General features: G+C 59.4%; 106 protein-coding genes, 1 tRNA gene and 3 riboswitches (1 of these 110 cut by a window edge). Of the genes, 62 read left to right on the top strand and 45 right to left on the bottom strand.

What is annotated here, in order from left to right; translation table 11 throughout:
* Both ACFSE1_RS12695 and tesB read right to left on the bottom strand, forming a co-directional pair.
* Positions 1–111, bottom strand: partial view of a P-II family nitrogen regulator gene (locus ACFSE1_RS12695; protein WP_377401732.1) — the start only. 228 nt of this gene lie to the left of the window's left edge; 111 of the gene's 339 nt are visible here — the first part of the coding sequence; it begins with the start codon at positions 109–111; its stop codon lies off the left edge, out of view.
* A gap of 223 nt (positions 112–334) precedes the next feature.
* Positions 335–1,213: an acyl-CoA thioesterase II gene (gene tesB / locus ACFSE1_RS12690; protein WP_377401729.1), complete on the bottom strand. Its 879-nt coding sequence runs from the start codon at positions 1,211–1,213 to the stop codon at positions 335–337.
* 86 nt (positions 1,214–1,299) lie between these two features.
* On the opposite strand from tesB, the gene ACFSE1_RS12685 reads away from it, so the two are divergent.
* On the top strand, positions 1,300–2,514 hold the full coding sequence (locus ACFSE1_RS12685) for a ubiquinone biosynthesis hydroxylase (RefSeq protein WP_377401726.1): 1,215 nt from the start codon (positions 1,300–1,302) through the stop codon (positions 2,512–2,514).
* 33 nt (positions 2,515–2,547) lie between these two features.
* Here ACFSE1_RS12685 and ACFSE1_RS12680 read toward each other — a convergent pair whose 3' ends face one another.
* The 4 genes from ACFSE1_RS12680 to ACFSE1_RS12665 all read right to left on the bottom strand — a co-directional run bounded on the left by ACFSE1_RS12680 (position 2,548) and on the right by ACFSE1_RS12665 (position 5,061).
* Entirely contained in the window at positions 2,548–2,736 is a 189-nt protein-coding gene (locus ACFSE1_RS12680) for a Trm112 family protein (RefSeq protein ID WP_377401723.1), read from the bottom strand.
* A 9-nt stretch (positions 2,737–2,745) separates the two neighbouring features.
* Complete coding sequence (locus tag ACFSE1_RS12675) at positions 2,746–3,414, bottom strand: LON peptidase substrate-binding domain-containing protein (RefSeq protein WP_377401720.1); 669 nt, start codon at positions 3,412–3,414, stop codon at positions 2,746–2,748.
* Between the two features lie 93 nt (positions 3,415–3,507).
* Entirely contained in the window at positions 3,508–4,500 is a 993-nt protein-coding gene (trxA, locus tag ACFSE1_RS12670) for a thioredoxin (RefSeq protein WP_377401717.1), read from the bottom strand.
* Between the two features lie 54 nt (positions 4,501–4,554).
* The gene (locus ACFSE1_RS12665) at positions 4,555–5,061 is read right to left on the bottom strand and encodes a prolyl-tRNA synthetase associated domain-containing protein (protein WP_377402210.1); all 507 of its coding nucleotides are present in this window, start codon (positions 5,059–5,061) and stop codon (positions 4,555–4,557) included.
* A gap of 337 nt (positions 5,062–5,398) precedes the next feature.
* Here ACFSE1_RS12665 and ACFSE1_RS12660 point away from each other — a divergent pair.
* The 5 genes from ACFSE1_RS12660 (at position 5,399) to nadC (ending at position 9,974) form a co-directional block, all read left to right on the top strand.
* A tRNA-Gly gene (locus ACFSE1_RS12660) sits at positions 5,399–5,473 on the top strand.
* 144 nt (positions 5,474–5,617) lie between these two features.
* Entirely contained in the window at positions 5,618–6,520 is a 903-nt protein-coding gene (locus ACFSE1_RS12655) for an NUDIX hydrolase (protein WP_377401714.1), read from the top strand.
* 68 nt (positions 6,521–6,588) lie between these two features.
* Positions 6,589–7,563, top strand: coding sequence for a quinolinate synthase NadA (gene nadA / locus ACFSE1_RS12650; RefSeq protein ID WP_377401711.1), 975 nt, complete (start codon positions 6,589–6,591; stop codon positions 7,561–7,563).
* Positions 7,560–9,098: an L-aspartate oxidase gene (locus tag ACFSE1_RS12645; protein ID WP_377401708.1), complete on the top strand. Its 1,539-nt coding sequence runs from the start codon at positions 7,560–7,562 to the stop codon at positions 9,096–9,098. The genes nadA and ACFSE1_RS12645 overlap by 4 nt, the downstream gene beginning before the upstream one ends.
* Before the next feature lie 18 nt (positions 9,099–9,116).
* On the top strand, positions 9,117–9,974 hold the full coding sequence (nadC, locus tag ACFSE1_RS12640) for a carboxylating nicotinate-nucleotide diphosphorylase (RefSeq protein ID WP_377401705.1): 858 nt from the start codon (positions 9,117–9,119) through the stop codon (positions 9,972–9,974).
* A gap of 235 nt (positions 9,975–10,209) precedes the next feature.
* On the opposite strand, the gene ACFSE1_RS12635 is transcribed toward nadC, so the two are convergent.
* Entirely contained in the window at positions 10,210–11,328 is a 1,119-nt protein-coding gene (locus tag ACFSE1_RS12635; protein ID WP_377401702.1) for a citrate synthase/methylcitrate synthase, read from the bottom strand.
* Positions 11,329–11,410: 82 nt separating this feature from the next.
* Here ACFSE1_RS12635 and ACFSE1_RS12630 point away from each other — a divergent pair, with 82 nt between their 5' ends.
* From ACFSE1_RS12630 to ACFSE1_RS12605, 6 genes are all read left to right on the top strand, one after another.
* Entirely contained in the window at positions 11,411–12,604 is a 1,194-nt protein-coding gene (locus tag ACFSE1_RS12630; RefSeq protein WP_377401699.1) for a citrate/2-methylcitrate synthase, read from the top strand.
* Between the two features lie 55 nt (positions 12,605–12,659).
* Positions 12,660–13,208 (top strand): sigma-70 family RNA polymerase sigma factor, encoded by a 549-nt coding sequence (locus tag ACFSE1_RS12625; protein ID WP_377401696.1) that lies wholly within the window; start codon positions 12,660–12,662, stop codon positions 13,206–13,208.
* Positions 13,195–13,965 (top strand): anti-sigma factor family protein, encoded by a 771-nt coding sequence (locus tag ACFSE1_RS12620; RefSeq protein ID WP_377401693.1) that lies wholly within the window; start codon positions 13,195–13,197, stop codon positions 13,963–13,965. The genes ACFSE1_RS12625 and ACFSE1_RS12620 overlap by 14 nt, the downstream gene beginning before the upstream one ends.
* A 31-nt stretch (positions 13,966–13,996) precedes the next feature.
* Positions 13,997–14,707, top strand: a complete 711-nt coding sequence (locus tag ACFSE1_RS12615) for a Bax inhibitor-1/YccA family protein (protein ID WP_377401690.1) — start codon at positions 13,997–13,999, stop codon at positions 14,705–14,707.
* 34 nt (positions 14,708–14,741) lie between these two features.
* Entirely contained in the window at positions 14,742–15,326 is a 585-nt protein-coding gene (locus tag ACFSE1_RS12610) for a DUF2076 domain-containing protein (RefSeq protein ID WP_377401687.1), read from the top strand.
* A gap of 152 nt (positions 15,327–15,478) precedes the next feature.
* Positions 15,479–16,147 carry an exopolysaccharide biosynthesis protein gene (locus ACFSE1_RS12605; RefSeq protein ID WP_377401684.1) on the top strand — a complete coding sequence of 223 codons (669 nt, stop codon included), beginning with the start codon at positions 15,479–15,481 and terminating at the stop codon, positions 16,145–16,147.
* On the opposite strand, the gene ACFSE1_RS12600 is transcribed toward ACFSE1_RS12605, so the two are convergent.
* From ACFSE1_RS12600 to metA, 3 genes are all read right to left on the bottom strand, one after another.
* Positions 16,148–17,317, bottom strand: a complete 1,170-nt coding sequence (locus ACFSE1_RS12600; RefSeq protein ID WP_377401681.1) for an aminotransferase — start codon at positions 17,315–17,317, stop codon at positions 16,148–16,150.
* Between the two features lie 15 nt (positions 17,318–17,332).
* Positions 17,333–18,352, bottom strand: coding sequence for an aldose epimerase family protein (locus ACFSE1_RS12595; RefSeq protein ID WP_377401678.1), 1,020 nt, complete (start codon positions 18,350–18,352; stop codon positions 17,333–17,335).
* A 78-nt stretch (positions 18,353–18,430) separates the two neighbouring features.
* Positions 18,431–19,351 (bottom strand): homoserine O-acetyltransferase MetA, encoded by a 921-nt coding sequence (gene metA / locus ACFSE1_RS12590; protein WP_377401675.1) that lies wholly within the window; start codon positions 19,349–19,351, stop codon positions 18,431–18,433.
* 39 nt (positions 19,352–19,390) lie between these two features.
* A riboswitch (SAM riboswitch) is annotated at positions 19,391–19,469 on the bottom strand.
* A gap of 424 nt (positions 19,470–19,893) precedes the next feature.
* Between metA and ACFSE1_RS12585 the strand changes: the two genes are divergently transcribed.
* The 10 genes from ACFSE1_RS12585 to ACFSE1_RS12540 all read left to right on the top strand — a co-directional run bounded on the left by ACFSE1_RS12585 (position 19,894) and on the right by ACFSE1_RS12540 (position 31,260).
* Positions 19,894–20,547, top strand: coding sequence for a thiamine diphosphokinase (locus tag ACFSE1_RS12585; RefSeq protein WP_377401672.1), 654 nt, complete (start codon positions 19,894–19,896; stop codon positions 20,545–20,547).
* Between the two features lie 5 nt (positions 20,548–20,552).
* A complete protein-coding gene (locus tag ACFSE1_RS12580) occupies positions 20,553–22,370 on the top strand; it encodes an ABC-F family ATP-binding cassette domain-containing protein (RefSeq protein ID WP_377401669.1) in 1,818 nt (605 codons plus the stop codon).
* A gap of 162 nt (positions 22,371–22,532) precedes the next feature.
* The gene (locus ACFSE1_RS12575) at positions 22,533–22,985 is read left to right on the top strand and encodes a response regulator (RefSeq protein WP_377401666.1); all 453 of its coding nucleotides are present in this window, start codon (positions 22,533–22,535) and stop codon (positions 22,983–22,985) included.
* Between the two features lie 40 nt (positions 22,986–23,025).
* Positions 23,026–23,134, top strand: a riboswitch (TPP riboswitch).
* Positions 23,135–23,177: 43 nt separating this feature from the next.
* On the top strand, positions 23,178–24,188 hold the full coding sequence (thiB, locus tag ACFSE1_RS12570) for a thiamine ABC transporter substrate binding subunit (protein ID WP_377401663.1): 1,011 nt from the start codon (positions 23,178–23,180) through the stop codon (positions 24,186–24,188).
* Positions 24,189–24,201: 13 nt separating this feature from the next.
* Entirely contained in the window at positions 24,202–25,830 is a 1,629-nt protein-coding gene (locus tag ACFSE1_RS12565; RefSeq protein WP_377401660.1) for a thiamine/thiamine pyrophosphate ABC transporter permease ThiP, read from the top strand.
* Positions 25,823–26,458, top strand: coding sequence for a thiamine ABC transporter ATP-binding protein (locus ACFSE1_RS12560; protein WP_377402207.1), 636 nt, complete (start codon positions 25,823–25,825; stop codon positions 26,456–26,458). The genes ACFSE1_RS12565 and ACFSE1_RS12560 overlap by 8 nt, the downstream gene beginning before the upstream one ends.
* Positions 26,459–26,778: 320 nt before the next feature.
* Positions 26,779–28,227: a M48 family metalloprotease gene (locus tag ACFSE1_RS12555; protein ID WP_377402204.1), complete on the top strand. Its 1,449-nt coding sequence runs from the start codon at positions 26,779–26,781 to the stop codon at positions 28,225–28,227.
* Positions 28,228–28,416: 189 nt separating this feature from the next.
* Complete coding sequence (locus tag ACFSE1_RS12550) at positions 28,417–29,466, top strand: aromatic ring-hydroxylating dioxygenase subunit alpha (protein ID WP_377401657.1); 1,050 nt, start codon at positions 28,417–28,419, stop codon at positions 29,464–29,466.
* A 5-nt stretch (positions 29,467–29,471) separates the two neighbouring features.
* Positions 29,472–30,215: a GntR family transcriptional regulator gene (locus ACFSE1_RS12545; RefSeq protein ID WP_377401654.1), complete on the top strand. Its 744-nt coding sequence runs from the start codon at positions 29,472–29,474 to the stop codon at positions 30,213–30,215.
* A gap of 34 nt (positions 30,216–30,249) precedes the next feature.
* On the top strand, positions 30,250–31,260 hold the full coding sequence (locus ACFSE1_RS12540) for a PDR/VanB family oxidoreductase (protein WP_377401651.1): 1,011 nt from the start codon (positions 30,250–30,252) through the stop codon (positions 31,258–31,260).
* A gap of 167 nt (positions 31,261–31,427) precedes the next feature.
* On the opposite strand, the gene ACFSE1_RS12535 is transcribed toward ACFSE1_RS12540, so the two are convergent.
* The 5 genes from ACFSE1_RS12535 to ACFSE1_RS12515 all read right to left on the bottom strand — a co-directional run bounded on the left by ACFSE1_RS12535 (position 31,428) and on the right by ACFSE1_RS12515 (position 37,453).
* Positions 31,428–32,291, bottom strand: a complete 864-nt coding sequence (locus ACFSE1_RS12535; RefSeq protein ID WP_377401648.1) for an RNA polymerase factor sigma-32 — start codon at positions 32,289–32,291, stop codon at positions 31,428–31,430.
* Positions 32,292–32,586: 295 nt separating this feature from the next.
* The gene (locus ACFSE1_RS12530) at positions 32,587–33,156 is read right to left on the bottom strand and encodes a CarD family transcriptional regulator (protein ID WP_377401645.1); all 570 of its coding nucleotides are present in this window, start codon (positions 33,154–33,156) and stop codon (positions 32,587–32,589) included.
* A 361-nt stretch (positions 33,157–33,517) separates the two neighbouring features.
* Positions 33,518–33,856, bottom strand: coding sequence for a ferredoxin FdxA (gene fdxA, locus ACFSE1_RS12525; RefSeq protein WP_377401643.1), 339 nt, complete (start codon positions 33,854–33,856; stop codon positions 33,518–33,520).
* A gap of 245 nt (positions 33,857–34,101) precedes the next feature.
* Positions 34,102–34,440: an RNA-binding S4 domain-containing protein gene (locus tag ACFSE1_RS12520; protein WP_377401640.1), complete on the bottom strand. Its 339-nt coding sequence runs from the start codon at positions 34,438–34,440 to the stop codon at positions 34,102–34,104.
* A 1-nt stretch (position 34,441) separates the two neighbouring features.
* On the bottom strand, positions 34,442–37,453 hold the full coding sequence (locus ACFSE1_RS12515) for a helicase-related protein (protein ID WP_377402201.1): 3,012 nt from the start codon (positions 37,451–37,453) through the stop codon (positions 34,442–34,444).
* A 310-nt stretch (positions 37,454–37,763) separates the two neighbouring features.
* Between ACFSE1_RS12515 and ACFSE1_RS12510 the strand changes: the two genes are divergently transcribed.
* On the top strand, positions 37,764–37,919 hold the full coding sequence (locus tag ACFSE1_RS12510) for a DUF3309 family protein (protein ID WP_377401637.1): 156 nt from the start codon (positions 37,764–37,766) through the stop codon (positions 37,917–37,919).
* A 53-nt stretch (positions 37,920–37,972) separates the two neighbouring features.
* Positions 37,973–38,227, top strand: coding sequence for a YMGG-like glycine zipper-containing protein (locus ACFSE1_RS12505; RefSeq protein ID WP_377401634.1), 255 nt, complete (start codon positions 37,973–37,975; stop codon positions 38,225–38,227).
* Positions 38,228–38,287: 60 nt separating this feature from the next.
* On the opposite strand, the gene phbB is transcribed toward ACFSE1_RS12505, so the two are convergent.
* Positions 38,288–39,013 (bottom strand): beta-ketoacyl-ACP reductase, encoded by a 726-nt coding sequence (gene phbB / locus ACFSE1_RS12500; RefSeq protein WP_377401631.1) that lies wholly within the window; start codon positions 39,011–39,013, stop codon positions 38,288–38,290.
* Between the two features lie 134 nt (positions 39,014–39,147).
* Positions 39,148–40,329, bottom strand: a complete 1,182-nt coding sequence (locus ACFSE1_RS12495) for an acetyl-CoA C-acetyltransferase (protein WP_377401628.1) — start codon at positions 40,327–40,329, stop codon at positions 39,148–39,150.
* A gap of 250 nt (positions 40,330–40,579) precedes the next feature.
* Between ACFSE1_RS12495 and phaR the strand changes: the two genes are divergently transcribed.
* Positions 40,580–41,167 (top strand): polyhydroxyalkanoate synthesis repressor PhaR, encoded by a 588-nt coding sequence (gene phaR, locus ACFSE1_RS12490; RefSeq protein WP_377401625.1) that lies wholly within the window; start codon positions 40,580–40,582, stop codon positions 41,165–41,167.
* Between the two features lie 159 nt (positions 41,168–41,326).
* A complete protein-coding gene (locus ACFSE1_RS12485) occupies positions 41,327–41,563 on the top strand; it encodes a DUF378 domain-containing protein (protein ID WP_377401622.1) in 237 nt (78 codons plus the stop codon).
* A gap of 172 nt (positions 41,564–41,735) precedes the next feature.
* Here ACFSE1_RS12485 and rpmF read toward each other — a convergent pair whose 3' ends face one another.
* From rpmF to mtgA, 3 genes are all read right to left on the bottom strand, one after another.
* Entirely contained in the window at positions 41,736–41,921 is a 186-nt protein-coding gene (gene rpmF / locus ACFSE1_RS12480) for a 50S ribosomal protein L32 (protein ID WP_377401619.1), read from the bottom strand.
* Positions 41,922–42,074: 153 nt separating this feature from the next.
* Positions 42,075–42,722 carry a glutathione S-transferase family protein gene (locus ACFSE1_RS12475; protein ID WP_377401616.1) on the bottom strand — a complete coding sequence of 216 codons (648 nt, stop codon included), beginning with the start codon at positions 42,720–42,722 and terminating at the stop codon, positions 42,075–42,077.
* A 72-nt stretch (positions 42,723–42,794) separates the two neighbouring features.
* Positions 42,795–43,541, bottom strand: a complete 747-nt coding sequence (gene mtgA, locus ACFSE1_RS12470) for a monofunctional biosynthetic peptidoglycan transglycosylase (RefSeq protein WP_377402197.1) — start codon at positions 43,539–43,541, stop codon at positions 42,795–42,797.
* Between the two features lie 195 nt (positions 43,542–43,736).
* Between mtgA and ACFSE1_RS12465 the strand changes: the two genes are divergently transcribed.
* Positions 43,737–44,597 (top strand): polyprenyl synthetase family protein, encoded by an 861-nt coding sequence (locus ACFSE1_RS12465; protein WP_377402194.1) that lies wholly within the window; start codon positions 43,737–43,739, stop codon positions 44,595–44,597.
* A gap of 101 nt (positions 44,598–44,698) precedes the next feature.
* Complete coding sequence (locus ACFSE1_RS12460; RefSeq protein ID WP_377401613.1) at positions 44,699–45,340, top strand: LysE family translocator; 642 nt, start codon at positions 44,699–44,701, stop codon at positions 45,338–45,340.
* Between the two features lie 70 nt (positions 45,341–45,410).
* Here the strand turns inward: ACFSE1_RS12460 and ACFSE1_RS12455 are convergent, their stop codons facing one another.
* The 4 genes from ACFSE1_RS12455 to ACFSE1_RS12440 all read right to left on the bottom strand — a co-directional run bounded on the left by ACFSE1_RS12455 (position 45,411) and on the right by ACFSE1_RS12440 (position 49,470).
* Positions 45,411–46,076: a YiaD family glycine zipper/OmpA-like lipoprotein gene (locus ACFSE1_RS12455; protein WP_377401610.1), complete on the bottom strand. Its 666-nt coding sequence runs from the start codon at positions 46,074–46,076 to the stop codon at positions 45,411–45,413.
* An 86-nt stretch (positions 46,077–46,162) separates the two neighbouring features.
* Positions 46,163–47,410 (bottom strand): flavodoxin-dependent (E)-4-hydroxy-3-methylbut-2-enyl-diphosphate synthase, encoded by a 1,248-nt coding sequence (gene ispG, locus ACFSE1_RS12450; protein WP_377401607.1) that lies wholly within the window; start codon positions 47,408–47,410, stop codon positions 46,163–46,165.
* Positions 47,411–47,488: 78 nt separating this feature from the next.
* Positions 47,489–48,685 carry an MFS transporter gene (locus tag ACFSE1_RS12445; RefSeq protein ID WP_377401604.1) on the bottom strand — a complete coding sequence of 399 codons (1,197 nt, stop codon included), beginning with the start codon at positions 48,683–48,685 and terminating at the stop codon, positions 47,489–47,491.
* Between the two features lie 14 nt (positions 48,686–48,699).
* The gene (locus ACFSE1_RS12440) at positions 48,700–49,470 is read right to left on the bottom strand and encodes a DeoR/GlpR family DNA-binding transcription regulator (protein WP_377401601.1); all 771 of its coding nucleotides are present in this window, start codon (positions 49,468–49,470) and stop codon (positions 48,700–48,702) included.
* Positions 49,471–49,538: 68 nt separating this feature from the next.
* On the opposite strand from ACFSE1_RS12440, the gene ACFSE1_RS12435 reads away from it, so the two are divergent.
* From ACFSE1_RS12435 to ACFSE1_RS12420, 4 genes are all read left to right on the top strand, one after another.
* Positions 49,539–49,688 carry a hypothetical protein gene (locus ACFSE1_RS12435; protein ID WP_377401598.1) on the top strand — a complete coding sequence of 50 codons (150 nt, stop codon included), beginning with the start codon at positions 49,539–49,541 and terminating at the stop codon, positions 49,686–49,688.
* Entirely contained in the window at positions 49,685–50,458 is a 774-nt protein-coding gene (locus ACFSE1_RS12430) for an amino acid ABC transporter substrate-binding protein (protein WP_377401595.1), read from the top strand. The genes ACFSE1_RS12435 and ACFSE1_RS12430 overlap by 4 nt, the downstream gene beginning before the upstream one ends.
* Before the next feature lie 96 nt (positions 50,459–50,554).
* Complete coding sequence (locus ACFSE1_RS12425; RefSeq protein ID WP_377401592.1) at positions 50,555–51,235, top strand: amino acid ABC transporter permease; 681 nt, start codon at positions 50,555–50,557, stop codon at positions 51,233–51,235.
* Positions 51,232–51,993 (top strand): amino acid ABC transporter ATP-binding protein, encoded by a 762-nt coding sequence (locus ACFSE1_RS12420; protein WP_377401589.1) that lies wholly within the window; start codon positions 51,232–51,234, stop codon positions 51,991–51,993. Before ACFSE1_RS12425 ends, ACFSE1_RS12420 begins: the two co-directional genes overlap by 4 nt.
* Before the next feature lie 102 nt (positions 51,994–52,095).
* Here ACFSE1_RS12420 and pyc read toward each other — a convergent pair whose 3' ends face one another.
* Complete coding sequence (pyc, locus tag ACFSE1_RS12415) at positions 52,096–55,554, bottom strand: pyruvate carboxylase (protein WP_377401587.1); 3,459 nt, start codon at positions 55,552–55,554, stop codon at positions 52,096–52,098.
* Positions 55,555–55,727: 173 nt separating this feature from the next.
* Complete coding sequence (locus tag ACFSE1_RS12410) at positions 55,728–56,468, bottom strand: helix-turn-helix transcriptional regulator (protein ID WP_377401584.1); 741 nt, start codon at positions 56,466–56,468, stop codon at positions 55,728–55,730.
* A 248-nt stretch (positions 56,469–56,716) separates the two neighbouring features.
* Here ACFSE1_RS12410 and ACFSE1_RS12405 point away from each other — a divergent pair, with 248 nt between their 5' ends.
* Both ACFSE1_RS12405 and ACFSE1_RS12400 read left to right on the top strand, forming a co-directional pair.
* Positions 56,717–58,486, top strand: a complete 1,770-nt coding sequence (locus tag ACFSE1_RS12405; protein WP_377401581.1) for a glucan ABC transporter ATP-binding protein/ permease — start codon at positions 56,717–56,719, stop codon at positions 58,484–58,486.
* Between the two features lie 95 nt (positions 58,487–58,581).
* Complete coding sequence (locus ACFSE1_RS12400) at positions 58,582–59,103, top strand: GNAT family N-acetyltransferase (RefSeq protein WP_377401578.1); 522 nt, start codon at positions 58,582–58,584, stop codon at positions 59,101–59,103.
* Between the two features lie 99 nt (positions 59,104–59,202).
* Here the strand turns inward: ACFSE1_RS12400 and ACFSE1_RS12395 are convergent, their stop codons facing one another.
* On the bottom strand, positions 59,203–67,686 hold the full coding sequence (locus ACFSE1_RS12395; protein ID WP_377401575.1) for a glycoside hydrolase family 94 protein: 8,484 nt from the start codon (positions 67,684–67,686) through the stop codon (positions 59,203–59,205).
* A gap of 592 nt (positions 67,687–68,278) precedes the next feature.
* On the opposite strand from ACFSE1_RS12395, the gene ACFSE1_RS12390 reads away from it, so the two are divergent.
* The gene (locus ACFSE1_RS12390; RefSeq protein ID WP_377401572.1) at positions 68,279–69,442 is read left to right on the top strand and encodes a M20 aminoacylase family protein; all 1,164 of its coding nucleotides are present in this window, start codon (positions 68,279–68,281) and stop codon (positions 69,440–69,442) included.
* Positions 69,443–69,510: 68 nt separating this feature from the next.
* On the opposite strand, the gene ACFSE1_RS12385 is transcribed toward ACFSE1_RS12390, so the two are convergent.
* Positions 69,511–69,663 carry a hypothetical protein gene (locus ACFSE1_RS12385; protein WP_377401569.1) on the bottom strand — a complete coding sequence of 51 codons (153 nt, stop codon included), beginning with the start codon at positions 69,661–69,663 and terminating at the stop codon, positions 69,511–69,513.
* 152 nt (positions 69,664–69,815) lie between these two features.
* On the opposite strand from ACFSE1_RS12385, the gene ACFSE1_RS12380 reads away from it, so the two are divergent.
* Positions 69,816–70,916 carry an NAD(P)/FAD-dependent oxidoreductase gene (locus ACFSE1_RS12380; protein ID WP_377401566.1) on the top strand — a complete coding sequence of 367 codons (1,101 nt, stop codon included), beginning with the start codon at positions 69,816–69,818 and terminating at the stop codon, positions 70,914–70,916.
* Here the strand turns inward: ACFSE1_RS12380 and ACFSE1_RS12375 are convergent.
* The 4 genes from ACFSE1_RS12375 to cobD all read right to left on the bottom strand — a co-directional run bounded on the left by ACFSE1_RS12375 (position 70,895) and on the right by cobD (position 75,883).
* Positions 70,895–71,734, bottom strand: a complete 840-nt coding sequence (locus tag ACFSE1_RS12375) for an endonuclease/exonuclease/phosphatase family protein (RefSeq protein ID WP_377401563.1) — start codon at positions 71,732–71,734, stop codon at positions 70,895–70,897. The two genes, ACFSE1_RS12380 and ACFSE1_RS12375, sit on opposite strands and share 22 nt — an antisense overlap.
* 59 nt (positions 71,735–71,793) lie before the next feature.
* The gene (gene cls / locus ACFSE1_RS12370; RefSeq protein ID WP_377401560.1) at positions 71,794–73,254 is read right to left on the bottom strand and encodes a cardiolipin synthase; all 1,461 of its coding nucleotides are present in this window, start codon (positions 73,252–73,254) and stop codon (positions 71,794–71,796) included.
* Between the two features lie 71 nt (positions 73,255–73,325).
* The gene (locus ACFSE1_RS12365) at positions 73,326–74,759 is read right to left on the bottom strand and encodes a M20 family metallopeptidase (RefSeq protein ID WP_377401558.1); all 1,434 of its coding nucleotides are present in this window, start codon (positions 74,757–74,759) and stop codon (positions 73,326–73,328) included.
* A 77-nt stretch (positions 74,760–74,836) separates the two neighbouring features.
* The gene (cobD, locus tag ACFSE1_RS12360; RefSeq protein ID WP_377401555.1) at positions 74,837–75,883 is read right to left on the bottom strand and encodes a threonine-phosphate decarboxylase CobD; all 1,047 of its coding nucleotides are present in this window, start codon (positions 75,881–75,883) and stop codon (positions 74,837–74,839) included.
* Here cobD and cbiB point away from each other — a divergent pair.
* A complete protein-coding gene (cbiB, locus tag ACFSE1_RS12355; protein ID WP_377401552.1) occupies positions 75,882–76,853 on the top strand; it encodes an adenosylcobinamide-phosphate synthase CbiB in 972 nt (323 codons plus the stop codon). The two genes, cobD and cbiB, sit on opposite strands and share 2 nt — an antisense overlap.
* On the opposite strand, the gene ACFSE1_RS12350 is transcribed toward cbiB, so the two are convergent.
* Both ACFSE1_RS12350 and cobO read right to left on the bottom strand, forming a co-directional pair.
* Positions 76,837–78,306, bottom strand: coding sequence for a cobyric acid synthase (locus ACFSE1_RS12350; RefSeq protein WP_377401549.1), 1,470 nt, complete (start codon positions 78,304–78,306; stop codon positions 76,837–76,839). The two genes, cbiB and ACFSE1_RS12350, sit on opposite strands and share 17 nt — an antisense overlap.
* On the bottom strand, positions 78,306–78,920 hold the full coding sequence (gene cobO, locus ACFSE1_RS12345; protein ID WP_377401546.1) for a cob(I)yrinic acid a,c-diamide adenosyltransferase: 615 nt from the start codon (positions 78,918–78,920) through the stop codon (positions 78,306–78,308). Before cobO ends, ACFSE1_RS12350 begins: the two co-directional genes overlap by 1 nt.
* A gap of 114 nt (positions 78,921–79,034) precedes the next feature.
* Positions 79,035–79,252, top strand: a riboswitch (cobalamin riboswitch).
* Positions 79,253–79,352: 100 nt separating this feature from the next.
* Between cobO and ACFSE1_RS12340 the strand changes: the two genes are divergently transcribed.
* The 7 genes from ACFSE1_RS12340 to ACFSE1_RS12310 are packed head-to-tail and all read left to right on the top strand — an operon-like array spanning position 79,353 to position 87,633.
* Positions 79,353–79,766 (top strand): DUF1636 family protein, encoded by a 414-nt coding sequence (locus ACFSE1_RS12340; protein WP_377401543.1) that lies wholly within the window; start codon positions 79,353–79,355, stop codon positions 79,764–79,766.
* Between the two features lie 12 nt (positions 79,767–79,778).
* Positions 79,779–80,816 carry a cobalamin biosynthesis protein CobW gene (cobW, locus tag ACFSE1_RS12335; RefSeq protein WP_377401540.1) on the top strand — a complete coding sequence of 346 codons (1,038 nt, stop codon included), beginning with the start codon at positions 79,779–79,781 and terminating at the stop codon, positions 80,814–80,816.
* Positions 80,816–84,178: a cobaltochelatase subunit CobN gene (gene cobN / locus ACFSE1_RS12330; protein WP_377401537.1), complete on the top strand. Its 3,363-nt coding sequence runs from the start codon at positions 80,816–80,818 to the stop codon at positions 84,176–84,178. Before cobW ends, cobN begins: the two co-directional genes overlap by 1 nt.
* The gene (cobG, locus tag ACFSE1_RS12325) at positions 84,175–85,506 is read left to right on the top strand and encodes a precorrin-3B synthase (protein ID WP_377401534.1); all 1,332 of its coding nucleotides are present in this window, start codon (positions 84,175–84,177) and stop codon (positions 85,504–85,506) included. The genes cobN and cobG overlap by 4 nt, the downstream gene beginning before the upstream one ends.
* Positions 85,506–86,138 (top strand): precorrin-8X methylmutase, encoded by a 633-nt coding sequence (locus ACFSE1_RS12320; protein ID WP_377401531.1) that lies wholly within the window; start codon positions 85,506–85,508, stop codon positions 86,136–86,138. The genes cobG and ACFSE1_RS12320 overlap by 1 nt, the downstream gene beginning before the upstream one ends.
* Entirely contained in the window at positions 86,135–86,875 is a 741-nt protein-coding gene (locus tag ACFSE1_RS12315; RefSeq protein WP_377401528.1) for a precorrin-2 C(20)-methyltransferase, read from the top strand. Before ACFSE1_RS12320 ends, ACFSE1_RS12315 begins: the two co-directional genes overlap by 4 nt.
* A complete protein-coding gene (locus ACFSE1_RS12310; protein ID WP_377401525.1) occupies positions 86,872–87,633 on the top strand; it encodes a precorrin-3B C(17)-methyltransferase in 762 nt (253 codons plus the stop codon). Before ACFSE1_RS12315 ends, ACFSE1_RS12310 begins: the two co-directional genes overlap by 4 nt.
* On the opposite strand, the gene ACFSE1_RS12305 is transcribed toward ACFSE1_RS12310, so the two are convergent.
* The gene (locus ACFSE1_RS12305) at positions 87,600–88,367 is read right to left on the bottom strand and encodes a cobalt-precorrin-6A reductase (RefSeq protein WP_377401522.1); all 768 of its coding nucleotides are present in this window, start codon (positions 88,365–88,367) and stop codon (positions 87,600–87,602) included. The two genes, ACFSE1_RS12310 and ACFSE1_RS12305, sit on opposite strands and share 34 nt — an antisense overlap.
* On the opposite strand from ACFSE1_RS12305, the gene cbiE reads away from it, so the two are divergent.
* Genes cbiE through cobM form a run of 3 tightly spaced genes read left to right on the top strand, consistent with a single transcriptional unit; the run spans position 88,366 to position 90,769 of the window.
* A complete protein-coding gene (cbiE, locus tag ACFSE1_RS12300) occupies positions 88,366–89,613 on the top strand; it encodes a precorrin-6y C5,15-methyltransferase (decarboxylating) subunit CbiE (protein WP_377401519.1) in 1,248 nt (415 codons plus the stop codon). The genes ACFSE1_RS12305 and cbiE overlap by 2 nt on opposite strands.
* A complete protein-coding gene (locus tag ACFSE1_RS12295) occupies positions 89,613–89,999 on the top strand; it encodes a cobalamin biosynthesis protein (protein ID WP_377401516.1) in 387 nt (128 codons plus the stop codon). Before cbiE ends, ACFSE1_RS12295 begins: the two co-directional genes overlap by 1 nt.
* Complete coding sequence (gene cobM, locus ACFSE1_RS12290) at positions 89,996–90,769, top strand: precorrin-4 C(11)-methyltransferase (RefSeq protein ID WP_377401513.1); 774 nt, start codon at positions 89,996–89,998, stop codon at positions 90,767–90,769. The genes ACFSE1_RS12295 and cobM overlap by 4 nt, the downstream gene beginning before the upstream one ends.
* Here cobM and ACFSE1_RS12285 read toward each other — a convergent pair.
* Positions 90,724–91,854, bottom strand: a complete 1,131-nt coding sequence (locus ACFSE1_RS12285) for a cobalt-precorrin-5B (C(1))-methyltransferase (protein WP_377402191.1) — start codon at positions 91,852–91,854, stop codon at positions 90,724–90,726. The genes cobM and ACFSE1_RS12285 overlap by 46 nt on opposite strands.
* Positions 91,855–91,906: 52 nt before the next feature.
* Here ACFSE1_RS12285 and ACFSE1_RS12280 point away from each other — a divergent pair, with 52 nt between their 5' ends.
* Both ACFSE1_RS12280 and ACFSE1_RS12275 read left to right on the top strand, forming a co-directional pair.
* Positions 91,907–93,244 carry a cobyrinic acid a,c-diamide synthase CobB gene (locus tag ACFSE1_RS12280; protein WP_377401510.1) on the top strand — a complete coding sequence of 446 codons (1,338 nt, stop codon included), beginning with the start codon at positions 91,907–91,909 and terminating at the stop codon, positions 93,242–93,244.
* Positions 93,245–93,258: 14 nt separating this feature from the next.
* A complete protein-coding gene (locus ACFSE1_RS12275; protein ID WP_377401507.1) occupies positions 93,259–93,624 on the top strand; it encodes a winged helix-turn-helix domain-containing protein in 366 nt (121 codons plus the stop codon).
* A gap of 4 nt (positions 93,625–93,628) precedes the next feature.
* Here ACFSE1_RS12275 and modC read toward each other — a convergent pair whose 3' ends face one another.
* From modC to modA, 3 genes are read right to left on the bottom strand one after another with little or no spacing between them, the layout of a single operon-like run.
* Complete coding sequence (gene modC / locus ACFSE1_RS12270) at positions 93,629–94,696, bottom strand: molybdenum ABC transporter ATP-binding protein (protein WP_377401504.1); 1,068 nt, start codon at positions 94,694–94,696, stop codon at positions 93,629–93,631.
* Entirely contained in the window at positions 94,693–95,394 is a 702-nt protein-coding gene (gene modB / locus ACFSE1_RS12265) for a molybdate ABC transporter permease subunit (protein ID WP_377401501.1), read from the bottom strand. The genes modC and modB overlap by 4 nt, the downstream gene beginning before the upstream one ends.
* A 34-nt stretch (positions 95,395–95,428) precedes the next feature.
* Positions 95,429–96,211 (bottom strand): molybdate ABC transporter substrate-binding protein, encoded by a 783-nt coding sequence (gene modA, locus ACFSE1_RS12260; RefSeq protein ID WP_377401498.1) that lies wholly within the window; start codon positions 96,209–96,211, stop codon positions 95,429–95,431.
* A 170-nt stretch (positions 96,212–96,381) separates the two neighbouring features.
* On the opposite strand from modA, the gene ACFSE1_RS12255 reads away from it, so the two are divergent.
* Positions 96,382–97,038 (top strand): sulfite oxidase-like oxidoreductase, encoded by a 657-nt coding sequence (locus ACFSE1_RS12255; protein ID WP_377401495.1) that lies wholly within the window; start codon positions 96,382–96,384, stop codon positions 97,036–97,038.
* Positions 97,039–97,134: 96 nt separating this feature from the next.
* Here ACFSE1_RS12255 and ACFSE1_RS12250 read toward each other — a convergent pair whose 3' ends face one another.
* Positions 97,135–97,932 (bottom strand): NAD-dependent epimerase/dehydratase family protein, encoded by a 798-nt coding sequence (locus ACFSE1_RS12250; protein WP_377401492.1) that lies wholly within the window; start codon positions 97,930–97,932, stop codon positions 97,135–97,137.
* A 146-nt stretch (positions 97,933–98,078) separates the two neighbouring features.
* On the opposite strand from ACFSE1_RS12250, the gene ACFSE1_RS12245 reads away from it, so the two are divergent.
* The 3 genes from ACFSE1_RS12245 to ACFSE1_RS12235 all read left to right on the top strand — a co-directional run bounded on the left by ACFSE1_RS12245 (position 98,079) and on the right by ACFSE1_RS12235 (position 99,936).
* Entirely contained in the window at positions 98,079–98,831 is a 753-nt protein-coding gene (locus tag ACFSE1_RS12245) for a FadR/GntR family transcriptional regulator (RefSeq protein WP_377401489.1), read from the top strand.
* Between the two features lie 71 nt (positions 98,832–98,902).
* Positions 98,903–99,811 carry a 5-dehydro-4-deoxyglucarate dehydratase gene (gene kdgD, locus ACFSE1_RS12240; RefSeq protein WP_377401486.1) on the top strand — a complete coding sequence of 303 codons (909 nt, stop codon included), beginning with the start codon at positions 98,903–98,905 and terminating at the stop codon, positions 99,809–99,811.
* Entirely contained in the window at positions 99,811–99,936 is a 126-nt protein-coding gene (locus ACFSE1_RS12235) for a hypothetical protein (RefSeq protein ID WP_377401483.1), read from the top strand. The genes kdgD and ACFSE1_RS12235 overlap by 1 nt, the downstream gene beginning before the upstream one ends.
* Here ACFSE1_RS12235 and ACFSE1_RS12230 read toward each other — a convergent pair.
* Positions 99,927–100,355, bottom strand: coding sequence for an RbsD/FucU family protein (locus ACFSE1_RS12230; protein ID WP_377401480.1), 429 nt, complete (start codon positions 100,353–100,355; stop codon positions 99,927–99,929). The genes ACFSE1_RS12235 and ACFSE1_RS12230 overlap by 10 nt on opposite strands.
* On the bottom strand, positions 100,355–101,587 hold the full coding sequence (locus tag ACFSE1_RS12225; protein ID WP_377401477.1) for an ROK family transcriptional regulator: 1,233 nt from the start codon (positions 101,585–101,587) through the stop codon (positions 100,355–100,357). The genes ACFSE1_RS12230 and ACFSE1_RS12225 overlap by 1 nt, the downstream gene beginning before the upstream one ends.
* Positions 101,588–101,800: 213 nt before the next feature.
* Here ACFSE1_RS12225 and ACFSE1_RS12220 point away from each other — a divergent pair, with 213 nt between their 5' ends.
* The 6 genes from ACFSE1_RS12220 (at position 101,801) to ACFSE1_RS12195 (ending at position 106,038) form a co-directional block, all read left to right on the top strand.
* A complete protein-coding gene (locus ACFSE1_RS12220; RefSeq protein WP_377401474.1) occupies positions 101,801–102,826 on the top strand; it encodes a sugar ABC transporter substrate-binding protein in 1,026 nt (341 codons plus the stop codon).
* A gap of 187 nt (positions 102,827–103,013) precedes the next feature.
* The gene (locus tag ACFSE1_RS12215) at positions 103,014–104,096 is read left to right on the top strand and encodes an ABC transporter permease (RefSeq protein WP_377401471.1); all 1,083 of its coding nucleotides are present in this window, start codon (positions 103,014–103,016) and stop codon (positions 104,094–104,096) included.
* Positions 104,096–104,872 carry an ATP-binding cassette domain-containing protein gene (locus tag ACFSE1_RS12210; RefSeq protein WP_377401468.1) on the top strand — a complete coding sequence of 259 codons (777 nt, stop codon included), beginning with the start codon at positions 104,096–104,098 and terminating at the stop codon, positions 104,870–104,872. The genes ACFSE1_RS12215 and ACFSE1_RS12210 overlap by 1 nt, the downstream gene beginning before the upstream one ends.
* A gap of 131 nt (positions 104,873–105,003) precedes the next feature.
* Positions 105,004–105,186 carry a hypothetical protein gene (locus tag ACFSE1_RS12205; RefSeq protein ID WP_377401465.1) on the top strand — a complete coding sequence of 61 codons (183 nt, stop codon included), beginning with the start codon at positions 105,004–105,006 and terminating at the stop codon, positions 105,184–105,186.
* 82 nt (positions 105,187–105,268) lie between these two features.
* A complete protein-coding gene (locus tag ACFSE1_RS12200; RefSeq protein WP_377401462.1) occupies positions 105,269–105,667 on the top strand; it encodes a group II truncated hemoglobin in 399 nt (132 codons plus the stop codon).
* The gene (locus ACFSE1_RS12195) at positions 105,664–106,038 is read left to right on the top strand and encodes a DUF423 domain-containing protein (RefSeq protein ID WP_377401459.1); all 375 of its coding nucleotides are present in this window, start codon (positions 105,664–105,666) and stop codon (positions 106,036–106,038) included. Before ACFSE1_RS12200 ends, ACFSE1_RS12195 begins: the two co-directional genes overlap by 4 nt.
* 51 nt (positions 106,039–106,089) lie before the next feature.
* On the opposite strand, the gene ACFSE1_RS12190 is transcribed toward ACFSE1_RS12195, so the two are convergent.
* Complete coding sequence (locus tag ACFSE1_RS12190) at positions 106,090–107,064, bottom strand: sodium-dependent bicarbonate transport family permease (protein WP_377401456.1); 975 nt, start codon at positions 107,062–107,064, stop codon at positions 106,090–106,092.
* A 441-nt stretch (positions 107,065–107,505) separates the two neighbouring features.
* Between ACFSE1_RS12190 and ACFSE1_RS12185 the strand changes: the two genes are divergently transcribed.
* Both ACFSE1_RS12185 and ACFSE1_RS12180 read left to right on the top strand, forming a co-directional pair.
* The gene (locus ACFSE1_RS12185; protein WP_377401453.1) at positions 107,506–108,456 is read left to right on the top strand and encodes a hydrogen peroxide-inducible genes activator; all 951 of its coding nucleotides are present in this window, start codon (positions 107,506–107,508) and stop codon (positions 108,454–108,456) included.
* A gap of 96 nt (positions 108,457–108,552) precedes the next feature.
* Positions 108,553–109,476: an alpha/beta hydrolase family protein gene (locus ACFSE1_RS12180; RefSeq protein WP_377401450.1), complete on the top strand. Its 924-nt coding sequence runs from the start codon at positions 108,553–108,555 to the stop codon at positions 109,474–109,476.
* 287 nt (positions 109,477–109,763) lie between these two features.
* Here ACFSE1_RS12180 and ACFSE1_RS12175 read toward each other — a convergent pair whose 3' ends face one another.
* Entirely contained in the window at positions 109,764–110,804 is a 1,041-nt protein-coding gene (locus ACFSE1_RS12175) for a porin (RefSeq protein WP_377401447.1), read from the bottom strand.
* 332 nt (positions 110,805–111,136) lie between these two features.
* Entirely contained in the window at positions 111,137–112,348 is a 1,212-nt protein-coding gene (locus tag ACFSE1_RS12170; protein ID WP_377401444.1) for a serine hydrolase domain-containing protein, read from the bottom strand.
* A 38-nt stretch (positions 112,349–112,386) separates the two neighbouring features.
* Between ACFSE1_RS12170 and ACFSE1_RS12165 the strand changes: the two genes are divergently transcribed.
* Positions 112,387–113,026 (top strand): hypothetical protein (locus ACFSE1_RS12165; RefSeq protein WP_377401441.1); only part of this gene is annotated, 640 nt, incomplete at its 3' end.

The raw sequence follows: 113,026 nt of genomic DNA, 5'->3' as shown, positions 1-113,026 counted from the left end.
CCCGTAACCCTTGACCTCGGTTACGGTCAGGCCCTGGATGCCGACAGCCGTGAGAGCTTCTCGCACCTCGTCCAGCTTGAATGGCTTGATGATGGCCATCACGATTTTCATGTGGTTTCCCGTCCTTTGTTTATCGGCGAGCGCCGAACTCTCCTTGCCGCTGGCAGAAGCGTTAGCAGCGACTGTCGCTCTACATTCAAAGGGCGTGCCAGATTCCAGCCACATTACTAAATGGTTGAAAACACGCGTTATTTATTAAATCGCGCAAGAGAAATGCAAATGAGCGCCTTTTGGGCGCTCATTTTATGGGCAAATTTTCATCAATGCTCAAATATTATTCAGTTGCCCGTTTGCGAATCAGGCCCTCCTGGGCGACCGATGCAACAAGCTCTCCGGAGCGTGTGTAAAGGGCACCGCGCGTCATGCCGCGCGCACCGGAAGAACTCGGGCTATCCTGCGTGTAGAGCAGCCAATCCTCCAGCCGACAGGGACGGTGAAACCACATGGCATGGTCGAGGCTGGCCGCCTGGATGCGCGGATCGAAAATGGTGCGCCCATGCGGATAAAGCGACGTATCGAGCAAGGTCATGTCGGAGAGATAGGCAAGCACGGCTGCCTGAAAATGACGATCATCCGGCACAGCGCCAGTGGTGCGTACCCAGATATGCTGTTCCGGCTTCAGCTTCTCTTCCGAGACATAGTGGACAAGGCTGACAGGTCGGATCTCGACGGGACGCTTGCGACCCCAATATTTCTTGACTGGCTCCGGCGCATGGGCGAGGAACATCTTCTGGAATTCTTCCTCTGGCATCAGTTGTTCCGGCTGCTTGACGGCAGGCATGTCTACCTGATGGTCATAGCCGGGCTCCTCGACCTGGAAAGAGGCCGACATGGCGAAAATGGCACGCCCGTGCTGAATGCCCGTTACCCGGCGCGTGGTGAAGCTTCCGCCATCACGCAAACGCTCCACCTGATAGACAATCGGCACCCTGGGATCGCCCGGCAGCAGGAAATAGCCGTGCAGGGAGTGAACGAAGCGATCTTCCATCGTGGTGCGCTGGGCGGCCATCAGGGCCTGCGCGATGACCTGCCCACCAAACACCCTTTGCCAGCCGATTTGCGGACTTTCGCCGCGGAACAGATTTTCCTCCAGACGCTCCAGATCCAGCGTCTCGATCAATTGGTCCATGGGCTGTTCGGACGCCTGCGGCATTTTTAACTCTCTCCAAAGGTAGGAAGCGGGCTGAGGTTGATCTATATGTCAGAGCAATCATTCTCAAGGGTAGCAGGAGTGTAGCGATGCTGGATATGGTGATCGTCGGCGGCGGATATGTAGGCCTTGCGGTTGCGGTCGCTACAAAGCAGGCAGCTCCGCATCTTTCCATAGAGGTTGTCGAGGCCGCGCCGGAAGGGGTTTGGCAAAGAGACGAGCGCGCCTCCGCCATCATTGCAGCCGCCACCCGCATGCTGGATGTGCTGGGCGTGTGGCAGGAAATCCTTCCCGAAGCACAGCCCATCACGCGCATGATCGTCACCGATTCCCGCACCGCGGATCCGGTTCGTCCCGTTTTCCTGACCTTCGATGGCGATGTGGAAGAGGGCCTGCCCTTTGCGCATATGGTGCCGAATGTGGCGATGGTTCGGGCGCTGCGCGGGGCATGCGAGCGATTGGGCATTTCTATCCGCCACAGCGCATCGGCAACCGGCTTCCATGCCGGATCGACTTCGGCCACCCTCACCCTCTCCAATGGCGAACTGCTGGAAAGCCGCCTTGTGGTGGCCTGCGATGGCGTTCGCTCCAGACTGCGCGACATGGCCGGTATCAAGACCGTGCGCTGGGATTACGGCCAGTCCGGCATTGTGACCACCGTGGAGCATGAGCGCCCGCACGAGGGCTGTGCCGAAGAGCACTTCCTGCCTTCCGGCCCCTTCGCCATCCTGCCGCTGACCGGCAACCGCTCCTCGCTTGTCTGGACGGAGCGCACGGCGGATGCCGACCGGCTGGTCGCATCCGACGATCTGATTTTCGAGGAGGAACTACAGCGCCGCTTCGGCCACAAGCTGGGCGCGCTGACTGTGGTGGGCAGCAAGAAAGCCTTCCCGCTGGGCCTCACGCTCTCCCGCGCCTTCGTATCGTCCCGCCTTGCGCTCGCCGGTGACGCAGCCCACGGCATTCACCCGATTTCCGGCCAGGGACTGAACCTCGGCTTCAAGGATGTGGCAGCACTGGCGGAAACCATTGTCGAGGCCGACCGGCTGGGTCTCGATATCGGTGCGCTCAACATTCTGGAACGCTACCAGACCTGGCGGCGCTTCGACACCTTCCGCATGGGCGTGACCACGGATGTGCTGAACCGCCTGTTTTCCAACGATATCGGTCCCGTCCGCATTGCCCGCGATCTGGGTCTGGGGCTCGTGGAGCGCCTGCCGAAGCTGAAAAACTACTTCATCCAGGAAGCGGCGGGCACCAAGGCACCCAACAATCCGCGCCTGCTGGCGGGACAGGCCATCTGAGGCTCTCTCTCGGCCTCCCATGGTGTGGGAGGCTCAATCCTCGATCCGACGCGCTTCAGAAACCAGCATGATGGGGATGCCATCGCGGATGGGATAAGCCAGACGTGCCGTTTCGGAAATCAGCTCATTGGTTTCCCGGCTATAGACAAGGCGAGTCTTGCCCAAGGGGCAAACCAAAAGATCGAGCAGCTTCGGATCGACCTTCGCAAGATTTTCATCCATTGCGGCGGCCTACTGAAGAATGGTGTCGGAATCGCCGAAATCGCGTGCCAGCTGGATCTCGGTAATGGCAATCAGCGTTTCGGCGCGGGTTTTCAGATCGGGCGCTTCCAGAAGCGCCTGCTTTTCTGCCGGGCCAAAGGGAGACATCATGGAGAGCGAATTCACCAGCGTGCGATTGCCAGCCCGCTCCACGCTTTCCCAATCGGCCTCAAGCTTGTTGGCCTCAAGATAGGCCTTGAAGACGCGCAACAATTCCTGACGATCAACGGCAGCCTCATCGTCTTCAGCGGAGAGATCGCTCATGAAGGGCATGATCTTGACCGTGCGGTAGGGATGCCCCTCGCCCACTTCCTCCATCACACGGAAGCGGCATACACCACTGAGAGAGGTGATATAGCGGCCATCGCCGGTTTCGGCGAAGGAGGTGATACGCCCCAGACAGCCGACAGAACTGAGCGCCGGCCGCATGCCCTCGCCCGCTTCTCCAAGAACCGGCTGCACGATGCCAATCAACCTGTCTCCGGCCAGAGCGGCATCGAACATTGCAAGATAGCGCGGTTCAAAGACATTCAATGGCAACTGGCCGCCGGGAAGCAGCAGCGCACCCGTCAACGGAAAAACGGGAACGGCTTCCGGCAGATCCTCGCGTTTGACATATCTGGCGTTGCCCACATGCATCGACGTCACCCACTTTCATCGCCCAGGATATAATCCCTGATATGTGGTGCGGCAGTGCTCTTTCACAAGAGCAAACTCCCTATCCTCTCCACCTTACGAGAAGAGGATGGAGGAAAGCTTGCGCCGCGCCGCAATCGTCGCCGGATCTTTTGGACCCCATGTCTCGAAAAATTCGAGCAGCTGACGGCGTGCGCCGTCATCATCAAAAGTGCGGTCCTTCTTCATGATGTAGAGAAGATGTTCCGCCGCTTCGTCGCGCTTGCCCTCGACATTGCGGATCTTCGCCAGCTTCACGCGGGTTTCATGATGATCCGGGTTGAGCGACAATTCATGCTCGAAGGCCGCCGGATCACCCAGCTTGCGCGCCTCTGCCATTTGCTGGAGCTTCAGCGAGACGGCCTGGATCTCCGGCTGTCCAGCAATCTCTTCCGGCAGCGAATCCAGCATCTGCTGCGCACGCTCGGCATGGCCGAGGGTTACGAGGCATTCGATCATGCCAGCCGCCGCCTTGGCGTTTTCAGGATCAGCCTGCAGCACGGCGGCATAAAGCTGGGCCGCACCATCCACATCGCCCGCAGCCAGAAGGCCCTTGGCCTCTTCGAGAACCGATTCGATTTCCGCCGCCTCATCGGCCCCGGCAGGACCGGCAATCTTGTCGATGAACTGGCGGATCTGGCTTTCCGGCACGGCACCCATGAAACCATCCACGGGACGACCATTGACGAAGGCAATGACCGCCGGAATAGACTGAATACCCAGCTGGCCGGGAATGGACGGATGATCGTCAATGTTCAGCTTGACCAGCTTTACGCGGCCCTTGCCTTCATTGATGACCTTTTCCAGCACCGGAGCCAGCTGCTTGCAGGGGCCGCACCAGGGTGCCCAGAAATCGACGAGAACCGGCTGGCGGCGCGATTCCTCCAGCACATCCTTGGTGAAGGCTGCAGTGGTCGTATCCTTGATCAGGCCGCCTGCCGATGCGGAGGCAGTAGCGGAGCCCGCAGAGGCAGACGCGGATGCAAAACTCATCGTGCCGCTCATCTGGCTTCCATAGCCGTTGCCATACGGATTGTTCGGACCGCTCATGGATGTCTCCCTGGGCTTAACGCCTGTTCGTTTGCTACTCGCAAAGATCGTATGTCAGTCCGTGACTTTCAAGACAAGCGGCTCATGTCCGGTTGCCTTCAGGAAGCGAATAAGATCGTCCCGGCCGATGGATGTGGTTGCGTCATTCGTCAGCGGATGGCCATTGATGATGTCGTAACGCATCAGGTCTTCATCGAGAACGAAAGTAACCTGATGGCCGGTATCGTTCACCGCACCGAATACCGTGACGGAACCGGGCACGACGCCCAGATATTCCAGCATCTTTTCCGGGCTGCCGAAGGAAACGCGGCTCGATGCGCCGATGATCTTGTGCACCTGCTTGAGATCGACGCTCGCACGCTCTTCCACGGTAATGACAAAGAAGCGATCCTTCTTGTCCTTCACGAAGAGATTTTTCGTATGTCCGCCGGGAATTTCATCCCGCAGGCTTTCCGATTCCGCCACCGTGAAAACAGGAGGGTGCGATTTGGTGGTGTGGGAGATGCCCAGTTCATCCAGATAGGCGAACAGTTGATCCTTGGTCTTGGCAGATGACGTCATGTGAGATTCCGGGTTCAGGAAGGGGCGGGCCTTGAGAAAGCCCGACAAGGCCGTGGAGACTATAGACCATCCCTCCGCGCCGGACTCAACAGCCAGCGTCACGCAGCTGCCCGGAAAGCGGCGTGGAGAGGGCCCAAGAGCGGGCGGACAGGCGCAGCCATCGCTAATCCCGAAAAATTATCGTTTAACATCAATTATTTATGGAAAAAATTCAAAAATCTTGCCCTTCATGTCATTTCCCTGTTGCATTCAAAAATCAGTTGGGCCATATAGCCCCCGTCGCCGCAAGCGAGCGACCCACGGCCCAGCGAACTACCCCGGGCTGATGGAATGATGAGCGGGTGTAGCTCAGGGGTAGAGCACAACCTTGCCAAGGTTGGGGTCGAGGGTTCGAATCCCTTCGCCCGCTCCATTCTCTCCTAAGTGAGAGTTTGATCTGAATTTTCCAGCCTATTCTTCTCCCAAGCATTTGACCTGATAGTCGATTTGCGCTGAATGGTGCGCAGTATCGCCCACGACATGTGAAACGCGATCGCTGCTGACCGGGGAGTGCTCTTTGTCTGGTGGATTGGCCCATGCTGAACTGATCGCGGTTCTTGCCGCCGTGACGGGCGATGAACCGCGCGTGATGACCATTCGCTCCGGTAATGCGCTTCCATCCGGCCCGTTTGAATTGGAGCATCGCAGCCTTCAATCCGGTCTTCGTGAATGGGTCAATGATCAGACGGGCCACCCTGTCGGGTATCTGGAGCAGCTCTATACGTTTGCAGACCGCGACCGCACACCCGATGAGGCGCAATCGCGCACCATTTCCATCAGCTATCTGGGCCTTGTGCGCGAACAGGCAGCGCCAGGAGCTGGCAAGCCGGGCTGGCACGGCTGGTATGAATATTTTCCCTGGGAAGATCACCGCAAGGGAGAGCCAGAGGTGCTGGGGACCATTCTTGAGCGCCTGCACGATTGGGCAAAGCGGGATGCACAGCGGCGAGAACACCGACAGCGCCGGATCGATTTCACCTTTGGCCAGAACGACGCCCAGTGGAACGAAGACCTGATTCTGCACCGCTACGAGCTGATGTTCGAAGCGGGACTGGTGGAGGAAGCGGGAGAAACGCCCATTCCCGCAACCGGACGCGCCATGTTTGCCGACCATCGCCGCATCCTTGCCACGGCCATTGCCAGATTGCGGGCCAAAATCAAATACAGGCCTGTCGTCTTTGAACTGATGCCGGAAAGCTTCACGCTTTTGCAATTACAGCGCACCGTTGAAGCGCTGGCGGGGCTGACGCTGCACAAGCCGAACTTCCGCAGGCTGATCGATTCGCACCAGCTGATCGAGGAAACCGGCGAGGTGACGGGCGAAACCGGCGGCCGCCCAGCCAAGCTTTTCCGCTATCGCCACGCGGTTCTGGAAGAACGCGCCTTCTCCGGATCAAAGCTCCCGCTCTCCCGCAATTGACATAAACTCTGAATGAGAATATGCCTGCGTCTCGGATATACTCAAATCGAGTATAAAAGGAGGCTCGCATGAATTCCGTCGTTTCCGCTTCAACGCTTTATGATCGTGTCAGCCGCATTATGCCGAAGGCGGAGTGGATGGCGCACGAGGCAGACGTGGCGGCCATTCTGGAACTGAAGCGGAAGAAGAATGCGGTGATTCTGGCGCATAACTACCAGACACCGGAGATCTTCCACGGTGTGGCGGATATCGTCGGCGACAGTCTGGCACTGGCGCGAAAAGCGATGGATGTGGATGCAGACATCATCGTACTGGCCGGCGTGCACTTCATGGCCGAAACGGCAAAACTGCTCAACCCATCGAAAACGGTTCTGATACCGGACATGGAAGCGGGCTGCTCGCTGGCCGAATCCATCACGCCGGAAGACATTGCGCTGCTGCGGGCCGCCCATCCCGGCGTGCCTGTCGTCACCTACGTCAACACATCTGCTGCGGTGAAAGCGGCATCCGATATCTGCTGCACCTCCGGCAATGCGAAGGAAGTGGTGGAATCGCTTGGCGTGCCAAAGGTGCTGATGATCCCGGATGAATATTTGGCGCAGAACGTGGCACGTGAAACCCATGTGGAGCTGATCGCCTGGAAAGGCCATTGCGAGGTTCACCAGCTTTTCACCCCGCAGGACATTCGCGATCTGCGCGAGGCCCATCCGGGCGTCATCGTGCTGGCGCACCCGGAATGCCCGCCCGAAGTGGTTCTGGAGGCAGACTTCTCCGGTTCCACGGCTGTCATGTCCGATTTCGTCGCCACCAGAAAGCCGCCGCGCGTGGTTCTTCTGACGGAATGCAGCATGAGCGACAATGTGGCGGCCAACCACCCCGATGTGGATTTCGTGCGGCCCTGCAATCTCTGCCCGCATATGAAGCGCATTACGCTTTCCAACATCCGCAAGGCGCTGGAAGAGGGGTATCACGAAGTGACGGTCGATCCGGCCGTGGCAGACAAGGCACGCCTTGCCGTCGAGCGCATGTTGGCCGTGAAATGAACGCCTCCTTCCCACACAGTGCTCCTGTCGTGATTATCGGCAGCGGGCTTGCGGGGCTGACGGCAGCGCTCTCGCTGGCACCCATGCCTGTGGTTCTCGTCACGCGCGCTGCTCTGGGAGAAGAGACCTCCAGCGCCTGGGCGCAAGGCGGCATTGCCGCAGCGCTGGGCGAAGACGATAGCCCTGAACTGCACCTGGCCGACACGCTGGCGGCAGGCGACGGGCTGGTGGATGAGAAAGCCGCCCGCGCCATTCTGGATCAGGCACCCGCCGCTATCGGCTGGCTGGAAGCGCAGGGTGTGCAGTTCGACCGAAAGGCAGACGGCGCACTGGAACTGGGCCTGGAAGCCGCCCATTGCCGCCGCCGGATCGTTCATGGCAAGGGCGATGCCTCGGGTGCCACGATCATCCGCGCCCTGACCGAGCGGGTGGCAGCCACGCCTTCGATTTCCGTTCTCTCGGACACGCAAGCCCGCCGCCTTGTTCTGCGGGATGGCCGTGTGGCCGGTGTCGCGCTGGAGCGTGCGGGCGAAGCCTATGCGATAGCGGCCCGCGCCGTGCTGCTGGCAACCGGAGGATTGGGCGGCCTGTTCGATGCGACCACCAATCCGCAGGGCAATTTCGGCCACGGCATTGCGCTTGCCGCGCGGGCGGGAGCCGTTCTCGCAGACATGGAATTCGTGCAGTTCCACCCCACCGCGCTTGCATCGGATCGCACGCCGCTGGCGCTCATCAGCGAAGCGGTGCGGGGCGAAGGCGCGCATCTCACCAATGATCTCGGCGATCGCTTCATGGCGGACGTTTCCGGCCAGGAGCTGGCGCCACGCGATATCGTTGCCCGCGCCATCAGCGCCGAAATTGCGCAAGGGCGAAAAGTGTTTCTCGATGCGCGCCCGGCACTGGGCCAGCATTTCAGCACGCGCTTCCCCAGCATTGCCGCACTGTGCCGCGAAGCGGGCATAGAGCCGGAAAGCCAGCCGATCCCGGTTCGCCCGGCAGTTCACTACCATATGGGCGGGGTTGCGACGGACCTTTGTGGTCGCACCAGCGTCGAAGGGCTATGGGCCGTGGGCGAAGTGGCGGCAACCGGCCTGCACGGGGCAAATCGTCTGGCCAGCAATTCGCTGCTGGAAGCAAGCGTGATGGGACGACTTGCGGCGGAAGACATTGGCGGGCTGGCTTTCGCCGGCAGCGCCACACTCGGAAGCTCCAGACCGAGCCCCCGCCCCTCTGCCGCGAGCATCCGGCCGCTCGTGTCGCGCTCGCTTGGCGTTCTGCGCGATGCCGAGTCAATGAAGAGCCTTATTGCCGCCGTGCGCCCGCTGGCGGACGAAAATTCGCCCGCCGCGGACCCGGCTCTGGTTGCTCTGGCGATGGCGAGTTTCGCGCTGCTGCGACAGGAATCGCGCGGCGCCCATGCCAGAACCGATTTTCCGGCCAAGGCCGAGACAGGCACACGCCGCCGCATGACAATGCAGCAAATTCTTCAATTCGCGGATGAACTGGGTGAAACCCGGCTTGCCCGCAGCGCATGATGACGAGGCCCCTTCGATATGTCGCTGATCCCTCTGCCCCGACCGATTATTGAACCGGCAGTCCGGCTTGCACTGAACGAGGATCTGGGCGCTGCGGGCGATATTACCTCCGCCGCCGTCGTGCCGCTCTCACATCGCTCGACGCTTGTATTCCGCGCCCGCCAGCCGGGATGCCTTGCGGGACAGGATGTGGCAGCCCTTGCCTTCGAGCTGATCGACCCTTCCATTCGCATGACGCGCCATATTCAGGACGGCGAACGGCTGGAACCGGGCACGATCATCGCCACTGTGGAAGGCCCCTCGCACGCGCTTTTGACGGCAGAGCGAACGGCGCTGAACTTCATGGGCCATCTCTCTGGCATTGCGAGCGTGACCCGTTCCATCGTCGATGAGATTTCCGGCACGCAAGCGAAACTTGCCTGCACCCGCAAGACGACGCCGGGGCTACGCGCCCTGGAGAAATATGCCCTGCGGGCGGGCGGCGGCATCAATCACCGCTTCGCGCTCTATGATGCAATCCTCATCAAGGACAATCACATCGCGATTGCAGGCGGCATTCAAACCGCCATCCGCCGCGCCAAGGCATCGGCAGGCCATATGGTGAAGATCGAGGTGGAAGTGGACACGCTCGACCAGTTGCGCGAGGCGATGGATGAGGGCGTGGATGCCGTGCTTCTCGACAATATGGTACCGGACCAGCTGCGCGAAGCCGTCAGCATCGTGAATGGACGTGCGCTCACCGAAGCCTCCGGCGGGATTACGCCGCAAACCGCCCGCGCCATTGCCGAAAGCGGCGTGGATCTGCTCTCCGTGGGCTGGATCACCCACAGCGCTCCAACACTTGACATTGGGCTGGATTGGGAAGCGAATGGGTGAGGTCCCTCACCCTTTCTTCGCCTGATCATGGTGCCATTTGATGGCGTAGAACATGCCGACACCGAGCACGAGAATTTTCAGCGGAAAAAAGACGATGGGAAACCAATCCCATATGTCGGAAGATTGCATATCTTTCACTCGGCACTGTTTAAGGTCGTGTGAGCAGTAGCTTGAAAGCCGCACCCGCAACATCGGCCATCTTGACGCAGATCAATTCCGTGGCGGATGCGGGAGCCTAAAGGCTCCCCGAGAGATTTGCACAAGGCGACCCCACATAGCGCGATTGCGGGCGGATGAGGCGGCCGGTTTGTTCCTGCTCCAGCACGTGGGCGGTCCAGCCGGCCATGCGGCCAGCGGCAAAGACATTGGTGAAGCTGTCGCGGGGGAAGCCGACGGCTTCGAGAAGCAGGGCGGTGTAGAATTCCACATTGGTCTGGAGCGGGCGCAGAGGCTTCTTTTGCTGAAGAAGGGCAAGGGCGGCGGTCTCGACCTTACTTGCGAAGGCGATGCGGCCTGAGCCGTCGTTGAGGGTGGAGACGGCACCTTTCAGCACATCGGCGCGCGGGTCACGCACGCGGTAGATGCGGTGGCCAAAGCCCATCAGGCGCTCGCCACGGGCAAGGGCATCTTCCAGCCATGGCTCGATGCGAGCGGGCGTTGCGATCTCATCCAGCATATCGAGAACCGGCCCCGGTGCGCCGCCATGCAGCGGGCCTTTCAGCGCGCAGAGCCCGCCGATCACGGAAGAGAACAGGCCAGCCTTTGTGGACGCGATGACACGCGCAGCAAAGGTAGAGGCGTTGAGGCCGTGGTCGGAGACCGTGACGAGATAGGTATCGAGTGCCTTTACCTTATCCGCCTGCGGCTCCTCATTGCGCAGCATGGAGAGAAAATCCGCCGCGTGGCCAAGTGTGGCATTGGGCGCAACGGGGATAAGACCTGCCGCCTGACGGGCAATGGCCGCCGTGAAGACGGGAACGGCAGCCACGGCCAGAATATGGTGCGGCTCCCGCGCTGAATCCGGCAGGGCCGAGAGCAGAAGCCGCAGCGCTTCCACCGGCGCAAGCCCCCGCAAACCCGGCAGGAAAGGCTGCATGATCCGGAAGGCCTTCACCCTGGCTTCTCCGAGGGCGGATCCGATGTCCTGCGCTGTCAGAACATCCGGCGTCTGGCCTGCCCAGAGCAGTTCCAGCACCTGTTCGAAAGGCCAATCGGACAGCTCCCCCAGATGATGCCCGCGAATAATGAGCTCGCCTGCCTGGCCATCCACATGGCTCAGCATGGTTTCTGCGGCCACAACATCGTCAAGGCCGAGGCTTGCAGGCTGGCTGATCAGGTTTGGCTTCACGGACATGGCACTTCTCCTTCAACATGAAACGCGTTGACAGGAGGATGTTGGAGCATAGATATATCGTCAATCTTGATAAATATAATCAATGTCGGATCTCATGGCCCCGCCGGACAAATTCATCACCGCAGACCGTGCCGCCGCAGAACTCGGCATCAGCCGTGCAACGCTTTACGCCTATGTGAGCCGTGGCATGATCCACACCAGCGGCGCGACGGACGATCCCCGCCGCAAGCTCTACAGTGCCCACGACATTGAACAGCTGAAAAGGCGAAAGAAGGTGGGCCGCCGCCCAAAGGAAGTCGCCGCCACCACACTGGATTGGGGCCTGCCGGTTCTGGACTCCGCCATCACGGACATTTCAGAGGGCAAACTTTGCTACAGGGGCCTCGATGTTCTCAATCTTGCCGAGACGCAGACACTGGAAGACGTAGCCCGCCTGTTGTGGGATTGCGGCGAGACCGATCCCTTTCGCGACGAGAAGGCGGCGACGTCACACTGGCCCCTGCCGCTGCTTCAGTCTACGCAAGACCTGCCTTTGACCGAGCGCTGTCAGGCACTTCTGCCACTGGTGGAGGCGGGACGCATGACGGCCTGGAAGCGCGATCCCCGGCGCCTTTGGCCAAGCGCTGCGGCGCTGCTGCGCTGCCTTGCTGCCGCCTGTCTTTCGCGGCAGCCGGAAGACCATCCGGTTCACCTCTCTCTCGCCAGACATTGGGGCCTGGATGAAAACGGCACCGATCTCATCCGCCGGGCGCTGGTGCTTCAGGCAGACCATGAGCTGAACGCATCGGCCTTTGCCGTGCGGGTCGTGGCATCGACCGGGGCATCGCTGGGGGCTTGCCTGAATGCGGGCTTATCAGCTCTGAGTGGCCCAATGCACGGTGGTATGACGAGCCTGGTGGAACGGCTGTTCGATGAGGTGGAGCGCGATGGCAATGCCGAACGCGTGGTGGAAGAGCGCCTGCGCCGGGGCGAAACCATTCCTGGTTTCCACCATCCTCTTTACCCGGAGGGCGATCCGAGAGCCTGTGGACTCCTGCCCTACCTGCCGCCGGACCAGCATCGGGATGAGCTTTTGCGGGTGATGCTGGAGACGGCTGGCCAGATGCCCACCTGCGATGTGGCGCTCGTCAGCCTGCGGCGAAGCCTCGATCTGCCGCGTGGCTCAGCCCTTGCCATTTTTGCCATTGCCCGCATGGCAGGCTGGATTGCGCATGCACTGGAACAGATGAAGGATGACAGGCTGATCCGCCCCCGTGCCCGCTATGTGGGCGTTTGAAAAAAATCGCAGAGGATTAAGGAATAAGTTTCATCGCCGCTGCGTATATTGAGGCATGAGCGACAAGAGAAACCCGTTCGATGTTCTGAACCAGCTGGCAACGCTGCGGCGTTACGCCCGCTCGCTCGTTCGCAATGCGGATGATGCGGAAGATCTGGTTCACGATGCGCTGGTGAAAGCCTATGAGCGCAAAAGCACGTTCCGCACCGGCGGCAACCTGCGCAACTGGCTGCTCTCCATCGTTCACAACACGCATATTGACCGGCTGCGCCGTCAGAAATCCAGCGATAACCGCCACAATGCGGCAGCGGATGTGGCCGAAACGGCGCATCACCCGGACCCGGATCAATCGATCCGCCTGAAACAGCTTCGGGAAGCCTTCTTCGCACTGCCGGAAGAACAGCGCGATGCGCTGCATCTGGTGGCCATTGAAGGACTTTCCTACTCGGAGGCGGCACAGGCGCTTTCCATTCCCGTCGGCACGCTGATGTCGCGCATTTCGCGTGCACGCCAGCGGCTGCGGGAGTTCGAGGAAAACGGCCGGAAGCCGCTGGACACCAATCATCTGAAAGTAATCGAAGGAGGGCGCGATGACACCCGTTGACCCAATCCAGACCTCCGACATCGAGGCCTATGTGGATGATCAGCTGGATGCCAGCCGCCGCATAGAAGTGGAAGCCTATCTTTCGGAAAACCCGGAAATCGCGGCCCGCGTGATGGCGGATCTGGCCATCAAGGGCGAGCTGCGCCTGGCGCTTTCCGATAGCCACCATCAGGGCCGCGCCGATACGCGCGAGGCGGCACGCCGCCTTCAGGCCGCTCTTTCACGCGGCGTTTATCTGCGTCCCCTGCAACGGCTGGCCGCCACCGTGGCGCTGGTTGCGGCAGGCTGGATGCTGAGCAACCATTTCGGCCCGCTGACGGTCTCGCCCGTGGAAGCCTCCACGCCAGCACCTGCCTTTGTGGAAGAGGCCATTCGCGCGCACAGCACCGCTGCACTGCGCGAAAGCATGACCTCGCAGGGCTCCTCCACATTCGACCCGGCGGAAATCCGCTCGGCAACGGCGATTGTCGTTCCGCAGATTCCAAAGGAATGGAAGGTCAGCGATGTGCAGATCTTCCCCTCGGCCTTCGGGCCAAGCGTGGAAATGTCGCTGATGGATGAAAGCCAGACGAAGCTTTCGCTCTTCGCCGTGCGGCCCGGCTTTTTTGCCGTACAGCAGGTGGCACAGGCCCGCGAGGACGGTGTGGAAGCCTCCTACTGGCAGATCGGCGAAGTTGCCTACGCACTCGTTTCGGAGCGGCAAGATGCCCCGCGCCTTCGGCAAGAGGCAGAGCGCCTTGCCCGTTCCCTTTACTGAAACACCGCATTAACCCCAACAGGAGTACGCCATGAATCCGCGTTTCGGATACAACTCGGCAGTCCAGTCCCAGGCCGCATTCGATGAGGGACTGCGCCAGCACATGCTGCGCGTTTACAACTATATGGGCCTTGGCCTTGTCATTACCGGCATCGTTGCCTTCATCGTTGGCACGACGCCCGCCCTTTACGTGCCGATCTTCTCCAGCCCGCTGAAGTGGGTGGTGATGCTGGCACCGCTGGCCTTCGTCTTCTTCTTCTCGTTCAAGATCCAGACGATGTCCGCCTCCACCGCGCAAATGACCTTCTGGGCCTTCTGCGCCGTGATGGGTCTTTCGCTTGCTTCCGTGTTCCTCGTCTTCACGGGTGCCAGCATTGCGCGCACCTTCTTCATTGCCGCCACCATGTTCGGCGCAACCAGCCTCTACGGCTACGTGACGAAGCGTGACCTCGCCAAATTCGGCTCCTTCCTGATCATGGGCCTGATCGGCGTGATGATCGCCTCGATCGTCAACATCTTCCTCGGCTCCAGCGCCCTGCAGTTCGCCGTATCGGTCATCGGCATCATCGTCTTTGTCGGCCTGACCGCCTGGGACACCCAGAACATCAAGGAACAGTATGCCGAGAACTTCGACCAGGAGAGCCAGCAGAAGCTCGCCGTCTTCGGTGCGCTGTCGCTGTACCTCAACTTCGTCAACATCTTCCAGCTTCTGCTGAGCCTGACCGGCCAGCGCGAAGAGTAATCAGTCCAACCGAACCCCAAGGAGGAAATCATCGATGGACTACAACGACCGCCAGGCGATCGAGGGGCTTTTCGGCAAGCTCTCCCATGTGGAGAGCCAGTCGGGACCGCGCGATATGGAAGCGGATGCCTTCATTCGTGATCGCATCGCCAGCCAGCCGGGAGCACCCTATTACATGGCGCAGACGATCGTTGTGCAGGAGCAGGCGCTGAACGACGCGCAGCGGCGGATCGAGGAACTGGAATACCAGCTCTCCTCCCGCCCGGCATCTGGCGGCGGCTTCTTCTCCAGCCTGTTCGGCAGCGCATCGCAGCCGGCCCGGCCCGTGCCGCAGACGCAAGCCCCCCAGGGCATGATGCCCAACGGCCCGCAGTCCGGCCCACGCAATCCGTGGGGTGGGCAGCAGACGGCACAGGGCTTTGGCCAGCCCCAGCCCGCCCGTGGCGGCGGCTTTCTGGCAGGTGCCGCGCAGACGGCCATGGGCGTGGCCGGTGGCGTGCTGCTGGGCAATGCCATAGCTGGCATGCTAGGTGGCGATGAGGCGCAGGCCGCAGAAACGCCGGCAGAAGAACAGCCCGCCGAAGACGATGCAGGCTTTGAAGAAGACATGCAGTTCTGATCCTTGATGATCATCAACCGCGAAAGGGCGCTCGAACACGCTTCGAGCGCCTTTTCTTCATCAAGACCTCATAAAATCGCAACGAAATGGCCACCTTTGCGTGGCAGAATCCGCACGTGATCAACAAGCCTTCCCGGCTACCTGAGAGTTTCATGGCCCTTCCAGAACCGTTACCCTCCTTCTCGGAACCAGACGATCGCAAGGCACCGGAAGAGGAACGGCCGCAGAGCTTTTCTCACATCTTGAGAGCGCTGGCGGACGATGTGACGCAAGAACGCATTGCCGTGAGCGATCTTCTGCTTGCCATGAAGGACCGCGCCTTCGGTGCGCTGCTCTTCATCTTTGCCATGCCGAATACCATTCCCACGCCGCCGGGAACCTCTGCCATTCTGGGCATTCCACTGGTCTTCCTCAGCCTTCAGATGGCGCTTGGCAAAAAGCCGTGGCTGCCGCAACTCATTGCGAAACGCTCAATGCTGCGCTCTGACTTTGCCGGAATGGTTGGCAAGATCGAACCATGGATTGCCAAGGCGGAAAGAATGCTGAAGCCCCGGCTTTCCGCCCTCGCCTCGCCCGGCATGGAAAAGGCGATCGGCATTTTCTGCCTGATCCTGTCGATTATTCTGGCCCTGCCCATCCCGCTCGGCAACATGCTGCCGGCAGTGGCCCTCTGCATCATGGCCTTCGGCATTCTGGAAAAGGATGGGCTGTGGGTCATGCTCGGCATAGGCTTAGGCATCGTCTCCCTCTTCCTGGTGGCAGGCGTGATCTACGCCATCTTCAAGGCGATCCTGTTCTTTGCCGCCTCGATCTTCACGTGATCACAAGGAGAAGGATGAAAGACGCGCACCCAGCGCACGGATGCCTTCGACATCTGCATTGGCGAAGGCGAAACGCAGATAGGCCTCCTGCCCCTCGCCGAAATAGCTGCCCGGAATGCACGAAACACCCGCATTTTTCGCCAGTGCCTGTGCCACCTCTGCGGAGGATTTCCCCTCATGGGGATGGCGAATGAAGGCGAAATAGGCACCTATCGCATCCAGCTGCCAGCCCGCAAGCCCAGCCACGACGGCCCGCAGCGCATCCGCCCGCCGCATGATTTCCTGCCTGTTTTCCTCGCGCCAGGATTTGAGACGTGGAATGGCCTCTGCCACAGCAGTCTGCGCTGCCCGTGGTGCGCAGATTTGCAGGTTATCCATGATCTTGGCGACCTGGCGCACAAATTGAGGACCTGCCGTGATGGCACCCAGCCGATGCCCCGGAATGCAAAAGCTCTTGGAGAAGCTGTAGAGCGAGACGATGTGATCCTGCCAGTCAGGCCGGGAAAACAGTGAATGCGGCTGCGCTTCAGCATCGGGTAGAAAGTCGCGATAGGTCTCATCCAGGATAAGCCAGATGCCGCGGCTCTGGCAGAGGTCTGCAATCTCGTCCAACAACGCAGGTGGATAGACCGCACCTGTAGGGTTGTTGGGCGAAACGAGGGCCAATGCCTTGACCTCAGGAGTGATGGCGTCTGCGATATCCGGAACCCTTGGCAGGAAACCGCGTTCTGCCGAACAGGCCACAAGCTTTGTGCCAATGCCAAGCATGGCAAGAGTGGTCTGGTGGTTAAAGTAATAGGGATTGGTCATCAGGACCGCATCGCCGGCACCGGCCACCGCCATGACCGCACAGATGAAAGCCTGATTGCAGCCCGAGGTGATGTGGACATTTTCCGCCGTCAGGGCCGCATGGTAGACGCCCGCCGAATGTACGGCATAGGCGGCTCGCAAGACCGCCTCCCCTTCAATCGGGCCATAGCCGGTGGATGCGCGCGAGGAAGCAGCCTTTCCCAATAGTTCCAGCATGTGCGGATGCGCTGGATAACCGGGAACCGCCTGGGAAAGATCGATGAGCGGCCCCTTGGCACCATCATAGCTGCGCGCCCATGCCTGAACGGATGGCACGGGCGGAGGCGAGATGCTTTCGATCAGCGGATTGAAACCAGCCATCGCCAGCCTCCGTGCTCAGCTTTTGCTGAACACGTAATCCGTTTCCTGCCGAAGAACCTCACCCGGACGCAGCACCGCATTCGGGAAGCCCGGATGATTGATGGCATCCGGCCAGATCTGCGTTTCCAGGCAAAGACCCGCATAAGGCCCATAGAGCTTGCCGGAAAGGCCCGGCACCGTCGGCTTCAACTTGAAGCCCGCATAGAGCTGGACGCCGGGCTCAGTGGTGCGAACCTCCAGCGACACGCCGGAGTTGACGCTGCGCACAAGGGCAACGGAACGCTTTTCGGTGCGCTCGTTCGACAGGCAGTAATTGTGATCGAATTCCACCTGATGGCCCTTGCCATCATCGCGACGGATGGGGCCAAGCTGGCGCAGATCCATCGGCGTGCCTTCAACGGCAATCTGCTTGCCCGTCGGCACCTGATGCTCGTCCAGTTCCAGATAATGATCGGCCGCGATCATGATGTCGTGGCCCAGAATATCGTCGCGGCCATCCAGGTTGAAATAGGTGTGCTGGCAGATATTGGCGAGCGTCGGCTGGTCTGTCACGCTCTCATAAACAACGTTCAAAACGCCGTCATCCTTCAGCTCATAGGTGGCCGTCACCGTGCAATTGCCGGGATAGCCGCCGCGACCATCCGTATCGGTGACCTGAAGGATCACCTTGTTGTTCGAATGGGCGATGATCGTCCAGTTCGTTTTGCCAAGGCCATCGCTTCCGCCATGCAGATGCGTATTGCCGTCCTGGTTCAGGTCCACCTGATAGTTCTTGCCATCCAGCGTGAACTGACCCTTGCCGATACGGTTGGCAACACGGCCCGGAGTTGCGCCGAAATAGGAGGAATATTTCGGATAATCCTCAAAGTTCTGGAAGCCCAGAACCAGCGGCTCTTCGTGGCCTTCAAGACGCAGATCCTGAATAACGGCGCCCCAGGTGATGACATGCGCAGTCAGCCCGCCACCGGAAATGCTGACTCGATAGACTGTTTCGCCCTTCGGAGTGGTGCCGAAAATCTCACCTTGCGTCGTCATGCCTGTATCCTGTCATGCCTATGAAACCGGGCGGCAAACTGCGCCATTTTCGAATGCACTGCAATGCGCAAAAGCGGCTCAAACAGTGCCGATCTTGTCCAGATCGTAATGCGTGGTCTGGTAGATCTCGTTGATCCAGTTGCCGAAGAACAGATGCGCATGGCTGCGCCAGCGGTTCTGCGGCGTCAGCGCCACATCATTATGCGGGAAGTAGTTGTGCGGCATCTTGATCGGCACGCCTGCATTCACATCGCGGAAATATTCATCCGCCAGCGAGGTGGAATCATACTCCACGTGATTGAACATATAGAGGCGGTTGCACTTTTTCTCATGCACCAGGCACACGCCCATCTCATCCGATTCCATCAGGATTTCGAGGCCAGGCACCTTTTCGATATCGGCGCGGCGAACCTCGGTCCAGCGCGACACCGGAACCTGGAAATCATCCGAAAAGCCGTTGAGATAAATGGAAGACGGGCAGAGATTGCGATGGCGATAGACCCCAAACGCCTTCTCCTTCAACTCATGCTTCGGCACCTTGTGGAAGTGATAGATGGCAGCCATGGCCCCCCAGCACACATTCAGCGTTGAATGCACATTGGTAGCCGTCCAGTCGAAGATCTGCTGCATCTCGTCCCAATAGGTGACTTCCTCGAAGGCAAGCAGTTCCACCGGCGCGCCCGTGATGATGAAGCCATCGAACTTGCGGTGCTTCACTTCTTCCCAGGTATTGTAGAAGGACAGAAGATGTTCTTCCGATGTGTTCTTGGCCTTGTGCCCGCCGACACGCACCAGCGAAAGCTCCACCTGCAGCGGCGATGCGCCAACGAGACGCGCCATCTGCACTTCGGTCTTGATCTTGTTCGGCATCAGGTTCAGCAACCCGATTTGCAGCGGACGGATATCCTGACGCACGGCGACCGTCTCGGTCATGACCCGCACGCCCTCGCTGACCAGGGCTTCAAAAGCAGGCAAGGTATCTGGAATCTTGATCGGCATGGTTCGAACTCGACAAACAAAAAAACCGGTCACAACGGACCGGTTTCATACCCGGTCTTTTTAGCCACTTGTTTAACGTGGCTGCAAGCCGACCGGCCAAATCACCACGGGATAAGTCTCGCATACGCCGATAGAGAGCTTGCGTCAATTCTGTGCTTTTGCTTTTCTGAGATCAGACGCGATTTGCTGACTCGTCGGCCTCCACAACCGATGACTAAACAGGTCCAAACTGTTTAGGTTAGCGTAGCCAATGCGGACAGTCGAGAAGAAGAGAAAAGGCATCCAACCCATCTCTTCCTCTCGGCGAACCCAATCCCTCACGGGATACATAATGTGTGACGCGTCGAGTCGAGCTTGACAATACCCCATAAAACATTCTCCAAAACTTTATCCGCACCACGAGAACTCTGAAGAGCTACGGCCTAGCATTATTGCGTATGCATCACTAGCCAGAGATCATCGCTGGAAACACCGACAAAACCAAGTGAACCGCGCGCGGAAGCGCTTTGCTTCACCTGCCCGAATAGGCTATGGGCTGGCGCATGAGCACACCGACCTTTTCCATTCTGCTTGGCGGAAACATTACCGTCACCGATAGACTTCGTGCCGTCACCAGCGGCAGCCGCGTGATTGCCGCCGATAGCGGCATTCGCCATGCGCAGCCGCTCGGTCTGACACCGGAACTATGGGTGGGTGATTTCGATTCCAGCGACGATGCGCTGAAGGCGGCCTATCCCAAGGTGGAGCGCCGCGCCTACCCCGTCTCCAAGGCGGCAACCGATGGCGAGATTGCCATTGCGGAAGCCATTTCACGCGGGGCGGAACGTCTGATCCTGGTGGGTGCTCTGGGCGGCGAGCGGTCGGACCATGTGCTGCAACATTATCTTTCGGCGCTCAGCCTCGCGGAAGACAATTTCGAGGTGATGCTGACCTCCGGCGAAGAGGAGGCCTTTCCGCTTTGCGACGATGGCGGCATGGAGCTGGACCTGCCGAAAGGTGCGCTGTTTTCCGTGCTCGGGTTCACGGCGCTGGAAGGGCTGACCATCCGCAACGCCCGCTATCCGCTGAAGAACTTCAAATTGACCTTCGGCTCTTCGCGCACCATTTCCAACGTGGCGGAAGGCGTGATCTCCGTAACCCTGTCGAAAGGCCGCGCGCTTCTCCTGGCTCGCCCTTACGACCGCAGCGGAGCTTGATTCCCATGGCACCTCCTATTCTCAAGCTCGACGATATTCGCCTCAGCTTCGGGGGAACACCGCTGCTCGACGGCGCAAACCTGCAGGTGGAACCGGGTGACCGCATCTGCCTGGTCGGGCGCAACGGCTCGGGCAAGTCCACGCTGATGAAGATTGCGGCGGGTCTGGTCGAGGCGCAATCGGGCGAGGTGTTCCGTCATCCCTCCTCCACCATCCGCTATCTGGAACAGGCCCCGGATTTCAACGGCTTCACCACGGTACAGGCCTATTGCGAAGCGGGCCTTGGACCGGGCGACGACCCCTACCGCGTGACCTATCTGTTGAACCATCTCGGCCTGACGGGACAGGAAGATCCGAACCGGCTTTCCGGCGGTGAAGCGCGCCGCGCCGCCTTGGCGCGTGTGATGGCGCCTGAGCCAGACATCCTGATGCTGGACGAGCCGACCAACCATCTGGACCTGCCGACCATCGAATGGCTGGAAGGCGAGTTGCAGAAGAGCCGCAGCGCGCTGGTGCTGATCTCCCACGACCGGCGCTTCCTGGAAAAGGTTTCCACCGCCGTGGTGTGGCTGGATCGCGGGCTTTCCCGCCGCATGGACAAGGGCTTTGCCCATTTCGAAGCCTGGCGCGACGACGTGCTGGAAGCCGAAGAGATCGAGCAGCACAAGCTGGGCCGCCAGATCGAGCGTGAAGAACACTGGCTGCGCTATGGTGTCTCCGCCCGCCGCAAGCGCAATATGCGCCGCCTCGGCGAATTGCAGAATCTGCGCGCCGAATATCGCGGCCATCGCGGCCCGCAGGGCACGATTCAGGCATCGGTGAGCGAAGGCCGCGAAAGCGGCAAGCTGGTGATCGAGGCGGAAGCCATTACCAAGAGCTATGGCGAACGCCAGATCGTCGCGCCGTTTTCGCTGCGCGTTCATCGCGGCGATTGCATCGGCCTCGTGGGGCCGAACGGTGCGGGCAAGACGACGCTTCTGAAAATGCTGACCGGGCAGTTGGAGCCCGATTCCGGCACCATCAAGCTTGGCACCAATCTTGAAATCGCAACACTCGATCAAAAGCGCGAAGACCTGAACCCCGACGACACGCTGAGCCATTACCTGACCGACGGTCGCGGCGAAAACCTGCTGGTGAATGGCGAGCAGCGCCACGTGGCAGGCTATATGAAGGACTTCCTGTTCCAGCCGGAGCAGATGCGCACGCCAATCCGCAACCTTTCCGGTGGCGAGCGCGCCCGCCTGATCCTCGCACGGATCATGGCCCGGCCCTCCAACCTTCTGATCCTCGACGAACCGACCAACGATCTCGACATCGAGACGCTGGACCTGTTGCAGGAAATTGTGGCGGGCTATAACGGCACCGTCATTCTCGTCAGCCACGACCGCGACTTCCTCGACCGCACGGTGACCTCAACGATTGCGCCGGCGAACCCGGATGCGCCGGATGGCCGCTGGATCGAATATGCCGGTGGCTATACCGATATGATGGCGCAGCGCCGCGGTGCGCTGGAGGAAAAGAAGAAGGCAGAGCGCGAGAAGGCGAAAGCCGAAACCGCCTCCGCCCCGGCACAGCCCAAGAGCCAGGCAAAACTGTCCTACAAGCAGAAATTCGCGCTGGAGAACCTGCCAAAGGAGATGGAGAAGATCGAGAAGGACATTGCCGCCCGCGAGGCGAAAATGGCCGATCCGAACCTCTTCACCAAGGATGCCGCCGCCTTCAACCGGATTGCCGCCGAGCTGGAAGCCCTCCGCGCCAAGCTGACGGCCATGGAAGAGGAATGGCTGGAACTGGAAATGCTGCGCGAGCAACTTGAGGGCTGACACATCTCTTCTACATCCATAAGTAATTGTTGGAGTTAACTTTCCGTTAGCATTCAACAGCATCAACCAATACCGGAACAATTCCCAAATTGGCACGTTCGGGACTGTGATGGCAGGACATGAAGGTCCTGCCGGTCAGGTTTCAACCAAGGGGATGGTCCCATGTCGACTCAAGTCATGCGTCGTCGGCTGGAAGATGCAGCCATGAATCAAAGAGTTCTGATCGTAGAAGACGAATTTTTGATCGCTCTCGATATCGCCGAAACGGTGGAAGAGATGGGTCTGAAAGTCAGCGGCTTTGCCAGTGCGCGCGAGCATGCCTTGCGCCTTGCGCCCCTTGCCGACATTGCTTTCGTGGATGTCAATCTGTCGGATGGTGCCACCGGCCCCTCCATCGGCCGGGAGCTTGCCGAACGCTTTGGCATTACCGTCGTTTTCATGACTGCCAATCCCGAACAACTGGCAGGCCACGATGCCGCAACCCTGGGCGTGCTGACCAAGCCGGTCATGCCGCACATTTTGCAGGAAACCGTTGCCTATGCCGTTGCCAACCGCGCAGGTGGCCTTGCTGCCGTTCCTCGCCAGCTTCGGGCGCTTGCCGTCGCGAACCGCTGAACTGCCGCTTGCCAAGAACAACGGCTCTGAGTACATCTGCCTTGCTCTAACGGGGTGCCACATGAGTGGCTGAGAGGCTGGGGGAAGCCAGCCAACCCGCGGAACCTGATCCGGTTAAGACCGGCGGAGGGATTAGACGGCTTCCATCGACGCCCTATTCCCAAGTGACAGATATTTGGAGGCGTTGAAAAGATGAAATCCCTGAAGCTTTCTCTAGCCGCACTTTCCACCCTCGTTCTTTTCAGTCCGGCCGAGGCGCAAGACCAGAAGAGCCTGACGGTCTATACCTATGAGAGCTTCCTCTCCGACTGGGGACCGGGACCGAAGGTGAAGGCCGCCTTCGAGAAGACCTGCGGCTGCACCGTCAACTTCGTCGGCGTAGCGGATGGCGTGGCGCTTCTGACGCGCCTCAAGCTGGAGGGGCAATCCTCAAAGGCCGATGTCGCGCTGGGACTGGATACGAACCTCATCGAAGAAGCAAAACAGACAGGGCTTTTCGAAGAGCACGGCATTGATACGTCAGCGGCGAAAATTCCCGGCGGCTTCAAGGACAAAACCTTCGTGCCTTACGATTACGGCCACTTCGCCGTCGTCTACGATAGCGAAACCCTGAAGAACCCGCCGAAAAGCCTGAAGGAACTGGTGGAAGGCGATGCCTCCCAGAAGATCGTGATCGAAGATCCGCGCACCTCAACACCCGGTCTGGGTCTGCTGCTGTGGGTGAAATCCGTCTATGGCGACAAGGCCCCCGAGGCATGGTCGCAGCTGAAGAACCGGGTGCTGACCGTGACCCCCGGCTGGTCGGAAGCCTATGGCCTCTTTACCAAGGGCGAGGCGCCGATGGTTCTCTCCTACATCACCTCCCCGGCCTATCACATGGTGGAGGAAAAGACCGAGCGCTATAAGGCCGCGAAGTTCGAGGAAGGTCATTACATTCAGATCGAAGTGGCAGGTGCCCTGAAAGCCTCGCAGAACAAAGAGCTTGCGCGTGAGTTCCTGGCCTTTGCGCTTTCTCCCGAGTTCCAGACCATCATCCCCACGACGAACTGGATGATGCCGGCAGCTGCCACCAAAGATCCCCTGCCGGAGGCTTTCTCGAAACTGCCAGAGGTGGACAAGACCTTCCTGATGTCGCCGGATGAGGTGGCGAAGAACCGGCAGGCCTGGATCCGCGAATGGCTTGCCGCCATGAGCATGCAGTGAGGCGCATCGCAATATGCTGACCGGACGGCAGCAAAGGCTCGGCCTCGGCCTGGGGCTTTTCATTCTGGCCGGGATCTCGCTGGTCATCCTGCTTCCCGTTCTGACACTTCTCGGATCGGCAGCGCCTTCCAGCGGCCTGCTTTTCGATGCCTATACCATCGGCATTATACGCTTCACGCTGCTTCAGGCGGTGCTTTCAACCCTGCTATCCATTCTGCTGGGTCTGACGGTTGCCTTGGCGCTCGCCCGGCAGACGCGCTTTCCCGGCCGCATCTGGCTGATCCGCCTGATGGCGCTTCCGATGGGACTGCCGGTGCTGATCGGCGCGCTGGGACTGATCGGGATTTTCGGTCGGCAGGGACTGTTCAACCGCATGCTGGCCGGCCTCGGCGTGGGAGAGCCAATCAGCATTTACGGGTTGAGCGGCATTCTCCTTGCGCATGTTTTCTTCAACCTGCCGCTCGCGGCACGTCTGCTGCTGGCAACACTGGAGCGGCTGCCGCAGGAATACTGGCGTCTGAGCGCCAGCCTCGGCATGTCGAGCTGGAGCATTTTCCGGCTGATCGAGCTTCCCATTCTCATGCGCAGCATGGCAGGTGCCGCAGGGCTGATCTTCATGCTCTGTGCGACAAGTTTCACGCTGGTTCTGGTGCTGGGAGGCGGACCGGCGGCGACCACGCTGGAAGTGGCCATCTACCAATCGCTGCGTTTCGATTTCGATCCGCCTCGCGCCGTCGCCCTCTCCCTGCTGCAAATCGGCCTGACGGTGTTGATCCTCATCGCGCTCAGCCTGCTTCCGAAGGCAGAGGATGACCGGATCGGCGAAGGCCGCCGGCTGCGCCGTTTCGATGGAGAGGGTTCCGGCAAGAGAACATGGGATGGAGCGGTCATTCTGCTGGCGTCGCTGTTCCTGCTGCTGCCTCTCTCAGCCATCCTGATTCGTGGATTGAATGCCGACCTTGTGCGGCTTGCCGCCTCTGCCTCCTTCCACAAGGCTTTGGCAACGAGCCTTATCATCGCGCTGATGGCGGGGCTGATGTCTGTTTTCACAGCGCTTGCCATACTGCGTGCTCAAGCCACCATTCGCGCTACGGGCAGAAAGCGCTGGTCGCTGAAAACAATGAACCTGGCCCTCTCCAGCCTGTCCTCCCTCGTGCTGCTGGTGCCGCCCCTGGTGCTTGGAACCGGCTGGTTTCTTTTCGCCAGAGGGTTTGGCGAGGTGAACAGGCTTGCCCCTTTCATCATTGCCGTCATCAACATGCTGATGGCGCTTCCCTTTGTGATCCGCGTACTGGAACCGGCCTATCGCACCCATCTGGCCCAGACGGATCGTCTCAGCGCAAGCCTTGGGCTTTTCGGCCTTACGAAGCTGCGCATCGTCGATTGGCCGGTTCTGCGAAAGCCGCTCCTCATGGCGCTTTCCTTCGCCATGGCACTATCGCTCGGGGATCTGGGCGCCGTCGCGCTGTTCAGTTCGCAGGATCTCCTCACACTGCCCTGGCTTGTTTATAGCAGCATGGGAAGCTATCGCACGAACGATGCGGATGGACTGGCTTTGCTTCTGGGCCTTATCTGCCTTGGTCTGACAATGCTGGGCACACTGAATTCCGGAGAACGGGCACGTGACGAGAACCATGGTTGAGCTGCGCGCCGTTCAGCTTCGGCTCGGCGACAGGCACTTCGCCTTCGATTGCCGCATCGAAACAGGCTCCATGACCGCAATCGTGGGTCCGTCCGGCGCGGGAAAATCGACACTTCTCAACCTCATCGCCGGGTTTGAAACGCCCTCTGAAGGGGCAGTTTTCATCGACGGTCAGGATGTGACAGCGCTTCATCCGGCAGAGCGCCCGATTTCCATCGTTTTTCAGGACAACAACCTTTTCGCGCATCTCGATGTGGAAACGAACATCGCGCTTGGGCTTCACCCTGCCCTCAAACTGACCGCGGCGGACCGGGAAAGGATCGCTGCCGCATTGACACGTGTGGGCCTTGCCAAACTTGGTCATCGCAAGCCCGGCACGCTATCCGGCGGCGAAAGACAGCGCGCCGCCTTTGCCCGCGCCCTTGTTCGCCGAAAGCCCGTTCTTCTGCTGGATGAGCCCTTTGCCTCACTGGATAGTGATCTTCGCCACAAAATGGCGGATTTGCTGAAGGATCTGCACCGTGAAACCGGGCAGACCATCATCCTTGTCAGCCACAATGCCGATGACCTTGAACAGTTGGGCGCCACTGTTTTGCAGGTGGATGGAGGGCAGATTCGAAACGATTGAGATGTGCGGACAATGTGGCCATCGGCTCCGCCACATTTTGGACGTTCATCAATGCAATGCCGCATTGCAGAATTTAGCGGAATGATGCTTGCTTGCACCAGCTATTCCTTTCTGGAACAGGTATGGTTCATGCAAGTGATCTGGCCATCCGCGATGAACGCAGGAGATCGCGGCCAACGTGGATGCCGCAGGATGCGCCGGATGGCGGGTTTGGAAGAATGATATTTCCGACTGGACGTGATCAGAGCGCCGGCACAGTGGCTGTCGGCACGGTGGACGGCATGAACCGCCCTGCGCGGCGCAGCGCACCCTTGCGCGCCATGTCGAGCCTGCTGGCCGCCGCCATTGTTCTGAGCGGCTGCCAATCCATCATCGACCAGACCTATACGACGGATCTCAAGCCTTCCAGCAATCCGCAAATTGTCGATACGGTGCAGAAGAACGATCCGCGCGCGGCCATGGGCGCCCGCGAGCATCCCCGCATCGTGGCAAGCTATGGCGGCGAATACCACGATGCCAAGACGGAGCGGCTGGTGGCCCGCATTGCCGGTGCCCTGACTGCCGTTTCAGAAAACCCGAACCAATCCTATCGCATCACAATTCTGAACTCTCCGGCCATCAACGCCTTTGCGCTGCCCGGCGGCTATCTCTACGTCACGCGCGGCCTGCTGGCACTCGCCAATGATGCTTCCGAGGTGGCCGCGGTTCTGAGCCACGAAATGGGTCACGTGACCGCCAATCACGGCATCGAACGCCAGAAGCGCGAGGAAGCGGAAGTGATAGCCAGCCGTGTGGTCGCGGAAGTTCTCTCCAGCGATCTGGCCGGAAAACAGGCCCTGGCCCGAGGAAAATTGCGGCTGGCCGCCTTTTCGCGCCAACAGGAATTGCAGGCCGACGTCATTGGCGTGCGTATGCTGGGCGAAGCCGGCTACGACCCCTATGCGGCGGCACGCTTCCTGGATTCCATGGCCGCCTATGCCCGCTTCTCTTCCGTTGACCCGGAAACCGACCAGAGCCTCGACTTCCTGTCCAGCCACCCGAACGCGCCGCAGCGCGTGGAACTGGCACGCCAGCACGCCCGCGCCTTCGGACAGGAAGGAACGGTTGGCGACCGGGGCCGCGACTATTATCTGACCGGCATTGACGGCCTGCTTTACGGCGACAGCCCGGAAGAAGGCTATGTGCGCGATCAGACCTTCCTGCATGGGGGCCTTGGCATTCGCTTCGATGTGCCGCCGGGCTTCCGCATCGACAACAAGGCGGAGGCTGTGCTGGCAACGGGGCCGGATGAAACCGCAATCCGCTTCGATGGCGTGGAAGCGCCGGAAAACCAGAGCCTGACCAATTATCTGACCAGCGGCTGGGTGGCCGGCTTGCTGCCCAACACGGTGCAGGACACAACCGTTAACGGCCTGCCCGCCGCCACTGCCAAGGCTTCGGCAGAGCGCTGGGATTTCGATGTGACGGTCGTGCGGATGGACAAGCGGATCTTCCGCTTCCTGACCGCCGTGCCTAAAGGCAACACGACGCTGCAGGCGACCGCGGAGACGCTTCGCAACAGCTTCCGCAAGATGACCCCGCAGGAAGCGGCAAGCCTGAAGCCGCTTCGCGTACGCGTCGTCACCGCACAGCCGGGAGACACGATCACCACGCTTTCCGCCCGCATGATGGGCACAGACCGTAAGCTCGACCTCTTCCGACTGATCAATGCATTGCCGACGGGCGCTGCCATCGTCCCCGGCCAGCGGGTGAAGATCATTTCCGAATAAGGCTGCAACCGGGACTTCGAACGGTGCGTCGCGCGAAGTTCGACGGCTTGCTTCCGACCGCCTTCATCCGCCTGTATACAGTGATTGCCGCAATGCGGCGAAAAACTCACAATTTTGAGCGCAGACACCATATCAATTGACAGAATGTATACATTAGGCCAATCTTTCTCATTAGGAGGAGGAATAACCATGCCCAAACCAACATTTCCGATGAATGCCTGGTATGCAGCTGCCTATGATGTGGAGCTGAAGCACGCGCTTCTGCCGCGTACCATCTGCAACAAGCCGGTTGTGCTATATCGCAAGAAGAACGGCTCGCCGGTGGCTCTTGCCGATGCCTGTTGGCACAGGCTGGTGCCACTGTCGCTTGGACGCCTGGAAGGCGATAATGTGATCTGCGGCTATCATGGCCTGGAATTCGACGAGACCGGCCGCTGCGTATACATGCCCTCGCAGGATACGATCAATCCTTCGGCTTGCGTGAAATCCTATCCGATTGCCGAAAAGCACCGCTTCATCTGGATCTGGCCCGGCGATCCGGCACTGGCAGATCCCGCCCTCATCCCGGACATGCACTGGAACCAGGACCCGGAATGGGCCGCCGATGGTAAGCTGATCGAGGTGAAGTGCGACTATCGCCTTGTCGTTGACAACCTGATGGACCTGACCCACGAAACCTTCGTCCATGGTTCCTCGATCGGCAACCGCGCCGTGGCGGAGGCTCCGTTTGAAGCAAGCCATTCCGACCGGTTCGCCTATATCACCCGCTGGATGGAAAACATCGATCCGCCACCCTTCTGGGCCAAGCAATATGGCCGTCCCGGCAAGGTGGACCGCTGGCAGATCATCCGTTTCGAAGCGCCCTGCACGGTCACCATCGATGTCGGTGTTGCGGAAGCCGGAACCGGCGCCAAGAATGGCGACCGCTCCAAGGGCGTCAATGGCTATGTGCTGAACACAATCACCCCCTCGACAGAAAAGACCTGTCTGTACTTCTGGGCATTCGCCCGCAATTACGACCTCGGCAATCAGGCCCGCACGCATGAACTGCGTGAAGGCGTGGCGGGTGTCTTCCGCGAGGACGAAGTGGTGCTGGAAGCGCAGCAACTGGCAATCGACGCCAATCCCGACCACAGGTTCTACAACCTCAACATCGATGCCGGTTCGATGTGGGCGCGCAAGCTCATCGACAGAATGATCGATGCGGAGATGCACCCGCACGCAGTGGCAGCGGAGTAAAGGCGGTGGGCATCGAAACCGAGCGCGAACCGAAGCAGCAAAGCGCCAAGGCGCTTCTGGCTCTGCGTGATCTCGTCCTTGCGGGCGAGATCGAGCCGGGGGAAAGACTGTCGGAAGTGGCTCTGGCGCAGCGTCTCAACGTATCGCGCACACCACTTCGCAGCGCCCTGCAGCGGCTTGAGCAGGAAGGACTGGTGGCACAGATACCATCAGGCGGCTATGCAGTCCGCTCCTTCAGCAAGCAGGAGGTTGTCGATGCCATCGAACTCCGCGGCGTTATGGAGGGCACAGCCGCAAGACTGGCGGCCGAACGCGGTGCGAGACCGACTGAGATGAGGGCGCTGGAAGAAGCCGTGCGTCAGCTCGATCTTGTGATGCAGGCCAACGCGCATGAGATCGATTTCGAACGCTACGAGATGCTGAACGGCGCGTTTCACCGTCAGCTCTGGAGCCTCTGCGGCAGCGAACTTCTGTCGCGGGAGATTGAGCGGATCACCAGCCTTCCCTTTGCCAGCCCCAATGCCTTCGTCAATACGCAGGCGGACGTTCCGGCCTTTCACCGGACGCTCATCATTGCACAGGGCCAGCACAAGGCCATCGTCTCGGCCATCGCGCTGCGGGAAGGGACGCGTGCCGAAGCAGTTGCGCGTGAACATGCGCGGCTTGCACGACAAAATCTCGACTTCGTACTGGAGGAACAGCCCGATCTGCGCCGAAAGGTGATGGCTCTGGCTTTGATGTCGAGCTGAACAGAGCGACAAACAAGATTTGGAGGAGGTATTCATGCGTTCCAAACTGGAATGGCGTGCAGCACGTGTCATCGCCATCGAGACACCGGCAGAAGATGTGCGCGCCGTCACCTTTGCAGTCGATGGCCTGCGCTCATTGTTCGATCCCGGATCGCACACCAATATCAAAGTGACGATTGGCGGCAGTCCCGCGATACGCACCTACACGGTTTTGCCAAGCGAACCGGGCACGCTGAAAATTGCGGTCAAACTGCATCCCAACAGCCGCGGAGGCTCCGCCTTTATCTGGACACTCAAGCCCGGTGACACGACGGAAGTGACGGAACCGGAAAACCGGTTTGAGCTTTCCTGGCGGGCATCCCACTATCTTCTGGTGGCGGGCGGCATCGGTATCACACCCATTTACGGCATGGCGCATGCGCTTGCGGCACGCGGCCAGTCCATTCGGCTGATCTATGGGGCAAGAAGCCGCGAGCAAATGGCCTTTGCCGAAGAACTTCGCGATCTTCTTGGCGATCGCCTGCAGACATTCGCCCAGGCGGAAGGGCAGGCTTTCGATCTGGCCGCCGAATTCGAACGCCTGCCGCCGGAAGGAGAAGCCTATCTCTGTGGCCCGCACGGTATGCTGGAGGCTGCACGCAATCTCTGGCGCGCCAGCGGCAGACCGATGAGCCGCCTGCGCTTTGAAGTCTTCGGCGATAGCGGCCGCTTTGCCGAACAGGCATTTACCGTTGCGGTTCCGCACCGTGGACGCAGCGTTGAAGTGCGCGCCGACCAGACAATGCTGGATGCGCTGATCGAGGCAGGCATCGACATGATCTATGACTGTCGCCGTGGAGAATGCGGTCTGTGCGCGGTCAATGTCATCGAAACATCAGCCCCTATCGACCATCGCGATGTCTTCTTTTCCGATGAGGAGCGCCATGAGGACGTGAAGATGTGCGCCTGCGTTTCCCGCGCTGTCGGTGGCTGCGTCACCATCGATACGGGCTATCGCAGGGACACAGCGACCAGTGGCCAGCCAGCATCCATGGCAACCGCCTGAGAGGAATGAGGGGTGACGAAGCCGGTACATTCATCGGCTTCACATCGCCTTCCGGGGATGGAGCACGTCCAGCAAAACTGCGTTAGCGCTTTTGCGCCCGGACTGCGTAAAAACGAAGATATAGAGTATTTCAGGCGACCCCGTTTTCACCGGAAATACTCCAGTCTTCAGCAAGCCGCCGCCATCTGCGGGTTGAGATTGACCAGTGCGGACTTCAGCTTCTCGATGGCGCGGCTCTCGATCTGGCGCACACGCTCCTTGGAAATACCGAGTTCAGCGCCGAGCGCTTCCAGCGTTGCGCCATCATCCGTGAGGCGGCGCGCGCGGATAATCTTCTTTTCGCGATCATTCAGCTTGGTCAGCGCACCCTGAAGCCATTTCAGGCGGCGCTCCCCATCAATCATGCCGGATACCTGCTCATCCGGCAGAGGCTCTGCGCTTTCCAGAAGATCCAGCCGCTCGGCACTGTCGGAATCACCGGAAATCGACGGCGCCTGCAAGGAGGCATCATTGCTGGAAAGGCGCGCATCCATGGTCTGAACATCCGCCACGCTGACGCCGAGCGCCGTTGCAATCTCCTGATGAATGGCAAGGGCAGTAAGGTTGCTGTCACCCCGCGCAAGCTTTGCCCGCAGACGCCGGAGGTTGAAGAAAAGCGCCTTTTGCGCCGAACTGGTTCCGCCACGCACGATGGACCAGTTTCTCAGGATGTAATCCTGCATGGAGGCGCGGATCCACCAGCTGGCATAGGTGGAAAATCGCACGTCGCGCGCTGGCTCAAACCTTGCCGCCGCTTCCAGAAGCCCTACATAGCCTTCTTGAACGAGGTCGCTCATCGGCAAGCCGAACCCGCGAAACTTGGATGCCATGGCGATAACCAGACGCATATGGGCCAAAGCGATCTGGTTTCGGGCATCCTGATCCTGATCGTCTTTCCAGCGCACGGCGAGGTCACGTTCCTCCTCGCGCGCGAGATAGGGGGCAGACATGGCGATCTTGATCATGTTGCGGTCTGCGGACATGGCGTTCATAGCGCTCTCCATGAAACTGTTTGACCTGAAAAATGCGCATGCGAGCACGCCCGGCGGCAGGACCGCAGGCTGCTTGGCTCTAAAATGGGCCTGAATATCATGCGTTCATGTTCCCCTGGCTCGGAGTGCAGAACAATCGAAGGCAGCCGAATGTTCCGTATTCCGTTGCGATGGCGGGTGTGCGCTGGGCAGCACTCCTCGCCATTCCGGCGGGTCAACGCTTCAAGAGGTCAGAAGTTCCAACAAAAAACCCGGCTTTCGCCGGGTTTTTTCAATAATGCTCAGATAAGAAACCTTACGCGGCTTCCTCATGCGCTTCGTCTTCATCGATGACCTTGCCGCGCTTGGGGCTCTTGGCAAGATTGGTCTCGACCAGACGAACGGCTTCCGTTTCCGACATCTTGTTCACGGCAGCAATTTCACGCGCCATGCGGTCAAGAGCAGCTTCGTAAAGCTGACGCTCGGAATAGGATTGCTCCGGCTGGTTTTCAGCGCGATACAAGTCGCGAACGACTTCCGCGATAGAAATCAGATCGCCCGAATTGATCTTGGCATCGTATTCCTGCGCACGGCGCGACCACATGGTGCGCTTGACGCGCGCCTTGCCCTGAACAACCTTCAATGCGCGATCGACGAAATCCGTTTCGGACAGCTTGCGCATGCCGATGCTCACAGCCTTCGCAACCGGCACCTTCAGACGCATCTTGTCCTTTTCGAAATCGATGACGAAAAGCTCCAGCTTCATGCCAGCCACTTCCTGCTCTTCGATTGCCGAGATAGTACCCACTCCGTGCGCCGGATAGACGATGGCCTCACCGGTTTTGAATCCATGGCGCGCTGAAGATTTTTTCTGCTGGGTCGTCATTCGTTTAACAAACTCCCTGTTACGCACCCGGCCATCCATGGCCAGGGCCGGGTCAGTCAGGCCCGGATGAGACGGGGGAACCGTCGGGTGACTCCATACTGGTCCGCCAAACGCGCGCGAAAACAACACCCCTACCGCGACTATCGTCGACAACGTCCAAACAGATGACTTGTCACGGAAACCGCGTTGGTTGCTTTGTTGCTTTCGTGATGTTTTTGGGCACGCGAATGCCGCTTTGTGGAACAGTTTTTATGGTGTACCACAAAAATTGGCGTAAATCAACGATTTGGTTTCACCGTCACACGGATGCAACGATTCGCGCCTGCCTAATCCTTAAGCGATTCGTGAAAAATCGCGCCGATCAGTCGCCCTTGCCCGGTTCGGCAGAGAAATACTGCTCGAACTTGTTCTCGACACCATCCATCTCCTTGGCCTCTGGCAAAGCATCACGCTTGACGGTGATGTTTGGCCAGATCTGCGCGTATTCCGCATTCAGTTTCAGCCACTTGTCGAGACCCGGCTCCGTATCCGGCTTGATCGCCTCGGCAGGACATTCCGGCTCGCAGACGCCGCAATCGATACATTCGTCCGGATGGATGACCAGAAAATTCTCGCCTTCGTAGAAGCAATCGACCGGGCAAACTTCGACGCAGTCGGTATATTTGCAGCGAATACAGTTATCGGTCACGACATACGTCATGAGACACTCCAACGACATCTAGCGTTACGGCACCGGTCGGACGAAGAACCGGCACTGGCACGAGGCAAGCCCGCGCTGAGGGGAAGGCAAAGCAGAACAGCTGCTTTACACCCTGTCCCTAAAGGCTTTGACAGGGCTTTGCAAGAATGAACAATGCGCAGAAACGGCGGAACAGGATCGTTTCACCAACAAGGAAACAATAGGAGGATTCAAATTTCTCCGACCGTAAAAACGGCCCTTTGGCCCTATTTGAGAGCCTTGATTGACCGCTGCGCCCGCTCGAAAGCGGTCAGCTTCTCATGCGGTTGCGACTGGTCCAGGTAAAGCTGCGCCGCCTCGGCGAACGGACCGCGCCGCTCTCCCGGAGCGCGAACGATCACACTCTTATCACCGCTTTCCAGCGCAAGATCGATGCGATCTCCCACCTTCACCAGGCGGGCGGATTGCTGAACCACCTGCCCGTTGACACGCACAAAACCATGATGAACGAGGGTTTGCGCCAAGGCACGCGATTTAACCAGACGGGTAAAGAAGAGCCACTTGTCGATGCGTTGCCGCTGTTCTCCAAGTGGCTCGTCCGTCATCTTACTTCTTCATCTGCTCTTTCAGTGCAGCCAGCTTTGCGAAAGGCGAATCCGGATCCATCGGCTTCTCCTTGCGCGGCGGCTTTGCTTCGAAGCGAGCCGGTTGCGGCGTTTTGCCGCCCCGATCCTGACGCTCATTGCGCGGACGCTCGTTGCGGCCCTCCGCACGGCGATCATTACGATCGCGGTTCGGCTTGCCGCCGTCGCGGTTGTTGCGATTGCCCTGCTCGCCACGTTCGCCGCCATTACGCTGGTCGCGACGACCTTCGCCCTGACGCTGCTGACCTTGTCCCTGACCACGACGGTCGCCCTGCGGACGTGCACCGCGCTGGTTCTCGGAACGCCCGCCGCCCGGACGCCACAGAAGAACCGGCTTCGGCTCCTCGGATGCGGTCACCTCGCCTGCCTCTGCGTGAGCAGCTTCAACAACCTGAGCTTCCACCTGCGTCGGAGCCTCGTTTGCGGAGACATTCTCATCTGAAGACGCATCGGAGTCAGCCGTGGCGTCGCCTTCCGCAGGCTCTGCGGCAGATGCATCGGCGGATGCAGGCTGCTGGCTGGCAAGGTGAGCCTGCGCCTCTTCCGGGCTGACTGCGTCTGCGCGGTAACCAAGACCCTTCAGGATTTCTTCCATATCGTCTGGCGTTGCGCCGAGAATGGAGAGCATGGCAGTCGTGGTCGTGAAACGGCGGCCATCATAGGCCCCTTCCGGACGAGGCGTCGTTCCCGGCTTCCACTGCAGGAGCGGACGGATCAGATCCGCCAGACGCTCCAGAATATCCACGCGCACGGCGCGCTTTCCGAGGAAGCGGAAGCCTGCCAGCTTGTAGAATGTCCGCTCGAAGGTTGGATCTGTCACGACGGATGTGCGGCCGGCGGCCAGAGCCGGAATGAGATCGCCGTAGCCCGGCTTGTCCAGGCCATCGTTCTTGAGAGCCCAGAGCAGCGTGATGAGTTCAGCCGGTGCAGGCTTCAACAGCGCAGGCATGAAGATGTGGTAAGCGCCGAAGCGGATGCCGTAGCGGCGCATGGAGGCGCGTGCATCCTGATCCAGCGACTTCACATCGTCTGCAACATCGCGGCGGAAGAGAATTCCGAGATTTTCCACCAGCTGGAAGGCCAGGCCCTTCGCCAGACCCTGCAGATCTTCCGCACGCGACAGATCATCCAGAGGCTTCAGCACGGTGGCGATATGGTGATTGACGAAGCGCTCCAGACGGGCAGCGACATGATCACGAGCATTGCCAGTCAGCTGTTCATCTGACAGCAGGATGACGCGCGGATGCATGATGTGATCGCTGGCCGAAAGCTTTGCGACAGGCTCACCCAGCCAACGGATCGAACCGTCCGAGCCAATGGCCAGATCGTTGTTGCCACAGGCATAGAGGCGGGCAGCCCGCGCCTCGAATTCCAGCGCCAGCGCCTTTTGCGCTGCGCCCTGGATCGCCTTGGCATCCGGACCTTCCGTGCCCGCGATCGGCGTAAACCGGAAACCGGCTAGTTGACCGACGTGATGTCCCTCGACGAAGACATCTCCATTCACACTGATTTCAGCTTCCAGCATCGCATTCTCTCTCAGGCGCTTCATGAGCACAGATGTCCTGCGATCAACAAAGCGTTTCGTCAACCTTTCATGCAGCGCGTCCGACAACCTATCCTCGATTTCCCGAGTCTTTTCTTGCCAGTGTGTCGGATGCGCCAGCCAACCGGGCCGGTTGGATACATACGTCCATGTCCGAATCTGGGCAATGCGCGCCGAGAGAGTATCGATCTCTCCATCCGTGCGGTCGGCGCGCTTCACCTGTTCGGCCATGAAATCTTCATTCACCCAGCCGATTCGCACCAGATCCGAAAATATAGTCGAAATCAGGTCCGCATGCTGGGCAGGCGTTATACGCCTGTAATCGGGAAGAGCACAGGCCTCCCATAATTTTTCTACCCGTTCCGGCGTTGTCGCCAGATCGACGATCTCCGGATAGCGCGACAGATGATCAAGTGCCTGGCTGTCTGTCGCGGGCAAGGCTCGCGTCAGACCCGCAACGACAGGCGCGACATCGAGGCTCGCCCGCAGATTGCGCAGCGACGAATAATCCAGCGCCTTCGAGCGCCATTGCAGCACTTTCACCTGATCGAAGTGATGCGATTCGATTCGCTCGACAAGCTCATCATCGAAAGGAGCGACCTGCCCGGTCACGCCAAACGTGCCATCCCGCAGGTGACGCCCCGCACGCCCGGCGATTTGCCCAAGCTCCCCCGGATTGAGGTTGCGGAACTGGTAGCCGTCGAATTTACGATCCTGGGCGAAGGCGACGTGATCCACATCGAGGTTCAAACCCATGCCGATGGCATCGGTCGCCACAAGATATTCGACATCGCCCGACTGATAGAGACCAACCTGCGCATTGCGGGTGCGGGGACTGAGCGCACCGAGAACCACCGCCGCCCCGCCGCGCTGACGCCGGATCAATTCGGCAATGGCGTAAACTTCATCCGCCGAGAAGGCGACGATCGCAGAGCGCTGCGGCAGCCGCGTTATCTTCTTCTGCCCGGCATAGAAAAGCGTGGACAGGCGCGGACGTTCGATAACGGTAATGCCCGGAAGCAATTTTTCCAGAATGGGGCGCATGGTGCCAGCCCCGAGAAGAAGCGTCTCCTCCCGGCCGCGCAAATGCAGAATACGGTCGGTAAAAATATGGCCGCGCTCAAGATCGCCTGCCAGCTGCACCTCATCGATAGCGACGAAGGCTGCCTTGGTTTCGCGCGGCATCGCTTCCACGGTGCACACGGAAAAACGGGCATTGGGCGGAGTAATCTTTTCCTCGCCCGTGACCAGCGCCACATGCGTTGGCCCGACCTTCTCGACAAGGCGCGTATAGACCTCACGCGCCAGCAAACGCAGGGGAAGGCCAATGACCCCGGAACCATGCGCCACCATGCGCTCGATGGCATAGTGCGTCTTGCCAGTATTGGTAGGGCCGAGGACCGCGGTAACGCCGCGACCGCTCAAGATCATGGGCTGGGAATTCAAAGCCTTGTATCCGCATCTCTTCGAGCCACCGGCTTTCCGGCGTGAACCCACACATGGCGATCCCTGATCGGAATGGCAAGCGGAAATGCCGCAAGGGCCAAAGTTTTACCCTCACGCCCCGCAACCACAGCGCCATGATGCGGCCCGGTTTCGCAAGGGGCCGACAAGACTCTTCAGGAAGGTAGAAAAATGGCAAGAAGTTCAAGAAAAAGAAAATGATGCGTGGAACCAAAAGCCATGGGCTCCGTTTGTGCCGCAAGGACAACATAGCGCCTTTTCCTGCATCGGAGACCATATGCTCGGTACAATTCTACTCGTGATACTCATCCTCCTCTTGATCGGTGCTCTGCCAAACTGGGGATATAGTCGCGGGTGGGGATATGGTCCCTCTGGCGGACTTGGGCTCGTTGTGCTCATCATCATCGTCCTGCTGCTGATGGGCAGGATTTAATGACGTTAAAGACATTAGGCAGAAGCAAGGTTTAACAGGGAAGGAACCAGACCATGAAAAAGATTCTTGCCGCAGCCGCAATGGTCGGCATGCTCGCATCGTGCTCCACGACGGAACGGGGCACAGCCATTGGCGCCGGTACGGGCGCTGTGATCGGCGGTGCAGTTTCCAACAGCTGGGGTGGCGCAGCAGTTGGCGCCGTTGCTGGCGGTCTGGTTGGTGCAGCCATCGGCGAATCCCAGAAGCGTCCGGGCTACTGCGTCTATCGTGACCGTTATGGCCGCACCTACGAGGCGCGTTGCCGCTAATTTCTTCTCGAGGGAAGTTGAAGGAAAGGCCGGTCCAGCACCGGCCTTTCTTTTTATGTATTAGACGAAATATTGGCCGCCATTCGCTGTGATCGTCGAGCCAGTGATGAACCCAGCTTCATCTGAGGCAAGGAAGACGACGCAGCGAGCAATTTCTTCCGGCTGGCCGAGACGGCCGACCGGGATTTGCGGAAGGATACGCTCGTTCATTACCTTTTCCGGCACCGCCATGACCATTTCTGTGGCGATATAGCCCGGGCAGATGGCATTGACGGTAATGTTTTTCGCCGCGCCTTCCTGAGCAAGTGCCTTGGTGAAACCCAGATCGCCCGCCTTGGCGGCGGAATAATTCGCCTGCCCCATCTGGCCCTTCTGGCCGTTGATGGACGAGATATTGATGATGCGCCCGAAATTGCGGTCGCGCATGCCCGACCAGACCGGATGCGTCATATTGAAGAGACCGGTCAGGTTCGTGTTGATGACTTCACCCCATTGCGCCGGGGTCATCTTGTGGAACATGGCATCGCGCGTGATACCGGCATTGTTGACCAGGACATCCACCGGCCCAAGCTCGGACTCCACCCGGGCAATTCCATCCACACAGGCCTCGTAGGAGGATACATCCCACTTGAAGACAGGGATTCCGGTCACATCGCGAAAGGCATTGGCCTTCTCTTCATTGCCGGCATAGTTGGCAGCAACTTTATAGCCCGCCGTTTTCAAGGCCAGTGCAATGGCTGCACCAATTCCTCGCGTTCCACCCGTCACCAAGGCAGTTCTGGACATGCTGCATTTCCCCCTCTGTTGGTCTGTCCGTGCCTCGCGCGCGGACGAAAAAGGCATTTTCTGATTAAAAATTATCAGTAGTGGAGAAGGCCCCGCCTGGAGCCTTCTCAAAAATCCCCGACCGGAAAAATCGATCAGAAAGCCTCAAAGCACATGGCAACGCCCATGCCGCCGCCGATGCAAAGCGTGGCAAGGCCCTTTTTGGCGCTGCGGCGCTTCATCTCGAACAAAAGCGTGTTCAGCACGCGCGCGCCGGACGCGCCAATGGGATGACCGATGGCAATCGCACCACCGTTCACGTTCACGATGGACGGATCCCAGGCCATGTCCTTGTTGACGGCGCAGGCCTGCGCGGCAAAGGCTTCGTTTGCTTCAACGAGATCGAGGTCGCCAACGGACCAGCCTGCCTTTTCCAGAGCGCGGCGGGAAGCCGGGATCGGCCCGGTGCCCATGATCTGCGGATCAACGCCAGCCGTTGCCCAGGACACGATACGAGCCATGGGGGTGATACCCCGGCGCGCAGCCTCCTCCTCGGTCATCAGAAGGGCAACCGCTGCACCATCGTTGATGCCGGAAGCATTGCCTGCCGTGACCGTGCCTTCCTTGTCGAAGGCAGGGCGAAGCTTCGTCATGCTTTCCAGCGTGGCACCGGCGCGGATGTATTCGTCCGCATCGACCGTTACATCGCCCTTGCGGCCCTTGATGACAAAGGGCGCGATCTCATCGGCAAAATGGCCAGCCTTCTGGGCCGCCTCGGCCTTGTTCTGTGAGCTTACAGCAAACTGATCCTGCTCATCGCGGGACAGTTGCCACTGACGGGCGATATTCTCCGCCGTGATGCCCATGTGATAGCCATAAAAGGCGTCCGTCAGGCCGTCCTTGATCATGGTGTCGATCATCTTCATGTCACCCATCTTGGTGCCATTGCGAAGATGCGCGCAATGCGGAGCCATCGACATGGATTCCTGGCCGCCCGCCACGATGATCTTGGCATCCCCGAGCGCAATCTGCTGCATGCCGAGCGCCACGGCGCGCAAACCGGAGCCGCACAGCTGATTGAGGCCCCAGGCAGTCTTCTCCTGCGGAATGCCTGCCTTCATCGCAGCCTGGCGAGCCGGATTCTGGCCTTCGCCAGCCGGAAGCACTTGCCCAAGAATGACTTCGTCCACTTCGGCGGCTTCAACCTTTGCGCGTTCCAGCGCCGCCTTGATTGCTGCAGCGCCCAATTCGTGGGCCGGCACATTCGCAAATGCACCATTGAAGGAACCCACGGCCGTGCGGGCCGCAGATGCGATAACGATGGAAGGTTGGCTCATTGGGTATCCTCCAGAATCCCTTGGTTCTTTGCACCAAAGACTGGCAAAGCTTTCGACGCAAGTCAAAGGGTAGCTCGACAGGAATTTACGTGGCTTTTGTCAAATCCGTGCAGCATGAGCATGATGCGGCGCAACAATTTCCGCGCTCTTGCATTGCACAAAAGTCATTGTCAGCACGGTTGATTTGGGCGTAATGTCCCGCACCGGGAGCAAGAAATACGAACCATATTGACGGGATCAGGAGGTAGATATGGCCAAGACGGATGGTGAAGTTGTCATAAAAAAATATGCCAACCGCCGGCTCTACAATACAGGCACAAGCACATATGTAACGCTTGAAGACCTTGCCCAGATGGTCAAGCGCGGTGAAGACTTCATTGTGCAGGATGCAAAAAGCGGCGAGGACATCACGCATTCCGTGCTGACCCAGATCATCTTCGAACAGGAATCCAAGACGGGCAATACACTTCTGCCCATCTCCTTTCTGCGTCAGTTGATTTCCTATTACGGCGATCAGATGCAGATGGTCGTGCCGACCTTCCTTGAACATTCCATGAAAACATTCGCCGATCAGCAGGCGCAGATGCGTGAGCACATGACGCGCGCCCTGGGTGAGTCTCCGCTAACCAAGAACCTGCAAATGCCCATGCAGATGATGGAGGAGCAGGTTCGTCGCAACACCGACATGTTCCGCCAGGCCATGCAGATGTTCTCGCCCTTCACGGCGCCGGCAAGCCAGCCCGGCGAGGCCAAGAAGAGTGCCGATCCGCGTGATCTGGATGAACTGAAGGAGCAGCTGCGCAGCCTTCAGAACCGATTGGACAGCATGGGCTCCTGATCCCGCAACGGATGATTGCAATGAAAGCCGCAGCCGACCGCTGCGGTTTTTTTGCGTTTCAGGCATGCTATTGAAAGGGATAGTCACGTTTCCGTGTCAACGCAGGCGGGAACAGTCGTGCCGTTTTCAGGTTAGTCGCATGTACAGAGGAGAAAAAACATGCGTGCCATCAACCTGATCACACTTCTACTCGTCATCGTCGGCGGCCTGAACTGGCTGCTGGTCGGCCTTGCCCAATTCGACCTTGTGGCAGCGCTCTTCGGTGGCCAGGAGGCCACATTGTCGAGGATCGTCTACATTCTGGTCGGCCTCTCTGCCCTGTGGCAGCTGATGCCGTTCATGCGCGCCATGCAGGTGGGCGAAACGGCTGCAGAGGCAAATACGGTTCGCCGCTAAAACTGCCGCTTCGAGCGCATTTCGCGCTCTAGGGTCAAAACGCATTGACAAAGGCCGGGATTTTTTCCGGCCTTTATTTTTTCGACGACTGCGCTGGAGATAACGGCGCTTTAAAAGCAAAAAGGCCGGCGAAACGCCAGCCCTTGAGCAATCGCTGAAGCGAAAGGAAAGCTTATGCGCTTTCCTTCGGCGTCAGAACCTGACGACCGCGATACATGCCCGTCTTCAGGTCGATGTGGTGCGGACGACGCAGTTCGCCGGAGTTCTTGTCTTCGACGAAGGTCGGGTTCTTCAGGGCGTCAGCCGAACGGCGCATACCGCGCTTCGACGGGCTCACTTTTCTCTTCGGTACTGCCATTTTCGTTACTCCAAATAGCGTGCAAAGCTTAAGTCGTCGGTCGGTTTCGACCGCACATGACCCGCCTCGATCTCGGAAATTTGCCGGGCTTATACATGCCACAGACGGCTTTGAACAGTCCCCACAGGGATTTTTTCGCATACCCTGGCTGATTCACGCCTCGTCAGCGGGGACCACCCAGGTTTCTGCCAGGGCGGCATCACGCCAGGCAATCCATGCGGGATGAGCCTTCATGGCATCCATATAGTCTTCCGCATTCTCATCTACCGGAATATCGTAAACGTCAAGCCGATTGACGACAGGCGCGAACATGGCATCTGCTCCGCTAAAGGGCCCGAACAGAAACGGCCCTCTGGAGCGCTGGCGCATGGTTTTCCAGATCTCGGTGATGCGACCAACATCCTGCATCACACCTTCCGGCAGGTCGATGGCGCGCTTCTCGCGACGAATGTTCATGGGGCATGCGCCACGAAGGGCGCGGAAGCCGGAGAGCATCTCCATGGAAATTGAACGGGCCATGGCGCGGTCTGCCGGATCGTAGGGCCAGATTCCGGCATCCGGAAAAAGCTCTGCCACATATTCGATAATCGCCAGCGATTCCCACACATGCAGAGCCCCATGCTGGAGAACCGGCACCCTCCCGGTGGGCGAGAACTCCTTGAACTTCGGGTTTCCGCCTGCATCGTCAAAGGGGATGAGAACTTCCTCAAAAACAATGCCTGCCGCCGTCATGGCAATCCAGGGACGCAACGACCACGAGGAATAGTTCTTGTTGCCGATGTAAAGCCTCAACCCATCCATAATCTGCTCCATCCTCAAGACATGGATCAGGCTAGTGCAATCGTCCGTCACTTCCAATGTGAAATGGCGAAATCAGCCATAAAGGCAGGAGATGTAGCCGCCAGCACCCCGCGCGCGCCTCTCCACAATACCGGCAATCCGCTGCATGCCGCGACCAGGACGGCTGGCCACGCGCGTGAAGGGATTGGGCAGCGCCACCGCCAGAAGCGCCGACTGTCTGCGACTCAGCTTGCTGGCAGGAACCTTGAAATAGTGCCTGGCCGCCGCCTCGATGCCATAAATGCCAGGGCCCCATTCGGCGACATTGAGATAGATTTCCATGGTTCGGCGCTTTGACCAGACGAGATCGGCCCAAAGCGCCAGAGGCAATTCCATGCCTTTGCGAATGAAGGACCTGCCATTCCAGAGAAACAGGTTCTTTGCCGTCTGCATGGGGATCGTGCTGGCGCCGCGGGTCGTTTCGCCATCCAGCGCATCCTCGACAACCCCGCGCATCTGCACCCAATCCACCCCGCCATGCGCGCAGAACTGGCCATCCTCCGACATCATGACCGACTGCACCAGAACCGGCGCAATATCGTCGAAAGCAACCCATTGCCGATCATAGCCGCGAAGAAGAGCCAGATCGGCAAACATCAGGGTTGAGACCGGGCGGACGAATGGAAGCGCGTAAAGAAGCACCAGCACATAGGGCAGCGCCAGAAGCACCAATGCGGCTTTCAGCAGTCGTCTGGGCCACGAACCATGCAGGAGACGGTGCCTTTCGCGCGCAACCGGCTGCTCCTCATCTTCGGACTGCTGGTCAGGTCTAATGTCCAACATTCATACTCGTTCGTGTCTGCCCAGACCGTTCTTAACCAGTGCATGGGCCGAAAGCTACTCGCAACACGGGCTTTCACCGGCCCTTTTTCGTAAAACTCCGTTGCCTCTGCCGTTCTCTCATGCAAATGAACCGCCATGAGCACGATCGATACCGCTGAATTCGACAAGCACCTGCGTCAATCCGCTGCCACGATGGAAAGGCTCATCGGGCAGCTTTTGACCGACCGGACACAAACGGACGAGATTGCCCGCCCGCAGCATCTGCTGGCAGCCATGCGGCATGGAACCTTGAATGGCGGAAAGCGCCTCCGGCCCTTCCTGGTGCAGGAAAGCGCAAGCCTCTTCGGCGGCAATGCCCAGGCTGCGGCCCGTGTGGGTGCAGCACTCGAATGTCTTCACAGCTATTCGCTGATCCATGACGATCTTCCGGCCATGGATGATGACGACCTGCGGCGCGGATTGCCAACCGTTCACAAAGCCTTCGATGAAGCGACCGCCATTCTGGCCGGCGACAGCCTTCTGACGCTGGCCTTCGATATTATCGCAGCACCGGAGACAGATATTGCCGACAGGGCCAAGGTTCAGCTGGTTCTCGCACTGTCACGCGCCGCAGGCATTGGCGGCATGGCAGGCGGACAGGCGCTGGATCTGGCGGCCGAGACCAAAGCGCCCGATGAAGAGGGCGTTGTGCTGCTGCAATCCATGAAAACGGGGGCCTTGTTGCGGTTTGCCTGCGAAGCAGGGCCAATCATGAGCGAAGCACCCGCCGAGGATCGTCAACGCCTTCGCCGCTTTGGAGAAATCATTGGCAGCGCCTTCCAGATCGCCGACGATGTGCTGGATGTGACCTCCGATGCCGAGACCATGGGCAAGGCAACAGGCAAGGATGCAGGACGCGGCAAGGCCACACTGGTGGCCCGTCACGGTCTGGCATGGGCGGAGCAGAGGCTCGACCAGCTTGTGCAGGAGGCAATTGCTCTGCTTCAACCCTATGGCCAGAAGGCAGAAATGCTCATCGCGACGGCCCGCTTCGTGGCGAACCGCAAGAACTGACCGTCTGACGATCCATCGATTCGGGTGAGCAATCCCATCAGATAATGTCGCGTGTCGTGGCACGGGTCTCACGCTAAGGTGTGGCTATCTGGAGGATTTCCATGTCAGAACTGATGCAGCATTGGCCGCAACTGGTGGCAGCCTATACGGTCTATATCGTGGCGGTCATCACACCCGGCCCGGCCAACCTGGCCATCATGGGAACCGCCATGAATGAAGGCCGCCAGCGCGCAATCATCATGGCGCTTGGCATTTTCACCGGTTCCTTCACCTGGGCCACGGCAGCGGCGCTGGGTCTTGCTGCTGTGTTGACCCGTTACGGCGAAGTACTACAGATCCTGAAGGTGGTCGGGGGGCTGTACATGCTGTATCTGGCCTTCAAGGCAGCCAAAAGCCTTGGTCGCCGTTTTTCCGGAACAGAGCTGCAGACAAACACCGGCGAGAAGAAGCTCTCACGAACCTATCTAACCGGCTATGCCATCCATCTCACCAATCCGAAGGCCATCTTCGGATGGCTGGCCACGATTTCGCTGGGACTTCCGCCGGGCGCGTCCGCCGGTTCGGTTGCGCTAGTGGTCTGCGGCTGCCTGCTGACGGGCTTTACGGTCTTTATGTCCTACGCCTTCCTGTTCTCGACGGAGCGCGCGGTGAGCCTCTACCGCAGCGCACGACGCCCGCTGGATGCGCTGATGGCCCTGTTCTTCGGCGCTGCCGGAGTCAAGATGATCTCCAGCGCCCTTTGACCGGGAAAAGCCGGATACAAAAAAGGCGCCGTTTGCACGACGCCTTTCAAACTCACGGAAACCCGGCAAATCAGCCCTGAGTGATCGGAGCGATCTGAATTTCCACACGGCGGTTCTGGGCGCGTCCAGCCGGTGTCGCATTCGAAGCGACAGGCTGCGAAGGCCCGAAGCCAAGTGTCGACATGCGGCGCTGATCTACACCACGGCCACCGAGATAATTGGCAACGGAGGCGGCACGACGCTCGGATAGCTCCTGGTTATGCGCAGCACTTCCGGTCGAATCCGTGTGGCCATTCACGTCGATCAGCGTGCGGTTGAACTTGTTCAGCACAAGCGCCACCGAATCCAGCGTCGGGTAAAAGCCCGGCAACACCTGATCCTGATCGGTCGGGAAGGTGATGTTCGACGGCATGTTCAAGATGATACGGTCGCCAACGCGCGTGACCGAAATGCCCGTGCCCTGCAGCTGGGCCCGCAGCTCGCTTTCCTGCTGGTCCATATAGTTGCCGACAGCGCCACCGGCCAAAGCGCCAAGGCCAGCGCCGATCAGGGCCGCATTACGGCGCCCCACGGGCGAGCCGCCTACGGCAAGACCGGCCAGAGCGCCAAGCCCGGCACCGATCGCGGCACCGCCGGTGGTGTTGGAAACCTTCTGCTGACCCGTATAGGGATCAGTCGTCGTGCAGGCAGAGAGGTAGGTCGCGCATGTCGCGACAATAATGATTTTCTTCAGCATAGAATCGTCTGTCCCCGTCGTCGTGGAGGCAATTCCTTTACCATGAATTAAGGCAAGAGCGAGGAGCTATCCCGCTCACAAAAAAATCATTCTGCAGCGGCGCTTTTCTGGCCGAAGCGCTTCTCGATATAGTCGATCACCAGGGCCTCGAAATCGGACGCGATATTGGGGCCACGCAGCGTCAGCGCCTTCTGCCCATCGATGAAGACAGGAGCAGCCGGCGTTTCGCCAGTACCGGGAAGGGATATGCCGATATCGGCATGTTTGCTTTCCCCCGGACCGTTGACGATGCAGCCCATGACCGCGACGTTCAGGCCTTCAACACCCGGATATTTCTCACGCCAGACCGGCATGTTCTTGCGAATATCATCCTGGATGCGCTGGGCGAGTTCCTGGAAGACGGTAGAGGTGGTCCGTCCGCAACCGGGACAGGCGGCAACCACCGGCACGAACTGGCGGAACCCCATGACCTGTAGCAGCTCCTGCGCCACCTGAACTTCGCGGGTGCGGTCGCCGTTCGGCTCCGGCGTCAAGGATACGCGAATGGTATCGCCAATGCCGTGCTGGAGCACATAGCCCATGGCGGCAGACGAGGCGACAATGCCCTTGGTACCCATGCCCGCTTCGGTCAGACCCAGATGCAGTGCATGATCCGAGCGTTCAGCCAGCATGGAATAAACCGCGATCAGATCCTGAACCTGACTGACCTTCGCAGACAGGATGATGCGGTTGCGCGGCAAGCCGATCTCCTCCGCCAGCTGGGCAGAAAGAAGCGCCGACTGGCAGATCGCCTCATGCATGACTTCGCGGGCAGACAGCGGCGAACCCTTGGCCTGGTTCTCATCCATCAGGCGCGTCAGCAGGTCCTGATCCAGCGACCCCCAGTTCACGCCGATGCGAACAGGCTTGTCATAGCGGATCGCCATTTCGATGATATCGGCGAACTGCTTGTCCTTCTTGTCCTTGAAGCCGACATTGCCCGGATTGATGCGGTATTTCGCCAGAGCTTCCGCACAGTCAGGATGATCGGACAGCAGCCTGTGGCCGATATAGTGAAAATCGCCGACCAGCGGTACGTCGATACCAAGACGCAGAAGGCGATCGCGGATTCTCGGAACGGCGGCAGCACTTTCATCACGATCAACCGTAATGCGCACGATTTCCGAACCGGCGCGATGAAGGGAAGCAACCTGCGCAACGGTCGCATCGATATCGGCGGTGTCGGTATTGGTCATGGATTGCACCACGACAGGCGCGCCACCCCCGACGATGACACCCCCCACATCGACGGCAACGGAGGCGCGGCGAGGCTTCGGATCGTAAGCGGAAGACATGGGATCACCTTTGCAAGAAAAAGTGCCTTTCAGGTGGATCAAGCACGGGTGCTTGTCAACACCCGTCGCCGATCACATTCAGTGGCCGCCTGCCCCATTTCCATCCGCATGGCGCGCCAGACCCGACAGGAGAAGCACGACAATGAGCAGAAGCGGCAGAGAGGCAAAGACCACGGCCAGCCCCACCCGCTCGGCAATGAAGCCGATGGCAGAGGGCGCAACCAGAATGCCGGAATAGCCCATGGTTGTGACAACAGAAAGTCCGATACCCTGCGCCATGCCCGGCAGATTGCCAGCTGCAGAAAAGGCAATCGGCACCATGTTGGAGATTCCGATACCGGCAATGGCAAAGCCGATGATGACGACGGTCGCATTCGGCGCGAAGCCAGCGATGAAAAGACCGAGGATCGCCGTCGCCGTGCAGATGCGCAGCGTGCGCACCGCCCCCAGACGATCTCGCACGATATCGCCTGCAAAGCGCATGACCGCCATGGTGAGAGAGAAGGCCGCATAGGCAAAGCCTGAAAGCTGGACTGAAGCTCCCAGCTCATTACGAAGGTAAAGCGCGCCCCAATCGAGCACCGCCCCTTCCGGCACCATGGAAAACAGCGCCATCAGCCCCAGCAGCCAGGGAAGCGGCGTCATGGGCAGGCGCACCTTCTGCTTGGCTTCCTCAGGATGCGGCTTGTCCGTCAAAAGCAGGGGCCAGCCGATGACGACAGCCGCCGCCGCAAAAACCGTTGCAAAGGCAGCGTGACCAAGGACGCCCACCCAGGCAATTAAAAGACCGCCGGTTGCCGCACCAATCAAGCCGCCGAGGCTCCAGAAGGCGTGGCACGACGACATGATGGAGCGGCGCATATGCTTTTCCGTCGCCACCGCATTGGCATTCATCGCCACATCCATGGCTCCGATCAAGCCACCGAACAGAAAGATGGCGATAGCGGCTGTCCAAACCGAGTTGACAAGGGATAGCAACAGCAAGGTCGGAAGCGCCATGACTGCCGCCACCCGCGTGACCCAGGTTGAGCCGAAACGGGCAATCTGCATGCCTGCTACAGGCATGAGCGTGATGGAACCGAGACCGAAAGTAAGGATCATCAGGCCCAGCGCGCTTTCACTCAGCGAAAGACGGCTGGCGAATTCGGGAATTTTCGGTGCCCAGGCGCCCACCAGAAAGCCGTTCATCAGGAACATCAGCGCCACGGCCACACGTTCGCGGGTGACAATGGGTGCACGACCATCACTCAAGGGAGAAGCGGATATCTCGTTCATGTCAGGCTTTCTTGTTAACTTCGGGCAACAGTGATCTGGCAACCAGCTCGACGGGCAGGTTCAAGATGAGCGGGGTCCACCCCCTCCTCCACGACCAGACGCTGATATTGACCTGCAACCGCAATGGTGAAGGGGGCCGGTGTGGCGAATTTTTCGCTCGAAACGGCTGTCGCCACCTGCTTGCTGTGGCGAACCAGGGCACGCTTGAACAGCGCATCTTCATGATTATGGGCCGAGAGCCTGCCCTCTTCATCATAACCGCAGATTCCAATGAGACAGAGATCGATGGTCAACAAGCCAATCTCCGCGACCGCCTGCGCACCAAGCGCGCCGCCGACGATACGATCCACGCTGCCGCCGACCAGAATGGTTTCGACAGAGGGCTTATCCGCCAGGGCCACGGCAATGGCTGGCGCATTGGTGATGGCCGTAAAGATGAGATCGTCGGCGAGACATTCCGCAACCAGAAGATTGGTGCTCCCGGCATCGAAAAACACCGTGGCACGCGGCTCGATCATACCGGCCAGTTCACGGGCGAGCGCACGCTTGCCGTGCTGATCGATGGCCGCCCGCTGGGAGAGGCTTGCACGCCCCTTGCCCACCAAAAGAGCCCCGCCATAAACCCTTTCACAAAGACCTGCCGCAGCCATTTCCCGAAGGTCACGCCGGATCGTATCTTCGGAAACGCCGAACTCCTCTGCCAGCATCGCTGCCACCACACGCCCCTCGCGGGAAAGCCGCTGGCGAATCCGTTCCTGCCGCTCCGGCAGCATGAGTTCAGACATGGCACCTCCGAATCGTGCATGAACACGCAAAAACATGCGTAAACACGATATAGTGGAGAAGCAAGCCGATGGCAGGGCTTTCTTCGGCTGAATCTCATAAATGGAAAGCGCATGGAAAAATATTTGCGTTTGCCTATCTCAAACGCAGTTTTGAATGCAGCAATCGCCACGCCTTTGTGGGAAAGATGCGCAACTTCATCCAAGGAGAACAAAAATGAAGCTTCTCAAAGCTCTTGCTGCCGTAATCGCACTTCAGGCAGCCACCTTCGGCCCGGCGCTTGCGGGCGAAAATCTGGACGCCATCAAGAAGGCGGGCGCGCTGAAAATCGGCACCGAAGGCACCTACGCGCCGTTTACCTTCCACGATGCCTCCGGCAAGCTGGTCGGGTTTGACGTTGAAATCGGCGAAGCCGTCGCACAGAAGATCGGCGTGAAGGCCGAGTTCATCGAAGGCAAGTGGGATGGCCTGATCGCCGGCCTCGATGCCAAGCGTTACGACGCAGTCATCAACCAGGTGGGCATTACCGAGGCGCGCAAGCAGAAATATGATTTCTCCGAGCCCTATATCGCCTCCAAAGCGGTGCTGATTGTTCGCGAAGGCGATGATTCCATCAAGTCTTTCGCAGACCTGAAGGGCAAGAAGTCTGCTCAGTCCCTCACCAGCAACTTCGGCAAGCTGGCACAGGAAGCGGGCGCTGAACTCGTGGGCACCGATGGCTTCGACCAGTCGATACAGCTCGTTCTGACGCGCCGTGCGGATGCCACCGTCAACGACAGCCTCTCCTTCCTCGACTTCAAGAAGCAGAAGCCAAATGCCCCGGTGAAGATCGTCGCAGAACAGGCCAATGCGGATTACTCCGGTATCATCATCCGCAAGGGTGAACCGGAACTGCTGGAAGCGATCAACAAGGCCCTGGCGGAGATCAAGGCAGACGGCACCTATGCCAAGATTTCCGAAAAATACTTCGGCCAGGATGTTTCGAAGTAATTCCACATCTGCTGTTTTCTTTCTGAAATAGGCATCATATTCAGCGACAAGGCGGAGCCGGCAGCGGCATCCGCCTTTTTGCAAGGAGACCACAACGTGCCGCACTGGCTACAATTGATGGCGGATTCGCTTCCCTCCCTGCTTTGGGCAGGCGTGAGGTTCACAATTCCGCTGACCCTTCTTTCCTTCACCTTTGGCCTTGCGCTTGGTCTTCTGACAGCGCTGGCCCGGCTCTTTGCGCCCAAGCCCGTTTCCGCCATTGCCCGCTTCTATGTCTGGGTAATCCGGGGCACGCCGCTGCTTGTCCAGCTGTTCGTAATCTTCTACGGCCTGCCGAGCATCGGCATTCTGCTGGATGCGTTTCCGGCGGCGCTGATCGGCTTCACGCTGAACATCGGGGCCTACAGCTCCGAAATCATCCGGGCGGTGATTTCCTCCGTGCCGAAAGGCCAGTGGGAAGCGGCCTATTCGATCGGCATGTCATGGCGGCAGGCGATGATCCGCACCATTCTGCCGCAGGCAACACGTGTCGCAGTTCCGCCGCTCTCGAATACCTTCATCTCGCTGGTAAAGGACACATCTCTGGCTGCCGCGATCACGGTGCCGGAACTGTTCCAGGCGGCCCAGCGTATCGTGGCGACCACCTATGAACCTCTCATTCTCTATATTCAGGCAGCCTTGATCTATCTGGCGCTCAGCACGGTGCTATCGCAACTGCAGGCGCGGCTGGAAAAACGCTTTGCCCGCTACGGCGGCATGATGGAGGCCAATGCATGATTGAACTGACCCAGATCGAAAAGCGCTTCGGCGATGCCGTCATTCTGAAGGATATCAGCCTGTCGATGGCGGAAGGCAGCGTAACAGCCCTCGTCGGCCCGTCCGGCGGCGGCAAGAGCACGCTTCTGCGCTGCATCAACCTTCTGGAAGTTCCGACCTCCGGCAGCCTTGCTTTGGGTCCGGAAACCTTGAGCTTCACGCCCGGCCAGAAAACGCCGTGGCAATCGATCCAGCGTATCCGGCGTCAAACCGGAATGGTGTTCCAGAACTTCCAGCTTTTCCCGCATCAGACGGCGCTGCAGAACGTCATGGAAAGTCTGGTGACGGTCTTGGGTTGGCAGAAGGAAAAGGCGCGTCAGCACGCCATGGAGCTTCTGACGAAGGTCGGGATGGCACATAAGGCGGATGCCTGGCCCTCCACACTTTCCGGTGGGCAGCAGCAACGCGTGGCGATTGCCCGCGCACTTGCCCCCTCTCCGCGCGTTCTTCTGTGCGATGAGCCAACCTCAGCACTGGACCCGGAACTGGCGGCGGAAGTGGTGGATGTGCTGGCGAAGCTGGCAGCCGAAGGCACAACCATGGTGATGGCAACGCACGACTTGCGGCTGGCCTCTAGCATCGCCAATCGTGTTGTTTTCCTGGAAGCAGGTCGCGTGGTGGAAAGCGGAACCGCTTCCGACATATTCCAGCAGCCGCGTGAGGAGCGCACACGCCGCTTTGTGGCAAGCGTCACAGCTGCTCAGACGACGGGCATGTAGTCTACCCCCCTCTATCCTGCCGGACATCTCCCCCCTCAAGGGAAGATCGGCAAGGCAGAGGGGGTTATCACCCCGACCTCAACATCTACAGGTGAGCGTCACTCAACCCGCGTAGACGATCAGCAGATCCTTGGCGTCGATCTGGTCGCCAGCCTTCACGGCAACCTCCAGCACTTCGCCGTCCTTTTCCGCATGAAGCGCCGTTTCCATCTTCATGGCTTCGATGGAAAGCAGCACATCGCCGGCCTTCACCTTCTGACCGGAAGAAACAAAGACGCGCGAGATGACACCCGGCATCGGTGCGCCAAGTTGCGCGGCATTGCCTGCTTCTGCCTTGCGGCGTGCGACAGAGGTTGCGGCTCGACTGCGATCCGGCACCTTGATTCGGCGCGGCTGGCCGTTCAACTCGAAGAACACTGTGACCAGACCTTGCGCATCCGGCGCACTGGCTGCCTGATTGACGATCACCAGCGTCTTGCCCCGTTCGATATCGGCAAACAACTCCTCGCCATCCGCCATGCCATAGAAGTAGGCGGGCGTCGGCAGAACCGAAACCGGACCATAAGTATCGGAGGCCAGCGCAAAATCGGTGAAGACCTTCGGATACATGAGGTAGGAGGCGAATTCGAAGTCATCGACGGAGCGGCCAAGCTTCTCCTCAATCACTTTACGCTCTGCATCGAGATCTGCTTCCTTGAGTAGCGAACCGGGGCGCACCGTATAGGGCTTTTCGCCCTTCAGCGCCTTCTTCTGCAAGGCTTCCGGCCATCCGCCCGGAGGCTGGCCCAGATCGCCGCGCAGCATGGAGACTACCGAATCCGGGAAGGCGATGTCGCGGCCCGGATTTTCGACATCCTCGACCGTCAGGTCCTGGCTCACCATCATCAGCGCCATATCGCCGACAACCTTGGAAGACGGCGTGACCTTCACGATATCGCCGAACATCTGGTTCACGTCCGCATAGGTCTGCGCCACCTCGTGCCAGCGGGTCTCGAGACCGAGAGAACGGGCCTGTTCCTTGAGGTTGGTGAACTGGCCGCCCGGCATTTCATGCAAGTAAACTTCAGACGCTGGCCCCTTGAGGTCGCTTTCGAAGGCCGCATATTGATGGCGCACCGCTTCCCAATAGAAGGAGATACGGCGGATCCATTCCGGATCGAGGCCGGAATCGCGCTCCGTGCCGGAGAGTGCCTCGACAATCGAGCCAAGGCAGGGCTGCGAGGTGTTGCCGGAGAAGGCATCCATTGCGGCATCGACCGCATCCACGCCGGAATCGATGGCAGCGAGAACCGTCGCCGCCGCAATCCCTGACGTGTCATGCGTGTGGAAATGGATCGGCAGGCTTGTCGCTTCGCGCAGAGCCTTGAACAGCACGCGTGCAGCGGCAGGCTTCAGCAGGCCCGCCATATCCTTGAGCGCGATGATATGCGCGCCCGCCTTTTCCAGTTCCTCCGCCAGCGCGACATAATATTTCAGGTCGTATTTCGGACGCGCGCTGTTCAACAGATCGCCGGTGTAGCAGATCGTTGCCTCGCAGAGCTTGTTCTCTTCCTGGATGGCATCCATGGAGACACGCATGTTCTCCACCCAGTTGAGGCAATCGAACACGCGGAAGAGATCGATGCCGCCCTTGGCCGCCTGACGGACAAAGTACTTCACGACATTGTCCGGATAATTGGTGTAGCCGACGCCGTTTGCGCCGCGCAGCAGCATTTGAAGCAAAAAGTTCGGCGCGCCCTCGCGGATCAGAGCCAGACGCTCCCACGGATCTTCAGTGAGGAAGCGCATGGACACATCGAAGGTCGCGCCACCCCAGCATTCCAGTGAGAAGAGGTTGGGCAGCGCTTTCGCATAGACCGGCGCAATGCGAGCAATATCGAAAGTGCGCATGCGCGTTGCCAGCAGCGACTGGTGACCGTCGCGCATGGTCGTGTCAGTCAGCAGCACGCGCTTTTCATTGCGCATCCATTCAGCAAAGCCCTTCGGCCCCAACTCATCGAGCTTCTGCTTGGTGCCGGGCCGCACATCGCCTTCGATATATGGCACGACAGGCTTTGGTGCCTTATCGGATGGCGTGGGCCGACCCTTGGTTTCCGGATGGCCATTGACGGTCACATCCGCCAGATAGGTCAGAAGCTTGGTGGCGCGATCCTGCCGCTTGACCTGCTGGAAAAGCTCCGGCGTCGTATCAATAAAGCGGGTGGTATAGGAATTATCGCGGAAGCTTGGATGTCCGATAATGGCTTCCAGGAAGGTGAGGTTCGTCGCCACGCCGCGTATACGGAATTCACGCAAGGCGCGGTCCATGCGGCTGATCGCTTCCTGAGGACTGCCGCCCGATGCCGTGACTTTCACCAATAGCGGATCGTAATAGCGGGTAATGATCGCGCCAGTGTAAGCAGTACCGCCATCCAGACGAATTCCAAAGCCTGCCGCTGAACGATAGGCAGTAATGCGCCCATAGTCGGGGATGAAGTTCTGTTCCGGGTCTTCCGTCGTGATACGGCACTGGAGAGCATGGCCATTGAGGCGGATGTTGTCCTGACTCGGAACGCCCGATTCCGGTGTGCCGATGGCAGCTCCTTCCAGGATGTGAATCTGTGCCTTGACGATATCGATGCCGGTCACGACTTCCGTCACCGTATGCTCGACCTGAATGCGCGGGTTCACTTCAATGAAGTAGAATTTGCCCGTATCGGCATCCATAAGATATTCGACAGTGCCGGCGCCAATGTAATTCGTGGCTTGCGCAATCTTGAGCGAATAGCCTGCCAGTTCCTGGCGCTGTGCTTCTGAAAGGTAAGGAGCCGGTGCGCGTTCCACGACCTTCTGGTTGCGGCGCTGGATGGAGCAGTCACGCTCAAACAAATGAACGACATTGCCGTGCGTATCGCCAAGGATTTGGCTCTCCACGTGGCGGGCACGTTCAACCAGCTTTTCGAGATAGACTTCATCCTTGCCGAAGGCAGCCATGGCTTCGCGCTTGGCCTCGGTCACTTCCTTTGCAAGATCTGCCTCGGAACGAATGACGCGCATGCCGCGACCGCCACCGCCCCAGGAGGCTTTCAACATCACCGGATAGCCGATCTCTGCCGCCATCTTTCTGACCGCATCCATATCGTCCGGCAGAGGCTCGGTGGCCGGAACGACCGGAACGCCGACGGAAATGGCCAGATTGCGGGCGGCAACCTTGTTGCCCAGCTGGCGCATGGTATCGCCGGTCGGGCCGATGAAGATGATCCCCGCCTCGCGACACGCATCCACAAATTCCGGGCTCTCGGACAGGAGGCCATAGCCGGGGTGGATGGCATCCGCGCCGGAAAGCTTGGCAACGCGAATGACTTCGGGAATGGAAAGATAGCTTTCGATGGGTCCGAGATCGCGCTTCAGATGGGGACCGCGCCCGACCTGATAACTCTCATCGGCCTTGAAGCGATGCAGGGAAAGTTTGTCTTCCTCAGCCCAGATGGCGACCGTTTTGATGCCAAGTTCGTTGGCGGCGCGAAACACGCGAATGGCAATTTCGGAACGGTTGGCGACAAGAATCTTCCTGATTTGCAAAAGCTATCCCCCTCAGCGCTATCATTCTATCTGCGGCCTTGCAGCGGTGTCGCAAGTGGGCACGCAGATCCATCGCGGCGCGGCAAATGCTGCACCCGCGAAGAACATTAGCGTCATTTTCGGGAATGGCAATTTCCCAAAAGCGGCATAGACTAAAATATGTCAGCCAGATGTCAGGTTACGAGACCCGAACGGAAAGCCAGCGCGATGACGTGCTGCCGGTTGCGGGCGTTGAACTTTTCCTGGATCACATTGATGTACCAATCCACGGTGTGATTGGAAATCTGGAGAGCCTTGGCGATTTCATTGGATGTGAGACCGTCCGATAACAGGCGCAGCACTTCCATCTGGCGCTGCGTCAGCTCCGCCTCGACAGCCAGGGTCTTTTCAAGATCGCTCGCCGTTCCGCGCAGCTCCAGCAGTCTCCACAAAACCTTGCGTGCAACAGTGTCAAACAGGCATATCTCCGCAGCAGACAGATCCACCGCCTGACCGGAGAGGTTCAGGATTCCCAGAAGCCCGGTGCGTCCGTAGATCGGGAAAACATAGCCATCATGCAAGCCGTTGCGGGCTGCATCCCGCAAAAGCCGCAGGGCTCTCTTGCGGTAGGGATCCTCGCTGTAGGCTGCAATGGCATCGCGCCAACGAAAGGGGCGCTGCGTAACGGCCAACATGCGCCGCAAAGGATCGATGGTCGCATATTTTCGATCGGCATAATGGCGCCGCCAGCCATTCGGCCACTGCCCGATGAGCATCGTATCGCTCCAATCGGCAAAAACCTTGTGGTGGAACCACAGACCGTAATTCATGAATCCGTATCGAGCCAGCAGCGACTCCAACTCGCCGACAAGCTCCGCCTCGGACTCTACCTCATGCGCCAATGCCAGAAACTGTATTATCGAGTGAATATTCACCCAGTCCCCCCGCCAGCAACTACCGGCTCCAAATCCAGCAAGTCGTATGTTTCATACTCATTCAGGCGGATTGCCTGAACTTAGTTTACGCAAGGTTGCAAAACCGTTGCTTATTTTCAGAACTAACCCATTTGCCTTCTCCCGTGCCGCCAGTTCTGCTCACTCAATACCATGGCTGGTGCGCGTTCACACTGCATACAGGTCGCATCTGCTATGCAGGAACGAAAAGATCAGCATGAGGTAAGGTCGTGAGCCTGATTCAAGTCTATGCGCGCGCTTTGAAATATCTGGGCGCACACCGCATTCGCGTTTCGATGGTGGTGATCGCCAACATCGTTCTCGCCGTCATCACGATTGCGGAACCCATCCTGTTCGGCCGCATTATCGATGCCATTTCCTCCCAAGGGGATGTGACGCCGATTTTGCTGATGTGGGTTGGCTTCGGCATTTTCAACACGATCGCCTACGTTCTGGTGGCGCGCGAGGCCGATCGCCTGGCCCATGGCCGGCGGGCTTCGCTTCTGACGGAAGCCTTCGGGCGCATTATTTCCATGCCGCTTTCCTGGCATCACCAGCGCGGAACCTCCAACGCGCTGCACACTCTGTTGCGCGCCAGCGAAACGCTGTTCGGTCTCTGGCTCGAATTCATGCGCACGCATCTGGCCACCATCGTGGCACTCGTGCTGCTGATCCCGACAGCCTTCTCCATGGATTGGCGCCTCAGCTCCGTCCTCGTCGTGCTCAGTATCCTTTACTGGATCATCGGACGGGTGGTGATGAACCGCACGAAGGAAGGGCAAGCCTCTGTGGAAGGCCATTATCACACGGTCTTCTCGCATGTCAGCGATTCGATCAGCAACGTGACGGTGTTGCATAGCTATAATCGCATCGAGGCGGAAACCAAGGCTCTCAAGGGCTATACGGAACGCTTGCTGTCTGCACAGTTTCCGGTTCTTGACTGGTGGGCCTTGGCAAGTGCCCTGAACCGCACCGCATCTACCGTTTCGATGCTCATCATCCTCGTCATCGGCATCGTTCTCGTCCGCAATGGCGAGATCAGGGTGGGCGATATCATCGCCTTCATCGGCTTTGCCAACCTGCTCATCGGCCGCCTCGATCTGCTTCGTCAGTTCGCCACGCAGATTTTCGAAGCGCGTTCCAAACTGGAAGATTTCTTCCGTCTGGAAGATGCCGTGAAGGAGCGCGAAGAGCCTGCCAATGCGGGTGAACTGGGTGCCGTGCGCGGCGAGGTCGAATTCCGCGACGTGTCCTTCGATTTCGCCAATACCACGCAGGGCGTGAGGGATGTATCCTTCACCGCCAAGGCGGGGCAGACGATTGCCATTGTCGGCCCGACAGGCGCTGGCAAGACCACGCTCATCAACCTGTTGCAACGCGTCTACGATCCGCAACAGGGCTCAATCCTGATCGACGGCACCAATATCGCCACCGTCACACGCCGCTCGCTACGCCACTCCATCGCCACGGTCTTTCAGGATGCGGGCCTGTTGAACCGCTCGATCAGCGACAACATCCGCCTGGGCCGTGAAGGTGCAACAGACGATGATGTTGTCGCCGCCGCAGAAGCCGCAGCCGCAACCGACTTCATCGAAAGCCGTCTTGCAGGCTATGAGACGGAAGTGGGCGAACGCGGCAACCGCCTTTCCGGTGGTGAGCGCCAGCGTATCGCCATTGCCCGCGCCATCCTGAAGAACGCACCTATCCTGGTGCTGGACGAGGCAACATCGGCACTCGACGTGGAAACGGAACAGCGTGTGAAGGAAGCCATCGACCGGCTTCGCCAGAACCGCACCACCTTCATTATCGCCCACCGTCTTTCGACCATTCGCGATGCCGATATGGTGCTGTTCCTCGATCATGGCCGCATCATCGAAAAAGGCACCTTCGATGAGCTGAGCGCCATGGGTGGCCGGTTCGCCTCGCTGCTGAAAACCAGCGGCATTCTGGCGGAAGAACACAAGCCTGCCTTGGAACAGAGATTGCTCCAGAAGGCGTGACAGCCAGGCCCTCTTCATGATTTGCTTGCAAAGGCCTGCCATTGCGCGGGCCTTTCTTTTTGGATGAGACCTTCCGGGGCCACGAGAGGACATCAATGAACGAGAATGCTGTCTGGACGATAGGGCGGGCAAAAGAGGAAGACTTTGAAGCGTTGCACCGAATCGAACTGGCGGCCTTCCGCACACTTTTAAGCGCGGGCGCCGTAACCGGATTGCCAGAGGCAACCGGAAAGGAGGGATTTGCCAACTACCTTCAGCAAGGCTTGCTGCTATCCGCCATCGATGCCCACGCGCAGCCCATTGGCTTCGGTGCCGCCCTTGTGATGTCTGACACGCTGCATATCTGCGAAATGGATGTGCATCCAGACTGGCAGCGAAGGGGTATCGGGCGAGCGCTGATCCAGAGGCTTCTGGAGGAAGGGCGAGGTCTGGGATTGGCGCAAGCGACGCTGACCACGGATCGCTATGCCCCCTTCAATGCACCATTTTATGCACGGCAGGGCTTCCAGATCGTGAGGGGCGACGAGCCGCCCTATTTCCTCACGCGCATCTTGGCTGAGGAGGCAGCAAAAGGTCTCGATCCTGAGAGACGCGTGGCAATGGCCAGACCGCTTTGAGTTAACTCTGAACATGCTGCATGACGCTGACGATCATTGAAAAAGCCCGGCCTGCAATCCGCAAGCCGGGCTTCACTTTACCCTTGGTACACTCCGCAATCAGGTGATTGCAAAGCCCTCGTCTTGCGCAACAGATACACCGTTGATCTTGACTGCCGCGTCACTCGCGCCAGCAGCCTTCTCAACCTTGATGGCAAAGCTCTTGCCATTGAGAGTGAGTGTGGCTTCAAAGCCGGTCCATTCGCTTGGTAGAGCCGGACGAACGAAGAGACGATCTCCCTCACGGCGAATACCGAGGATGCCTTCAACGGCGGCACGGTAGAGCCAGCCAGCAGAACCTGTGTACCAGGTCCAGCCACCGCGACCCGTGAGGTCGCCGACGCCATAGACATCGGCAGCGACAACATAAGGTTCGACACGGTAACGGTCCGCTTCACCCTTGGTTTGTGCATGATTGACCGGGTTGAGGATCTGGAAGGCCTTCCAGGCATCGTCTCCGCGTTTCAGTTCAGCCAATGCCAGAACAACCCAGGTTGCTGCATGTGTGTACTGGCCGCCGTTTTCACGAACACCCGGCGGATAGGCCTTGATATAGCCCGGATCCTTCGGCGTCGTGGCAAGGGCAGGCGTGAAGAGCCGGATGATGCCATCCTTCTCGTCCACCAGCTTTTCCAGAACCGCATCCATGGCCTGACGCTGCCGCTCAGGATCACCCTCGCCGGACAGAACACTCCAGGACTGGCCAAGCGAATCGATGGCGCATTCCAGATTGCCTTCTGCTCCCAGCGGGCTTCCATCGTCGAAATAGCCACGGCGATAGTAGTGACCATCCCAACCGGCGGTTTCCAACGCAGTCTTCAGCGCTTCCAGATGCTGGGTCCAGCGATCGATGCGGGCCTGATCCTTGCGCGCTTCAGCATGCGGCAGGAAGCGCCGCAGTGCTGCCGCCAGGAACCAGCCGAGCCACACACTGGTGCCCTTGCCGCCAACGCCAACGCGGTTCATGCCGTCGTTCCAGTCGCCGCCAAGGATCAACGGCAGGCCGTTCGATCCGGTACGCTTGATCGCGAGATCAAGTGCCAATGCAGCATGTTCATAGACACTGGCCGTCTCTTGCGTCTGTTCCGGCTTATAGAAGGCATCGTGCTGATTGACGGTCAGCGCCGGTCCAGTGAGGAACGGGATCTGCTCATCCAGCACCGAAGCATCGCCGGTGGCCTTGATGTATTGATCGGCAGCATAGGCAAGCCAGACCACATCATCGGAGATGGTGGTGCGGACACCTGCCCCGCTTCCCGGTAGCCACCAATGCTGAACGTCGCCCTCAGGGAACTGACGTCCCGCAGCGGTGACGATCTGGCGGCGCGCCAGATCCGGCTCATGCAGCATGAAGGCCAGCGTATCCTGCAACTGATCGCGGAAACCATAGGCGCCGGAGGACTGGTAGAAGGCGGTGCGCGACATGATGCGGCAGCTGAGTGCCTGATAGGGCAGCCAGTGATTGATCATGTTATCGAGCGCCTTGTCCGGCGTCGAGATCTGCAGGCGACCGGTAAAGTCCTTCCAGAAGGCACGGCCGGTCTCGACCACGGCATCCGTGCTGAGCCCCCGCACCTCTGCGGCCAGCGCCGAGGCCTCATCGCGTGACGCGCAGTCACCCATGAAGAAGGTAACCGCCCTTTCCTCGCCCGGTGCAAGCTCGATATCGCAGGCAAGGGCTGCGCAAGGGGCGCCATCCGGCTCCAGCGAGCCGGAGAGAGCGGATTGTGCGGCAACCGCGACAGGCGAGGTCATCGACCCGAAACGGCCGAGGAATTCGCGACGGCTTGTCGTAAAGCCGGAGGCGGCCACATCCGTTCCGAAGAAGGCAGTGCGCTGATAATCGATGCTGAACGGGTTGGTGGCAAACAGAGCACCGCTGGCCTCATCCCGAGAAGAGAGAATGAAGGGCTGCGTGCGCTGCGGGTTGTTGCCCAGGATCCATTCCGCATAGCCATAAACGCGAAGGCGACGGGCCTGACCGCTGGTATTCTTCAAAACGAGCCTGGAAAGCTTGACCGGACGCTGACGATCCACCGTCTGAGTCACCGTCATCGCAATGCCTTCGTCTTCCGAGCGGAAGATCGAATAGCCAAGGCCATGGCGGGCTTCGAAGCTGACCGCCGGACGACGCGACAAAGCCGCATAAGGCGTGCAGACGACACCGCTTTCGAGATCGGCAACATAGATTGCTTCACCCGGACGGTTCGAAACCGGATCGTTCGACCACGGCGTCAACTGATAGTCGCGCGAATTCTGGCTCCAGGTGAAGGCAGCACCTTCCGCTGAAACGTGGAAGCCGAACTTCTCGTTGGAGATGACATTGATCCACGGATGCGGTGTGGCAGCACCACCCTGCAGACGCACGACATATTCGTCACCGCTGGTGGAGAAACCGCCATAGCCGTTCCAGAAATCGAGATCGGATGCACCGCTCTCATCAGCGACCGTGCCAAAATCGGCTGCAGTGAGCAAGGTGCGGCGATCCGCCTCCACTTCCACACCACGCGGCGCGGAGAAGAGCGAAACAGCGCGGTTGACCTGATCCTCGATCTTGCCGTTGCGCGCATGGAGCACGACGCGCGATGCCGCAATGAGCGCTGCCCATGTGGCATCATCCATCAGGTCACGGCGAAGCGCGAACACCTGCTGGCGGCCTTCGGACTGCCCCAGTCTGCGAATGCTCTCGCTGATATGGTCAATCGCATGCTGCATGTCCTGCGCATAGGAGGCCGGCTTCTCATTGACGATGACCAGATCGGCCATGACGCCACGCGAACGCAGGTATTCCTGGGCAGACAGCGCTTCCTTGACGACTTCCATATCCATCTCATCATTCACACGAAGCGTGAAGATGGGCAGATCGCCGGAGATGGAGAGGCCCCAGAGTTGACGCTGGGACGCAAGGCCGGATTCCACAGTCGCGGCATCCGCACGCAGGTGCATATCCGGATAGACCAGATAGCGACCCAGATGCTGGAAGGCCGCAGCCTGCTGCGAGCTGATACCGATATGGCGCATCTGCACCTGAACGCGGGTCCAGGCCTGGGTGAGTTCGGAGCCGAACGCATCCGGGTGGCGATAGCGCTCAACGGCGATATCCAGTTCCTCGCGGCTCGGCGCGGCAATCGTCCAGAAGATTACACTAACCTTCTTGCCTGCCGGTACGCGTACGACGCGACGCAGTGACAGGATCGGATCGAGCGTGAAACCATCGGTGCCGGAGAATGTTGCATCCGCATCGAAGGCGGCAGCTTCGGCAAGCGTACGGCCACGACCGATGAAGCGACGGCGATCCGTCTCGAATTCAGTCGGACGCGAAGAACCGGCATTGTCGGCCGCCAGATGCGCAAGCTGCATCGACGGCTCATTTGGATTGCGACGATTGCGCCATGCACGGATCACATCGCCACGGCGACCGATTTCCGTGCGGATGAACATGCGCGAGAAAACCGGATGGGCATTGTCATCGTCTTCGTGCGAGAGCACAGGCTCGAGATAGGAGGTGACTTCGATGAAGCGATCTTCCGTGCCCGTGTTCAACAGCGTCAGGCGGCGGCCCTCTGCATCATGTTCCGTGGCGACGATCACTTCGACCGTGCTGGTCAGCGTGCCAACCGTCTTGACGAATTCGGCCTTTTCATCGCCAAACACCGTCTTGACCTTTTCGCCCTCCGCACGGCGCGGCTCAGCAGTAGTCGACCACCACTGGCCCGTTGCCGTGTCGCGCAGGAAGAGGAAGTTGCCCCAGCGATCTTCAACCGGATCGGCCTTCCAGCGGTTTACCGCCAGACCGTTCCAGCGGGAATAGCCGGTACCGGTCGCCGTCAGCATGGTCGAATAATGACCATTTGACAGCAGAACCAGTTCGCGGTCGCGGCCAGCCGGGTTCTGGATCGTGCGCACTTCCGAACGCAGCAGATCGGCCTGGCCCTTGCCGGGCGTTTCCGGCTCGTATTTCGAACCCATGACCGGTACTTCGCGCGGTGCCTTTTCCTGCAACAGCAGTTCGGCAGCTTCCACAACGGGATCCGAGTGGAAGAGTTCGCGCAGCTTTCCATTGTTCACCACGTTGGCAATGGCTGCAATCGACATGCCATGGTGGTGGGCATAATAGTTGTAGACCACAGCGCAGCGCTTGCCTTCCGGCACGCGTGTCGGCGTGAAATCCACTGCATCGTGGAAGCCATAGCGGCCAAGAGCACCCACAGACCGCAGCTTTTGCAGGTTTTCCAGTGCTTCCAGTGGCTTGTACTGGCTGGCGAGGATCGAGGCATAGGGCGCGATGACGGCGTTCTGGCCCAGGCCGCGCTTAAGACCAAGCGTCGGCACACCGAAATTGGTGTACTGGTAGTTCAGGTTATGGTCACGCGCATTGAAAGCCGCTTCCGAAATACCCCATGGGATGTTCAGGCGACGGCCATGATTCATCTGTTCTTCGACGATCAGGTTGTTCGTCTGGTTCAGGATACCACCCTGACGCTCCTGCATGACAAGCGGCGGCATGAGGTATTCGAACATGGAGCCAGACCAGGATATCAGCGCGCCACGCGCACCAATCGGAACCACCTGACGGCCGAGGCGATACCAGTGTTCCGTCGGCAGATCGCCCTTGGCAATCGCGAACAGGCTCGTCAACCGGCACTCGGAGGCCAGAAGGTCGTAGCAGGCCTCGTCGAGATCGTTGCTTTCCACGCGGTACCCGATGGAGAGCAGGCGGCGGTCCTTGCGGTAGAGGAAGGTGAAATCCATCCCGAAGGCAAGCTGGCGGGTGCGATCCCTCAGCTGGATGAGGCGCTGACGCAGCGGCTCGATATTGGTCATATCGAAAGTGCTATCGGCAATATGCGCTTCGCAGGCCTGCACAAGCGATTCCGCCCAGCGGGTCACTTCTGCGGTCTGGTTGGAGCCCACTTCATGATCAAGGTTGGCAGCGAGCTTTTGAATGTCACGCGCCAGAACCGCCAGATTGATGATGCGGATGGAGGCAAATTCGTGTTCACGCTTCACGGCAGCCAAGGCATTGGCAAAGCCGGTGATACGCTCATCCAGACGGCGGCGCAGCGGGCGAACCGTCTTGCGGTCATCCGGCAGTTCCTTCAGCACCTCATCAAGGATACCGGCCACATCGCCGATGCCATCGAGGTTGGCCTGAAGATGCGCCGACGGTGCTTCTGCCCATTCGCGGCAGGCAGAAGAAACGGCAATCAAATGACCGGCAAGATTACCGCTGTCCACGGTCGAGACATAGCGCGGCCCGAGCGTCGCCAGCGTATCCGTATGGTACCAGTTGTAGAGATGGCCGCGGAACTTCTCCATCTTTTCGACGGTCGTGACCGTCTGCTCCAGCCGCTCCAGCGTTTCCTGGAAGCTCAGCCAGCCGAAATGGCGACCTGAAACGACCGAAAGAAGATAGACGCCGATATTGGTGGGCGAGGTACGCTTGGCAACAACCGGCTCCGGCGTTTCCTGGAAGTTATCCGGCGGCAGGTAGTTCTGATCTTCCGTCGTGAAGGCTTCATAGTAGCGCCAGGTGCGGCGGGAGATCTTGCGCAGCTCTATGGAGACAGCCTCCGGTACGAACAACCGGTCTTCCGTCTCTGCCGACTGGCTCACATACCACGCGACAATGGGGGAGAAGATCCACAGCAGGGCAAAGGGAATGCCGACAAGAAATGCGTTATCGGCAGGCAAGGCTGCAAACATGATCGCCAGAATGGCCGCGGCAGGCGCATGCCACATGGAGCGGTAATAGGCTTGCGGGCTGCCTTGCGCCGAGGACTGAACACTTGCAGCGGTCTTCCACTCCAGCATCAGCTTGCGGCTGACGAAGAGACGATAAAGCGAGCGAACAATCGCATCCATCATCATGAAGGCCGAATCGGCGATGAAGACGATGCGAAGCGCAACCTGCGCATTGGCTGAGCGGATATCCGACCAGACCGAATAGAAATGCGCGCGCGGCACAATATCCGTCGAACGCGGCACGATGCCGGTGATGAGCGAAAGTGTCGGAGCGACGAACAGCGAGAAGATCAGCAGGATCTGCCAGATCAGCGCGCCAAAGGGCTCCATGAAATACCAGCCGAGGACAGATGCGAAGAACCAGGCGATCGGTGTGAGCGACCGGCGCAGGTTGTCGATCATTTTCCAGCGGCCAAGCGCAGTGACGCCGCGCATGGGATCGAGAATGTAGGGAAGCAGCTGCCAGTCGCCACGCGCCCAGCGGTGCTGACGCGACACTTCCACCTCGTAGCGGGTGGGGAAGTCCTCAACCAGTTCCACATCGGTAACGAGAGCGCAGCGGGCAAAAGAGCCTTCCAGCAGGTCGTGGCTGAGAACTGCATTTTCTTCGATGCGGCCGCGCAACGCAGTCTCGAATGCGTCGACATGGTAAAGGCCCTTGCCGGTGAAGCTGCCTTCGCCGGTCAGGTCCTGATACACGTCCGACACGGTGAAGACGTAAGGATCGATACCCCGGCTCATCGAATAGACGCGCTGGAAGACGGAAGCATCCTTGCCCGTCGTCAGCGAGGGCGTGACGCGCGGCTGAAGCAGGCCGTAACCGTGGATCACGCGACCGGATTTCGGATCGTGAACCGGACGGTTGATCGGGTGATGCAGCTTGCCGACGAGCTTGGTCACCGCATCGCGCATGAGGCGCGTATCGGCATCCAGCGTCATGACATATTGGACGTTCTCAGGAACGGTATTCGCACCCTGCAGATAGGACGTGTCCTTATCGCCGCGCAGCAGCAGGTTCAGCTCATGCAGCTTGCCGCGCTTGCGCTCCCAACCCATCCAGACACCTTCCGACGGGTTGAACAGGCGGCGGCGATGCAGAAGGTAGAAGCGCTGCTTGCCATCGAAAGCGTAGCGATTACTGAGCGCCGCCACTTCCCGGCGAGCATATTCCAGCACTTCGAGGTCGGCATCGGTCTGCTCGACCGCGCTATCCTTCCAGTCGCTGAGAAGCGCGAAATAGATCTCACCATGCGGATTGGCGAGGTAATGAACTTCGAGATTGCGGATAAGCTCATCAACCGTGTCGCGGTTGGTGATGAGGCACGGAACCACGACCAGCGTGCGCGCCTCTTCCGGAATGCCTTCCTTGAACTCGTAGCCCACGAGCCGCGCCGGCTTCACCACATAGGTGACCAGCGTATTGAAAAGCCCGGTCGCGCCTTCCGAAGCCGGCAGCGAGAACATCAGCAGGAACAGCAGGATGACCGGCCAGGACATGCCGGAATGGGCGAGGAAGCCGCCAACAATGGCAAGGGCCAGGAAGGTGAGGAACAGAACGGGTGCCGCAACGGCAAACCAGTTCATGTTCTGCACAAGGCGAAGCGTCTTCTGCGCAATGTTCGGGGTATAGCCGACGCGCTTTTCCAGCTCCGCACGGTACATGCCATTGAGGAATGCGCCCACATTGGCCTTGTGCGGATCAGGGTTCGGCGCATTCGCCGCTTCCTGAGCCAGCGCAATGGCGGCATGAGCCACCTCGATTTCGGTCTTTTCGCAGTGGCGGGCAAGCTTTTCGATACGGTTGCGATAGGAGTTGCGCGAACCGAAATCGAGATCGTTGTAATCGCTCTGCTCACGCAGAACCTTATCGACCAGGCAGACGTCCTCGAACCAGACGCTCCATTCCGTATCGTCGATTTCACGCAGGCTCTTGATGATATTGCCCATCGTGACATTGCCGGAGGAGAGGCGGTTCTGTTCCGCCATCATCACTTCTTCAGTGTCGGTGCCTGCTGCCGTCAATCGCGCTTCCAGCCATTGAATGGCGAAGCTCGGGGACTGCGAGGCATTGCGCAGGCGATACAGGAACTGCGTGGAGAAGGTGTTGTCATCGGTCAGCGGCTCGATCTTCTTCAGAAGATCGGCGCTGGCAGCTTCGTCGTTCAGCTTGATGATCGCATCGGCAGCATCGTTTGCCTGCTGGCGCATGCGGCGCGAACGTTCAACGCGAATCGAAATACGGCGCAGGTTCTCGATAAGCACGAAACGCAGGAAGGAAGGCAGCGCCCACAGCTCGCCGATTTCCAGCGACTGGTGAACCTGGAAACCCTCCGTCATGGCCGTCAGGTTATCGCGATTGACGGTGCTGTGCGTGTGGGCCACATAAAGCCATGCCAGCGCCAGAACGCGCGGGATCTCCATCGAGCCGACACGCATGGTCGGCAGCTGGCGATAGAACTTGCGCGGAAAATCGCGGCGAACTTCCTGAATAGCCTCTTCCACAATGTAGTGGTTGTCGAGCAGCCACTCGGCGGCAGGCGTGATCGTCGCACCGGCCTCGACATCCTTCGCGGTCGAGCGATAGACGCGCAGGATTTCGCGCTCGTTTTCCTTGTGCCGCTCACGAAACTCGAAATTCATGAAGCCCGGAAGAGATTGCGCACCATCGCGCGCGAGGGCTTCACCGCAACTGCGCAGGGCCTCGGCATTGAAGTAAGTCGCGCGAATCGCTTCGTTATGATCGATCTGCTTGCCTTCAGTTTCACGCGAAGAGGAAGCTGGCGTATTATGAAATGACATCGTGTCGACTTCTGATCATGAGTGGAATGGCGACGAAAGGTCCGGGAGACCCGGCAGGACGTGGTGGTTCAGGACCTTGAATGACGCAAGTTGCGGCCTGGGAGACCGGAGAAGAACGGGACCTCATCGCGCTGGAAGGCGCGGAAAGCACAGATGGAAGACTTGTGTATGGTCAACGGTCTCTCCAAAACTATCACCGTTCGCCTCTAGCCGTGCAGGCATGAATGAAACCTGAACGTTTAAAGCGATTTGATTCATAGAACGCAGTACACAGACGAGGATATCTCAGGGACAGCCCGACCGGACATCCCACAATTCTCTCTGCCTGTTCAGGTTCCATGACACCAAGAACTTCGCTCTTCAAGAGAGTTTCTTTGAACGACCATAGAACCTGAACAAACTCCAAATTAAGACAGGCTGCATGAAACCGTTTCGTCCTGTCAAAGGGGCTGCTATGTCTGGCCGGATAAGCATGTCGTGCGAAATCCTGAAGCGGTTTTGCGAAACGATATGCGTCCAAACAGTGACTTGAAGCGTGAACAGCGAATCTGAAAGAGCGCGAACCGCTTTGGTGAAATGAAAGGGTACCAGAATGACGGTCCATTTCCAGAACGACATGCCGGATCTCGTGGCCGTGCGCCGGTTTCTACACCAGAACCCCGAGCTTGGGCTTTCCGAGTTCAAGACATCGGATTTCATTGCGGAGCATCTGACGGCGCTGGGTTATGAAGTAACGCGAGGCCTCGCCAAAACGGGCCTGGTTGCGACCCTGAAGAACGGCAGCAGCAATCGCGCCGTCGGCATCCGCGCCGATATCGACGCCCTGCCGATTGTCGAGGAAACGGGGCTGGACTATGCCAGCGCGTCGCAAGGGCTCATGCATGCCTGCGGCCATGACGGACACACGGCCATGCTACTGGGCGCCGCCAAGGCATTGGCGGAACGGCGCAACTTCGATGGCACGATCCACCTGATCTTCCAGCCGGCGGAGGAAAATTTCGCTGGCGCGAAACTGATGATCGATGACGGCCTGTTCGAGCGCTTCCCCTGCGATGCGGTCTTCGGCCTTCACAACGACCCGTCCATTCCCTTCGGCAAGATTGCCGTGAAGGAAGGTCCGATCATGGCGGCGGCAGACGAATGCCTCATCGTCGTCAACGGACGTGGCGGCCATGGCGCAGAGCCACAGGACGCATCGGACCCGATTGTTTGCGGCGCAAGCATCATCATGGCTCTACAAACCATCGTCTCCCGCAATCTTCACGCCATGGATCAGGCCGTCATCACTGTGGGCGCCTTCAATTCGGGCAAAGCCAGCAATGTGATCCCGGAGAGAGCGGAACTCGCCCTGACCATTCGCTCCTTCGATCCGAAAGTGCGCGACATGCTGGAAAAGCGCATCCATGAGATCGCTCAAGGCCAGGCCGCCAGCTATGGCATGAGCGTGACGATCACCTATGAGCGCGGCTACGAGCCCACCATCAACCACGCGGCCGAGACAGATTTCGTCCGAGACATTGCAAGCAAGGTGGTCGGCGCAGAAAACGTCATGGAGCTTCCTCGCCCCTCCATGGGCAGCGAAGATTTTGCCTTCATGCTGGCAGAGCGCCCCGGCAGCTACTTCCTGCTAGGCACTGCGCGTTCGGAAAGCGATCCGCCGCTACACCACCCCAAATTCGACTTCAACGACGATGCGCTTCCAATCGGCGTGTCCATGTGGGTGGAGACGGCCGAGACCTTCCTGGCAAAATCCTGACCCCGAATGCAAAACGACCTTCCGCAGGGCAACTGCGGAAGGTCGTCAAATCTTTATCTTCGGAGCGCTCAGGCAAAGACGCCGAGCGTTACCGCCCCGATGAAGGCAATCGCCGCAAAGACGATGAGTGTGGGCAGGAGCGCGGAAACGGGCCGCTTGGCGGCAGCGCTCGAACCCTTGGCAACAAATTCACCTTCAATTCGATGCAGGGTATGGCTCATGTTGTCCTCCCGTCACAATTCTGCCTTATAGGTGAAGAGTAGCTTAAGTCTACTGATTTGATAGACATGGCATTCCTGTTGCACCGCCACTAGGGAAATAATCTTCCAAAGTTGGCCTTGCCGCGCTACATGCGGCTGCCACAGGAGGGGAAATGGCCATGGATATCGATGTCGTGGTGGTTGGAGCCGGGATCCTTGGCCTTGCCATTGCCCGCGAACTGTCCCGCAGCGGATATTCCGCCCTCATCCTCGAAGGTGCAGGCGCAATCGGCACAGGCACCTCATCACGCAACAGCGAAGTCATCCATGCCGGTCTCTATTACCCGCAGGCAAGCCTCAAGGCACGCTTCTGTGTCGAAGGCAGGAAATTGCTTTATGCGTTTTGCGAAAGCCACGGCGTTCCCTTTCAGCGCTGCGGAAAGCTGATCGTTGCGACAAACCCTGCAGAGGTTGGCGCAATTGAAGACCTCCAACGGAGGGGCAAGGCAAACGGCTGCGAGGACCTCCGCCTCCTCTCACGTCACGAGACGTTGGTTCTGGAACCGGAGCTTGAATGCGTGGCAGCGCTGCATTCACCCTCTACAGGCATTATCGACAGCCATAGCTATATGCTGGCCCTCTTGGGCGATGCCGAAGATGCAGGCACTTCGCTCGCGCTGAACACGCCGCTCCTCTCGGCAACGGTCATCCACGGCGGCTTTCGTATTAATGCGGGTGGAGCGGAGCCGATGGAGCTGACCTGCCGGATGCTGATTAACGCCGCAGGCCTTCATGCAAGCCATGTTGCAGCCTCAATAGAGGGGCTTTCGCCTGACGCTTTTCCAAGGACGGGTTACGCCAAGGGCAATTACTTCCTGCTCAACGGTCGCGCACCCTTCCAGCATCTCATCTATCCCGCACCCCAGACGCATGGTCTGGGCGTTCACCTCACCCTCGATCTCGGCGGTCAGGCCCGCTTCGGGCCGGATGTGGAATGGGTGGACAGGATCGATTACCGTGTTGATCCCGCACGGATGGCGGGCTTCGAAGACGCAGTGCGCCGCTATTGGCCAGCCATGCCGAAAGACGCTCTGGTTCCCGGCTACTCCGGTATTCGCCCCAAGATTTCCGGACCATCCGATCCTGCCGCCGACTTTCGTATCGATGGACCGCAGGAGCATGGCATTCAAGGGCTGGTGAACCTCTTCGGCATCGAAAGCCCCGGACTGACCTCTTCCCTTGCACTCGCGCGTTATGTCGCCGGACTGCTCTGATCCGTGCCGGCCGTCAGCGCTGGAAGCTGCAGCATCGCCTTGATCGGCAGATGATCGGATGCCAGCCGGGCCAGAGCCGTATCGTGAACATGAACCTGTTCGATCAGCCCATCATGCGAACACATGATGCGGTCCAGAGCCAGAACAGGCAAACGCGACGGAAAGCTCGGCACAGCGGGCGGCATTCCGCGAAAGCGCGATGAAAGCGAATTGAGCGATGAACGGCTGCCGAGCCGCCATTCATTCAAGTCCCCCATCAGAACAGTGGGGATCTCGGCGCGGGCAGCCAGAAGATCGAGAATCATCCGGGCCTGCTGCTGGCGAGACCGGTTCAACAGGCCAAGATGCGCCGCAACGATCCGCAGACTGGCGCCATCGGCCAGATCCAATTCCGTCAACAGGGCCCCGCGCGGTTCAAGCCCGGGAAGCTTGACCTGATGCACATCGCGCACAATGCCGTTGCGAAAGAACAGCACGTTTCCATGCCAGCCATGCGCCTTGCTGACACCTGCAACCGGCACCGGGCTCAAGCCCGTTTCCCGCTCCAGCCAGTGCAGATCCAGCAGCCCACGCCTCTCGCCAAATCGTGTATCCGCTTCTTGCAGGGCAATCACATCCGGATTGATCTCATGAATGACGGACGCGATGCGGCCCGGATCGAACCGCCCGTCAACACCGACACATTTGTGGACGTTGTAGGAAGCCACCAGCAGGCCGGTCTTTTCCTGTTCTCCGGTGCCATGATCGGAGGCTCCCCGCTTCTTGCGATTGCGGATGCTGGAAATGACTTGGGCGGAAAGGGTTTTCTGCTGGTTCATGCTGCGACGACAAGGAGGTTGGAGGCTAGACACTGCAACGGTGAAACCTGCCCTTTTGTTCAAAGATAGGGAGAACCGAGCCAAAGCACGCGCTCGAAGAGCCGAACCGGGAAGGGTCTGGCGCGCAATTGCTCAAGACTGACTGGCTTTGCGAATTTGATCGTGCGGTCAATACGCGTCTCAAGTTCTTCCGCAAAAGCAAGATCGAAAACTTCAAGATCGACCTCGAAATTGAGGCGCAGCGAACGTGGGTCCAGATTTGAGGAGCCGACATAGGCCCAGCGGCCGTCGATCACCATCAGCTTGGAGTGATTGAAGGGGCCGGAGGCACGCCAGATGCGGCAATCGCCTTTCAGCACCTGATCGAATTGCGCCGTCATGGCGCGGTCCACCAAGGTCAGGTTATTGGCAGCCGGAACGACGATATCGACTTTCACGCCTCTGCGTGCGGCTGTTGCCAATGCGCTGATCAGTTCGCGATCCGGCAGAAAGTACGGAGACACGATGCGAATGGAACTGCGCGCAATGGAAAAGGCGCCCATCAGCATCTTGTGGTTGGTTTCCACGCTTCGGTCCGGCCCGGACGCAACCGCCCGGATAAGCTTCGGCATGCCCGGCCGCTCGCCGGGCGGCTCGATTTCCCAGGCATCTCCTTCCAGAATCTCGCCGCTCGAATAATGCCAATCTTCCGCTGCAATCGAGAAGAGATCTGCCACCACCGCTCCGGTGATGCGAAAATGTGTATCGATCGCGCAGTCTGCGCCCGCGCACTCCTGGGAAAAGCCTTCGCGGATATTCATGCCGCCGGTGAAGGCTATCGCTCCATCCACCACCATGATCTTTCGGTGCGTGCGAAGATTGGCATAGGGCAGACGAAGGCCCATAATGACATTGCCGTTGAAGACGGCAACTTCGCAGCCACCGTCCCTCAAAAGCCCCAGAACGCTCGGCACGGAATAGCGCGCGCCGACCGCATCGATCAGAACGCGTACAGCCACGCCACGCTTCACGGCATCCGCCAGCACCTCGGCAAAACGTTTGCCGATCCGGTCCCGGTCGAAAATATAGGTTTCCAGAATGATGCTGCGCCTGGCAAAACGGATTGCGTGCAGCATCGCCTCATAGGCGGCATCGCCACCATCCAGCAGCTGGATATCGTTGCCGCTCATCAGCTGATGGCGCGTCACCCTGTCGCCCAGGGTTTTCATCGCCAGAAAGCGACGCCCGAAATGGGACGCCACCATCGGATCTTCCGCATCATAGAGATCGAGATGCGCCAGAGCCCCGCCCTGACGCAGCATACGCCGATTGTAGACGACCGAGCGACGAATACGGTTGATACCGGCGATCAGATAGAGCAGCGCACCGATGATGGGAGACAACAGGATCACACCCACCCAGCCAACTGCGGAGCGAACCTCTTCCTTGGTCATGGCAACATGGACCGCGGCCGTCGCACCCATGACGACCGACAGGACAAAAACGATATGCGGCCAGTAGGACGACAGGATCTCGAACATGAGCCAGATATAGGCGCTTGTTCCTCAGACGCAATCTCCTGCCGCCCAACGGTGGCACAAGCGGACGCCTTTTACCGGACAGCCATTGCCGCAACCGGAGGCTCGGCACCCTCCGGGATCGGGCTGCGATAGCTCTGCCCCTTGAGGCGACGTTTCAGATCTGCCCAGGCTGCCTCGCGCAGCTGTGGATTTTCGATGGCGGCCAGACCCGTGGCTGCCATGACCTTGGCTGCCGCCACCATGCCTTTGTGCGCCAGCGGGCTCTTGCCTTGGGCCACCACCTGCCAGGTGTGAAGCTGTGTGCCGATGGCAAGCGTTGGGCCATAGGCCTGCACGGTGGGGACCACCCAGCTCACATCCGCCACATCCGTGGAGCCGCCCATTTGCCGTACCTCATTATGGCGGGGCAAAATGAAATCCGGCAGGACGATATCGCGCTGTTCCAGTCGTTCCTGTGCCCAGCTCGCAGCGATATCCTCGTCAGACAGTGTGGACTGAATGGATTGGGCGAAAGCAAAATCCTGCTCATCAAACTCCGGCACACCGAGGCTTTCCCAGATATCCTGCATGGTCTCCATCAACGGTGTGTTGACGATGAGGTTCGAGACACCGGCAAGAATGGTGCTTTCAACCGAGGTTTCGGTCATCAGGGCCGCGCCCTCCGCCACCTTTTTGACCCGCTCGATAAGGGAGAACAAGCCGGCAAGCTCCGGTGCGCGGATGACATAACGCACCTTGGCATGAGCCTGCACCACATTGGGCGAAATGCCCCCGGCATCCAGAAGCGCATAATGAATGCGGCAATCCTGCTGCATATGCTCACGCAGGTAATTCACCCCCACATTCATCAGTTCCACGGCATCGAGCGCGCTGCGACCGAGTTCCGGGCTTGCGGCGGCATGGGAAGCGCGGCCGGTAAAGGTGAAATCCACCCGACAGTTTGCAAGCGAGGTTTCACGTTGCACACCTGCAAAATTGCTGGGATGCCAGCAAATGGCGATATCGACATCCTCGAAAGCACCGGCCCTGACCATGAATGCCTTGGCCGCTCCTCCCTCTTCCGCCGGGCAACCGTAATAGCGCACACGGCCGGGCGTTCCGGTGGCTTCCAGCCAATCCTTCAACGCCGTTGCCGCCAGCAGAGAGGCAGAACCGAGAAGATTATGGCCGCAGCCATGACCATTGGCACCGGCGACAAGCGGCTCGTAATGCGTGACACCCGCCTTCTGGCTGAGGCCCGCAAGCGCATCATATTCACCGAGAAAGGCAATCACCGGACCGCCCTCCCCTGCCTCACCGATCATCGCGGTAGGAATGCCGGCCACAGTATCGGTGATGCGAAAGCCCTGCGCCTCCAGCATCTCCCGGTGCGCGGCAGCGGATTGCACTTCCATGTAGCAGGTTTCAGGCGTTGCCCAGACCCTGTCGCTTAGCTCCAGAAACACCTCCCTCTTCTGATCGATCCTGTCGAAAACCTCGGGAAGGTTATGGCTGAATGAGGACATGGAAATTCACCTGTTCATGGCATTGCGAAGCGCCAACCTAGCGAAAAGCAGCCAGCACGCCAAGCTTTGTTCACTTTTCAGCTCTGCCAGTTTTTTGAGCAGAGGACCGCACCTAATCGCTCCCACTCGCCTTCGGACGGCAAGCCAAAACGCAGAAATTGCGGCCGCTCCGAAAAGCGCCGCACCAGAATTCCAGCCTTTCCAAGCACCTGATGGATTTCGCTCGCCTGTTCATGCCGGGCATAGCGGAACAGGGTGGTGCCGCTGACAACCGGCAAATCCGCCTGTGCCAGAAGTCCATCCAGCCTCTCGGCCTCCTGCCTGAGACGCAGGCGCATGTTCTTTTGCCAGACCTGATCGGCCAGCGCTTGCCTGCCGATGTGAAGTGTGGGGCCGGGAATGGCCCAGGGACCGAGAAGATGACGCACATGCTGTGCATGATCGGGCGATGCCACGGCAAAGCCAAGCCGAATGCCGGCGAGACCGAAAAACTTGCCGAAGGATCGCAACACAGCCAGACCCGGATGAACCTGCGCCACCAGCGAAGAGGGCTCGTCCATCACATCGCGGAAAGCCTCATCGACCAGCAGAAGCCCGCCCTTTTTCGCCAGACTGTGCGAGAGCGCCAGCAGCCTCTCATCGGCAATCATCCGTCCATCCGGGTTGTTGGGATTGACCACCACAGCGAGATCCGCAGCCTCAAGCGCGTCAGGATCGCTCGCCTCTACGGTTTGAAAGCCGAGCATGCGTGCCGTTTTTGCGTGCTCGGCATAGGTGGGAGAGAGAATGGCGGCGGTGAGGCTGCTTCGGTCCCGACCGGAAAAGACGCTTTCCACGAGCATGGGCAGAAAAAGATGCGTTCCTGGCGCGGCTGCAACATGGTCGCCGGACTTTGCGCCATAGGCCCGTGCAGCAATCGCGCAAAGATCGCGAAGCTCCGATGGATCGGGAAGCCGTGAGAAAGCAGTGGCGGGCACCGGGGAATAAGCATAAGAATGCGGATTGACACCGGTGGAAAGATCGATCCAGGGCTGCGGCGCATCGGTAAATGCGAGCGCCGCCCGCGAAAGGGAGCCGCCGTGTTCGATCGTATTTCCTTCCAGCTTGTCCATTGCACTCACCATGGCTTTTTCAATCGCGTTCCTTGCCCTGCTTATTGAACGGATCTTCGGCTATCCGCAATGGCTTCTCGCCCGGATCGGCCATCCGGTCATGTGGATCGGCGGGCTTATCTCGGCTCTGGAGAAGCGGTACAACGATCAAAGCACCAACTTTGAAACCCGCCGCCGCAACGGGTTGATCTGCTTCATCTTGCTTCTTGCATTGACCTTCGCAGTGTCCGGCATCATCGAAAGCAGCCTCCTCTGGCTGCCGTTTGGCTTCGTGCTGGTGGCCATGCTGGGTTCCAGCCTTCTGGCGCAAAAAAGCCTCGAAGAACACGTGGAAGCCGTGGCAACCGGACTTGAAAAAGGTGGGCTTGCAGCGGGGCGACAGGCGGTTGCGATGATTGTGGGGCGTGACCCGGACCAGCTGGATGAGGCGGGAGTTTCACGTGCAGCCATCGAAAGCCTTGCCGAGAATTTTTCCGATGGCATCACCGCGCCCGCTTTGTGGCTGGGTCTGGCGGGGCTGGCAGGGGGCGCTGCCTACAAGGCCACGAATACAGCCGACAGCATGATTGGCCACAAGAACGAACGCTATCACGCCTATGGCTGGGCAGCGGCGCGTTTCGATGATCTGGTCAACCTGCCCGCTTCCCGCCTCACCGCCCTTCTCTTTGTGGCCGCAGCCTTCACCACACCCGGAGCATCGGCAGCAAAAGCCTGGGAAGCGGTGAAACGGGATGCTTCCCGGCACAAATCCCCCAATGCCGGCTGGCCGGAAGCCGCCATGGCTGGCGCCCTGGGCCTCGCGCTGGCAGGGCCGCGCGTCTATGGCGGCACGCTGGTGGACGATCACTTCATGGGTGAAGGTGGACGGCGCGAGGCAACTGCTGCCGATATTCGCCGCGCGCTTTCGCTTGCCCGGACGGCTGATCTCCTCTTGCTCATTCTGTTCGGCCTGGTCGCGGCGGTTCCTACCGCGCTACTCTAAGCAGGGCATCGAGATCCAGATGCTTTTCCAGATGCGCGGCCAATAGCTCCAACACATCCTCAACCCCCTGCTCATAGTCGATCCGCGACGCGGTTCCGCCAAGGCGGGTGAGCCAGGCAGACCTTTGCCCATCATCGGCAAAAAGCCCGTGCACATAGGTTCCGGAAACGAGACCTGAGGCGGAAACCGCACCTTCCGGGCGCTCATGAATGGTTGCGAAAGGTCGAGCGCAGTCCACACCCTCGGTCTGCCCGACATGCATTTCATAGCCGGAGAAAGAAATGCCGTCGCTGGTGGTGCCGGACACGGCCTCAAGACGCTTATCTCCAGTCAGCCGCGTGTCGACATTCAGTAGTCCGAGACCTTCCTCAACCGCACCGGCCGGACCTTCGATACCATCCGGGTCAGCCACCGTCTTTCCCAGCATCTGATAGCCGCCGCAAAGGCCGATAACCGGCTTTCCCTGCCGCACATGGGCTTTGATATCGATATCAAAACCTGCGGATTTCAGGGCCTGAAGATCGCTGATCGTGGCCTTGGAGCCAAGCAGAAGCACGAGGTCCGCATCGTTGGGCAATGCATTGCCGGGGCGAACACGGATCAGTTCCACATCCGGTTCCGCATCCAGTGGATCGAGATCATCAAAGTTGGAAACATGCGGCAGGATTGGCACCGCAATTTTGATCTTTGCCCCTGCCTTTCGCGTGGGCTGCGAATTCAGAGCCAGCGCATCCTCCGCCGGCAGCCTTGAGGCGTGGGAAAAGTGCGGCAGAAGGCCGATGGGGCTCCACCCGGTAAAGCCTTCAATCATCCGCATGCCTTCATCGAAGAGGCTGGGATCGCCCCGGAAGCGATTGACGATAAAGCCCTCGATCATCGCGGCATCGTGGCGATCAAGAACGGCCTTGGTGCCAGCGATACTGGCGATGACACCACCTCGATCGATATCGCCAATCAGGATAACCGGCACGTCAGCCGCGCGGGCAAAGCCCATATTGGCAATGTCATTGCGGCGCAGATTGACCTCGGAGGCGCTGCCTGCCCCTTCCACCAGCACCAGATCGGCGCGATCCTTCAAATGCGCGAAGCTTTCCAGCACACGCGGCATGAGGCCCGCCTTGATTTGCTGATATTCTGCGGCACGGGCATTCCCCTCCACCTTGCCCTGCACGACCAGCTGTGCGCCGACTTCGCTTTGCGGCTTCAAGAGCACCGGGTTCATGTGAACCGAAAGTGGCACGCGAGCGGCACGCGCCTGCAACGCCTGCGCACGCCCGATTTCGCCGCCATCTACCGTGACAGCCGCATTGTTCGACATGTTCTGCGGCTTGAAGGGCAGGATGCGCAAACCCCGGTTCAGGAAGGCACGCGCCAGCCCGGCCACGATCAGCGACTTGCCGACATCGGAACCGGTTCCCTGAAACATCAGGGCTTTGGCTTGTCCTCCAGCCATCAAAACTCGATCCCGGCCTGCGCCTTTACCCCTGCCTTGAAGTGGTGCTTCACCAGCGTCATCTCGGTGACCATGTCCGCCACCTCAATCAACGCAGGCTTGGCGTTACGCCCCGTGACGATGACATGCAGATCCGGGCGGCGGGCAGTAAGGTCCAGCACGACCTTTTCCAGATCGAGATATTCATAGCGAAGTGCGATGTTCAGCTCGTCCAGAATAACAAGGCCCACATCCGGAAGCGCCATCATCTCCAACGCCTTTTCCCAGGCGCGTTCAGCGGCGGCAACATCGCGTTTCAGATCCTGCGTATCCCAGGTGAAGCCCTCACCCATCGTATGCCAGATCACGCGATCACCGAAAGCGTCCAGCGCCACCCGCTCGCCCGTATCCCAGGCACCCTTGATGAACTGCACGATGGCAATCTTGCGGCCATGGCCAAGCATCCGCAGGCCCAGACCGAAAGCCGCCGTGGACTTGCCCTTTCCGGGACCCGTATTGACGATCAGAAGACCCTTCTCGATGGTTTTCGATGCCACTTCCGCATCCTGAACCGCCTTGCGATTGGCCATTTTGCGCCGATGCCGCTCGGCTTCGCTCTCATCGATTTCCTTCATCGGCCTTGCCTCGCATCCGCATTGTCAGAGCGCGGGACTATAGCCAAACGCGGCCTCACGACAATGGCCCACCGAAACTGCCGCACCTAGCGGCATTGACATGTCGTCATTCAACCGCATAGTGAAGATGACGGTCTTTCCCCGGCAACGGGGGGAGCTAAGAGGGAACGTGGTGCGGCGCCTCGCCTAAACCACGGCTGCCCCCGCAACTGTAAGCGGCCCCCGCACATTCTGCGGGAAACCCTGCGCATCATGCCACTGAAGACAATTCGGGAAGGTAGCGCCGGGTATGAACCGCGAGCCAGGAGACCTGCCGTCTGACGAATGGTCCAACCGGGCGGGGTGCTCCGGCAGGGATAGTATCAATGGCACGCAGGCCTCTGGCTGCGCGCGCCTGCACCCCACGGCTATTTTTGGAAAAAGGGGTGCGTCTTGGATTTCCAGTCGCAATGTCAGTCTGACGAACCTGTTGCCGCTCAACCGCGAGTGATTATCCATGTCTGCGAAACCTGCCGCAGCGGGACGGAAGCAAGCGATGGACCGCGCGACGGCGCGCGTCTCGCAGATCAGACGGCATCACTGGCACAGGCCGGTATCGCCGTGGTGCCTGTTGCCTGTCTTGCCAATTGCAAACGCGCCTTGAGCGCCTGCATCCAGCGCGTGGATGGCTGGTCCTATGTTTTTGGCGAGCTTGGCCTGGATGCCAGCCCCGACCTCATCGAAGGTGCGCGTCTTCTCGCCAGTTCTGCCGATGGACTGATGCCGTGGAAGGGCCGACCGGATTGCCTGAAGCGCGGCATGATCGCCCGCATCCCACCCATTCCCACTCAATTTCCGAAGATTTGAAGGACCGATTTCATGACCAATACCCTCTCCCGCATTCCCTGCACCGTTGTGACCGGTTTCCTCGGAGCCGGAAAAACGACGCTGCTGCGCCATGCGTTGGAAAACATCAAGGGCAAGAGGCTTGCGGTGATTGTCAACGAGTTCGGCGATGTCGGCATCGATGGCGAAATCCTGAAAAGCTGCGGCATCGAGAACTGCCCGGAAGACAATATCATCGAACTGGCCAATGGCTGCATCTGCTGCACGGTGGCGGATGATTTCGTACCCGCCATCGACAAGATCCTCGCCATGGAGCCCAAGGTCGATCACATCCTGATCGAAACCTCGGGCCTGGCACTGCCGAAGCCGCTGGTGCAGGCGTTCCAATGGCCGGGCGTGAAAAGCCGCGTGACGGTGGATGGCGTGGTGGCCGTGGTGGACGGCCTGGCGCTGGCTGAAGGCCGCGTCGCAGACGATCTGGAAGCTCTGGCTGCCCAGCGCGCCGAGGATCAGTCTCTCGACCATGACGATCCGGTGGAGGAAGTTTTCGAAGACCAGATTGCCTGCGCCGATCTTGTCATCCTGACCAAATCCGACCTGCTTTCCGCCGAAGACCTCGCCAAGGCGCATCAGCATGTGGAAGCGCATCTTCCGCGCGCGGTGAGGATTGTGAACGCGCAGAATGGCGAAATCGACCCGGCAATCTTCATCGGTCTTGGCCTGGCGGTCGAAGACGATATCGAGAACCGCAAGACACATCACGACGACGAGCTGGACCACGAGCACGACGATTTTGACAGTTTTGTTCTGGATATTCCGGCCATTGCAAGCCCGGACGAACTGAGCAACCGCATTGCGAAGGTCACGGAAGCCGAAAAAGTGCTGCGGATCAAGGGCTATGTAGAGGTGGCGGGCAAGCCCATGCGCCTTCTGGTGCAGGCGGTCGGTCCCCGCGTGAACCATTATTTCGACCGCCCCTGGAACGCCAGCGAGGCGCGACGTTCGCGTCTGGTGATCATTGGTGAAAAGGGCATCGACGCGGAAAAAATCGGAAAGCTCCTGGCCGCCTGATGCATATTCTCGCCGCCACATCCTCGTCCCTGGACGATCTCATAGAGCCGGTCGATCTGAACCAGACGCCGGGGGATGTGGTGGTGCTATCCTTTTCCGATAGCGACCTGAACGGCATTGCCTCGGCTTGGGACCGTAATCCCTCAAAAGGCGACTTGAGCCTTCGCCTTGCTCAACTGAGCGATCTTCGACACCCCATGTCCATCGATCTCTGGATCGATAAAGTCGCGAGCCACGCCAGAGTGCTGCTTGTGCGCATTCTCGGCGGCTATGACCGCTGGCGCTACGGCGTGGACGAACTGGCGCGGAAAGCAAAAGAACGAAACATCTGTCTGATCCTGCTGCCGGGAGAATGCAGCGAAAACGACGACCGGCTGGCAGAGGCTTCCACCGTGGATGCCGCTGACATTGCCCTCTTCCTCTCCTATTTCCGCGAAGGTGGGCCCGGCAATCTGACAAAACTCGTTAGCCGGCTTGTTGCGAAAGCCAGACGGGAAGAACAGTCGGCGGAGCAAGCGGCAAACATTCCCCGCTGGGGCTTTTATCGGCCCGGACAGGGCGTGGTGACGCGCGAGACAGCGCTGATCGGACAACCCGGTCGCCGCCTCGTTCCGCTGATTTTCTATCGCTCCATGCTGCTGGCGGACGATGTTGAACCCATCGATGCGCTGACGCAAAGCCTTGAACAGCGCGGTATAGCCGTTCTGCCCGTTTTCGTTCCTGGATTGAAGGAGCGCGAGCTTCTGGCCACACTCCAGCGCGAGCTTCAGGCGCTCAACCCTGCCGCCGTGATCACGGCGACCGCCTTTGCCAGCCAAGCCGATCTTGATGGTCAGACGCTTTTCGATCACCTCGCCGTTCCGGTTTTCCAGGCGGTGATTGCCACGACCAAGCGAAAAGCGTGGCAAGAAAACCAACGTGGACTTGGGCCGTCTGATCTCGCCATGCACGTGGTTCTGCCGGAACTGGATGGCCGTCTCCTTTCCGGCATCATTTCGTTCAAGGCAGAGCGTGAAGCTGCTGCAGATTATGGCTTTGCCGGCTTTTCCAATCGACCAGAGCCAGATCGCGTGGATGCGGTCGCTGCCCGGATCGAAAAACATCTTGCCCTTTATGCCACGCCACCTGCAGAGCGCCAGATCACGATTATTCTGCCGGATTATCCCGGCGCGGATGGTCGCACCGGCTATGCCGTGGGGCTGGACGTGCCGGAAAGTGCCCGTCAGATGCTGATCGACCTGGGCGAGAACGGGTATAATGTCAGAGACATCCCATCGTCAGCGGCTGAACTGTTGGACCGGGTTCTGCGAGGATCCGAACAGTTAGCAATCGAGCAGTATCAGGCTGCCTTTAGCCAACTACCCGCCGCCGCGAGAGAAGCCGTCATCCGATGCTGGGGCGATCCATTAGCCGACGAAGGATGTTCGACGAAAGGTTTTCGTTTCCGCGCTGCCCGCTTCGGCTCTGTCACCGTGGCGCTGGCACCGGACCGCGGACGTGAGGCGGATCGGCGCACCGATTATCATGATCCCGCGCGTCCTCCAGCCCATGCGCTTCTCGCGTTCGGCTTCTGGATGCAGCACGATATCAAAACCCAGGCGATCATTCATGTCGGTGCGCATGGCACGCTGGAATGGCTGCCCGGAAAGAATGTCGCTCTCTCGGCTGACTGTTTTCCGGAAATCGTGACCAGCAATCTCCCCGTCATCTATCCCTTCATTGTTTCCAACCCCGGCGAGGCGGCGGTTGCCAAGCGGCGGATCGCGGCACTGACCATCGGGCACATACCGCCAAAGCTTGTCGGCGCTGGACTTTCCTCCCATCAGCAGAAGCTTGAGCAGCTGGTGGACGAATATGCCCAGGCCGATGGGCTGGATCGACGCAGGCGCGACAGGCTGGCCAAGCTGATCGTCGAAACCGCCGACGAAATCGGCCTGACACAGGAAGCTGGAATCAGCCGCAACGACGACCCCGATACCGCTCTCGCGCGTATCGATGCCTTTCTCTGCGACCTGAAGGATTTTGCCATCAAGGATGGCCAGCATGTGTTCGGGCGTTGCGAGCCGGATGAGCTGGACGAGACACGGCTGGAGAGCGCAAAGGCCGAAAGGCGCGCTTTCCTGGCAGCGCTGGATGGACACCATATTCCGCCTGGCCCTTCCGGTTCCCCCTCGAGGGGGCGTCTGGATGTTTTGCCGACAGGACGCAATCTCTACACATCCGATCCACGCACCATGCCCACCCCTACGGCCTTCGAACTGGGCCAGAGAGCGGCAGACGAAGTGCTGCGGCGCTATCTTCAGGATCACGGCGACTGGCCGAAGCGCCTCGTCATCGATCTTTGGGGCAGTGCAACGCTTCGCAGTGGCGGTGAAGAGGTGGCCCAAGGCTTGGCATTGATGGGCGCACGCCCGGTTCAGGATCCCGCGACCGGGCGCGTCACCGGCATCGAGGTTCTTTCGCCGGCGCAGCTGGGCCGACCTCGCGTCGATGTCACCTTCCGGATTTCCGGCCTCTTCCGGGACATGTTCCCCACCTTGATCGCTCTGCTCGACATGGCAACGCGTTCCATCGCAAGCCGTGTGCATGAAGCGCCGGGCGACAATCCCCTGGCGGAACGCACGCAAAACGACGGCAGCATTCCGGCCCGCATTTTTGGATCCGCTCCTGGCACCTATGGCTCCGGGATTGAAGAAAAATTGTCTGATGGAAACTGGCAGACGCGAGACGAACTGGGCCGGGCCTATCTTTCCATGTCCCGCCACGCCTTTGGCGGTGCGGATGGCGAGGCGTTCGACGCAGGAAACATCTTCGAGACCCTGATACGAGAGGCCGATCTTCTGGTGCATACGGGGGACGACCCGGGCCGCGACCTGCTGGACGGATCGGGCGATGTGGCCTTCATCGGCGGCTTTTCGGCGGCGGTTGCAGCCCTTGGCGGCAAGGCAGACCTGATTTCCCTCGATACCACCAACCCGGAAAAACCACGTGCCCGGTCGCTTGCGGAAGCCGTGACGCGCGTGGTGCGGGCGCGAGCCGTCAATCCGCGCTTTATCGAGGGGCAGATGCGCCACGGCCCACGCGGAGCCTCGGAATTTGCGGAAACGGTGGACCGGCTTGTTGGCTTTGCAGAAACGACGGAGCTTGTGCCGCAGAGCCTGATTGAGGCGGTTTACGACGCCTATATTGCCGATGAGCGCGTTCGCGATTTCGTGCTCGAGCAAAACCCCGAAGCCGCCCGCTCCATTGCGGACAGGCTGATGTCGGCGCGACGGCGGGGCCTGTGGCATCCCAGACGCAATTCGGCGGACCGGGATCTGGAAATGCTCCACACCTTCGCCAGCCGAAAGGCACGCTCATGACGGCCGCCCTGCTGGATATGGCTCGCGGTGCCTGCCCGGCCCTGGATGCACCGATGCAGACAGGAGACGGGCTGCTCTCGCGCATCGCCCTGATGGACTGGATTTCGCCGACTTCGCTGGGTCAGATCTGTCATCTGGCCCAACTGCACGGCAATGGCGTGATCGACATATCCCAACGCGGCAATTTGCAGGTGCGCGGCCTGACCGCGGCCAGCACCTCCGCTCTGGAAGCCGGTATTCGCAGCCTGAACCTGCCTCTGCGCGAGGGATTGGCGGTGGAATGGACGCCGCTGGCCGGAATGGAGCCGGATGCAGCCTGCGATCCGCGACCACTCGGCCTCGCCATCATCGATCATGCCCGCGGTTTGCGTGGCCGTCTGGCACCGAAACTGTCCGTGGTTCTGGATGTGGGCGGGGTGGTGCGGTTCGATCATCTGCTGGCCGATATTCGCCTGACGGCGCAACCCGAGGCGGAAGGACTTCGCTGGACGGTCATGCTTGGCGGCACAGCACAGAACGGCCTTCTTCTCGGTTCGGTGGCAGATGCCGATATATGCCATCTCGTCTGTCTGCTGCTCGACCATCTGGCCGAGCAGGGGCCAAAAGCACGCGGGCGCTCGCTGACGCGCCACAATCTTCCCGATCAGATCCTACGGTTCGTTCTGCCAGACGTGGCAGAAGCACGTCCCTGCTGGAGCGATCAATCCAATCCGCTCTCTCTCCCGCACGACAAAGGCATTGTTTGCCTGGGCCTGCCATTCGGCCAGATGAAGGCCGAACTCATGCTGGAACTGTGCCAGCACGCACAGGCTTTCGGTATCGAACGCCTCAAGCCGTCACCAAACCATGCGCTTCTGCTCGTCGGCCAGCCTGCCGCCTGCATGTCCCTACTCAGGGAGGCACAACAGATTGGTTTTACAACCGAAGCGAATGATCCTCTCTCCGCCATAGATGCCTGCGCGGGCCGCCCTGCCTGCCGTTCCGCGCATCTTGCCACCCATGAGTTGGGGCGCTTTGCTGCCTCCCAGACACCAGAGCTGTTCGACGGAACGCTGAGGCTTCATCTCTCCGGCTGCGCCAAGGGTTGCGCCCATCCAACGGCATCCATGCTTACATTCGTTGGCACTGAAACAGGCAGCCGACTTGTATTCTGCGGAAAAACCACCGATACCGCACTGAAACAGCTTGCCCCTCATACGGAGAAGGCCGCAATCGTCGCCCTGTCCGCCCTCATTGGCGCGGAACGGAGATCCGGCGAAACGAACCACGATTGTCTGACGCGCCTCGGCCCTGAAAAGATCGCGGCTGCGCTGGACGAAGGACATTGATGACGGACTACGATTATATCCGCGACGGCGATGCGATTTACCGCAAATCCTTTGCGATCATCCGCGCGGAAGCGGATCTTTCTGCCTTCTCCGAAGACGAAGCGGATGTGGCCATTCGCATGATTCACGCCTGCGGGCTGGTGGAGGCCGCAGCTCACTTCCAGTTCTCTGCCGGTTTTGTGGAGGCAGCCCGCACAGCCCTTCAGGCCGGAAAGCCGATTTTCTGCGATGCGCAAATGGTGGCCCATGGCATTACCCGCGCCCGCCTGCCCGCTGGCAACGAAGTGATCTGCACTCTGCGCGATCCTCAGACGGCAGAGCTTGCAAAACAGGTGGGCAATACGCGCTCGGCGGCTGCTCTTGAACTCTGGCGCGACCGGCTGGAAGGCTCGGTCATTGCCATCGGCAATGCGCCAACCGCACTCTTTTATCTTTTGGAAATGCTGGACAAGGGCTGCCCGAAGCCAGCCGCCATCATCGGAATGCCCGTTGGCTTCGTCGGCGCGGCAGAGAGCAAGGAGGCCCTTGCTGAAGGCAGGCATGGCATTCCCTTCGCCATCGTCAAGGGACGCATGGGCGGATCAGCCATGACGGCCGCTGCCGTCAATGCCCTGGCAAGGAGCGGACTGTGAACAACAATGCTCCCGGCAAAGTCTATGGCGTGGGCACCGGCCCCGGTGATCCCGATCTTTTGACACTCAAAGCGGTCAAGGCCCTGAACAGCGCAGATGTTCTGGCCTTCTTCAGCAAGCGTGGCTCTCGCGGCAATGGCCGTACCATTGTAGATGCGCATGTACGCGCTGATATTCTGGAACTGCCCCTGGTCTACCCCGTCACTGTGGAAGAGGACAAGGACAGTGAAAGTTACAAGAATGCCATAGATGGCTTCTTCGACCGCTCGGCCGCAGAAATTGCCGTCCACCTTCAGGCAGGACGCAATGTAGCAGTTCTCAGCGAGGGCGATCCGCTCTTCTACGGCTCCTACATGCATCTTCACTTAAGGCTTGCTCCGCATTTTCCGGCCGAAGTCATTCCCGGCGTGACAGCCATGTCCGGCTGCTGGTCGCTGGCCGGTCTGCCGCTGGTGCAGGGCGACGATATTCTCAGTGTCCTTCCGGGAACATTGCCGGAGGAGGCACTGACCGCACGCCTTGCTGGCACCGATGGCGCCGTCATCATGAAGGTCGGGCGCAACCTGCCGAAAATTCGCCGCGCCCTGATGGCCGCCGACAAGCTAGCCGGTGCAATCTATGTGGAGCGTGGCACCATGCCCACAGGTCATGCCATTCCGCTTGCCGAACGGGATGAAACGCCAGCACCCTATTTCTCGCTGGTTCTCGTGCCGGGCTGGAAGGGACGTCCCTCATGACGGGAAAACTCACGGTCGTCGGCCTCGGTCCCGGCAGTCCGCAGCAGATCACGCCCGAAGCAATGACCGTCATTGCAGAAGCCTCCGATTTCTTCGGCTACGGCCCCTATGTGCAGCGCCTTGACCTGCGCGCCGATCAACGCTGCCATGCTTCCGATAACAGGGAAGAGATTTCCCGCGCGGCGGCAGCACTGACACTTGCGGCACAAGGGGCAAAGGTCTGCGTCGTCTCCGGCGGCGATCCGGGCGTCTTCGCCATGGCAGCGGCGGTTTGCGAGGCCATGGAAACCGGCCCTTCCGAGTGGCGGGATCTCGATGTCCGCGTCATACCGGGCGTTACCGCCATGCTGGCGGTTGCTGCACGGGCAGGCGCACCGCTTGGCCATGATTTTTGCGCCATTTCGCTTTCCGATAATCTGAAGCCTTGGGATGTCATCGCAAAACGGCTGACGGCAGCAGCGCAGGCTGGCTTCGTCATGGCGTTCTACAATCCCGTCAGCAAGGCGCGCCCGCACCAGTTGGGCGAAGCTTTCGATATTCTGCGTCAGCATCTGCCGGGTCATGTTCCGGTCATCTTTGGCCGTGCCGCAGGACGCCCGGATGAGAAGATCAAGGTGGTTCCGCTTGCCGAAGCGCAGTCGGACATGGCGGACATGGCAACCTGCATCATCGTCGGATCGACCGAGACCCGAATCATTGCACGCAAGAACAAGCCCGATCTGGTTTACTCGCCCCGCTCCTGGGGTGGAAAGGCCTGATCCACATGGGCAAGCAGTGCATCGACCGTCTGGAAAGACATAGCCTCCGGCAATGGCGGTCGCTGGATCAGAACCACCGGCAAGCCGAGGGTTCGGGCAGCGGCAATCTTGCCGTAGCTGGCAGCACCACCGGAATTCTTGCAAACCAGCATGTCGATACCCTTGCCCGTGAGAAGCGAAAGCTCGTCCGCTTCATTGAAGGGTCCACGCGCCGTGATGTATTCAACCTCAGGCAAAGCGAGCGGCGGCTCCACCGGATCCACGCTTCGCACCACATAGCGATGCTGCGGAGCTTGTTCGAAGGGCAGAAGCTCCTGACGGCCAAGAGCGAGAAAGAGAGTTCGGGCCTCATCGCCCGGCGCTTGAACCGCTGCCTCGACACTTTCGACCTCCAGCCATCGATCCCCCTTTTGTTGCTGCCAGCCGGGACGGCGCAAGGCCACAAGCGGCCTGCCCACCAGGGCGGCAGCCTCAACGGCATTGGTAGAAATACGGGCGGCATAGGGATGCGTCGCGTCGATCAGGAGATCGATATCCTGCTCTTGGAGATATTGTGCAAGACCATGCACGCCACCGAAACCACCCACCCGCGTCGGCACCGGCTGCCGGACCGGAGCCATCGTTCTGCCTGCCAGCGACAGCGTCAGGCGAAAACGGTGCTGGCTGTCGAGCTTTGCCGCCAGTTCACGCGCTTCCGTAGTTCCGCCCAGAATGAGGATGGAGTTCAAGATCATGGCTCCTGAGATAATCGATCCTCATGTCACGGATGCCCCATGGTTGTCCATTGTCGGCATCGGCGAGGATGGCCTGGCAGGATTGGGTGAGAAGGCTATAGCCGCCATATCCGGCGCAGATTTCGTCTTCGGCGGCAAGCGGCATCTGCACCTGGCGGCCAATGCCATTCAAGGCGAGGCTCGCCCATGGCCGCAGCCTTTCGATCCGGCGATGGAAGCCGTTCTGTCGCTGCGCGGAAGGACTGTCTGTGTGCTGGCCTCGGGCGATCCGTTTTTCTTCGGCGTTGGCGTGACGCTGGCGCGCCATATTTGCAAAGGCGAATTCATTTGCTATCCGGCTCCATCCGCCTTTTCGCTCTCGGCGTCTCGGCTGGGCTGGCCGCTGCAGGAGGTTGAGACGGTTTCGCTTCACGGCCGCTCCATCGATCTCATCCGGCCCCATCTGCACCCCGGCCGCCGATTGCTTGCCTTGACCTCCGATGGAGAGGCACCCGCTGCCATTGCACGGCTTCTCGTCTCCGCAGGCTTTGGGAAAAGCCGGCTAACGATATTGGAGGCTCTTGGTGGCGAGAAGGAGCGCCAGCGCACGATCCTCGCCGAAGACTTCGATCTCGAGGATATCGATCCGCTGAATATCCTGGCGATCGAGCTGGTTGCAGAGACATCGGCACGGATCCTGCCCCTTGGCTTTGGCCTGCCCGATGCCTTGTTCGAGCATGACGGACAGATCACCAAAAGCGAAATTCGCGCCATGACAATGGCGGCTCTCGCTCCGCGACGCGGGGAGTTATTGTGGGATATCGGCGCGGGATCCGGCTCGATCGGCATCGAATGGATGCTCTCCCACCCCTCCATGCGTGCCGTGGCGATTGAACATCACCCGGAGCGGGCAGCCCGCATCGGGCGGAACGCGCATGCTTTCGGCGTTCCGGGTTTGCAGGTGGTGGAAGGCAAGGCACCATTCGCTCTGGTGGATCTGCCCCGGCCCGATGCGATTTTCATTGGCGGTGGCGGCAGTCGCGATGGCGTTGTCGATGCAGCTCTTGCAGCACTGCCTTTCGGCGGGCGGCTGGTGGCCAATGCCGTGACGCTGGAGATGGAACGCGTGCTGCTGGATGCCCATGCAAGGCTTGGTGGCCGTCTCATCCGCGTATCCCTCGACCGTGCCGAGCCCGTGGGCGGCATGACCGGCTGGAGACCGGCCATGCCAGTCACCCAATGGTCAATCATCAAGGAAGCGCTGTGATGCTGGCGATTGGCATTGGCTGTCGCAAGGGCACCGAAGCCTGCACCATTGTCGCGGTCATTCGTGTCTGTCTGGAAGAACATGGACAGCCTCTCCCGCCTCGCCCCATTCTGGCAACCGGACGGATCAAGGCCGAGGAAAAGGGCATTCGGGATGCAGCCGCTGAACTGGGCGCCAAACTTCTGGTGCTGGACGATGCGGCACTCGAAAACGTCGCGACCCGCACCCTTACACGCTCCGAGATGAGCCTTGCCCATACAGGACTGCCCAGCCTGTGCGAAGCAGCAGCCCTGGCTGCCGCCGGTGCCAATGCGCGACTTCTCGGTCCAAGACATGTTTCGCAGGGCGTAACCTGCGCCATCGCCCTATCGGAGGAAATATCATGACCGTTCACTTCATTGGCGCGGGTCCGGGTGCTGCCGATCTGATCACGGTGCGCGGACGGGATCTGATCGCCCGATGCCCCGTTTGCCTCTATGCAGGCTCCATCGTGCCGCGTGAACTGCTGGATTACTGCCCGCCAGATGCCCGCATTGTCGATACGGCCTCTCTTTCCCTCGACGAAATCGAAGCGGAATATGTACGTGCCACAGAGGCGGGAGAGGATGTTGCGCGCCTGCATTCCGGCGACCTTTCGGTCTGGAGCGCAGTGGCAGAACAAATGCGGCGGCTGGATCGGCTGGGCATCGACTATACGCTGACCCCCGGTGTCCCCTCCTTCGCGGCAGCGGCGGCGGCACTGAAGCGGGAATTGACCATTCCGGAAGTGGCGCAAAGCCTCATCCTCACTCGCGTTTCCGGCCGTGCCTCCAAAATGCCGGAGCACGAAACGCTGACCAATTTCGCCGCAACAGGAGCGACGCTCGCCATCCATCTCGCCATTCATGCGCTGGACAAGATTGTAGAGCAGTTGACGCCAGCCTATGGCAGCGATTGCCCTGTTGCCATCGTCGTGAAGGCAAGCTGGCCGGAGGAAAAGATCCTTCGCGGCACCCTTGCCGATATTGCCGCCAAAGTGGCTGAAGAACCCATTGAACGAACAGCGCTGATATTCGTCGGTCCCGGCCTGAAGGCGGAGGATTTTCGCGAAAGTGCGCTCTACAGCGCCGATTACGTGCGACGGTTCCGCTCCGGCTGGGACGGATCCAATAGCTGATCCGAGGGGGCGAACGGCGCTTCGCCCACCAGCTTTCCCTGACGATCAAACACCAGCACTTCCAGCGCAATATCGGCTGAGTTCAATGCCCTGGCAGCCGTCTTCCACGCAAGAGAAGCAATATGCTCGCCAAGCGGCAAGCCCTGTGCCTGAGCGAGCTGGAAAGCTTGCGAAACGGTATTGGCAGCGGCAATGTTTGCGGCAAGCTCTGCATCCGCACCGGCTTCTACGGCGACCTTGGCGAGCGCGTCCAGATCGGCAAGCCCGCGCTTGGAATGCACATCCAGCATGCCCTGGGCAAGCTTGGTCATCTTCGCCACACCACCGGCGACAGTGACCTTCGGCACCGGATGCTTGCGAAGATATTTCAGCATGCCCCCGACGAAATCGCCCATATCCAGCAGCGCCGTTTCCGGCAGGCCATGATGCTTCTGTACGGCCTGTTCCGTCGTCATGCCGGTGGAACCTGCCACATGGCTCAACCCTTCAGCGCGCGCCACATCGATGCCGCGCCAGATGGAGTGAATCCAGGCAGAGCAGGAAAAGGGAATGACAATGCCCGTGGTGCCGAGCACCGAAAGGCCACCGATAATGCCAAGCCGGGGATTGAGCGTTTGCAGAGCCAGCGCCTTGCCGTCAGGAATGGAAATTTCAACGTCGAAATCGCAATCTTCACCCGCCACATCAGCAATCGCAGCCGCAATCATCTGGCGCGGCACGGGATTGATTGCCGGTTCTCCGGGCGCAATCGGCAGGCCGGGGCGCGTAACGGTTCCGACACCTTCCCCAGCACGAAAGATCAAGCCCTGGCCGGAAGGTGCGCGGCGCAGAGTGGCGATGACGAGCGCTCCGTGGGTCACATCCGGATCGTCGCCCGCATCCTTGACGATTCCCGCCCTGGCATAATCCGCCCCCTGCTCCTCAAGTGCCAGCGAGAAGGAGGGTTTCTGGCCTCCGGGCAGCGTCACTTCGACCATTTCAGGAAAATCTTGGCCAAGCAGCGCCATGCAGGCGGCCTTCGCGGCTGCCGCAGCGCAGGTTCCCGTGGTCCAGCCACGGCGCAGCTCTTTGCCTTCCGCTTCCATAAGCCCATCTATATCGTTGACGGCATCACTCGTCACCGGCAAAAGCAGTTGCATGACCCAGGCCCAAAAACTTCCTCCACGCGCACTCATTATCGGTGCGCCCCGTTCCGGCTCCGGCAAGACCAGCGTGACCATCGGTTTGCTGCGAGCCTTCGCACGCCGCGGCATTCGGGTGCGGGGCGTCAAATCGGGGCCTGACTACATCGATCCCGGTTTTCACCATGCGGCGACAGGGCTGCCGGGTTTGAATCTCGACAGCTGGGCCATGGAGCCGAACCTGATGGCAGCGCTGCTGCATGACGCTGCCGATGGAAATGATCTGCTGCTGATTGAAAGCGCCATGGGCCTGTTCGACGGAATCGACGGCGGCGATGGCCGAACCGGCTCGGCTGCCGATATTGCAAGGCTGCTGGGAATTCCCGTTCTGCTGGTGCTCGATGTGTCCGGCCAGAGCCAGACAGCCGCAGCCGTGGCCGTGGGTTTCCACCATTACGATCCGCAGGTCAGGATTGCCGGAACCGTCATCAACCGCGCCGGCAGTGAAAGACATATCCGCCTCTCTCGTAGCGCGATTGAAGGCGCAGGCATGAGCGTTGTCGGCGCTGTCATGCGCAACAGCGAACTGAGCCTGCCAGAACGGCATCTCGGTCTGGTTCAGGCCAGCGAACACGGCGAAATCCAAAGCCATATCGACCGGCTGGCCGATGTGATGGAAGCCTCGCTCGATCTTGATGCTATCCTTGCGCTTGCAAGCCCGGTGACCTTGCGCGACGGCTCCTATGAGGCGGCGATTGCGCCCCCTGGTCAACGTATAGCGATCGCCTCCGATGCCGCATTCACCTTCCTTTACCCGCATCTTGGCGCGCACTGGCGCGCTGCAGGGGCAGAGCTTGTTCCCTTCTCCCCGCTTGCCGATGAGGGACCAACGCTGGATTGCGATACCTGCTGGCTGCCCGGCGGCTATCCCGAGCTTCATGCGGGGCGGCTGGCAAATGCGAACCGCTTCCGCAACAGGCTGCGCCATTTCGCGCAGATGAAGCCCGTCCATGGCGAGTGCGGCGGCTTCATGGTGCTCGGCACCGGACTGGAAGATGCCGATGGCGTGCGCCACACCATGACGGGCCTGCTTTCTCACTCGACGAGCTTTGCCAAACGAAAGATGAACCTCGGCTACAGGCAGGCGAGACTTCTGGCAGACAGCCCGCTGGGAGCCGCCGGAGAGGTTTTGCGCGGTCATGAATTCCACTATGCCAGCGTGATCGATCCGGGCAGAGACGAGCCAGTTGCGGAAATTGCCGATGGCACCGGCCAACCCCTTGGCCTTTCCGGCGGACGGCGCGGCCATGTCAGCGGAACCTTCTTCCACGCCATTGCGCGCACCACGCAGTAAAGAGGCCAAGCTCCATGGAAGACGGCGGATCCCTCCCTCTTCGCCCCGTTCTGCGGATTGATTTTCCGCAGGCCGAAAGGCTGGGAAGGGGCAAAATCGCGCTTCTGGAACAGATTGCGGTCACCGGATCCATTTCGGCGGCAGGCCGTGAAATGGGCATGTCCTACCGCCGCGCCTGGCTGCTGGTCGATGCGATCAACACCATGTTCGCAATGCCGGCGGTCGAATTGCAGCGCGGTGGCAAACAAGGAGGCGGCGCGCGCCTCACGCCCTTCGGAGAAGAGCTGATAGCGCGGTTTCGCCGAATGGAGCAGACGCTTGCCGAAAGCCTTGTTGCGGATCTTCAATGGCTGGAGCAAAGCCGTGCCAAGCATGGATGAACGCCTATACCGTATCGAGAGCGACCGTCTTGATGATCGCATAAACAGGTTTGCCCGCCACAAGGGATAGCCTCTCAGCGGACAAGGCCGTTATTCTGGAGCTCAGTCGCTCGCCACCGCAAAGCAGCGAGACATCCGCAATACCCTGCGGCTGGAGGTTGATCGCCTCGACCTCTGCCTTCAGAATATTCAGCGCGGAAATCCCTTCAGGCCGGACGGTCGCCAGCAACACCTCCCTTGCCGGAATATGCACGCGCAGGCGCCTGCCATGCTCCAGTTGACCGCGCGGCACGATCAATTCGCAATCCGCAAGAATGATTCTGGCAATATCCGGTTCATCGGCGGCAAGTTGCACCCTGCCCGTCAGCACGCTGCCAGCCTCTCGTGACGTTGCCTCGCTGGAAAGCGCCAGAATCTCCGACGCCGATCCTGTCGCCGTGATCTTGCCGTCCGCCATGGCAACCACCTGATCGGCAAGACGCGCCACCTCAGTCGCGGCATGACTGACATACAGAATGGGCAGTTGCACATCATCCCTCAACCGTTCGAGATAAGGGAGAATTTCCGCCTTGCGAGCCTCATCCAGGGCAGAGAGAGGTTCATCCATCAGCAGAATCCGAGGCGAGGCCAGAAGTGCGCGCCCGATGGCGACACGTTGCTTTTCTCCGCCGGAGAGCCCGGCCGGGCGACGATCAAGAAGCGCCCGGATACCCAGAAGGTCGGTGATCCTGACGACGTCGTCGGCGTTCGGCTTTCTCGATGAAAACCAACGCCCATAGAGCAGGTTTTGCCGCACGCTGAGATGCGGAAAGAGCCTGGGCTCCTGAAACACATAGCCCAGCCGACGACGATGCGCCGGAACGAAGACGCCGGTGCTCGTATCCAGCAGAACCTCTCCATCCAGCACAATCCGTCCGCAATGAGGCCGCACAAGCCCGCCGAGGATACGCAGCACAGAGGTTTTTCCGGAGCCGGAAGCTCCGAACAGGGCTGTGACGCCCGTTTGAGAGGTGAAAGCAAGATCGAGCTGGAAATCGCCTTGCCGGTGCTGAATTTCGACATGGAGCGTCATTGCGTCTGCATCCTCCGGCCAATCAGGCGCGCAAGGGCTTCCGAAGCCAGCAATGCGACCATGGAAATGCCAATCGAGACCAGTGTGAGACGTAACGCGCCCGCATCGCCCCCTGGAACCTGTGTGAAGGTGTAGATGGCGGCAGAAAGGGTTTGCGTCTCACCGGGAATATTGGACACAAAGGTGATTGTGGCACCAAATTCGCCCATAGCCTTGGCAAAGGCGAGAACAAGCCCCGCTATGATGCCGGGCAGCATCATCGGCAGGGTCACGGTCAGGAACACGAAAAGGGGCGAAGCCCCCAGTGTTTTCGCCGCCTCCTCCAGCTTCTGATCTACCGCTTCGATGGAAAGCCGCATGGAACGGACCATCAGGGGAAAGCCCATGACCGCGCAAGCCAATGCCGCACCCGTCCAGCGGAAGGAGAAAACCAGGCCGAACCAATTCTCAAAGAAAGCACCAGCCACGCCCTTTCGCCCAAAGGCGATCAACAGCAGATAGCCTGTGACAACAGGCGGCAGGATCAGAGGCAAATGCACGAGGCCGTTCAGCAGCGAATGGCCCCAGAAACGATAGCGAGCGAGCAGATAGGCGATAGCAATTCCGAAGGGCAGGCTGAAGGCGACAGCAACGGCAGATACCTTGAGGCTGAGCGCGATTGCAGACCACTCTTCCTGGCTCAGTTCAAGTCCGCTCATTCGCTCTCGATTCTCAATGCTGTTTCTGACGGTGCTATTTCAGCAGGCTGAAGCCCTGACTGGCAAAAAGGCTAGCCGCTTCCGGCGATTCGAGGAATGTCAGATAGTCGGTGGTGGCGCTGTTCCTGCTATCGGCAAGTCTTGCGACGGGATAGATGATCGGCGGATGGCTCTCTGCCGGAAACAGTCCGACGACTGCCACACCCGGATCGGCTGCCGCATCCGTCTGGTAGACGATGCCATAAGGTGCCTCGCCTCGCGAAACGAGGGCAAGTGCCGCCCGGACATTGTCAACGCCTGCCACTCTGCTCTCAACCGTCTTCCAGACCCCGAGCGTTTCCAGAGCCGCCTTCCCGTATTTACCAGCCGGCACACTTGCCACGGCCCCCATGGCAAGCCGATCATTGCCGAGAAGACCCGCCAGATCAAAACCCTGCTTTACATCGACCGGCTTTGCCTCTGCCTTGGGCGCAACCAGCACAAGTCGGTTGCCAAGCAGGTTCTTCCTGCTGTCGGCATCGATGAGATGGCGCGTCGCGAGGTAATCCATCCAGTCCAGATCGGCGGAAATGAAGAGATCCGCCGGAGCGCCAGCCTCGATCTGCTTCGCAAGCGCGGAACTGGCGGCATAGGATACCCTCACCTCGGTGCCTGTCTTCCGGGCATAGGCAGCGTTTGCAGCATCCAGAGCCGTCTTCAGGCTGGCTGCGGCAAACACGGTCACCTTCTCGGCAGCCTGGCCGGCCCCAAAAGCACCAAGCGTCAGAAGTCCGCCGACCGCTACAATGGTGAGGGCACGCGCAATGGAACTGAACATAGGACCTCCCAACCGACATATTCAGCGGAATATAGCGCTAATATCCGAGTGCGCCAGCCGTTATAGTCAGCCGAATACAAAGAGATTTTGCACAACAGGCAGACTGGACCTTTCGAAGGCGAGAGCCCATCTCTTCGGCGAAGCGAAAGCGACACGAAAGGGAAGCAGGCATGAGCAGCGAAGACGACGTGACAAAGCTGACGGCCACAAAGCGCAAGTGGGCAGCTGAAGGCAAGTTCCTGACAGGCCGCATTTCGCGCCCCGATACAGAGCGCCTGCCGCCGGGCCAGCATCTGGTGAAGAACTGGCCGGTTCTCGATCTCGGCCAGCAGCCGGAGATTTCGCCGCTTCAATGGCGGCTCGATATCCGGGGCGAAGTGGAATCGCCATTGACCTTCACCTGGGACCGTTTCCTCGCACTGCCACAGCGGGACTTTCTATCCGATATTCACTGCGTCACCACATGGTCCCGCTATGACAACCACTGGCGCGGCGTCTCGGTGCGCGATCTTCTGGATCTTGTCCACCCCCGGCCGGAAGCGGATGCCGTGATGCTGACCAGTTACGATGGCTATACGACCAATCTTCTTCTCAGCGACTTCGCTTCCGAAGAGGCCCTGCTCGCAACCCATTGGGAGGGCGAACCGCTGACTGCCGAGCATGGTGGGCCGATGCGGCTGATACTGCCGCATCTCTATTTCTGGAAAAGTGCCAAATGGCTGACCCGGATTGATTTTCTTCGCCGTGACCAGCCCGGTTTCTGGGAAAAGAACGGCTATCACATGCGCGGCGACCCATGGGCCGAAGAGCGCTATTCGGACGATTGATCGGCGGCATAGCGCTATCTATGGGTCCGGGCGCAGGCCGGAGGCAGTGTGGCTTAGGCACGGTGGCTAGCACGCTTTTGCCGGACCTTTGCGGGATCAATCCTCCTCGAAGATCGGATCATTGACGAAGTTGCCACCCTGATAGACATGCAGCGCGGCCTTCGGGTCCGGCTTGCCGAGTGCCGCATCCAGTTCAGCCCGGTAGATTTCCGCGTTATCCTGCGGCTTCCAGCCCAGATAGGCCGCATGTGAGTTATCCCACCAACGGCTGTCATTGTTGGACACACCCCAGACGACCGGGCAGCCGAGCATCGGCGCACGGAAGACGCATTCGATCAAAAGCTTGAAATCATTATAGGACATCCAGCTGGAAAGCATGCGATGGTTGCTTGGCTTTTCCAGGCAGGAGCCGATCCGCACCAATGCGGTTTCCTGGCCGAATTTTTCGAAATACATCCGCGCAAGATGCTCGCCGAAGCATTTGGAGACACCATAGAGACCATCGGGACGCATGGGCGCCGTCGCGTCGATATGCTCATCCTGGCGATAGAATCCGACCGTATGGTTGGAACTGGCGAAGAGAATGCGTGGCTGGCCGTGAGCACGCGCCGCCTCATAGAGATTGTAAAGTCCGAGCAGGTTCGCATGCAGGATTTTCGAGAACTTGTCCTCGACGGACACGCCGCCCAGATGAATAATTCCGTCACAGCCAGCAACCAGATCGTGAACCGCAGCGGCATCGCCAAGATCGCACCGAATGCATTCCTCATTCGGACCCGCAGGCTCCATGGCGCCGATATCCGAAAAGCGCAGCGTTTCGGCCAGGCCTGCCAGCCGCGGACGCATGGCGCGGCCCAGCGCGCCGGCTGCGCCTGTGATCAATAGTTTTTTCAAGAAATCCTCCCTGAGAAGCGTAACATGAGCCAACAGCTCGCACGCTGCCTTTGAATTTATCATACATGTTGGCATTCACGCGTCAACACGCTAGAGCTATGCAGGATCAGGGCTGAGATCAGCCCGAAGCGCACAAGGGGACGCCGATGCAGCACAGTGCAAACAAGGGCCGGACAGTCAGCGGAACAGGTACGCTGTCTTCTCGGCTCGGCGAAACGCTGCGGCAGTCAATCCTTGCCGGACAATATCCACCCGGCACCAAACTGCCAAGCGAGGCGCAGCTGGGCGAGGTCCACGGGGTCAGCCGAACCGTCGTACGCGAGGCAATTGCAGCGCTGCGCGCAGACCGGCTTGTGGAGGCGCGGCAGGGGGCGGGCGTCTTTGTTCTGGAGCCGCCACAGAGCGCCGCCGCATCCCTGTCGATCGACACTATCGATCATGCCCGCGTGTCCTCCGTCATCGAAGTTCTGGAACTGCGAACTGCCGTGGAGGTCGAGGCGGCTGGCCTTGCAGCGCTTCGCAGATCCCCCGCCCAGGAAGAGGTCATCTTCGAGAAACACTATGCGGTGCAGGCCTGTTTCGAAGCCGGTAAACCGACGAGCGAAGCGGATTTCGCCCTCCATCTCGCCATTGCCGAGGCCACCAACAACACCCGTTTCCGTGATTTTCTGGCCATGATCGGCAAGAACATCATTCCACGCGCGGCGTTGCGCGACGAGGACAAGGATACCGATCAGGAAGCCTATATCAAACTGCTCAACGATGAGCACAATGCCATCGTGATGGCGATTTCAGCAGGAGATGAAGACGGCGCGCGCGAAGCCATGCGCCGCCACTTGAAGGGCAGCCAATCCCGCTACCGGGCGCTTCTCCGAGAGCAGAGAAAATTTGTAAGATAAGTTGTTGACGCTTATATGCTGAATAGATACGACGTTAGGCGGAGGAACTTCGACAAAGGGATTTTCTGATCATGACGCCTGAAGAAATCAAGGCGGCGCTGGGCGCTGGCCTTCTGTCCTTTCCTGTCACACATTTCGATGAAGAGGGTCAGTTTCAGCCGGAAAGCTATCGCCGCCACATTGAGTGGCTGTCTGGTTTCGAAGCGCCGGTTCTCTTCGCAGCAGGCGGCACCGGAGAGTTTTTTTCCCTTTCTGCAGATGAAATTCCCTCAATCGTAAGGGCGGCCAAGGAAGCATCCGGCCAAACAGCCATTGTCTCCGGTTGCGGTTTCGGCAGTCATGTGGGCGCCGAACTGGCACGATCCGTCGAGAAGGCTGGCGCGGATGGGATCCTTCTGCTGCCCCACTACCTGATCGATGCACCGCAGGAGGGCCTTTACCGCCACGTCAAGAAAATCTGCCAGTCCGTTGGCATCGGCGTGATGGTGTATAATCGCGATAATTCCGTTCTCACCGTCGATACATTGAAGCGCCTGTGTGACGAGTGCCCCAATCTGATCGGCTTCAAGGATGGCACCGGCGATATCGGGCTTGTGCGGCAGATTACCGCCACCATGGGCGACCGGCTGATGTATCTCGGTGGCATGCCGACTGCCGAACTCTACGCAGAAGCCTATCTCGGCGCGGGCTTCACCACCTATTCCTCCGCCGTCTTCAACTTCGTTCCCGCTCTCGCCGTCGAGTTCTACAAGGCTCTGAGGGCTGGAGAACGTGAGCATTGCGAGACGATCCTGCGCGACTTTTTCTACCCGTTCATGGCCATCCGCAATCGTCGCAAGGGCTATGCTGTGGCGGCAATCAAGGCGGGCGTGCGTCTGCAAGGCTTCAACGCGGGCAAGGTTCGCCCACCGCTGGATGACCTGACCCGCGAAGAGGAAGACATGCTGCTCAACCTAATCGGCCCATGGAAGCGAGCCTGATGGACATCAAATCAAGATCCGGCCGCTGCCACAGCCCGCTTGCCAGCACGGGAGATGTGGATACGCAGATGCTTCTCGAACTGCGTATCCTTGTTACCTTTTCGCTGAAAAACGATCAGGGATAGATGACGCCCTTCTTCAGGATAATATTGGCATAAAGACGCGGCTCCCCCGTCTGAATGACCGTATGCGCCGCCTTTACCCGCGGATAGAAGTCCGGTCCCAGCAGCGGGATCACCTTACGCTGCGGTTCATGCTTCGCGCAGCATGCAATCATTTCCTCATGAACCGGATCAAGCCTGTCGAGTTCCTTGCCGACTGTTGAGCGGAAGATGGCTTCCGGCACGAAATCATCGATCGGCATGACCGAAAGAACGGCATCCAGCACCGGCACGAGATGATGCCCGTCAAGGCGAATGAGGCGTCTTGCATGTTCGAGGCCAGGATAATTGCCATCCACAATGGCGATCTCGTCACCATGGCCCATGGCGCGGAGCGTGTAGAGAAGGTCTGGACTAAGCAGCGGGTTAAGACCCTTGAGCATCAGGTAAGTTCCTTGAACAGTACGTTTTGATCGATGAGATAGCGAGCAAAGATGGGCAGGCTGGCACCGCCGATGGCGCGAGCCTGGGAGCCGACCGCACCTTCGATGATTTCGGGAGTGATGACCCCTTGAAGGTCGAGTTTTGCAATGGCATCGATGGTGGCATCCACGATGCGTTTGCGCACCCATGGCGGAAATCCGCCATCGATGACGGCCGCACCGAAATCAATGACCGAAGCGGAGGCAACGACGGCCTGTGCCAGCGCTTCGCCCGCATCGTGGATCCAGATTTCGAGTGGCTCGCCGAAATCGACCCACTCGTCCGCCGAATACCACAGCGGCTGCGGATCGATGCCTCGCTCGAGGAGCAGCTTTTCCAGCACGAAAATCGAGGCGATATCCAGCAACTGCCGGTTCTCCCCATTCTTGCCGCGCACGGGGAGCGGCCCCAGCGCCCCGGCGGTTCCGCTGCGCCCGGAAAAGACAGCGGAGTTCAGAACGATGCCGCCACCGATGAAGGAGCCGATAAAGAAATAGACGAAATCCGGATAGGAAGGTCCCACGCCAAACACAAGTTCTGCGCCGCAGGCACTGGTGGCATCGTTTTGCAGATAAACCGCATGGCGAACGCGGGAGGCGACCTCCGCCTGAAGATCGAAGCCGCGCCATTCATCCATGGCACCCGGTGGCGCCCCCACCTCTTCCGCCCAGTTCCACAGCTCGAAAGGCGCAGCAATGCCTACCCCAGCCACGCGGGCAAGTTCCTCCGGCGTCATCTGTGCTTCCAGTGCCGTAATGCCTGCCATGATAATCGAAATGATCTCGGTCGGACGAGGATAGGCATAAATCTGACGAACCTGCTGGCGAATGCGCCCGACGAAATCCATCAGAACCACATCAGCACTGCGGCGCCCGATTTTCACGCCAAACGAGTAGACGGCATCGGGATTGAGGCGCATGGGAATGGATGGCTGGCCCACCCGTCCGCGCACTGGCGCACCCCGCAAAAGCAGGCCGTCATTTTCTAGCGAGCGCATGATGACGGACACGGTCTGCGCCGAAAGACCGCTGGCGCGGGTGATATCTGCCTTGGAAAGCGAATTGTGAAGACGAACCAGCGAAAGGACAAGCCGCTCATTATGGGCGCGAACGCGCACCTGATTGGAGCCGCCGCCAAAGCTGACAGCAGGTGGGGGTAGGCCGCTCTCGGCATGGTTGTTTTGAATGGTCATGGTCACCCCTCCCTAAGGTACCCAGGCCTCCTCGTCGGTTAACTTAGCGACAGCCAATTAATAAATCAATTGGATTTAATTATTGACAGCGTGAGAAGTTTCGACATTATGAGGGTACGGGCAGGCGGCTTGGAGGAGGCGTCGGTCACCATACCGGTCGAAGCCCGATCAAATCCGCACTGCGGAATCGCTCACATCCTGGGAGGGAGCTCTATGAAGAAAACTGTTCTGACTGCTGCTTTCGCAACACTGGCACTTGGCGTGGCATTTGCTGCTCCCGCTTCGGCAGCCGGTGTTTCGGCGTGCTTGATCACGAAAACCGACACGAACCCCTTCTTCGTCAAGATGAAGGAAGGCGCGACGGCCAAGGCCAAGGAACTCGGCGTGACGCTGAAGTCCTATGCCGGCAAGATCGACGGTGACTCTGAAAGCCAGGTAGCAGCCATCGAAACCTGCATCGCCGATGGCGCCAAGGGTATCCTCATTACGGCTTCCGACACCAAGGGTATCGTTCCTGCCGTTGAAGAAGCACGCAAGGCCGGCCTGCTGGTCATCGCTCTCGACACGCCGCTCGACCCAATCGACGCTGCGGACGCCACGTTTGCGACCGACAACCTTCTCGCTGGTGAACTGATCGGCAAGTGGGCAGCCGCAACGCTTGGCGACAAGGCCAAGGACGCCAAGGTTGCCTTCCTCAACCTCACCCCTGCACAGCCTTCCGTTGACGTTATGCGCAACCAGGGCTTCATGAAGGGCTTCGGCATCGACGTTGGCGATATCAACCGCATCGGCGACGAAAAAGATCCGCGCATCGTCGGTCATGACATCACCAACGGCAACGAAGAAGGTGGCCGCACGGCGATGGAAAACCTTCTCCAGAAGGATCCGAACATCAACGTCGTTCACACCATCAACGAACCGGCTGCCGCTGGCGCTTACGAAGCGCTGAAGGCCGTTGGCAAGGAGAAGGACGTTCTGATCGTTTCCGTTGACGGCGGTTGCCCGGGCGTGAAGAACGTGAAGGAAGGCGTGATCGGTGCGACCTCGCAGCAGTATCCGCTTCTGATGGCCTCCAAGGGCATCGAAGCGATTGCCGCTTTCGCCAAGGATGGCACGAAGCCGAAGCCGACCGAAGGCAAGAACTTCTTTGATACGGGCGTTTCGCTCGTCACGGACAAGCCTGCCAAGGGCGTTCCGTCCATCGACACCAAGGAAGGCACTGCCAAGTGCTGGGGTTGATCCCGGCTCTGGCCTGATCAGCATACGGAGGGGCGGCTTCGGCCGCCTTTCTTGACTATTGATTGCGCCGCAAGGCACCCCTTGCCGACAAAGATAGAAGAATGATTTTTCCATCGCCGACAGTCTCATTCGATTGAAAGTCCTGTCGGCCCTCGCATCCCGAACGCGATGCACAAGGGAGGGAAACATGAGCGAGCCACAAGCCGCCACCAAACCGCATCTTGAATATGAAAAAGTGCTTTCGGGAAGCTCGACCCAAGTCGCGCAGTTCGACGGCAACGACAAGACCCCGATCCAGAAGTTCCAGCACTTCCTGCACGGAAATCCCGCCGCGGTGCCCTTGCTGGTTTTGATTCTGTCGGTGGCGATCTTCGGCGCCATTCTCGGAACCAAGTTCTTTTCCGCTTTCTCCCTGACGCTGATCCTGCAGCAGGTTGCCATCACCGGCATCATTGGCGCGGCTCAGACGCTCATTATTCTGACAGCCGGTATCGATCTTTCGGTCGGCGCCATCATGGTTCTGTCATCCGTAATCATGGGGCAGCTGGCCATTCACTACGGCATACCGACACCTTTGGCCATTCTGGCAGGTTTCGGCGTCGGAGCCCTTTGCGGTCTCATCAACGGAATTCTTGTCGCCCGCGTCAAGCTTCCGCCGTTCATCGTGACCCTTGGCATGTGGCAGATCGTTCTGGCATCGAACTTCCTCTATTCCGCCAACGAAACCATCCGTTCGCAGGATCTGGCCGCCAATGCGCCGCTCCTGCAATTCTTCGGTGACAGTATCCGCGTCGGAAGCGCCGTCTTGACCTATGGCGTCATTGCCATGGTGCTTCTGGTGGCCGCGCTCTGGTACGTCTTGAACAATACCGCATGGGGCCGCCACCTTTACGCTGTCGGCGACGATCCGGATGCAGCGGAACTGGCGGGTGTGAATGTTCGCCGGATGCTGATTTCCGTCTATACGCTCTCGGGAATCATCTGTGCGCTCGGCGGCTGGGCGCTCATCGGTCGTATCGGCTCCGTTTCACCAACGGCCGGTCAGTTTGCCAATATCGAATCCATTACCGCAGTTGTGATTGGCGGTCTGTCCCTCTTCGGCGGACGCGGCTCCATTCTCGGAATGCTGTTCGGCGCATTGATCGTCGGCGTGTTCCAGTTGGGCCTGCGCCTGATCGGAACCGATCCGCAATGGACCTACATGTTGATCGGCCTCCTCATCATCGCAGCTGTTGCAATCGACCAGTGGATCAGAAAGGTAGCAGGCTAATGGCACAGGAACCCATCCTCTCCGCACACGGTCTGGTCAAGCGCTACGGCAAGGTAACCGCCCTCGACCATGCGGATTTCGATCTTTATCCGGGTGAGATCCTCGCCGTGATCGGCGACAATGGCGCGGGCAAGTCCTCGCTGATCAAAGCCATTTCCGGCGCCATCACGCCCGATGAAGGCGAGATCAAGCTGGAGGGCAAGACCGTCAGCTTCCGTTCTCCCATCGAGGCGCGGAAAGCCGGTATTGAAACCGTCTATCAGAACCTTGCTCTCTCCCCCGCACTGTCCATTGCCGACAACATGTTCCTCGGACGCGAAATTCGCAAACCGGGCGTCATGGGAAGCGTCTTCCGCGCGCTGGATCGCCCGGCCATGGAGAAATTTGCCCGGGAGAAGCTTTCGGAGCTGGGGTTGATGACGATCCAGAACATCAACCAGGCGGTCGAAACCCTTTCCGGTGGCCAGCGCCAGGGCGTCGCCGTTGCCCGCGCAGCAGCCTTTGGTTCCAAAGTCATCATCCTGGACGAACCGACCGCTGCTCTTGGTGTGAAGGAAAGCCGCCGTGTTCTGGAGCTGATCCTCGACGTTCGCTCTCGTGGCATTCCGATTGTGCTTATCTCGCACAACATGCCGCATGTTTTCGAGGTGGCAGACCGGATTCATATCCACCGCTTGGGACGCCGTCTCACGGTCATCAATCCGAAGGACTATTCCATGTCCGATGCCGTCGCCTTCATGACCGGTGCAAAGTCGCCGGAGCCGCTGGCAGCATAGATCTCCTGACTGTCAGCCCATTGGGCCGCGCACGCACCCCTGCGCGGCCCAATCTTTTTGTGTCCGGGGCAATCATGTTTCCCCGGAACTCCACCGCTTCCTTTTCCGTTTGCTGAGAAAAGGAGAAGGTGATGAACGAAGACAAAAACGCACAAACGGCAGTCGAGCAACCAACGGGCAAGGCAACGCCGGACCACTCCACCCCCGCAGCCGGACCTCATGCGCGCGAGCAACTGACCGATCACGAGAAAACCCCGGGCACCGGATCGTTGCCGGACAAGAACCAGGGTGAGGCGGATGTCGGATCGGATTGAAGCGCGCATTGCTGCGGCTGAATGACCGCTTGCGGCAAGTGCTGCTTGTGGTAGTTCCGGTAAAGGAACCGGAAAAGGCGATATGAGCGGCGAAACCATTACTCTCTACGAAGCCATTGGCGGCGACGAAACCGTGAAAGCCCTCACGCGCCGCTTCTATCAGTTGATGGATGAACTGCCCGAGGCGGCGCGGTGTCGCGCCATCCACCCCGCCGACCTTTCCAACAGCGAAGCCAAGCTCTACGACTATTTGACCGGCTATCTCGGCGGACCGCCGGTCTATGTCGAAAAATACGGGCATCCCCGTTTGCGTGCCCGCCACTTCGTGGCACCGATCGGCGCTGCAGAGCGCGATGAATGGCTGCTCTGCTTCTCCCGGGCCATGGAGGAGACAATCTCCAACCCCAAGCTTCGAGAGATTATCTGGGCTCCGATCGAGCGGCTTGCCTTCCACATGCAGAACCGGGAGGAAGAGCAGTGAGGCTTGCAGCTTTCCGCCCGCTCATTCTGCTCCTATCGGGCATCCTGGGTGCCTCCGGCGTCGGGCTTGCCGCTGCCGCAAGTCATGGCGAGGATGTGCGCCTGCTCGGATCGGCCTCGACCATGTGCCTTGCGCATGCCCCTGTTCTGCTGGGCCTATGGCTCGCTGGCCAGCGTCTCAGAACGGCGAATTTAGCGGCGCTTGTTCTGGGTGGCGGCACGCTTCTGTTTGTGGGCGACCTTCTATCGCGGCATTTTGGGCATGGCTCCCTGTTTCCCATGGCGGCCCCGACAGGCGGCGTGGCGATGATGGCAGGATGGCTTCTTCTAGCCATTGGCAGCATGTTTCCAGAAAGACCTATGCACGAATAACAACGCCCCCCGCCAAGGCGGGAGGCGTGTTTTGCTGGCAGTGTGGTGGGCTTACACACCTGCCAGAGCAAAATAGATCGGCAATCCAACCACCAGATTGAAGGGGAATGTGATGCCGAGCGACAGGCCGAGATAGATCGTCGGGCGCGCCTCCGGTGCGGCGATGCGCATGGCCGCAGGTGCCGCAATGTAAGAGGCACTTGCCGCCAGAACCATCAACAGCGCGGTGTTGCCAAGGGAGGCACCTGCAAGCCAGGCCGCACCGCCCCCGAGGGCCGCGCCGATGAGCGGCATCAGGATTGCGAAGGCCAGCAGCGGCAGGCGCAAATCTCCCCAGCTGGACCGGAGCCCGCCCGCAGCCTTTGCACCCAGATCGAAGAGGAAGAGGCAGAGGACACCCCGGAAGGGGGTGACGATGAAGCCGGACAATTCGCCAAGCCCCTTTTGGCCTGTGACCAAGCCGATGGCGAAGGAGCCGAGCAGCATGATGACCGTTACATTCAGGAATACCTCGCCCAGTGCGCTGCGATACCCGGCCTTCCCCGCACTGGCACCCTTGCGTCCGAACAGGATGAGGAGCGCGCAGATGATCGCAGGCGTCTCCATCGCGGCTGCCACGGCCACCATATAGCCATCGGTCACGACCCCAAGGCGGCTCAGCGCATCCGAGGCGGCGGCAAAGGTGACAACAGAGATCGAACCGTAATGCGCAGCGACGGCAGCACGCTCCACCATGGGCAGGTTGCTCATGCGCGAAAGCAGGATGTAGCTGATAAGAGGCATCACCGCGGAAAGAGCCACGCCCATGATCAGCAACACAAGAAACTCCCCCTTTGCCAGCGAGTCCGTCATGGCTGCCCCGCCCTTGAAACCGATGCAGAGCATGAGATAGAGCGCTAGCATGCGCGAGACACCATCCGGCAGGCTGAGCTTTCCGCCAGCGAGGGTTGCCGCAAATCCAAGTGCAAAGAAGAGAACAGGCGCGGAGATCAGATTGTCCCGCGCAATGGTCAGAAACATTTCCATGATGTGTTCCGTTTTTTTGGCGCACAGTCATCCTGCCCGAGGACATGGGTCATCGAACTGGCAGGTGGGACCGCGTTTTATGGAGGGTCGGTGGGTTGCAATCGAAGTTTCTCACTGCGCTTGCCGCATGGCGGCAGGCAGTCATCTCATCTGCAGGCTGAAGAAAAAGCCGTGACTATCGGCCGTGTCGGGCATCTCCCTCTTGCTGCAAACCGCGATTTTGATTGTACGAAAGCGTCTTCAGGATCTGTAAGCGTCGGAGATGCTGGCAAAGGGAAGACGCCCGGCCCTTCCCCCTCTCCGAATGGGGCAACACCGAATTGTCTATGACGAGCTTGACCGGCGGCATCTGCATCTCCTGAACCGAGGTGGCTTTGACACACGCTTCCTCATAGTTCCAATTGATTGACAACATGGACCTCATAGATAATATCTATTGCCATGCCCTTTCGCCCAAGCCATCGGCAATTGGAATACCTTCTGGCGCTGGATGCGACCCGCCATTTTGGCCGCGCCGCAGAGCGCTGCCATGTGTCTCAGCCAACACTTTCGGTTCAGATCGGCCTTCTGGAAAAGCAATTGGGCATCAGCCTGATCGACCGCACTCCAGGGGCCCTTACGCTTTCTCCGGCGGGACGAGACATTGCCGCCGCAGCCAGAACCGTTCTTTCGACGCTCGACGAGATCGTGGCGATTGCATCGATCGGACGAAACAACCTGGGCGGCCTCATCCGCTTAGGTGCCGTACCCACATTCGGACCCTATTTTCTGCCGGCGGTTCTTCCCCAACTGCATGAACGCTACCCCCAATTGCGGCTGCATGTTCGAGAAGACCGGCCACGCGATCTGGAAGAGGGGGTGCGGGAGGGAACAATTGACTGCGCACTTGGCCAGCGCCCACAAAACGATGAGACCCTGATGTTTGAACAGATCTGCAGCGAGCAGATCTTTCTCGGGGTTCCCCAAAGGCATCGACTGGCTGGAGCCGGATCCATACGCCTTTCGGATCTCAAGGGGGAGATTCTGCTGACCCTGGGATCCGGCCACCGTCTGCTGGAGAATGTGCGAGAACTTGCCTCCCTCTCAGGCGCCATCATGGCGGAGGACTACGAGGGCACCAGCCTCGACACTCTGCGCCAGATGGTATCCATCGAAATGGGCCTGTCCCTTTTCCCGGAACTCTATGCACGATCTGAAATGCCCAGGGATGCCAGCATAGCCTTGCTGACGATCTCAGACTGGCCGGCGAGCCGTGAAATCGGTTTCTTCTGGCGGCGAAACAGTGCGCGCACTTCCCATTATGAAATGCTGGCCTCCCATGCGCGCGCTGTGGCGCAGGAAAAGCTGCCCTATGCCTCTGCGGCACAGCAGCCGGGCACAGGGATGCCGTAAGACTTCCGGCCAATTGATTGGCGGACAATATCAGGCATGATCAGTTCTCGAGGGTGACGCCACCCCTTCTGTTCAATTGCCGGAAGTTGCACGACATTGAATCTCATCGGTCAGCGCATTACGTTTCCTGCAGCAGATGGCTACCCGCTCGGCGGCTTCCTTTGGCGGCATGCGGCAGAAGATCGACCAAGGACATTCGTGCTGATCTGTAGCGCCACCTCGGTGCGCTGCCGCTACTATGCTCGTTTCGCCAGCTATCTCTTCGAGAACGGCTTCAATGTCGCGACCTTCGACTACCGGGGAATTGGCGAATCGCGTCCTGCATATCTTCGAAGACTTGATGCGGACTGGGCGGATTGGGGGGAGCAGGACATAGAGGGCGCAATAGGCTACATCTGCAAGACCCACGAGCCAGCGCAACTCCATGCCGTCGCTCATTCGATTGGCGGGTTTGCGCTCGGACTGGCGCCTTCCGCGGTTCGGCTCTCGCGGATCCTCACCCTCGGCTCCCAGTTTGCCTATTGGCGGGACTACGCGCCGAAACACCGCATGACCATGTACTTCAAATGGCACGTCGTCATGCCGCTACTGACAGGTCTATTTGGATATTTCCCGGCAAAACAGCTGGGCTGGATGGAGGACACACCTGCTGGCGTCGCTTCGGATTGGGCACGAATGGGACCACGCTTCGAACTGTCGATCCGTCGCCGCCTGCAATCCCCTGCAAGAACCCGGCCCGATGAGCTAACGGCGCGTCTTGCCCGTGTGACGGCACCCATCCTCTCATTAGCCGCGACGGATGATCCTTATGCTACCCCAAAGGCCGTTGAGCGGCTGTTACAATACTATGTGGCGAGCAGCTCAATCCATGTCCCACTTGAACCGGCCATGACCGGCAGGGACGCGATCGGTCACTTTGCCTATTTCCACGAGCGCTTTCGCGAAACTCTATGGCCGGTTTTTCTCAGATGGCTGAGCGACGGTCTTTCACCCACTGACACAAAAAATCTCCCCAGCTAACTGGGGAGATTAAATCCTCCGCTTGGAGAAACAGAGGAACTTGACTGGAGTCATTTGCGCTCTCCCGAGCGAACTCGGGGTGGATCAGAGCATCACCTAACCCAAGATGAGTATTAGCAAAAAATCATGATAATGTCTCGAAAAAAATGAATGCGAAGTGCCTTCCGATACAAAAACGGAAGAGTTTTTCTTCCGAGAAGCAACCTTGAGAATAAATGGTTGATATACAAAATAAAAAAGCCCAGCCGAAAGGCTGGGCTTCTTCATCAAACCTTCAAGAGGTTGAATTAGAACGAGCGCTGCAGACGGATGAAACCATCCCAAGATTCGCTTGTACCTTCGGTGTCGTTGTAGTTCACAGCGAGCTTGGTGGAGAGGTTCGTTGCGAGCTGGTAGTCGAACGTCAGACCAGCCTTCCAACCGTCACGATCGCCAGCGAAGTCGCCAGAAACGTCCTGGTCGATGTTCCAGAAATACTGGAAGCCAGGCGTTACCTTGAACCGGTCGGTGACCTTCACAGCGTATTCAGCTGCAACAGTCCACTCAGACTGATCGTAGTACGCGTTCTGGCCAGACGCCCAGATGGCTGCCAGACCGAAGGTGCCCGGGCCGAGATCAGCCGTCATGATGCCGCGAACAGCACCGTTTTCCTGGTCTGTGTCGTAACCGCCGAGAACAGCGATCTTTGCCGGACCAAATGCACCACCGATGATACCTTCGATGCCAACGTTGTTGTTGGGCTCAACCGGGCTCAGCGTGTTGGTGGAGAAGGAAGCGCCTTCCAGTTCGTCTACAGCCAGACCAGCGTAGAATGCGCCAGCGGTGTAGGTGTAACGGATCGCGTTGAAGCGCGTCGTGCCGTTTGCAAGGTTGTCGGTTTCGCCAGAGAGACCGTCATCCCACCAGTTGTAGAAGAAACCAACCTTAAGGCCACCAAGTTCGATGAAGGCCTGATCGATTGATACGCCACGGCTGGCATTGCTGTCTGCGTCGCCGCGCAGGCCGATGAAGCCACGGAGCGTGCCGAGTTCGGAATCCGAACGAGCGTCGATGTCGAGCTGGCCGCGCGTGAACGCATCCCAGTCAGACGTACGGCCGTTGGTTGCGAGGTTGCCGCGATTTACGTCCACCTGGAAACGAACGTAGCCACCGATCTTCAGGCAGGTTTCAGAACCAGGGATGTAGAAGAAGCCAGCGCCGAATGCGTCGCAAACGCGAACATATTCCATCGGCTCCGGCTCAGCGGCTACGATTGCGTCGGCTGCCTGGGCGCCGGATACTGCTGCGAGAGCCGCAGCGGAGCCGAGAAGAAGGCTCTTGATGTTCATAATGACCTCCAGTCATGATTTTCGTCTGGCAGCGCAGATCTGAAAGCGTTTCCCTGCCACGATGATTTGCGCTGTGCTTTAAATGGCAGAAGAACCGTCATTTACGCAATCACTGATATTAGAATGTAATTCGAAATCGCATTCTAACTTGAGTCGTGTAGCAATTCAGCAACAACTAATTATCAGACTGTTAACGAAGGGACCGCAGGCGGGGACAGGATGGCGGGAAAGGCAAAATTGCAGGATGCAGACCGGCACTGGACTGACAGGAAACATGAAAAACGCCCCCCGATGAATCGGGAGGCGCGACCGCGAGCTGGAAAGTCGTCCTGCTATTTCTTGGCCAGATTGGTCACAACCTGCTTGAAGAAGTCGAGATTGGCCTTATCCCAGCCAAGGGGCGCAGCCGGTGCATCCAGCTTGACGATAACAACCTTGTCGCTGGGGTCGATGAATATGTATTGGTTATAGAGGCCAATCGCGGAAAATGCGTCCGAACCCAAAAGGGTCCACCACTGGTATCCGTAGCCCAGTCCAAGCTCCTGGTCTGCCGGCATGGGCTCCACCATCGCGGCTGTCGCCTCGTCAACCCATTTCTCTGGCAAGATTTGCTTGCCGTTTACCTTGCCCTTGTCGAGGATGAGCTGACCAAAGCGACCGTAGTCACGCAACACGGCGTTGTAACCGGCACCATAGAATTCGCGACCGACATTCTCCGGCCCATCCAGGAGGAAGAAGCCATCCGATTCCATTCCAGCGGGCTTCCAGATCTTCTCACTGAAGTAATCAGCGCCTTTGCCGCCAATGGCAGCTTCAAGCACACAGCCGAGAACAGAGGTGTCGAGCGTGGAGTAGTTAAACGCTTCTCCAGGCGCCTTCAGTGTTTTGGCGCGGTCGCGGGCATAGTCACACCAGCGATACTTATAGCCCACCAGCGAATTGTCATGCACCTCCGTCAGCTGGGTTTTGCTGCCGAACTCATAAATCTCCTGCCAATCTATCCCGGAACGCATCCGGAGAAGATCACGAATGGAGACATTGGCATAGGCTGAGTTCTTCCAATCGGGGAGGTAATCAATAACCTTATCATCCAGACTCTTGATCTTGCCCTCGGCAGCTGCAAGGCCCACCAGCGTGGACGTGATGGACTTCGCCATGGAGAAGGACATGAAGCGTGTCTTATCCGTGCTACCGTTGCGGTAGATCTCCTGGACGATCTTTCCATCCTTCATCACCAGAAGCGCGTTTGTGGACGTGCTCTCCAGAAATTCGGACAGTTTCTGCGTTTTGCCCTCAAAATTGAACTCATCTCCGATGGAGCGCGTCGCCACCTGTAGTGCCGAGGCCTTGCCACCTGCTGCAACATTGCGCGTGGCAAACAGCTGATCCATATGCTGAAACGTCAGATAATTCAGTCGCGGATCCAACATACCCGCGCGCGCATTCACCATTGTCGGTGTCTGCCACTTTGACTCTTCGGCACTCACAGCGCCAGCAGACATCATCACAGACAAAAAAAGAACACTGGAACTTTTAAAATTCATAGGTAACCTCCCAAGATATCCCGGGACGAGTGTGGATCATGTTCGCATCACGAACTATCCAGGCAGATAACTTTCGATCGCCTGAAATTTATGCAGAGGCGCCGCTCAAGCGCATCGCCTCCACCTATCGGGATGTGGAACAGCTTGCGGGTAGCACCGACGGCTGGCTCATCCGGGCTCAACAGATCGGAGCCGGACGATTTGAGGCAAGCAGTAAAACACTGGTGATTGGCCAGCTTCACATCACCGAGGAATACGTCAACCTGGCCGTCAGCCAGGATACTGTCAGCCCACAGAATAGGACTTCCCTGATCTTCCCGTTGGAAAGCGAATGCGGCTGGCGTGTAAATGGCCAACAGCACCAGGGGCAGGTGGTGGCACTTCGTCAGGGAGAAACCGAACTCTTCGTCACGCCCGGTAACCGGAGCCGCCTGCTTCACGTGGAAATGCCCTTTGATCGATTTAGCCCTTCCGACGATGACATCGCCATCGCTCCGGCAAGCACCGCGGATGAGGCGCTGCGAGACTGGCTCCTATCACTCCTGCACAATCCGTCGGACGGTCTAGATATCGCCACCGAAGACGTAGCCATGCTTGAGTTTCTGTTGACGATGAAGCTTGAGGAGTGTTCGTCTCGTGTTCGTCAACAAAGGAGGGGCTTGCTCTCGCATGGCGAGC

The sequence above is a fragment of the Affinirhizobium helianthi genome, assembly GCF_042680945.1.
Lineage (GTDB): Bacteria > Pseudomonadota > Alphaproteobacteria > Rhizobiales > Rhizobiaceae > Neorhizobium > Neorhizobium helianthi.
Note: the sequence above shows the minus strand (reverse complement) of the source record. Positions and strands in the feature narration are given on the sequence as shown.

What these genes read in the sequence shown, in the direction of transcription:
- ACFSE1_RS12395 (WP_377401575.1), bottom strand. Translation starts at nt 67,686, where the DNA reads ATGTCATTTCATAATACGCCAGCTTCCTCTTCGCGTGAAACTGAAGGC.
- ACFSE1_RS12210 (WP_377401468.1), top strand. Translation starts at nt 104,096, where the DNA reads ATGGCACAGGAACCCATCCTCTCCGCACACGGTCTGGTCAAGCGCTAC.
- ACFSE1_RS12580 (WP_377401669.1), top strand. Translation starts at nt 20,553, where the DNA reads ATGGCACCTCCTATTCTCAAGCTCGACGATATTCGCCTCAGCTTCGGG.
- ACFSE1_RS12440 (WP_377401601.1), bottom strand. Translation starts at nt 49,470, where the DNA reads ATGTCTGAACTCATGCTGCCGGAGCGGCAGGAACGGATTCGCCAGCGG.
- ACFSE1_RS12215 (WP_377401471.1), top strand. Translation starts at nt 103,014, where the DNA reads ATGAGCGAGCCACAAGCCGCCACCAAACCGCATCTTGAATATGAAAAA.
- ACFSE1_RS12175 (WP_377401447.1), bottom strand. Translation starts at nt 110,804, where the DNA reads ATGAACATCAAGAGCCTTCTTCTCGGCTCCGCTGCGGCTCTCGCAGCA.
- ACFSE1_RS12400 (WP_377401578.1), top strand. Translation starts at nt 58,582, where the DNA reads ATGAACGAGAATGCTGTCTGGACGATAGGGCGGGCAAAAGAGGAAGAC.
- ACFSE1_RS12535 (WP_377401648.1), bottom strand. Translation starts at nt 32,291, where the DNA reads ATGAACGCCATGTCCGCAGACCGCAACATGATCAAGATCGCCATGTCT.
- rpmF (WP_377401619.1), bottom strand. Translation starts at nt 41,921, where the DNA reads ATGGCAGTACCGAAGAGAAAAGTGAGCCCGTCGAAGCGCGGTATGCGC.
- ACFSE1_RS12620 (WP_377401693.1), top strand. Translation starts at nt 13,195, where the DNA reads ATGACACCCGTTGACCCAATCCAGACCTCCGACATCGAGGCCTATGTG.
- ACFSE1_RS12280 (WP_377401510.1), top strand. Translation starts at nt 91,907, where the DNA reads ATGACCCAGGCCCAAAAACTTCCTCCACGCGCACTCATTATCGGTGCG.
- ACFSE1_RS12475 (WP_377401616.1), bottom strand. Translation starts at nt 42,722, where the DNA reads ATGGATGGGTTGAGGCTTTACATCGGCAACAAGAACTATTCCTCGTGG.
- ACFSE1_RS12385 (WP_377401569.1), bottom strand. Translation starts at nt 69,663, where the DNA reads ATGAGCCATACCCTGCATCGAATTGAAGGTGAATTTGTTGCCAAGGGT.
- ACFSE1_RS12205 (WP_377401465.1), top strand. Translation starts at nt 105,004, where the DNA reads ATGAACGAAGACAAAAACGCACAAACGGCAGTCGAGCAACCAACGGGC.
- ACFSE1_RS12420 (WP_377401589.1), top strand. Translation starts at nt 51,232, where the DNA reads ATGATTGAACTGACCCAGATCGAAAAGCGCTTCGGCGATGCCGTCATT.
- ACFSE1_RS12365 (WP_377401558.1), bottom strand. Translation starts at nt 74,759, where the DNA reads ATGTCCTCATTCAGCCATAACCTTCCCGAGGTTTTCGACAGGATCGAT.
- ACFSE1_RS12495 (WP_377401628.1), bottom strand. Translation starts at nt 40,329, where the DNA reads ATGAGCCAACCTTCCATCGTTATCGCATCTGCGGCCCGCACGGCCGTG.
- fdxA (WP_377401643.1), bottom strand. Translation starts at nt 33,856, where the DNA reads ATGACGTATGTCGTGACCGATAACTGTATTCGCTGCAAATATACCGAC.
- cbiE (WP_377401519.1), top strand. Translation starts at nt 88,366, where the DNA reads ATGGCTCCTGAGATAATCGATCCTCATGTCACGGATGCCCCATGGTTG.
- ispG (WP_377401607.1), bottom strand. Translation starts at nt 47,410, where the DNA reads ATGTCTTCCGCTTACGATCCGAAGCCTCGCCGCGCCTCCGTTGCCGTC.
- ACFSE1_RS12390 (WP_377401572.1), top strand. Translation starts at nt 68,279, where the DNA reads ATGACGGTCCATTTCCAGAACGACATGCCGGATCTCGTGGCCGTGCGC.
- ACFSE1_RS12350 (WP_377401549.1), bottom strand. Translation starts at nt 78,306, where the DNA reads ATGGCTGGAGGACAAGCCAAAGCCCTGATGTTTCAGGGAACCGGTTCC.
- modA (WP_377401498.1), bottom strand. Translation starts at nt 96,211, where the DNA reads ATGTTCAGTTCCATTGCGCGTGCCCTCACCATTGTAGCGGTCGGCGGA.
- ACFSE1_RS12540 (WP_377401651.1), top strand. Translation starts at nt 30,250, where the DNA reads ATGCGTTCCAAACTGGAATGGCGTGCAGCACGTGTCATCGCCATCGAG.
- ACFSE1_RS12190 (WP_377401456.1), bottom strand. Translation starts at nt 107,064, where the DNA reads ATGGAAATGTTTCTGACCATTGCGCGGGACAATCTGATCTCCGCGCCT.
- ACFSE1_RS12685 (WP_377401726.1), top strand. Translation starts at nt 1,300, where the DNA reads ATGCTGGATATGGTGATCGTCGGCGGCGGATATGTAGGCCTTGCGGTT.
- ACFSE1_RS12320 (WP_377401531.1), top strand. Translation starts at nt 85,506, where the DNA reads ATGACGGACTACGATTATATCCGCGACGGCGATGCGATTTACCGCAAA.
- ACFSE1_RS12565 (WP_377401660.1), top strand. Translation starts at nt 24,202, where the DNA reads ATGCTGACCGGACGGCAGCAAAGGCTCGGCCTCGGCCTGGGGCTTTTC.
- ACFSE1_RS12625 (WP_377401696.1), top strand. Translation starts at nt 12,660, where the DNA reads ATGAGCGACAAGAGAAACCCGTTCGATGTTCTGAACCAGCTGGCAACG.
- ACFSE1_RS12305 (WP_377401522.1), bottom strand. Translation starts at nt 88,367, where the DNA reads ATGATCTTGAACTCCATCCTCATTCTGGGCGGAACTACGGAAGCGCGT.
- phbB (WP_377401631.1), bottom strand. Translation starts at nt 39,013, where the DNA reads ATGTCCAGAACTGCCTTGGTGACGGGTGGAACGCGAGGAATTGGTGCA.
- cobD (WP_377401555.1), bottom strand. Translation starts at nt 75,883, where the DNA reads ATGGTGAGTGCAATGGACAAGCTGGAAGGAAATACGATCGAACACGGC.
- ACFSE1_RS12675 (WP_377401720.1), bottom strand. Translation starts at nt 3,414, where the DNA reads ATGCATGTGGGCAACGCCAGATATGTCAAACGCGAGGATCTGCCGGAA.
- ACFSE1_RS12515 (WP_377402201.1), bottom strand. Translation starts at nt 37,453, where the DNA reads ATGATCTTGAGCGGTCGCGGCGTTACCGCGGTCCTCGGCCCTACCAAT.
- ACFSE1_RS12680 (WP_377401723.1), bottom strand. Translation starts at nt 2,736, where the DNA reads ATGGATGAAAATCTTGCGAAGGTCGATCCGAAGCTGCTCGATCTTTTG.
- kdgD (WP_377401486.1), top strand. Translation starts at nt 98,903, where the DNA reads ATGACGCCTGAAGAAATCAAGGCGGCGCTGGGCGCTGGCCTTCTGTCC.
- ACFSE1_RS12275 (WP_377401507.1), top strand. Translation starts at nt 93,259, where the DNA reads ATGGAAGACGGCGGATCCCTCCCTCTTCGCCCCGTTCTGCGGATTGAT.
- cobW (WP_377401540.1), top strand. Translation starts at nt 79,779, where the DNA reads ATGACCAATACCCTCTCCCGCATTCCCTGCACCGTTGTGACCGGTTTC.
- ACFSE1_RS12220 (WP_377401474.1), top strand. Translation starts at nt 101,801, where the DNA reads ATGAAGAAAACTGTTCTGACTGCTGCTTTCGCAACACTGGCACTTGGC.
- ACFSE1_RS12255 (WP_377401495.1), top strand. Translation starts at nt 96,382, where the DNA reads ATGAGCAGCGAAGACGACGTGACAAAGCTGACGGCCACAAAGCGCAAG.
- ACFSE1_RS12550 (WP_377401657.1), top strand. Translation starts at nt 28,417, where the DNA reads ATGCCCAAACCAACATTTCCGATGAATGCCTGGTATGCAGCTGCCTAT.
- ACFSE1_RS12645 (WP_377401708.1), top strand. Translation starts at nt 7,560, where the DNA reads ATGAACGCCTCCTTCCCACACAGTGCTCCTGTCGTGATTATCGGCAGC.
- ACFSE1_RS12375 (WP_377401563.1), bottom strand. Translation starts at nt 71,734, where the DNA reads ATGAACCAGCAGAAAACCCTTTCCGCCCAAGTCATTTCCAGCATCCGC.
- ACFSE1_RS12185 (WP_377401453.1), top strand. Translation starts at nt 107,506, where the DNA reads ATGCCCTTTCGCCCAAGCCATCGGCAATTGGAATACCTTCTGGCGCTG.
- ACFSE1_RS12575 (WP_377401666.1), top strand. Translation starts at nt 22,533, where the DNA reads ATGTCGACTCAAGTCATGCGTCGTCGGCTGGAAGATGCAGCCATGAAT.
- ACFSE1_RS12455 (WP_377401610.1), bottom strand. Translation starts at nt 46,076, where the DNA reads ATGCTGAAGAAAATCATTATTGTCGCGACATGCGCGACCTACCTCTCT.
- ACFSE1_RS12465 (WP_377402194.1), top strand. Translation starts at nt 43,737, where the DNA reads ATGGAAAGGCTCATCGGGCAGCTTTTGACCGACCGGACACAAACGGAC.
- ACFSE1_RS12555 (WP_377402204.1), top strand. Translation starts at nt 26,779, where the DNA reads ATGTCGAGCCTGCTGGCCGCCGCCATTGTTCTGAGCGGCTGCCAATCC.
- nadC (WP_377401705.1), top strand. Translation starts at nt 9,117, where the DNA reads ATGTCGCTGATCCCTCTGCCCCGACCGATTATTGAACCGGCAGTCCGG.
- ACFSE1_RS12380 (WP_377401566.1), top strand. Translation starts at nt 69,816, where the DNA reads ATGGCCATGGATATCGATGTCGTGGTGGTTGGAGCCGGGATCCTTGGC.
- ACFSE1_RS12230 (WP_377401480.1), bottom strand. Translation starts at nt 100,355, where the DNA reads ATGCTCAAGGGTCTTAACCCGCTGCTTAGTCCAGACCTTCTCTACACG.
- trxA (WP_377401717.1), bottom strand. Translation starts at nt 4,500, where the DNA reads ATGAGCGGTCCGAACAATCCGTATGGCAACGGCTATGGAAGCCAGATG.
- ACFSE1_RS12295 (WP_377401516.1), top strand. Translation starts at nt 89,613, where the DNA reads ATGCTGGCGATTGGCATTGGCTGTCGCAAGGGCACCGAAGCCTGCACC.
- ACFSE1_RS12505 (WP_377401634.1), top strand. Translation starts at nt 37,973, where the DNA reads ATGAAAAAGATTCTTGCCGCAGCCGCAATGGTCGGCATGCTCGCATCG.
- ACFSE1_RS12245 (WP_377401489.1), top strand. Translation starts at nt 98,079, where the DNA reads ATGCAGCACAGTGCAAACAAGGGCCGGACAGTCAGCGGAACAGGTACG.
- ACFSE1_RS12610 (WP_377401687.1), top strand. Translation starts at nt 14,742, where the DNA reads ATGGACTACAACGACCGCCAGGCGATCGAGGGGCTTTTCGGCAAGCTC.
- modB (WP_377401501.1), bottom strand. Translation starts at nt 95,394, where the DNA reads ATGAGCGGACTTGAACTGAGCCAGGAAGAGTGGTCTGCAATCGCGCTC.
- cbiB (WP_377401552.1), top strand. Translation starts at nt 75,882, where the DNA reads ATGGCTTTTTCAATCGCGTTCCTTGCCCTGCTTATTGAACGGATCTTC.
- ACFSE1_RS12605 (WP_377401684.1), top strand. Translation starts at nt 15,479, where the DNA reads ATGGCCCTTCCAGAACCGTTACCCTCCTTCTCGGAACCAGACGATCGC.
- cobM (WP_377401513.1), top strand. Translation starts at nt 89,996, where the DNA reads ATGACCGTTCACTTCATTGGCGCGGGTCCGGGTGCTGCCGATCTGATC.
- modC (WP_377401504.1), bottom strand. Translation starts at nt 94,696, where the DNA reads ATGACGCTCCATGTCGAAATTCAGCACCGGCAAGGCGATTTCCAGCTC.
- ACFSE1_RS12510 (WP_377401637.1), top strand. Translation starts at nt 37,764, where the DNA reads ATGCTCGGTACAATTCTACTCGTGATACTCATCCTCCTCTTGATCGGT.
- ACFSE1_RS12445 (WP_377401604.1), bottom strand. Translation starts at nt 48,685, where the DNA reads ATGAACGAGATATCCGCTTCTCCCTTGAGTGATGGTCGTGCACCCATT.
- nadA (WP_377401711.1), top strand. Translation starts at nt 6,589, where the DNA reads ATGAATTCCGTCGTTTCCGCTTCAACGCTTTATGATCGTGTCAGCCGC.
- ACFSE1_RS12615 (WP_377401690.1), top strand. Translation starts at nt 13,997, where the DNA reads ATGAATCCGCGTTTCGGATACAACTCGGCAGTCCAGTCCCAGGCCGCA.
- tesB (WP_377401729.1), bottom strand. Translation starts at nt 1,213, where the DNA reads ATGCCGCAGGCGTCCGAACAGCCCATGGACCAATTGATCGAGACGCTG.
- ACFSE1_RS12520 (WP_377401640.1), bottom strand. Translation starts at nt 34,440, where the DNA reads ATGACGGACGAGCCACTTGGAGAACAGCGGCAACGCATCGACAAGTGG.
- ACFSE1_RS12585 (WP_377401672.1), top strand. Translation starts at nt 19,894, where the DNA reads ATGAGCACACCGACCTTTTCCATTCTGCTTGGCGGAAACATTACCGTC.
- ACFSE1_RS12200 (WP_377401462.1), top strand. Translation starts at nt 105,269, where the DNA reads ATGAGCGGCGAAACCATTACTCTCTACGAAGCCATTGGCGGCGACGAA.
- ACFSE1_RS12635 (WP_377401702.1), bottom strand. Translation starts at nt 11,328, where the DNA reads ATGTCCGTGAAGCCAAACCTGATCAGCCAGCCTGCAAGCCTCGGCCTT.
- ACFSE1_RS12630 (WP_377401699.1), top strand. Translation starts at nt 11,411, where the DNA reads ATGTCGGATCTCATGGCCCCGCCGGACAAATTCATCACCGCAGACCGT.
- metA (WP_377401675.1), bottom strand. Translation starts at nt 19,351, where the DNA reads ATGCCGATCAAGATTCCAGATACCTTGCCTGCTTTTGAAGCCCTGGTC.
- ACFSE1_RS12430 (WP_377401595.1), top strand. Translation starts at nt 49,685, where the DNA reads ATGAAGCTTCTCAAAGCTCTTGCTGCCGTAATCGCACTTCAGGCAGCC.
- ACFSE1_RS12225 (WP_377401477.1), bottom strand. Translation starts at nt 101,587, where the DNA reads ATGACCATTCAAAACAACCATGCCGAGAGCGGCCTACCCCCACCTGCT.
- ACFSE1_RS12530 (WP_377401645.1), bottom strand. Translation starts at nt 33,156, where the DNA reads ATGACGACCCAGCAGAAAAAATCTTCAGCGCGCCATGGATTCAAAACC.
- ACFSE1_RS12235 (WP_377401483.1), top strand. Translation starts at nt 99,811, where the DNA reads ATGGACATCAAATCAAGATCCGGCCGCTGCCACAGCCCGCTTGCCAGC.
- cobO (WP_377401546.1), bottom strand. Translation starts at nt 78,920, where the DNA reads ATGAAGGAAATCGATGAGAGCGAAGCCGAGCGGCATCGGCGCAAAATG.
- phaR (WP_377401625.1), top strand. Translation starts at nt 40,580, where the DNA reads ATGGCCAAGACGGATGGTGAAGTTGTCATAAAAAAATATGCCAACCGC.
- ACFSE1_RS12170 (WP_377401444.1), bottom strand. Translation starts at nt 112,348, where the DNA reads ATGAATTTTAAAAGTTCCAGTGTTCTTTTTTTGTCTGTGATGATGTCT.
- ACFSE1_RS12460 (WP_377401613.1), top strand. Translation starts at nt 44,699, where the DNA reads ATGTCAGAACTGATGCAGCATTGGCCGCAACTGGTGGCAGCCTATACG.
- ACFSE1_RS12560 (WP_377402207.1), top strand. Translation starts at nt 25,823, where the DNA reads ATGGTTGAGCTGCGCGCCGTTCAGCTTCGGCTCGGCGACAGGCACTTC.
- ACFSE1_RS12310 (WP_377401525.1), top strand. Translation starts at nt 86,872, where the DNA reads ATGACGGGAAAACTCACGGTCGTCGGCCTCGGTCCCGGCAGTCCGCAG.
- ACFSE1_RS12435 (WP_377401598.1), top strand. Translation starts at nt 49,539, where the DNA reads ATGGCAGGGCTTTCTTCGGCTGAATCTCATAAATGGAAAGCGCATGGA.
- ACFSE1_RS12595 (WP_377401678.1), bottom strand. Translation starts at nt 18,352, where the DNA reads ATGACGACGCAAGGTGAGATTTTCGGCACCACTCCGAAGGGCGAAACA.
- ACFSE1_RS12665 (WP_377402210.1), bottom strand. Translation starts at nt 5,061, where the DNA reads ATGACGTCATCTGCCAAGACCAAGGATCAACTGTTCGCCTATCTGGAT.
- ACFSE1_RS12285 (WP_377402191.1), bottom strand. Translation starts at nt 91,854, where the DNA reads ATGGAAGCGGAAGGCAAAGAGCTGCGCCGTGGCTGGACCACGGGAACC.
- cobG (WP_377401534.1), top strand. Translation starts at nt 84,175, where the DNA reads ATGACGGCCGCCCTGCTGGATATGGCTCGCGGTGCCTGCCCGGCCCTG.
- ACFSE1_RS12600 (WP_377401681.1), bottom strand. Translation starts at nt 17,317, where the DNA reads ATGGCTGGTTTCAATCCGCTGATCGAAAGCATCTCGCCTCCGCCCGTG.
- cls (WP_377401560.1), bottom strand. Translation starts at nt 73,254, where the DNA reads ATGTTCGAGATCCTGTCGTCCTACTGGCCGCATATCGTTTTTGTCCTG.
- cobN (WP_377401537.1), top strand. Translation starts at nt 80,816, where the DNA reads ATGCATATTCTCGCCGCCACATCCTCGTCCCTGGACGATCTCATAGAG.
- ACFSE1_RS12485 (WP_377401622.1), top strand. Translation starts at nt 41,327, where the DNA reads ATGCGTGCCATCAACCTGATCACACTTCTACTCGTCATCGTCGGCGGC.
- thiB (WP_377401663.1), top strand. Translation starts at nt 23,178, where the DNA reads ATGAAATCCCTGAAGCTTTCTCTAGCCGCACTTTCCACCCTCGTTCTT.